The sequence below is a fragment of the Streptomyces sp. NPDC051963 genome, assembly GCF_044593495.1.
GTDB lineage: Bacteria > Actinomycetota > Actinomycetes > Streptomycetales > Streptomycetaceae > Streptomyces.
Genome location: NZ_JBIUCC010000005.1, coordinates 551050 through 661418 on the forward strand (window position 1 = coordinate 551050; position 110369 = coordinate 661418).

Here is a 110369-nt window from a genome sequence, read left to right on the forward strand (position 1 = left end):
GGGAGAACCTCAACAGGGTCCCGGTGCCCGCCAGTTGACGCGAGCCCCCGGGTCGTACCTCGAACGTCGCGGCGGTCATCGGGCCACCGCCTCGTCCTGGTAGTGGCGCAGGAACAGCTCCTCCAGCGTCGGTGGCGTCGAGGTCAGCGACCGTACGCCCGACTCGCTGAGCGCCCGCAGTACGGCGTCGAGTTTGTCGGTGTCGACCTGGAGCCGGACGCGCCGGTCCTGGACGTCGAGGTCGTGCACGCCCGGCAGTTGGGCCAACCCGTTGGGCGCACCCACGAGTTCGGCGGTGACGCTGGTGCGGGTCAGATGGCGCAGGTCGGCGAGGGAGCCGGTCTCGACCGTGCGGCCCTTGCGGATGATGCTCACCCGGTCGCAGAGTTCCTCGACCTCGCTGAGGATGTGCGAGGACAGCAGGATGGTGCGGCCCTTGTCCCGCTCCTCCTCCACACACCGCTGGAAGACCTCCTCCATCAGCGGGTCCAGGCCGGACGTCGGCTCGTCCAGGATCAGCAGGTCGACGTCCGAGGCGAAGGCGGCGACCAGGGCGACCTTCTGCCGGTTGCCCTTCGAGTACGTCCGTCCCTTCTTCGTCGGATCCAGTTCGAACCGCTCGATCAGGTCGGCCCGCCGCTGCTTGTCGAGGCCGCCGCGGAGCTTGCCGTACAGGTCGATGACCTCACCGCCGGAGAGATTGCGCCAGAGGGTCACATCGCCGGGGACGTACGCGATCCGGCGGTGCACCTCCACCGCGTCCGTCCACGGATCACGGCCGAGCACCTGCGCGGCACCGGCGTCGGCGTGCAGCAGGCCGAGCAGGACGCGGATGGTGGTGGACTTTCCGGCGCCGTTCGGGCCGAGGAAGCCGTGGACCTCACCGGCCGCGACGTCCAGGTCGAGACCGTCGAGCGCATGCGTCTTGCCGAACGACTTGTGGAGTCCGGAGACGGTGATTGCCTTCGTCATGGTTCAGAACGTACGCTTCTTTCAGAAATTTGTGAAGTTAAGGAAGCCTATAAACCCCCGGATAGGATGTGGGTATGACGGAATCAGTGGAGGTCGGCCGGGACGCGGAAGCGGTGTCGAAGTTCGTGGAGTCCTTCGCGGCACATCTCGTCGAGGCGGGAATGCCGCGAATGCCCGCCCGGGTCTTCACCGCGCTCCTCTCCTCGGACGAGGGCGCGCTGACCTCCGCACAGCTGGGCGAACGGTTGCAGATCAGCCCTGCGGCGGTCTCCGGGGCCGTGCGCTACCTGGCACAGACGCACATGGTGTCGCGCGAACGGGAACCAGGCTCGCGCCGCGAGCGCTACCGGGTGCAGGGCGACCAGTGGTACGAGGCCCTGACCAGCCGTGAGGCCGTCCTCAAGAGGTGGGAGGCGGCCCTGCGGGAAGGCGTCACCAGCCTCGGCGCCGAGACACCGGCCGGACAGCGCATGGCCGAGACGCTCGCCTTCTTCGAGTTCCTCGACGGCGAGATCTCGGCCATGATGGAGCGCTGGCGGGTGCACCGCCAACAGGTGTTCGGCGACTAGGGGTTACCGCTCCTTGGTCTCCTCCAGCACCGTCCGCCCGAGCAGTCGGTAGCGCTCCGGCGAGAGCTTCTTGAGATATTGCGCGTACCCGATGCCTCCCACCGCGATCAGCGCGACCAGCCACGGCGTCGCCTTCAGCACCAGCGACCCGGACTCGGGCCCGGCCGCCACGCCCATGTTGGAGACGAGCAGCACCACCACGGCGAGCATCGCGAGGCCGCCGACGAGCGGGGCGGTGAACGTCCGGAACCAGTGGCGGCTCTCGGGGTGGTGCGAGCGGAAGTACGCCAGCACCGCGAAGGAGCACACGGCCTGGACGACCAGGATCGCCATGGTGCCGAGGATGGCGAGCAGGACGTACGTGCCGGTGTAGGGGTCCTTGCCCGCGATCCAGAAGGCGGCGAGCAGCACCCCGCTGACCACGGTCTGGACGACGCCCGCGATGTGCGGGGAGCCGTGCCGGGCGTGGGTGCGGCCGATGGTGTTCTTCAGCGACGGCAGGACGCCCTCGCGGCCGAGCGCGTACATGTAGCGGGCGGCGCAGTTGTGGAAGGCCATGCCGCAGGCCAGGGACCCGGTGATCATCAGCCACTGCATGACGACGACCGCCCAGTGGCCGACGTACTGCTCGGTGGGGTTGAAGAAGAGGGCCAGCGGGTTGTCGGTGGCGACCTTGACGGCGTTCGCCTCGCCGTTGCCCGTGATGGCCATCCAGGAGACGAAGACGTAGAAGACGCCGACGCCCAGGACGGAGATCATCGTCGCCTTGGGGATGATCTTCTTGGGGTTGCGGGACTCCTCGCCGTACATCGCCGTCGACTCGAAGCCGACCCACGACCAGAAGGCGAAGAAGAGGCCGAGTCCGGCGCTGGTCCCCTGGAAGGCGTTGACCGGGTTGACCGGGCCGAACGTGAAGCCGTCCGGGCCGCCGCCGTGCAGGGCGACCGAGATCGCCATGGCCGCGAGGATCGTCACCTCGGTGGCCAGGAGGACGACGAGCAGCTTCTCCGCGAGCGAGACGCCGAACCAGGTGCCGGTCGCGTTGATGGCGAGCATCAGGACCGCGAACGCCCACCAAGGGATGTCCGCTCCCGTCTGGTCCTTGAGTGTGTCCGTCGCGAAGGTCGAGAAGATGCCGATCAGCGCCGGTTCGAAGACGACGTACGCGAACGTGGCGAGCAGGCCCGACGCCAGACCGACGGAGCGTCCGAGGCCGTACGAGATGAAGCCGTAGAACGCGCCCGTGGACGTGATGTGCTTCGCCATCGACGTGAAGCCGACGGAAAAGATTGCCAGTACGACCATTGCGACGAGGTAGCTCGCCGGGGCGCCGATGCCGTTGCCCGACGACACGATGAAGGGCACGTTGCCCGTCATCGCGGTGATCGGCGCGGCGGTCGCGACGGCCATGAAGACCACGCCGAGCAGGCCGATGGCGTTGGGCTTCAACCGGTGAACGGTGCCTTCGTCGCCTGTCTTCGCCGCTGGGGCGACTCCCTCGTCCACTGCCATCGGGCTGGCCCCTCTCCTGCTGGTCGGCTGGTGTGCTGGACCGGAACTCTGCGCCTCGAATGAGTCGGGCAAGGATGTCGGGATGTTAAATGCTTGTCAACCAGACCTTTAGAAATCTCGCGGCAACACCCGGCTCGTACGGTCACCGCCATGAGCGCCTACACCTCCACCCTCGGCGGCGAGCGCCACCGCTTCGGCTCCCTCGCCCGCCTCCTCGCCGCCGCGAGCCCCGAACGCTCCGGCGACCGGCTCGCCGGGCTGGCCGCCCGCAGTGCCCGGGAGCGGGTGGCGGCGCGCTGGGCGCTGGCGGAGGTGCCGCTCGCGGAGTTTCTCGTCGAGCCCGTGATTCCGTACGAGACCGACGACGTGACCCGGCTGATCATGGACGGCCACGATGCCGCCGCCTTCGCGCCGGTGGCCGGCCTGACGGTCGGCGAGTTCCGGGAGTGGCTGCTGTCGGAGGCGGCGGACGCGGGGACGCTGGCCGCGCTGGCGCCCGGGCTGACGCCGGAGATGGCCGCGGCCGTGTCCAAGCTCATGGGGAACGCCGACCTGGTCGCGGTGGCGCGGAAGGTGCGGGTGGTGACGGCGTTCCGGTCGACGATCGGACTGCCGGGACGCCTGGCGACCCGCCTCCAGCCCAACCACCCCACCGACGATCCGGCCGGTGTCGCCGCCGCCCTCCTCGACGGCCTGCTGCTCGGCTCCGGCGACGCGGTGATCGGCATCAACCCGGCGACGGACAGCCCCAAGGCGGTACGGGACCTGCTGGAACTCCTGGACGGAGTGATCGGCCGCCACGCCATCCCCACCCAGTCGTGCGTGCTGTGCCACGTCACCACCAGCGTGGACCTGATGGAGCGCGGCGCCCCGGTCGACCTGGTCTTCCAGTCCATCGCGGGGACACAGGCGGCGAACGCGTCCTTCGGCGTGACACTCGGCCTGCTGGACGAGGCGTACGAGGCGGCGCGGGCACTGAACCGGGGCACGGTCGGCCGGAACGTCATGTACTTCGAGACGGGCCAGGGCAGCGCCCTCTCCGCCGGCGCGCACCACGGCGTGGACCAGCAGACGGTCGAGGCGAGGGCCTACGCGGTCGCCCGCCGCTACGCCCCGCTCCTGGTGAACACGGTCGTCGGCTTCATCGGCCCCGAGTACCTGTACGACGGCCGCCAGATCCTCCGCGCCGCCCTGGAGGACCACTTCTGCGGCAAGCTGCTCGGCCTGCCCATGGGCCTGGACATCTGCTACACGAACCACGCGGACGCGGACGACGACGATGTGGCGACCATGCTCACCATGCTCGGCGTGGCCGGGGCGTCCTTCGTGATCTGCACGCCCGGCGGCGACGACATCATGCTCAACTACCAATCGGCCTCGTACCACGACGCGTTGTACCTGCGCGAGGTGCTGGGACTGCGCCCGGCACCGGAGTTCGAGGCGTGGCTGGAGTCGATCGGGCTGCTGGACGAACGGGGCGCGATCCGGGACGTGTCCGGTACGGGACACCCGCTGACGGCCATCGGAAGGGAGCTGGCGGCATGACGGACAGCCAAGTCCAGTCGGTCACGGGCGACTTGGCCCTGTGGTCGGCGCTACGACGCCACACCCAGGCCCGGATCGGCCTCGGCCGGTCGGGCTCCGGACTGCCGACCCGCCACCGTCTGGAACTCCAGTCCGCGCACGCGGCGGCCCGGGACGCGGTGCACTCGCCGTTCGACCCGGAGGCGGTGGCGGCACAGTTGCCGGGCATGCCGACGGTATGGGTGCGCAGCGCGGCCCCCGACCGGCTCACGTACCTCCAGCGCCCGGACCTGGGCCGCCGGCTGGACGCGACGGACCGGGCGCACCTTCCGGTGGGTGAGTGGGACGTGGTGTTCGTGATCGCGGACGGGCTGTCCAGCCGGGCGGTGCACGAGCACGCGGCGGCGGTGGTGCGGGAGACGGTGGTGCGCGTGCCCACGTTCCGGATCGCGCCGGTCGTCCTCGCCGAACAGGCTCGGGTGGCCCTGGGTGACGACATCGCGGCGGCGGTGGGAGCGGCCATGGTGATCGTGCTGATCGGTGAGCGGCCGGGGATGTCGGCGGCGGACTCGCTGGGGGCGTATCTGACGTACCAGCCGAGGCCCGGTGCGACGACCGACGCCGATCGCAACTGCCTGTCCAACATCCGGCCACCGCTGGGGCTGTCGTACGAGGGCGCGGCGGGGAAGCTGGCGGGGCTGATGGGGAGGGCGCGGGAGCTGGGGGCCACGGGGGTGGGGCTCAAGGACGAGTCGGACGTGCTGCCGGCGTAGCCGGGGCTCACCCCGGCAGCGTGAGCCCCCACGCCCCCTCGCGCACCGTCCACGTCCGAGTCCGTACCGGCCCGCTCACCACCGCATCCGCCCGGTACCGGAAGTCGGCCCCCGAGACGGTCACCGTCCGTCCCACCGCCCGCAGCGGGGACGCCTCCGCGCCCACCGAGGCCGGTCGTACCTCCACCTCCGCGGTGCCCGCGCTGCACGGCATGACGGACACGGCCTCCACCGGCTGGTCCAGGTCCACCAGCGTCACGCCGTCGACCTCGACGCGCAGCCGTGAGGGTCCGGGCACGGGGCCCGACGACACGACCCGTCCCGGCCGGGCCGCCAGCGTCCGTACGAGCGACTGGCACGTCCGCAGCCATGGATGCCCGGAGGACGAGATGGCGGACGCACCCGCCGGAGGCTCACGCAAGGGGAGAGGTGGGATGCGCAGGGTGCCGAGGACCAGACCGTCGCTGTCGTCGACGAGCAGATCCAGCCGCCGCTCCACCCCGTCCAGTACGGCCCGCGCGGCCGCCACCGCCCCCGTGGGCACCCCCAGGGACCGGGCCAGCGACAGCACACCGCCCACCGGCACCACCGACAGGGCACACGCGGCGAGGTCCCGCTGGCGGTGCAGCAGGGACACGGCCCGCAGCAGGGCACGGTCGTCGCCGACCACGACCGGGCGCCGCGACCCCCGCCTGGCCAGCGCCCGGGCGAATTCCTCCGGACCGTCCGGGAGGCAGACCTTCGTCGTGGCACCCGCGCTGAGCACGTCTTTCGCGATCCGTACGGACTCTCCGTCCGTCCGACGGGCGACCGGGTCGACCACCACCAGCAGCTGTTCGGACGTCGGAGAAGTCGCCACCTCGGTCATGCCTCGCTTCCTCGGGTAGCATCTTTGTGCAAGAGCCCCTTGCGCTATTGCGCCAGGGGCTTCGTCTATTCCGGGGCATCCGGTCCGACGGGTTGCGGCCAACGAAGGTCGCCGGTGCACGAGGCACAGCAGTGTCGCGTACGCCCCTGACCTTGGACATGCCCCGCCCGGAAGGGGTGTACGCGCGTGCCCGCACTTGTGCTGCTCGGTGCTCAGTGGGGTGACGAAGGCAAGGGAAAGGCGACGGACCTGCTAGGCGGCTCCGTCGACTATGTGGTGCGCTACCAAGGCGGCAACAACGCCGGCCACACGGTAGTCGTGGGCGATCAGAAGTACGCCCTGCACCTCCTCCCTTCCGGAATCCTGTCCCCGGGGTGCACCCCGGTCATCGGCAACGGTGTCGTCGTCGACCCGTCGGTCCTGTTCTCCGAGCTGAACGGGCTGAACGAGCGCGGCGTCGACACGTCGAAGCTCCTGATCAGCGGAAACGCTCACATCATCACGCCGTACAACGTGACGGTGGACAAGGTGACGGAACGCTTCCTCGGGAAGCGGAAGATCGGGACGACCGGCCGCGGCATCGGGCCGACCTACGCGGACAAGATCAACCGCGTCGGCATCCGCGTCCAGGACCTCTACGACGAGTCGATCCTCACCCAGAAGGTCGAGGCGGCCCTCGACGTCAAGAACCAGATGCTCACCAAGCTCTACAACCGGCGTGCCATCGCCGTCGACCAGGTGGTCGAGGAGCTGCTGACCTACGCCGACCGGCTCGAACCGTATGTCGCCGACACGGTCCTGGTCCTCAACCAGGCCCTGGAGGACGACAAGGTCGTCCTCTTCGAGGGCGGCCAGGGCACGCTGCTGGACATCGACCACGGCACGTATCCGTTCGTGACGTCGTCGAACCCGACGGCGGGCGGCGCCTGCACGGGCGCCGGCGTGGGCCCGACGAAGATCAGCCGCGTCATCGGCATCCTGAAGGCGTACACCACGCGTGTGGGCGCGGGTCCGTTCCCGACCGAGCTCTTCGACGAGGACGGCGAGGCCCTGCGTCGCATCGGCGGCGAGCGCGGTGTCACCACCGGCCGGGACCGCCGCTGTGGCTGGTTCGACGCGGTGATCGCCCGGTACGCGACGCGGGTCAACGGCCTGACGGACTTCTTCCTCACCAAGCTCGACGTCCTCACCGGCTGGGAGCAGATCCCGGTCTGCGTCGCCTACGAGATCGACGGCCGGCGCGTCGAGGAACTCCCGTACTCCCAGTCCGACTTCCACCACGCGAAGCCCATCTACGAAACCCTGCCGGGCTGGTCGGAGGACATCTCGAAGGCCAAGACCTTCGCCGACCTGCCGAAGAACGCGCAGGACTACGTCAAGGCCCTGGAGGAGATGTCCGGCGCCCCGATCTCCGCGATCGGCGTGGGCCCGGGCCGGGACGAGACGATCGAGATCAACTCGTTCCTCTAGTACGGCTGTCAGTCCCGCGTGCCTTGCCCTGTCCCCGGTCGGCTCTGCCCGGCCGGGGACTTTCGGATACCGAGCCCGTCACTCCTCCGAGAAACGGGTAGCCGCTCGTGGCGGCGTGGCCGTCCCAACCATCGGACTGATCGCCGATGCCGTGTGGCCGATCTTCCGACCCAACTGGTCCTACGAGAGCTTCTCCTGGTGGTCATCGGTCTCCACGAGCTTCATGGCGCCGCGGTCGCCCGCGTACGTCCCGCGCACCCCACGGTCCAGGGGCAGCACCTGCACACAGACATTGTCCCTCCGGGCGTCCTCGCCGAGCGAGCGCAGTTGCCCGCGCAGAATCTCCCAGCTGCCGAACGGCCGCCGCAGCACGCTCTCTTCGAGGATCAGCTCGATCAACGGGGCCGGATCCCGGTCGAACAGCGCCCTGCGGGCCAGCCGCGCCTCGACCAGTTCCTCGCGCTTCTGCTCGGACACCGGCGGATAGCTGCCGCCGATCAGCGCCCGCGCGTAGTCCTCGGTCTGGAACAGACCGTCGACGACCAGCGTCTCGTACGAGCAGAGCGTGATCGCCCCGGCCTCCAGCTCCGAGAACCCGCGGAAGCGCGCCGGGTACTTCTCCAGCAGCATCCACTTGCGAGCTTTCTCGAAGACGCCCAACCCACCCCCGATCACCTCCTCCAACTTCACCAGCATCTGATCGCTCGCCGGCTGCGCACACGTCTCCATCGCGCTGACCGCCGATGCCGTGTACCCGAGCAGATCGCCCAACTGCGGCTGCGACAGCCCCCGTTGCTCCCGAAGCGCTTTCGCCAGGGCGGCGACCATATGGGCCGTACCGCCTGCTTCCGTCTTGTTCTCCGCCCGCGCCAATGCGGTCACCCCCGGACTCAACCGAACTCAACCGGTCACGACTGCCGACGTCGCCGCACAACTGTGCTCGACCAGCGACGCAGAGTCATTGATCACGCTGGTTCCGGTTGCGGAAACTAACCGTGTGAATACGCAAAGTGAGCTGAGTTGGATCCCGGCGTCCGGCGTCCAACTCCGCAAGGCAGGTGTCCAGTTCGACGCCCTGAGGGTCGACGGCGAGGACGGTCGAATCGTCGCTGACCGTCTCGCCCGGATGACCGGCGGTGATCCGGGGCCGATCGTCGAGACGGCCACCGGTCGCCGCGGGGTCTACTTCCTCGTGCCCGTCGGCAGTACGTCTCACCGTCCGTGGCCCGATGGCGCCACCCGTCTCGCTGCCGGTCCGCAGCACGTGTCGTACATCCCGATCCCGGCCCTCAACGGCCTGACCTGGCCCTTGAGTTGGCGCTACCGCCCGACGGTCGCCGATCACCTCGTACACGCGCTCCTGCTGCGCACCGCCCTTCACTCGCAGGGGTGAAGAACGTGAACTTCCGCCTGGGAAAAGGTGGTTTCGGCTTGCATTCGTCGCTCTGCGTACCCGTAGAGTCACGCCCAACGAACGAAATGCCCCCGCGGTGCGCCAACACCCGGGGGCTCGACACCAGGAGAAACACCTCCGGATGCGTTTTCATCGTACGACGCCTGCGCGCGTCTTTTCAGGCTTCTCTGCCACCCTCCTCCGCGACCGGCGCATCGCCTGGTGCGCGGTGGGCGTACTGACGTACCTATTGGCCCTCCTGAACGGCGTCCGCGTGCCCCTGTGCGCCCTTGCCGCGCAGCTCGCCGCCGCCCTGCGTGAGCTGGAGGAACTGCGCGGGGCCGGGGGTGCGGGTCAACTCCCCGTCGTTCACGAGGTGTTCGACGTCCCGTGCGAAGTCGAGTCACCAATGGGTGAAACCGAAAAAGTCCGGGATCGGAACGCGCCTCGCAGGCACACCGCGCGCGCCGCGCAACTGCTCATCTCGCTCGGACAGATCGATTCCCGGCTCACACTCGACGCCACCGAGGCGCTCCGGCTCGCGCCGCTCGTCGAGGGGTGGTGGGCGCGGGGGGTCAGCAGCGCCCAGGTGCGGGCGGCCCTGGTGTACGGCTGGCCGCCGCAGCCGGTGCGCTCGGCGCGGGCCCTGCTCGAGGACCGATTGCGTCTTGGGCGTCCTCTCCTGAACGGGTGAGCGGTGCCCGCGTAGGCGCATACAGACTCCCGGCGCGCATTCGCGTGCTGGGCCCATCGAAAGAAATGGAGACTCGATGACCGTCACACTCGTACGCCCTGAGGTGGTATACCGCCGGTATACTGTGCTCATGGCTGACACCACGATCAAGGTCGATCCCGCTGTCCGAGACCGGCTCCAGGAGCTGGCCCGGGAGCGCGGGATGAGCATGCGGGACTTCGTGGCGGAGCTGGCCGGGGCCACGCCGACCAAGGAAGAGCTGCGCAAGCAGTACGAGGAGACCAAGGCGTATGTCGAGGAGCACTTCCTCGGCAGGCCGTACACCGAGGAGGACGAGGAGGCCGGCGAGAAGCTGTGGGCCGACCTTGAGGCCGGGCGCATCGGGGAGGTCCAGTGACCGAGAAGGACCGATACCCGCTGCCACGTGCCGTCATCTTCGACGACACGGCCGCGCTCGCTCTCGGAGCAGGGAACAGCATGGCCTCGCGGCTCGTCGTCGAGGCCGAGAAGGACCCGGTCGTGCGGGTCTACATCCCGGCGCTCAGTCTCGCCGCCGCCGAGCAGGAGCGGGCCGGGGTCGCCGAGCATCTGGGGGCACTGCCCTCCGTGAACATCGAGGGTCTCGACTTCGCGGCGGCGACCGCCGTGGGCAAGCGACTGCGGACGGCGGCCGTCGGGGAGGACGGGGAGCAGGGAGGGAAGGGCGAGGCGGACTGGAGCGGAGCTCACGTGCTGCACCTCGCTCTGCCGACCGTCGAGTGGCCGCGAGGTCGTCCGGTCCTGACCAGGACGCCTACGCGCTATCGCGGCACCGGTATCCGCACCATCCGCATCGTCGAGCAGAACTGACCCCTTCCGTCCGAGAAGCGGCATATAGGCATACTCTGAAACCGTGCGTGCCGTGCGGCCGCACCGGTCGTGCGTCGACGAGGAGAAGGTGAGTGCGATGCGCGTTCTGTTCAGGGCACACCTCGACACGGAGCGGTCGAACGAGGCCATCCGGAACGGCACTTTGGGCAAGCTGATGCAGTCCTCGATGGAACAGGTCAAGCCGGAGGCCGCCTATTTCACCACCGACGAGGGCCGACGCACCTGCTTCCTCGTCTTCGACCTCCAGGACAGTTCCCAGATGCCGGCGATCGCGGAGCCGTTCTTCCTGGAGCTCGGCGCCGAGGTCTCGTACACCCCGGTCATGAACCCCGAGGACCTTCAGAAGGGGCTGTCCGCGCTGGGCCGCTGACCCTCAGCTGAAGATGATCATCGACCCTTGCGCCAGGCTTCGCGTCGCCGCCGCGTGCAGGCCCAGCCAGACATGCCGTTCGCGGGCGAAGGGGCTGGGGTCGTAGGGGGCGGGGACCGCCGGTTCCTCCAGTTCCGTGGGGGCCAGCGGGGCCTGAGGCGCGGCCGGGGGGTTGGCCGGGTCGATGCCGATCGCCGCCGCCACGAACTCCAGCTCGCGCAGCAGCGTCTGCGAGGAACCCAACGGGCCGCCGCCCGCGAGGAGTTCGTCGCTCGACAGCGGGTGCGGGAACTCGACGGGGACGTAGGCGCCCGCATGGTCGTAGTGCCAGACCAGGTGCGACTGCTGGGCCGTCGTCTCGAACATCTCCAGCAGTTGTTCGTAGTCGCCGCCGAGGTCGTCCACCGGCGTCACCGGCAGGCCGCACATCTGGAGCAGATAGATGCGGCGCAGGAAGTGCAGCGCGTCGTAGTCGAAGCCGGCGACCGGGGCGACCTCGCCCGTCAGGCCCGGCATGTACTGGTACACCGGCACCGGTGGCAGCCCGGCCTCCGCCAGCACCTTGTTGTATTGCGCGAGTTCCTCGGCGAACGGGTTGTCGGGGGTGTGGCACAACACATCGACGAGCGGTACCAGCCACAGGTCACAGGCCAAAAGAGGTCTCCTCGAAACGACTCGGAGGAACAGAGGAACAGTAGTCGGTGAGGTGCCGATCAGCTCCCCGCGTGCAGGTCCCATACCCACACGCCGCCCGTCCACTTACCAGGGCTGCCCACCAGCTTCTCCACCGTCTCGCGCAGCTTGGCGTCGTTCGGCTGCGGCGCCAGCACCAGCACGCCCGCCTTCCAGAATTCGAGGTCCTGCCGGGCCACCTCCCGCCAGTTCTCCCCGATCTCGGGAACCACGCCCGAGTAGCGCACCTCCCGCAGGAGGTTGGAGGTGTGGCGGGGGGCGGCGCCGTAGATGCCGGTGCGGTCCTCGCCGTAGGGGCCGTTGAAGTAGCCGCCGGGGAGCTTGAAGTCCATGCCGGCCACGGTCTGCCAGTGCAGGGCCTCCGCGTCGCCCGGATCCGGGAGGGGCACCGGGACGAGTGCCTCGCCCTTTCCGAGGTACGACTTCCAGGTCCCGTCCGCGATGAACGCCGGCACCTCCGCCCGGTCCACCGCCTTCAGCGGGGCGGGGACGAGGGGGAGCAGCGCGAGACAGACGCCGACGAAACCGACGTACTGCGCGCTTCTGAGGCGGGTGCCGGCCAGTCGGTCCACGGCCAGCGCCACCAGCATGCCCAGCGCCGGTGCGCAGACCATCGCCACCCGGCTCTCGATGACCGACTCGAAGAGGGGTTTTCCGGCGAGTAGGGCCCAGGGGCCGGGGAGGACGAGGTCCGTCAGCGGGATGCGGAACTCCGGGCCCAGGGAGAGGAATGCGGCGGCGACCGCGGTGAACGCCAGCGCCTTGACCAGGGCGTGTTCCCAGAGCCGTACGACGATCGCGAAGGCGAGGGCGACCAGCGGCCAGCCGTAGAAGGCGTTCTGTTCGGTGGGGTTGAGCGAGAGCGCGTTCGCCGTGTCCGCGTTGCCCGCGATGAACGAGCGTTCGGCGAAGGACAGCAGGGCGAGGGGGCTGTTGCCCGCGTTGTCGCCGTGCAGAACGCTGTGGTAGCTCTGCGGGCCGTAGAACTGCCAGGCCAGCGGGTAGACGATCAAGGGGAGACAGGTCGTGCCGGCGATCAGCAGGCCCCTGAGGAGGGGGCGCCAGGCCGCCTTCGCCACATCCCGTCGTATGAGGCCGTAGGCGGCGGCGAACAGCAGCATGCCGATCGCCGCCAGGAGGAGGGGCTCCTCGCCGAGGAAGATCTGGTACGCGGCCATCAGGCCCAGCACGATCCCGTCCCGCACGACCCGGGTGCCCGTGCACAGACGCAGGGCGCGGTCGATGATCAGCGGGATCATGAACAGGATGATGAAGTTCGGGTGCGCGTTGGCGTGGCTGACCATCGGCGGGGCGAAGGCCGCGAGGGACGCGCCGACGAAGGCCGCGGCGCGCTGGTGCACGACCCGCTTCACGATCAGCCAGTACCAGGCGGCGGCGGTGGCGGCGAGGCCCAGCGTCATGACGACGCTGAGGGAGATCGCGGGGCCCGCGAGCAGGGTGAGCGGTGCGAACGGGACCGATACGCCGAGCATGACCGTGTTGGCCATGAGGTTCACGCCGTCCGGGAAGCCCTGGAGGTCGGTGAAGAGGGGGTTGCGGAAGTGGGCGACGTTGTCGGCCGTCACCGCGAAGAACCACTCCCACTGGTTCTGGTCCCTCATGGAGTCCGGCAGATAGCGGTGGTTCGGGTCGAAAAGGCGGCCCGAGTACAGGGCCGTCGACATCACGAGGAAGAAGACGACGGCCAGGGCGTCGGCCGGGCGGAGCGCGCGTGCCTTGAGCCGGGTGAGTTCGGCGAGTACACGGCCGTAGTCGAGGGCGCCGACCTTCGAGCCGCTCTGGTGCGACCAGCGCACCGGGACCTCGGCGACCGGCCAGTCGGACCGGCGGAAGTGCTGGAGGACCTCGACGTCGATGCCCCAGCCGTCGAGGCGGGAGTCGGCGAAGGCCTCGCGGGCGCGGTCGCCGTCGAACAGCTTGAAGCCGCACTGGGTGTCGCGGATGCCGGGCACGGCTATCCGGCGTATGAGGACGTTGCCCGCGCGGCCGAGCAGCTCACGCACCGGGTGCTGGCGGTCGCCGATCGTCGCGCCGGGCACGGAACGGGAGCCGATCGCGGCCGCGCAGCCCTCGCTGAGCGCCTTGTCGAGCCGCTCCAACTCCTCGATGGGGGCCGCCAGATCGGCGTCGGTGACCAGGACCCGGCGGCCGAGGGAGGCGCCGACGCCGAGGCGGAGGGCGTGGCCCTTGCCGCGGTTGCGGGGGCTGGTGACGAGCCGGACGCGGGGGTCGGGCCGCCCGCTGACGATGTCCCGGGTGCCGTCGGTGGAGCCGTCGTCGACGACGATGATCTCCCAGTCGCCCCAGCGGCCCTCGTCCTCGCCGAGGTAGCCGGCTATGGCATCGAGGGTGGGGCCGAGACGCCGTTCTTCGTTGTAGGCGGGGATGACGACGGAGAGGTCCACGGCGGCTGCGGGGCCCTTCATCCGGCCGCCAGCCGTTCGATGAGGGCGAGGGAGTCCGCGTTGTACGAGGCGATGATCACTCGGGCCTCGGTGGTGTCGCGGCGGGCCAGCGCGTCCACCAGCTCGGTGTGGCCCGCCCACAGGTGGCCGCGCAGGTCGGTCATCCGGCGCAGATGCTGGACCGCGCAGACCCAGGACTGCACGCGCAGCCGGTGCAGGAAGTCGGTGAGGTAGGGGTTGCCGAAGAGGTTGCCGAGCTCTTTCCAGAAGCGCAGGTCGTAGCCGATCAGGACGGTGACGTCGCCGGCGGCCGCCGCGCGCTGAGCCTCCTCGCCGCGGCGGCGCACGCCCGCGAGGACGGCGGCGGAACGGGCGTCGTCGTTGTCCCGGTACCCCATGTGGCCGTCGTCGAGGGCCAGGAACATGCCGTCGGTGACCAGTCTGCGGGCCTCCAGGATGCCCCGGTAGTCCTCTACGGAGTACTCGTGGACGCGGAAGCCGCGGTGCTGGTCGGCCTCCAGGAGGCCCTGCGCGGAGAGGTCGACCAGTGCCTCGCGTACGGGGGTGGCGGAGACGCCGTACTGGTCGGCGATCTCCTTCACCGTGAACTCCTGACCCGGCTTCAGCCGCCCCGCCAGCACCTCGTCGCGAAGTGCTTCGGCGATCTGTTGCCGCAGTGTGCTGCGGGTCACGGAGCCGTTGCCGGGGCTGCCGGGCATGGTCGGGGCGTCTCCCTACGTCGCGGTGGTCGGCGTGCACGCATATGACTACGAGCACGCCACCTTACGCGTTCGGGTGCGGCGGGTCGCCGTCCCGGCGGAGGTGAACGCCGAGCCGATTTCGCCCCCGCCGCCCCCACCCTTCCCGACCCCGGGGCTGCGCCCCCGGACCCCCGCCATCGGCCTGAACGGCCTCGTCCTCAAACGCCGGACGGGCTGGAATGCCGGGTGGGCTGAAATGCCGGGCGGGCTGGAATGCCGGTGGGCTGGAGTGCTCCTACTCCGTGTACTCGTCCGCCGCGCTCAGCGCCGCGTCCAGCGCTGTGAGTCCCTCCTTCAGTTCGGACTCGCTCACGTTGCACGGGGGGACGACGTGGGTTCGGTTCATGTTCACGAAGGGCCAGATTCCGGCGGCTTTGGCGGTGCTGGTGAACGCGGTCATGGCGGGGCCGGGTGCGTTGTACGGGACCAGGGGCTCGCGGGTCTCCTTGTTCTTCACCAGCTCCAGTGCCCAGAACATGCCGACGCCGCGGACCTCGCCCACGCAGGGGTGCCGCTCGGCCAGGTCTCGCAGGGCCGGTTCCACGACCTCCGTGCCGAGCTTCGCCGCGTTCTCGACGACGCCTTCCTCGGCCATGACGTCGATCGTCGCGACGGCGGCCGCGCAGGCCAGCGGGTGGCCGGAGTAGGTCAGGCCACCCGGGTAGGCCCGCTTTGCGAACGTCTCCGCGATCGCCCCGGAGATCGCGACCCCGCCCAGCGGCACATACCCGGAGTTCACGCCCTTCGCGAAGGTCATCAGGTCCGGCACGACACCGAACAGGTCCGCCGCGAACCACTCCCCGGTCCGCCCGAACCCGGCCATGACCTCGTCCAGGACGAAGACGATCCCGTACTTGTCGCATATCTCACGGACGCCCGCCAGATATCCCGGCGGCGGCACCATGATTCCCGCCGTCCCCGGGATCGTCTCCAGGATGATCGCGGCGACGGTCGAGGGGCCCTCGAAGGCGATCGTCGTCTCCAGGTGCTCCAGCGCCCGCGCGCACTCCTGCTCCTCCGTCTCCGCGTAGAAGCGGGAGCGGTAGAGGAAGGGTGCCCAGAAGTGCACGACCCCTGCGGTGCCGGTGTCCGACGCCCAGCGGCGCGGGTCGCCGGTGAGGTTCACCGCCTGCTGCGTACCACCGTGGTACGAGCGGTACGCCGACAGGACCTTCGGGCGGCCCGTGTGCAGCCGGGCCATCCGCACCGCGTGCTCCACGGCGTCCGCGCCGCCGTTGGTGAAGAAGATCTTGTCCAGGTCACCCGGCGTCCGCTCGGCTATCAGCCGTGCCGCCTCCGACCGCGCCTCGATCGCGAACGCGGGCGCGAAGGTCGTCAGCTTCGCGGCCTGTTCCTGGATCGCGGCGACGACCTTCGGGTGCTGGTAGCCGATGTTCGTGTACACGAGGCCGCTGGTGAAGTCGAGGTAGCGGTTGCCGTCGTAGTCCCAGAAGTACGACCCCTCCGCGCCGGCGACGGCGAGCGGGTCGATGAGCTCCTGCGCGGACCAGGAGTGGAACACATGCGCACGGTCCGCGGCCTTCACGGCGGCGCCGACCTCGGGGTTTGGCTGAGGGGTCATGCGGGCGAGCGTAAATGTCCGCGATACGGAAGCGGTATCGGCGTCCTGTCTGCGGGACGGCGGTTTCCGCGACAGGTTGTCGACAGCCGGGGATCCGGCCCCACCGCATTGACAGCATGCTGCGTGAATGACAGGATGCTGTCATAAATCGGCCGAGGAGGAGCCATGAACACCCAGCCCGTACACCTCGCCGTCTACGACACCCTCGCCGACTGGGAGCCCGGTCACGCCACCGCGCACCTCGCCCGCGCCGGGTACCGCATCCGTACCGTCGGTCCGGCCCGCGAACCGGTCACCAGCATCGGCGGACTCCGCATCCAGCCCGACCTCGCCCTGGCCGACGTACGCCCCGAAGACAGCTCCCTGCTGATCCTCCCGGGCGCCGACCTCTGGGACACGAGCGACGACCTCGCGCCGTTCGCGCGCAAGGCACGGGAGTTCCTCGACGCGGGCGTCCCCGTCGCCGCGATCTGCGGAGGCACCGCCGGACTCGCCCGCGAGGGCCTGCTCGACGACCGCGACCACACCAGTGCCGTCTCCTTCTATCTCGCGGCCACGGGATATGCGGGCGGTGACCGGTACATCGACACCGACGCCGTGACCGACGGCAACCTCGTCACCGCGGGACCCACCGAACCCGTCGCCTTCGCCCGGGAGATCTTCCGGCTCCTCGGGGTGTACGAGGGTGAGCTGCTCGACGCCTGGTACCGGCTGTTCCACGACTCGGACGCGGAGGCGTACGCCGTGCTCGCCAAGGCGGGGGCGGCGTGAGCGCAAAGCGGCAGGATCTGCTCAGCCGCAGCGCCCTCGGCGTCTTCCGGCTCAACGGTCAATTCCTCGCCGTGGCAGAGGAGTTGGCGCGGCCCGCCGGGCTCACCGCCGCCTGGTGGCAGGTGCTCGGCGCGGTGCTGCGGGAACCGCTCAGCGTGTCCGGGATCGCGCGGGAGATGGACGGGGGTCTGGGGGTGTCCCCCAGAAAGCACAGAACGCGGCAGAGCGTGCAGCGGATCGCCGATCTGCTGGTGGAGCGCGGACTCGCCGAGTACCGGCCCAACCCCGCCCACCGCCGCGCCAAGCTCCTCGCCCCGACCGAGGAGGGGTTCGCGGCTGTCCGGCGGATCGACCCCGGGCACGCCGTCTTCGCCGACCGGCTCGCGGAGGCATTCGGGGAGCGTGAACTCGCGGACGCCGTGCGCCTCCTGGAACGGCTGTCGAAGGTCCTCGAACAAGTGGGTCCGCCTGTTACGGAACCGTAGACGCCGCCCCACTCGCCTCCCCGTATCCCCGCACTATCTTTGATCTGTTGCAGGGCGCGTATCGGGGGGAAGGCGGCGCGGCGATGGAGAAACTGGGGGCCGGGGATCCACCGCGGATCGGGGCGTACCGGCTGCTGGCGCGGCTGGGCGCGGGCGGTATGGGGCAGGTGTATCTGGCCCGGTCGGACCGTGGCCGGACCGTCGCGGTCAAGCTCGTACGGGAGGAACTGGCCGCGCAGGAGGAGTTCCGGGCCCGCTTCCGGCAGGAGGTGCAGGCCGCGCGGCAGGTCGGCGGGTACTGGACGGCGCCCGTGCTGGACGCCGACACCGAGGCCGCCGTGCCCTGGGTCGCCACCGGGTATGTCGCCGGTCCCAGCCTCCAGCAGGTCGTCGGCCATGACCATGGCGCGCTGCCCGAGCGGTCCGTGCGCATCCTCGCGGCCGGGCTCGCGCACGCCCTCAAGGACATCCATGCGACCGGGATCGTCCACCGCGATCTGAAGCCGTCCAACGTGCTGGTCACCATCGACGGGCCCCGGGTCATCGACTTCGGGATCGCGCGGGCGATGGAGACCGTGACGGACGGCGGGCTCACCCGCACCGGCGGGCTCGTCGGCTCGCCCGGTTTCATGGCGCCCGAGCAGGTGCGCGGGGACCGGATCACCCCGGCCTGCGACGTCTTCTGCCTCGGCTCGGTCCTCGCCTACGCCGCCACCGGCAGCCTCCCCTTCGGGACCGCCAACAGCGGTGTCCACGCCCTGATGTTCCGCATCGCCCAGGAGGAACCCGACCTGGAGGGCGTACCGGAGGGCGTCGCCGATCTCGTACGGCACTGTCTGCGCAAGGACCCGGCGGCGCGGCCGACGCTCGACGAGATCCTGGAGCGTACGGGCGTCGACGAGACCGTCTCGGACGGGCGGTCGCGCGATCCCTGGCTGCCCGGTGCGCTGGTGGCCCAACTCGGGCGGCACGCCGTGCAGTTGCTGGAGACGGAGAATCCGGAGGCCGCCGCCCCCGAGGCGGCGGCCGAGGCGTCTCCCGAGCACGCCTCGGCCGCGGACGGCGATCCTCCTACGGTGGTACAGGCCCCGCCTCCGCCCGGTCAGCCGGGTGGCGGCGGCCCCTTGAACCACCTGCCCACCACGGTCTCCGGCCAGGGGACCCAGACGCCTCCGCCCACGCCTACGCCGCACCCCGCGTACGGCTATGCCCAGCAGCATCCGCAGCCTCCGGCCTACGGATACCCGCAGCAGCAGGGGGGCTACAGCACCCCGTACAACCCGTACAGCGGCTCCGGCGCCACCCCGCCCTACGGTCCGACTCCGCCGTACGGCCCCGGCGCACCCCAGGAACCGCCGCGCCAGAACGGCCGTTCCACCGCGCTGCTCGTCGTGATCGCCCTGGTGGTCGCGCTCGCCGCCGGCGGCTCGGTCTTCGCCCTGATGAACGGCGGCGACGACGACAAGAACGACGGCAAGTCCACCGCGTCCCCGAGCGCGAGCGCCTCCGCCACGTCCGGGCCGACGACGGCGCCGGAGTCCTCCCCGGCCGCCTCGACGCCCACCGACGGCGTGATCCCGACCGCGTTTCTGGGCACCTGGTCCGCGACCATCGACAACGACGCCGGGCGTCACACCCGCCGGCTCACCGTCCAGCAGGGCGAGGTGGGCGACACGGTGCTCTCGCTCGCGGCCGACGGCTCGGACTATCACTGTGTGTTCCAGGCGAAGCTGGCCGAAGAGCCGGGCGCGGACGGCCCGTTGGCGATCGGCCCGTCCACCGTCACCGTCGGTGAACCGGCCACCTCCTGCACGCCGGGTGCCGCCACCGAGCTGACCCTGCTTCCGGACGGCCGTCTGGAGCGGGTGACCACGAGCAACGGGGAGAAGCTGACCTACACGCGGGAGTGACCAAGTCCCGTTCCGTGTGCGTCGGTTGAAGGCACTGTGCGTTAGTTGAATGTCAAGCGAACTTCTGCGGACGGAAACGGAATATCACAGCCTGCGACCGTACAGTGACCGGACATCGTCCGGGTCTGGGAGTTGCGGGGGCACCCAGTGGAGTGGCTGAGCGCAGAGAACATCGTCGCCGTCTCGACCGCCATGGTCGGCATCGTGGCTTCGGCCGTCATGGTGTGGTACGAGCGCCACATACCGCGACGCAAGCGGATCGGTTACCGCGTCCAGATGGACAACCCGATAGGCGATGACTTCCAGTCGGGCCGCCCGAACGTCCGGCTCGGTTCGTTCGACGCGCCCAACATGGCCAACGGGACGCTCGTACTGCTGCGCATCGAGAACGACGGCTCGGAGAGCATCGGCCTCGACGACTACACGAGCCGTGAACTCAACGGCCTCACCGTGGAGTTCACCGACCGGAACATCCACGGCGTGTCGGTCACCCAGCCGCAGGGCACCGACCACCTGATGAGCCACTTCACGCCGCACTCGGGCTTCGGCTACGACGAGGACGGCAACAAGCTGCGCATCCCGCGGGTCCCGCTCAACCGCGGCGAGTACTTCAAGCTGCTCGTGCTGCTGTCGGGCGGTGACGTGGGCGCGGACATCAGGCTCGTCGGCGGCATCCGGGACGGTGTGGTGCGGCCCAACCGCGGTGCGCTGCCGGACGACAAGCCGCCGCTGTTCAGCCGGGCGGCCCGGGTGATCACCATCATGCTCACCGTCTCCGTCGTCCTCCTCGCCGCCATCGTCATCGCCCGCGACGACAATCCGCCCCCACTCGGCTGTGAGAAGGGCAAGCTCACGGTCACCGGCTCCACCGCCTTCGCGCCCGTCGTGGAGGACCTGGCCAAGGAGTACAAGAAGGACTGCGAGGGCTCCGACATCGTCATGGAGGCCCGCGGCAGTTCGGCCGGCGTCGGTGAACTCGCGGGCCTGGCGGGCGAGTCGGCGAAGACCCGGGCGTCCGTGCTCGCGTTCTCGGACGGCCGCAGCGCACGCGCCGGCAGCACACTTCAGGCCGAGCCCATCGCCCTGTCCGTCTTCACACTGGTCGCCAACGACGGCATCGACCTCTCCAAGGGCCTGTCCCTGACGAGCGTCCGGCGCCTCTACTCCGGGGAGATCGGGTACTGGGACGAGCTCGACCCGTCGCTGCCGCACCGGCGTGTCGTCCTGGTCAGCCGGAACGCCGACTCCGGCACCCGGCAGATCTTCCAGGACCGGGTGCTCGACGGCAGATGGGAGGGCGTGCCCACCACCTCGCTGGACTGCAACCTCCAGGTCGACAGGTCCGCCCCCGTGCGCTGCGAACTCAACTCCACGGAGGACGTGCTGAAGACGGTCGCCGCCACCCAGGGCGCGATCGGCTTCAGCGAACTGAACCAGGCGACCGACGAGAAGGGCGTCAAGCTCGTGGCCCTCAACGGCGACATCGCCGACGTCGACGCCATCGAGCACAACGGCAGCCCCTACCCGTACCGAGGCGTGGAGTACGCCTACACCTACGGTTCGCCGCCCGCCGGGTCCCTCGCCGCCAGCTTCCTCAACTACGTCCGCAACCACGGCCAGATCGTGATCCGCAGCCACGGCCATGTGCCCTGCTCGACGACGGCGGGCGAGCAGCTCTGCCGCGACGACTGACACAGCCTCAACTCGACGTACGGCAGGCCCTCTTGCGCTGCACTTGACGCGTCCACAACCATGGGGCGGTTCGTTCGCATCGGCCACGGGAGACGACATGCGCCCCAGCCCCTCCAGAAGAACGGTCCTCACCGCGACGGCGGCGAGCGCGGCCGCACTGGGCACGGCCGGCGGGGCGGAGGCGGCGCCCCAAGGCATGGGCACGTCCCAGCGCCCGTCCCGTGAACTCCGCGCCCTGCTGAAGGAGATATCCGAGGCCCGCATCGAGGCGACGGTCCGCAAACTGGTCTCCTTCGGCACCCGCCACACCCTCTCCGTCCAGGACGACCCGGTACGGGGGATCGGCGCGGCGCGGGACTGGATAGCGGCGGAACTGCGCAAGTACGCGGCGAGCTCGGACGGCCGTATGACCGTGGAGCTCCAGTCGTACATCCAGGAACCGGGGCCCCGTGTCCCGGTCGCGACGCGTATCACCAACGTCGTGGCGACCCTGCGCGGCTCGGTGACGCCGGACCGCGTGTACGTCGTGTCCGGTCACTACGACTCCCGCGTCACCGACGTCATGGACGCCACCTCGGACGCGCCGGGCGCGGACGACGACGCGTCGGGGGTGGCGGTGGCGATGGAGCTGGCGCGGGTGATGGCCCGGCGCAGGCCCGCCGCGACGATCGTGTTCGCCGCGGTGGCGGGGGAGGAGCAGGGGCTGTTCGGGGCGGCGTACATGGCGCAGCAGTACCGGGCGGCCGGGACCGATGTGCAGGGCATGTTCACCAACGACATCGTCGGCAGCCCGAAGGCGGACGACGGCACGGTGGACCCGTACACGATCCGGCTCTTCGCGGAGGGCGTGCCGTCCTCGGAGACGCCGGAACAGGCGGCGACACGGCGCTCGGTGGGCGGCGAGAACGACTCCGCCACCCGCCAGCTGGCGCGCTTCGTCCGTGACGTGGCGGAGAACGACGCGACGCGGATGCACGTCCGTGTGATCTACCGCCGGGACCGCTATCGCCGGGGCGGCGACCACATCCCGTTCCTCGAACGCGCCTATCCCGCCGCCCGCTTCACCGAACCGACCGAGGACTACGCCCACCAGCACCAGGACGTACGCGTCGACGAAACGGGCAAGCAGTACGGCGACCTGCCCGAGTTCTGCGACTTCCCGTTCATCCAACGGGTGGCCCGGGTGAATGCCGCCACCCTCTGGACCCTGGCCCAGGCTCCCGGCACCCCGACGGGCGCAAAGATCATCACGTCCACGCTCACCAACTCGACCGAGCTGGTGTGGACGAGGGGCACGGAACCGGACCTCGCGGGATACGAGATCGTCTGGCGCGAGACGACGTCCTCGGACTGGACGCATGTGATCCCGGTGGGGGACGTGACGGGGTATGAGGTGGACCTGTCGAAGGACAACGTGTTCTTCGGGGTGCGGGCGGTCAACCGGGCGGGGAACCGCAGCCCGGTGGCATTTCCGGACCCGCAGACGTAGCGGTCCTTCTCACCGCGGTTCCGGCGGTCGCTGCCGAGGCATGTTGGGTCGCGCCCCGCTCCCCGGTGACATCGGGAACCGACCCTGCACCACGGCCCCCTCCCCCCGCGGGGTGCCGGCCACCGCCGACTGGATCCCCATCGGCGCGGACCCCGTGCGGAACTCCACCATCCAGTCCGCCGTCTCCGCCCGCACCAGCTCCGTCACATCCTCGGAGAACCGCCGCAGCACCCCGAGGCACCGCTCGGCGGCCTCGCCCGCCGTCCCCTCCGTCGGCCCCAGGACCTCCCGCACACTCTCCGAAGCCCAGTCGAACTGGAGTACCTGAAGCCGCCGCTGCACCGCCTGCGCAGTCGCGACGTCCCTTATCCAGCCGGACGTCACCCCGAAGCACCGGTCGACGGCCACACAGGCCACTGCGAGCAGCAGCGCCAGATATCCCCACGCGGCCGCCCCGCCGATCACCCCCGTCAGATCCAGCAACGGCAGCACACCCCCGGCCACCGCCCCCATCGCGGCGCCCGTCCGCAATCCACGCGCCCCTCGCCGCTTCCACACCCGATCCGCGAGATACCAGGCCGCGGTGTCGAGCGCCCCGCGCTCCACCCACCGGTACAGCTCGTCCAGCCGTTCCGCCGGCTCCGCCCAGTCCCCGGGCGGAAACGCCCGCCCGACGAGATCGCCCGGCCGCAGCCCGGCAGCGCCCTCCCGGTCCTCGCCGCGCCCGCCGCGCCCGTCCTGAGCCGGACCCTCGGGCTGCATCTCCGGCTGACCCACCCGGCACTCCCTACTGATCGCACTGATCACGGTGCGTGACGTCTCGTACGCTTCGTGCGACATACGATGGACGACGCCTGCGTGACGCCTGATGCTGACGCGCTCGACCCTTCCTACCGCCCAATGGGTGGCGAAGGCCCGGTTTTCGCCTCTTTTCCGCCCGGAAGTGGGTCTTGATCAGGTATAGGACTCACGGTCGCCTCACTCGAAAGAGTGCTGGGGCGACGGCTGCGCGGACCACGTAGGCTCGTGCCGAGCGGGAAAAACCCGTACGCGAAAGAGGAGCTGATCGTGATCCCCGGTGGTGGCCAGCCCAACATGCAGCAGCTGCTCCAGCAGGCCCAGAAGATGCAGCAGGACCTGGCGCAAGCGCAGGAGGAACTGGCGCAGACGGAGGTCGACGGCCAGGCCGGCGGCGGCCTGGTGACGGCCACCGTCACCGGCGCCGGTGAGCTGCGCGCCCTCAAGATCGACCCGAAGGCGGTCGACCCCGAGACTGCATCTTTGGAAGAGACGGTCGAGACGCTCGCCGACCTGGTCATCGCGGCCGTGCACGCGGCCAACGAGAATGCGCAGACGCTCCAGCAGCAGAAGCTGGGCCCGCTGGCACAGGGGCTGGGCGGCGGCAGCGGTATCCCCGGCCTGCCGTTCTGACTTCTGTTCTGTGACCGGGCCTGCCTATCTAGGACGGGCGTCGGGCAACTACCGTACGAACTGAAGAGCACCAGAAAGGGCGGCAGTCCGTGTACGAAGGCGTGGTCCAGGACCTCATCGACGAACTGGGGCGGTTGCCCGGCGTCGGTCCCAAGAGCGCGCAGCGGATCGCCTTCCACATCCTCCAGGCCGAACCGACGGACGTACGGCGCCTCGCGCAGGCCCTCATGGAAGTCAAGGCCAAGGTCCGCTTCTGCGCGATCTGCGGGAACGTCGCGCAGGAGGAGAACTGCAACATCTGCCGCGACACCCGCCGCGACCCCGCCGCCATCTGCGTGGTGGAGGAGCCGAAGGACGTCGTCGCGATCGAGCGCACCCGTGAGTTCCGCGGCCGCTACCACGTCCTCGGCGGCGCGATCAGCCCGATCGAGGGTGTCGGTCCGGACGACCTGCGTATACGAGAACTTCTCGCGCGGTTGGCCGACGGGACGGTCACGGAACTGATCCTGGCGACGGACCCGAATCTGGAAGGCGAGGCCACGGCCACGTACCTCGCCCGCATGATCAAGCCCATGGGCCTCAAGGTCACCCGCCTGGCCAGCGGCCTCCCAGTGGGTGGCGACCTGGAATACGCGGACGAGGTGACCCTCGGCCGCGCCTTCGAGGGGAGACGACTCCTAGATGTCTGACGCCACGCTGCACGCGACCACGCAGGATCCGGACGACTTCGCGGTCCAGATCGCGGACCAGGTGGAGAGCTTCCTCGTAGCGGTGAGCGAGGTGGCGAAGGGCGACGAGCCGGAATCGGCGATCCCCTTCCTCCTGCTGGAGGTCTCCCAGCTGCTGCTGGCCGGGGGCCGTCTCGGCGCGCACGAGGACTTCGTGCCCGAGGAGCGCTACGAGCCCGATCTGGGCCCCGAGCCGGACGTGGACGAACTCCGTGAGAACCTCGCCCGGCTGCTCGAACCGGTCGACGTCTACTCCGAGGTCTTCGACCCCTACGAGCCCCGTAAGGCACCGGTCCCGGCCCGTATCTCCGACGACCTCGCCGATGTCATGGCGGACCTCCGCCACGGCATGGCCCACTACCGTGCGGGCCGCACCGTCGAGGCCATGTGGTGGTGGCAGTTCTCCTACTTCTCCAACTGGGGCGCCACGGCCTCCGCGACGCTCCGCGCGCTCCAGTCCGTCCTCGCCCACGTCCGCCTCAACCAGCCCCTCGAAGAACTCGACGGCCTCGACACCGACCTGGCCATGGGTGACGACACCCTCGAGTTCGAGGCCGGGAAGGTGATGGCGGAGGAGATCGGGGGTCCGCTGGGGCTGCCGTCGGCGAAGGTCAAGCCCAAGGCCAAGTCCAAGTAGTCAGGGGCCCGTCGGCGTCGTCAGTCCTCGCAGCCCTCTCCGGGGGAGGGGGGCGTCGAGGGCTCCGGCTGCGGTTCGGAGGGCGCGGGTTCCGTCGGTTCGGCGGGGGGCGTCGGTTCGCCGGGTTCGCTGGGGTCGGTGGGCTCGTACGGGCCTGACGGCTCCGTCGGTTCTGCCGGTTCGCTCGGTTCGGCCTGCCCCGGAGGGGGCGGTGTCTCCCCGACGGGAGTGGGCGAGGGCCCCGGCGCGGGCGACCCCGCCGGCTCCTCCGGTGCTTGCGGGGTGGCAGGGCGCGGATCCGGACCGCTCGGCGTCGACCCGTCGATCACCGTCACCGGGACCACCACTGAGGTGTCGGCCGGGGCGTCGACGACGGTGTGCGCGGGGCCGGTCCGGTCGTTCGACCCGGCCTGCTCGTCGTTCTGCCGGTCGACCGGCACCTCCGCGGCCACGTCCTTCGACGGCTGTTCCACGGGTATCTCGGCCACGGGGTCCTTCGCCATCGGCACGCCCCCCGGCTGACCGGAAGGGGAGTCGAGCACGCCGAGTGCGAGGACGAGCGCGGTGGCGGCCACCACCGTCGTACCGGCCGCGACCGACGCCGGCACCTTCGAGCCGGTCGCGGCCTGGCGTACGCCGTCCAACAGTCCGCTGACGTGCCCGCCCGCCGCGCCCGCGGCGGACGCCGCACCGGCGGACCCCGCAGCGAACGACAGCAGGAACTTGCCCGTGCCGCCCAGCGCGAAGACCAGCAGAGCGGGACCGGTGAACGCGGGCAGCCGGTCGTTGGCGCGCATCAGGACCGCGAGCCGGTGGCGGCAGTCCTCGCAGGCGTCCACATGACCGAGCAGCCGCTCCGACTGGCGCGAGGTCGCGTTGCCGCGCACATACGCGGGCATGCGGCCCCAATGCACCTCGCAGGCGGGGTCGTCGGGGGCGCCGTCCTGGGTCCGCAGGAAGGCCTGGCGCATGCCTTCACGCGCCCGGTGCAGCAGGACCGCCGTCGCGCCCTGCCGGATGCCGATCTGGGTGCCGACGGCGGTCAGCGGCTGGCCCTCCGCCTCCGCCAGCCACAGCGCCTTCACCCAGCGCTCGGGCAGCTGACCCAGCACCCGCACCAACAGGTCGACGGAGGAGACCTGTTCGGCCGGATCGTCGATGTGCGCGTCGGGTCCGGCGTGCTCGTCGGTGTGCGGGTCCCGCGGCGTCTCGCGCGCGGCACTTCCGGCCGCGGCGGCGAGATGGCGCACCGTCGTCATGAGATACGCGGGCACGTTGTCGATCTCGTGCCCGGCCGCCAGCCGCCGCCAGACGCGGAAGTGGGCCTCGGCGACGAGGTCCTCGGCGACCCAGGCGTTCCGGGTGAGCGTCCGTGCGTAGGCGACGAGGCGCGGCTGTTGCTCCTCGTAGATCCGTGCGTACGCGGCGGTGGTGGACGCGAACTCCGGGGCGGGCGCGGCGGCGAGGGGGCCGTCGGTCATGGCGGGGCTCCAGTTGCCTGCGGGTGTGGCAGGGACAGGTTTGTAAGCCTAGATGCCATAACATTCAACAAAAGTTCCCGGCCTCAGGGGGAGTGATGTGGATCACATCAACTGTCCTCTGTTTTCTGCGTAATGAGCGAGCCGCCCGCGCACTCAAGGAGGGCATCGGCCCAAACAGGCGCCCCACCTCATCCGAATCGGAGTCCGACCATGGACATCACCCTGGAACACCCCGTCCACGCCCGTCTGATCACCACCGGCCGTGAGCTCCCGGTCCCCGTGACCCTCCGCTACACCTCGGCCGATCCCCTCGCCGTGCACCTCGACTTCCCGGCCCATATCTCGCTCACCGGTCAGGCGGCGACCTGGACCTTCGCCCGCTCCCTGCTGGAGGAGGGGCTGGACGCGGCCGCCGGGCTCGGCAGCGTGCACATATGGCCGTGCGGCCCGCTCCGCACGGTCGTGGAACTGCACGCGCCGGAGGGCGTGGCCATGGTCTGGTTCGACCCGGCCGTCCTGCGCCGCTTCCTGCTCCGCTCGTACACCGTGGTCGAACCGGCCGAGGAGAACCTCACAGAGGCCTTCGACCAGGGCCTCACCTCACTGCTCGGCGGAGTCTGAGGTGTTGTGGTGGGTCGGCTCAGATGCGTACGGCGGTGCCGCTGACGCCGATGCCGCTGCCCGGCGCCTCCGGCACCGTCACCGAGATCGTGCTCGGCCGCCCCATGTCCACACCCTGATGGATCGTCAAGGCCGCCGGAACGGGCACGAGTCCCAACTCCCTGAGATAGCCGCCGAACGCGGCCGCCGCCGCACCGGTGGCGGGGTCCTCGACGACACCGCCGGGCGGGAAGGGATTGCGGGCGTGGAACACGGTGGGCGACTCCCGCCGGACCAGGTCGACGGTGGTCCAGTCCTTGCGGTGCATGAGCGCGCTGAGCGCGGGCATGTCGTAGTCCAGGTCGGCCAGGCGGCTCCGGGAGCCCGCGGCGATCACCGGATGCCAGGCGCCGGCATACGCCGCCCGCGGCGGCAGCGCCGGATCGAGATCCTCGGCGGACCAGCGCAGGGCGGCGAGCAGTTCGGCCAGATCGGCGTCCGCGATGGGTGCCGTACGCGGCTCGACGCTGGTCAGGGTGGCCACGATGGAACCGTCCTCCGCCCGGGCCGTCGTGACGGGTACCGGGCCCGCCTTGGTGTGCAGCAACAGGGGCCCCGTTCCGTGCAGGTCCGTGTACGCGACCGCCGTCGCGATCGTGGCGTGACCGCAGAACGGCACCTCGGCGAGCGGGCTGAAGTACCTCACGTCCAGGGCGCCTTCGGCGGACGGCAGCACGAACGCCGACTCCGAATAGCCGACTTCCGCCGCGGTCGCCAGCATCGTCGCCTCGTCGACCCCGGTGGCGTCGAGCACCACACCCGCGGGGTTGCCCCCGGCCGGGTCGGCGGTGAAGGCGGTGTAGCGCAAGATCTCCATGCGGCCGACCGTAACGAGGCGGGCTACCGAAGGCCACCCCAATAAGCCCACAGCCCCTTCCCCACCGCCCCGAGCCCGCCCGCCAGGGCCAGCAGCAGTACGAGGGACCGGACCCGCTGCTCCGGTACGCGCCCGGCGAGCCCCCGCCCGGCCAGGGCACCGACGGCCATCGCGACGGCGACGGCGGTCCACCGTGCCGAGTCCATCGTGGGCACCCCGTTCGCGACCACGGAGAAGACGTTGACGACCACGCCGTAGAACAGCGCGTTCGGCACGAAGTCCCGTACGGCCCACCCCGCGTTGACCGCGTACAGGGACATCGCCGGTCCCCCCACTCCCGCGGCCGAGTTCATGAACCCGCCCACGGCACCGGCCGCGACGGCCCCTCCGGTGCCACGCAGCGCGGACACACGGACGCCCCGCATGACGAGCAGAACGGCGACCGTCACCAGCCCGCCCATGACCAACATCAGCTCTGGCTCGGGCAGTTGGCGGGTGAGCCAGCTCCCCGCCGGTACCGTGCACACCGCCGCGACACACAACGGCAGCATCGCCCCCGCCCGCACCAGCCGCCACCCGGCGGCCAGCCCCATGGCACTGATCACCCCGGCCGCACAGTTGACCAGCGCGACCCCCTCACCCGGCCCGAGCAACACCACCAGCGCCGGCGCGGCGACCAGGGCGAATCCCACGCCGGTGAGCCACTGGACGCAGGAGGCGAGCAGCACGACCGCGGCAAGGAGGAGATCAGCTGACACGGGTGGGGATCCTCGCCGTATCGGTTGGCTCGGTCAATGTCATTGAGCGGGGCGTCAGCCGTGGACACGGCGAGTACGCTGCGCCCACGACGGGTGTACGGGGATGAAGGGGGCGCCCGGTGGCGGACGAGGCGTGGGCGGGGCTGGCCGAGGCGATCGGGGCGATCCGCACGGAGCTTCAGCAGGCTGCGCGGGACGGGGCGGGACAGGAGATCCAGTTCCGGACGGGCGCGGTGGAGATCGAGTTCGCCGTGGACGTGAAGAAGGACGGGGAGGCGCGGGCGAAGGTCCTGGTGCTGCCGTTCGGCGCGGAGGCGAAGGCCGCCCGCTCCAAGGGCACGACGAACCGCGTGAAGATCACACTTCAGCCGGTCGACGCCGAGGGCACGGATCTGCGTATCGCGGACGACTCGGGGGAACGCCCCAAGTAACGGGGAGCACGGGGGTGTTGGCCTGTGGATGTGCGACGGGTTGTCGAGGTGTGGAACCCGGTCGGGAAGTGTTCCGGCACCGGATACCTGGTCGCGGACCGGCTGGTCCTGACGGCTCTTCACAATGTGCTGCGCTGCGGGACCTTGGAGGTCCGAGGGCTCGGCCGCGATGCCAAATGGGCTGCGGCGGAGGTGCTGTGGCCGCAGACTCCGCTACCTGATCCGGAGCGGGAGCCGGGGGCCGACGGGGCGTTGGTCAGGATCACGGACCCGGCCTGGCAGCCGCCGTCGGGCGCCGAACCCGTCCGGTGGGGCCGGATCGACGGCACGGTCGTGCGGGACGAGCAACGGCTGACGTGCGTCGCGGTCGGGTTTCCCCGGTCCGAGGTGCGGGACGGTGTCCGGGACACCAAAGAGATCCGCGGCCACATCGAGACGCTGACCGGGCTCAAGTCCGGTGGACTGATCACGGCGTACGTCGACCAGGTCGCCGTACCCAGCAAGCCGCACGAGAAGTCGCGGTGGGCGGGGGCGTCCGGGGCGGCGTTGTTCGCGTGGGGCCGGCTCATCGGGGTCGTGACGACCGACCGGCAACGGGACTACGACGGGGACCAGTTGACGGCGGTGTCGGTGGTCTCGCTGGCGGCGCGGCCCGGGTTCGTCGCGGCGGTGGGGGAGTTGGTCCCGGAGGACGTCACGGCCGCCGACCGCGAGGGGCCGCCGCGCACGGCAACGGCGTACGACGTCGAAGTCCCGCCGGGCGTGAACAACCTGCCCGAGCTGCCGTCACCGATCTTCGTCGGCCGGGCGGAGGTGATGGCCGAGCTGGAGCGGGCTCTGTCTGCGGAGTCACAGACGATCACGCAGACGGTGCACGGACTCGGGGGTGTGGGGAAGACGACGCTGGCCCTGCACTACGCGCATGACTATGCCGGGGCGTACCGGTTGGTGTGGTGGATTCGCTCCGACACCCCCGAGCTGATCGAGGCGGGCTTCGCCGCCCTCACCGTCCGACTGCGGGGCGAGGAGGCGTCCGAGCTCACCACGACGCAGGCCGCCGAGTGGGCGGTGGGGTGGTTGCAGACGCATCCCGGGTGGCTCCTGGTCTTCGACAACGCGGAGGGACCGGAGGATGTGCACGCCTGGACAGGCCAACTGCGGGCATCGGGCCGCCACTTGATCACGAGCCGGTACAAACGGGGCTGGGTGTGCGAACCGATCTCTTTGCGCGTGCTGGACGAGGAAGCAGCGCGGGATCTCTTGTCACGCCTCGTCGAGGATGCTGACGTCGACGAGGCCCAGGCCTTGGCCGACGAGTTGGGTTACCTGCCGCTCGCGCTGGAACAGGCCGGGGCCTTTATCGCCCAGACCGGGATCACGATCGCCGATTACAGCGCCATGCTGCACCGGCACCCCCAGCGCGCCACGGATGCGGCACCAGGCGGTTCCGACCCCGCACGGACGGTCGCGCGGATCTGGCGCATCACACTGGACGTGCTTGAGGAGAAGGATCCCAGGGCGGTGGACATCCTGCGGATCGCAGCGTGGTATGCCCCGAGCGGCATTCCACGAGCCCTGTTCGAGCCACTCGCCGAGGACCCGGTCGACCTCGCCCAGCTCCTGGGGCTGCTGGCCGACTACAACATGATCACGCTCGACCGGGCGGGGATCGGCATCCACCGCCTGGTCCAGAGGGTGGCCCGTACACCGTCGCCGGACGACCCGCATCGTGACCAGGCGGGCATCCTGGCTGCGCGTGACAGGGCCACGAGGCTGATGATCGACGAGCTTCCGCGCGATCCCCGCGCGAACGTCGCGGGCTGGCCGACGTGGAGAGCCTTGCTTCCGCACGTCGAAGCCGTCCTCGACGCGTGCGATCCGGGCGAGGACACGGCTGAGATGGATCTGATCCTCCATCAGGCAGGACAGTTCCTCCAAGAGCAAGGGCAGTTGAGTCAGGCAACCGGCTACTTCGTCCGTTCCCTGGCGGCGGCTGTCCGGCTGTTCGGTGAGGATGACCCGAGCACGATGACTTCGCGGATCAACCTGGCTTACGCGTATGAGGTGTCGGGTGATGTGGTGCGGGCGATCCCGTTGTACGAGCGGACGTTGGAGGATCGTGTGCGGGTGTTGGGTGAGGATCACCCGGACACGCTGGTTTCGCTGAACAACCTGGCTGGCGCGTATGTGACTTGGGGGGACGTGGCGCGGGCGATCCCGTTGTACGAGCAGGCGCTGACCGGCTGTATTCGGGCACTGGGCGAGGACCACCCGACGACAACAACCGTCCGCGCGAATCTGTCCAACGCCCGTGCCCAACAGCCCTGACCTACGCCCCCACCACCCCCCGCAACCGCCCCGCCTCCACAAACGGCGCCGTAACCGTAGGCTCGCTGTACCACCGCAACGGCCACGTGTTCCCGTCCAGCGCCGGAATCCCGACGTAGGTGACCGTACGGCTCCCACTCCCGGCCCCGCAGAACCGCTGCACGCCCAACGGCCACTGCTGCCCCCGCGCGGCCCCCGGCGCCAGCAGGAAGTACATCCACCGGAACCCGACCGCCTCGCACACCACCGGCCCCGCGTCCCCGTCGGCCGCCTCGATGAGGTCGGCGGCGACCTGCTCTCCTCGTACCCCCTGGATACGGACCGCGTCGAAGTGGACGCCGGATACGCAGAGTTGGTGGCCGGCCAGGGGAACCCACTCGGGCCGGTAGTGGGGAATTGCGTTCGTCATGGTCACACCGTGCCGCCGAGCGGGCTACGCTCGGTAGCGACTGAGGTGATACTCGCCGGGGTGTATCGGCCGGAGGTGCCCGCTGTGTCAGTGCAGTACAACTCCCACTCGTCGCCCCTCAACTGGCGTTACAGCGGTAACCAGATGAAACGCTGGCGCACGAAGGCGAACGTGACCCGCGACGAGTTGGCCGCCGCCTCCAACTACTCGCCGGACACCATCAAGTCCATGGAGCAGGGCGTACGCATGCCGACGCCGCGCGTGCTGGACGTGGCCGACGAGTTGTGCCGGGCGGAGGGGCTGCTCAGTGCGGCCAAGGAGTACCTCCTGAAGGAGAAGTTCCCGGCGCGGGCGCAGGACTTCATGGAGCGGGAGAAGGAGGCGATCAGCCGCTGGTCTTACGAAGTCACGCTGATCCCGGGGTTGTTGCAGACGAAGGGGTACGCCCGGACGCTGATCGAGAACCGCCTCCCGCCTCTGGACGAGGAGACGGTAGAGGAGCGGATCGCCGCGCGCATGGAGCGCCAGGCCATCCTCACGGAACGCAGACCGCCGGTGGCCTTGAACTTCGTCCTCTATGAGGCTGTGCTACGCAGTCCCCAGGTGGACACAGAACAACTGCGTCACCTGTTGGACGTTGCGCGGCTGCGGAACGTCTCGTTGCAGGTGCTTCCATTCGAGCGGGCCGTTACCGCCGCGCTCATGGGGCCCATGGTTCTGCTGGAGACCCGCGACCACGAGCGGTTCGCCTTCACGGAGGGCCCGTTCGCCAGTGAGCTGTCCGCCGATCCGGATGTTGTCAGCCGCGTGACCGAGCGGCTTAGCATGATCCGCGCGCAGGCCCTCAGCCCCGCTGAGTCGGCCCGATTCATCGAGCGGATGGTGGAGCAGTCATGAGTGACCAGTTGATGTGGTTCAAGTCCAGCTACAGCGACGATGAGGGCGGCGACTGCGTCGAAGCTGCGTTCTCCACCCGCATCCACATCCGCGACTCCAAGGTCCCCTCGGGCCCCGAGCTCCAGCTCACCGCCCCCGCGTGGGAGGCGTTCATTTCCGCAGTTCAGCCCGGAGCTTGAGCCTCGGGCTCCGAGCTCTTCCATGGGTTCTGGGTTGGGTTAAATCCGACCCAACCAACCAAGTCTGAACGTGAGTTGAGGCGTCATACCTCGAAAGAGTGACGTTCCGTGATCGGCTTGCGTCGGAACGTGAAGCCGCTCTAGGTTCGCGGCAAACGAGCAAATAGATCGGCCCCGGTCGGTGTTGGTAGCACCGGCTCCGGGGCCTGGACCTACGTATCGAGGAACCTCGGTACCTACGCGAACGAGGAGCCTCGACAGTGGCTTGCCACCACCCTAGCCCCGCCCTGCCGTCCCCGTCGCACCCCCTGGCCAAAACGGGCTACGGAAAACGCTGCGTGGGTGACGAAGACCCGCACGCCGACCCGGACTTCGCACATCTGATCCCGCGTGACGCCGATGTCGCCGTCTTCATCGACCATCTCGACGACGGTCACGCGATGGGCCACAAGGTGCTCGCGGCGGAACACCCCCGCTACGGCCAGCAGTCGATGCGCTCGTCGTTGAACCGCCTCACCGAAGCCGGTCACCTGCGTTGGATCAAGGAGCACATCACCCTCGCGGACAACACCATGCGGTGGGTGACGCGCACGTACTGGTCGCGTACGCGCAGGTCACCGGAGTGGTGGGCGAACTTCGCGCGGGAGCGCGACGGCAAGGACGTGACGGACTACCGACCGGGCCTGGCCCGCATCGAGGACCCGACGCCGCAGCCGACTCCCGAAGCCACGCAGGACGAGCCGGCTCCTGGCGAACCCAGCGCCGCATACCGCACCCTCGCCGGGCTCCGCGCCGCCGACCCTCGCATGCCCCTGTCCGAGGCCGACTGCCGATCCCTCGAGTCCCTCGCCGCGGAGTGGCTGTCCCGCGGCGCGACGCCGAACGACATCACCCGAGCCCTGACCGACGGGCTCCCACCCAATGTCACCAACCCGGGCGGACTCGCCCGCAACCGACTGGAGGCCAAGATGCCCCCGCAGAACAGCGACGCCAGCGCCGCGCCGGCCGAGAGCCGTCCCCTCCGCGGCCGCATCACCCGCGTGATCATGGCCTGCGCAACCTGTGACCAGGACGAACGCACCGTGAAGATCGACCGGGGCATCTGCGAGGACTGCCGCAAGGAGGACGCAGAGAACCCGATGTCCGACGAGGACATCGCCAAGGGCTTCGAGGAGATCGCCCACCTGGGCGTCACGTCGGCCTACTTCCTCAAGAAGAAGCTGGAACGCCGTACGGGCGGCCCCGTACCCGACACGTTCCGCTCCGTGCCCATCGAGGATCGCGTGTTCTACCACTATCGCGACAACCGCGACCGCATTGCGAACGGGCTCCCGCCGAGGCGCTGGAACTGGTGACAGCGGCGACGCGGGCGAACGCACGCGCGCCTCCGCGCGCCGGTGGTCCCAGCAGAGATCCCGGATTACATTCGTAATATGGCAGAGAAGGTGAAGTTCAGCGTGAGTCTCGATGCCGAGCTCGGCGAGGCGCTGCGGCAGTACGCCGCCGCCGAGGACGAGCAGATCTCGGCGGTGGTCAGCCGGGCACTGGAGCAGTACCTCGACAAGCGCCGCATCCTGCGTGAAGGGCTGCGGGCGATGGAGGAGCACTTCGATGAGCACGGGTGGCCGACGCCTGAGGAACGCGCAGAAGCCGGCGCGTGGGTCGACGACCTCTTCGGCGAAACGCATGAGGAGCGCCGCAGCGCATGAGCCACATCATCTATGACACCGGCGCGCTGATCGCAGCCGCCAAGAACGAACCGGCGTTCCTGAACCGCCACTACGAGATGATCGGGAGAGGAAAGCTTCCCATCGTCCCGGCGGGCGTTCTCGCGCAGGGCTGGGACGCGCGGCCGAAAGCGGCGGCGCTCCATCGCCTGCTGCACGGCTGCGAGGTGCTGCCATTCACCGAAGCCCTGGCGAAGGCGGCCGCGGTTCTCTGCCAGAAGAACAAGTCCTCCGACGTCATCGATGCCGGCGTCGTCCTCGCGTCCATCGCATACAGCGACGCCCCCATCCTCACCGACGACCTCGGCGACATCCGCGCCCTGACCGAGTGCGCCAACCGCAAACGCATCCGCGTCGAGCGACCATGACGAGCTGGGCGTGGCGACAGCCTTACGCGGAGTTCCGGGACCGGCCCCGCTGCGCGAGATCATCGCCTGGTTGCAGCGGCTGTGGGCGGGGCGGGTGCCGGGTCCGTGGCTCTACGCGCACCGAGGCCTGCGTGCGGAAGCCGATGGCAGAGGACGGGCACGGTGAGTGGAGGACCCGGCGGGCGTGCTCATGGCGGTCGAGGTCACGGCACGTGATCCGCTCCCCGAGCCGGTGAACATCACCCTGGACACCGAGCCGCTCAAGGACTTCGCGGGCTGAGGCGATCGGGAACGTCACCCTGCGTATGTTGGGCGGGTCCTGGCCCTCCCCTGTACGTCGGCTGCACAGGCGCTGGCCGGCGGACGGCGAGTCTGGAGTCACTTCCACCGCGGTGAACGCGGAGGGAAGCAAGTCCCCCGACCCGCACTGGAGTTGCGATGACCCGCAAGACCCGCATACGCGCCGCCGTCGTCACCGCCACCGCCCTCGTCGCCGCAGGCACCTTCGCCGCCGGTGTCGCGGTGGCCGGGCCGGAGGGGGCCGGCAAGCCCGGCAAGGCGCAGATCCTTTCGCTGTTCGACGGCTGGAACGCCGCGCTTCGGACCGGTGATCCGGAGAAGGTCGCCGACCTCTACGCCAAGGACGCCGTCCTGCTTCCCACCGTCTCCAACGAGATCCGTACCGACCGGGCCGGCATCGTCGACTACTTCGAGCACTTCCTGGCGAACAAGCCGGTCGGGAAGAAGGTCACGTCGGTCGTGAAGGTTCTCGACGGCAACTCCGCGATCGACACGGGGGCGTACGACTTCACCCTCACCGACCCGGAGACCGGCGAGAAGAGCATCGTCGAGGCCCGCTACACCTACGAGTACGAGAAGCAGCGCAACGGCGAGTGGAAGATCGTCAACCACCACTCCTCTGCGATGCCCGAAGGCTGATCTCCACGCACAGCCCGCCCCCGGGAGCGTCCCGCAACGCGACGGTTCCGCCGTCGTCCGTCACCAACTGCTTGACGATGGCGAGGCCCAGGCCGGACCCCGCGCGCCCGGTGAGGCCCTGGCCCCGCCAGAAGCGGTCGAAGGCGCGGGACTTCTCCGCGTCCGACATGCCGGGGCCGTCGTCCAGGACGGACAGCACCACCCTGTCGCCCTTCGGTTCCATCCGTACGGTGATCGTGCCGCCGTCCGGTGAGACCTCCAGGGCGTTCGAGAGCACGTTGTCCAGGGCCTGGTCCAGATGGCCGGGGCTGGCCAGCACGGACGGCCGGTCGTCGGCACTCCCCCCGAGCGCGATGGTGACTCCGCGCTCGTCGGCGGCCGGTCTCCACACCGCGAGGCGGTCGTTGACGATGTCCCGCAGCGCCAGCGGCTCCGCCGCCGTGACCTTGGCCTCCGCGCGGGCCAGCACCAGCAGGCCGTTGACCAGGCGGCTCATCCGGACCACCTCCGCGGTCGCCTGCTCCACGTCCTCCCGTACGAACTCGTCGTCCACCCCGTCCGCGATGTTGTCCAGCGAGAGCCTGAGCGCCGTGAGGGGGGTGCGGAGTTGGTGGGAGGCGTCCGCGACGAAGATGCGCTGCGAGGCGATCAGGGTGTCGAGGCGTTCGCCGGCCTGGTTGAGGGTCCGGGCCAGGGTCTGCGTCTCCGTCGGACCCGTCACCGGCGACCGTGCCGTCAGATCGCCGTCGCTGAACTTGGTCGCCATGTCGTTGAGTTGGCGCAGGGGGCGGGTGATACGCCGTGCCGCCGCGGCACCGATCACGGCGGCCACGGCGAGGACGGCGACCGCGAGGCCCGCGCGGAAGCCCCAGATCTGCCACAGCCGGTCGGTCAGGTGGTCGGTCGAGTACACGATGCGTACGGCGCCGATGACCTCGCCCCTGTTGCGGCCGTCGCCGGCCACCGCGCTCTCGCGGGCGGGCACCGTGATCACCAGCTCCGGCCCCCAGATGAAGGAGGAGCCCCAGTCGGTCGTCGGCTCGCCCGTCCGAAGGACCTCGGTCAGGTCCGCGTCCCGCTGCGGGCTCGGCAGGTCCGAGGCGGCGCAGCTCCCGGTCACCTCGACCGCACCGGGTGTCTGACCGGCGTACGCCGCGGCCATCTCGACCAGTGCCGCACACGACGGGACGTTGCCGTTGCCGAGCAGCAGGGCCATCGTGTCGGCCTCACGCCGGACGGAATCCGCGGTGTCGTCCCGCAGCTGGTCCGTCAGCGTGAAGGCCACCGGCACCGTGAACAGAGCGATGGCTACGGCGACGAGCAGGACGTAACTGCGGATGAGCCGGCGGATCATGAGGGGCTGCTACCGCCGTCCCCGACCCCGAGGATCTCCAGGCGGAAGCCGACACCCCTTACCGCCTCTATCGCTATCGCGCCCGCCAGTTTCCGGCGCAGCGCGGCCACATGCACATCCAGCGTCTTCGTCGGCCCGAACCAGTTCGCGTCCCAGACCGCCTCCATGATCTGCTCGCGCGACATCAGCGCGCCGGGCTCCTCGGTGAGGAAGGCCAGCAGGTCGTACTCCTTGGGGGCGAGCGGCACCTCCTCGCCGTCCAGCCGGACGCGGACCGCCCTGCGGTCGATCGTCAGACGGGGGCCGTAGCGGTCGGGGCCGGACTCCGACGCGGTCGTACGGGGCTGGACGCGCCGCATCACCGCCCTGATCCGCGCGATCACCTCCCGTACCCCGAACGGCTTGGACACATAGTCGTCGGCGCCCAGCTCCAGGCCGACCACGCGGTCCGTCTCGTCGCTGCGCGCGCTGATCACGATGATCGGTACGCTGCCGCGCTCGCGCAGCGCCTTGCAGACGTCGAGGCCGTCGGTGTCGGGCAGCCCGAGGTCGAGGAGGACGACGTCGTACGCCCCTTCGTAGGCGAGTGCCGACCCGCCTGTGGCCACCCACTCCACCTCGAAGCCGTAGCGGATCAGGCCGCGGCGCAGCGACTGGGCCACCGGCTCATCGTCTTCCACCAGAAGTACGCGCACAGGCCGAACCCTAGTGCTTGAAAGTTGATGCACAGCGGGCCCTTGTGACCCGTGGCACTTTTCTGAGTGCCTTTGCCGCGCACCGGGCATGTGCAGTCCGAGAACGAGCGGCCGGACATCTCACCATGCGGTATTCCGGAGGGGATATTCGGACGCTCGTTAAACTGAGCCGACACACACGGACTGAGCGAGGAGCGCACGTGGGCCTTGTCGTGCAGAAGTACGGAGGCTCCTCCGTAGCCGATGCCGAGGGCATCAAGCGCGTCGCCAAGCGGATCGTGGAAGCGAAGAAGAACGGCCACCAGGTGGTCGTCGTCGTTTCCGCGATGGGCGACACGACGGACGAGCTGATCGATCTCGCCGGAGAGGTATCCCCGATGCCTGCCGGTCGGGAATTCGACATGCTGCTGACCGCCGGAGAGCGGATCTCCATGGCGTTGCTGGCCATGGCGATCAAAAACCTGGGGCATGAAGCCCAGAGCTTCACCGGCAGCCAGGCAGGCGTCATCACCGACTCGGTCCACAACAAAGCCCGGATCATCGACGTCACGCCGGGTCGTATTCGGACCGCGCTGGACGAGGGCAATATCGCCATCGTCGCCGGGTTCCAGGGCGTCTCCCAGGACAAGAAGGACATCACCACGCTCGGGCGCGGTGGTTCCGACACCACGGCCGTCGCTCTCGCCGCCGCCCTCGACGCCGAGGTCTGCGAGATCTACACCGACGTCGACGGTGTGTTCACCGCCGACCCGCGTGTGGTGAAGAAGGCCCGGAAGATCGACTGGATCTCGTTCGAGGACATGCTCGAACTGGCCAGCTCCGGGTCCAAGGTGCTGCTCCACCGCTGTGTGGAGTACGCCCGCCGCTACAACATCCCGATCCATGTCCGGTCCAGCTTCAGCGGACTCCAGGGCACCTGGGTCAGCAGTGAGCCGATTACGCAAGGGGAAAAGACGGTGGAGCAGGCCATCATCTCCGGTGTCGCGCACGACACCTCCGAGGCCAAGGTCACGGTCGTCGGTGTGCCGGACAAGCCGGGCGAGGCCGCCGCGATCTTCCGCACGATCTCCGACGCCGAGATCAACATCGACATGATCGTGCAGAACGTGTCCGCGGCCTCCACCGGTCTGACGGACATCTCGTTCACGCTCCCCAAGTCCGAGGGCCGCAAGGCCATCGACGCCCTGGAGCGGAACAAGCACGGCATCGGCTACGAATCGCTGCGCTACGACGACCAGATCGGCAAGATCTCGCTCGTCGGCGCCGGCATGAAGACCAACCCGGGCGTGACGGCCGACTTCTTCACGGCCCTGTCCGACGCCGGCGTGAACATCGAGCTGATCTCGACCTCCGAGATCCGTATCTCGGTCGTCACCCGCGCCGACGACGTCAAGGAGGCCGTGACCGCCGTGCACAGCGCCTTCGGACTCGACTCCGACAGCGACGAGGCCGTTGTCTACGGAGGCACCGGACGCTGATGCCAGGGACCGTACTACCGACGCTCGCGGTCGTGGGAGCGACCGGGGCCGTCGGCACGGTCATGCTCCAGATCCTTTCGCAGCACGCGGACATCTGGGGCGAGATCCGTCTGATCGCCTCGCCGCGCTCGGCCGGCCGCAAGCTGACCGTGCGCGGCCAGGAGGTCGAGGTGGTGGCGCTCACCGAGGAGGCCTTCGACGGCGTCGACGTCGCGATGTTCGACGTACCGGACGAGGTCGCCGCCCAGTGGGCGCCCGTCGCCGCCGCCAAGGGCGCGGTGGTCGTGGACAACTCGGGCGCCTTCCGGATGGACTCCGATGTGCCGCTCGTCGTGCCCGAGGTCAACGCGCACGCGGCGCGGGTCAGACCCCGCGGGATCATCGCCAACCCGAACTGCACCACCCTCTCCATGATCGTGGCCCTGGGCGCGCTGCACGCCGAGTTCGGGCTGCGCGAGCTGGTGGTCTCCTCGTACCAGGCCGTCAGCGGGGCCGGGCGGGCCGGCGTCGAGACACTGCGCCGGCAGCTGTCCCTGGTGGCCGGTACGGAACTGGGGACGCACCCCGGTGACGTACGGCGGGCCGTCGGCGACCTCACCGGGCCGTTCCCGGAGCCGGTCGCACTGAACGTCGTACCGTGGGCCGGTTCGCTGCGCGAGGACGGCTGGTCCTCGGAGGAGATGAAGGTGCGGGACGAGACCCGCAAGATCCTCGGGCTGCCGAAGTTGCCCGTCGCCGTGACCTGCGTGCGGGTACCGGTGCTCACCACGCACTCGCTGACCGTCCATGCCCGCTTCGAGGGCGAGGCCACCGTCCAGGGCGCCCGGGAGATCCTGGCCACGGCACCCGGCGTCGTCCTCTTCGACAACCCGGCCGCCGGGGAGTTCCCCACGCCCGCCGATGTGGTCGGCACCGATCCCACGTGGGTGGGGCGGCTGCGCCGGGCGCTGGACGACCCCACGGCGCTCGAACTCTTCGTCTGCGGGGACAACCTGCGCAAGGGGGCCGCCCTCAACACCGCGCAGATCGCCGAGCTGGTGGCGGCGGAGTTCTCGTGAGGCGTTCAGCCCACAGGAAAATGGCCTGGGCATGGCCGGAATTGTTTGTAGGATTCATGTACAACATGTGATTTGGGCAATGGTCCGGACCACTTGTACCGGGCCCCATCGGCGTTCGAAGATTTCCTCCCCGCCTTCCGCAACCGTGCGGAGGGCGGGGAGCGTCTTTGCGGTCGCCCTTCCTGGGGCGTGGAGACGCGATGTGGTCGGCGTGGGGACGCCGTGAGCCGAGCGTGGGGACGCTTGGTTCATATGGGACATAGGGGAAGAGCGGGTCGCATGAGGGCTTGTGAGGCACCTTCAGTTGTGCTGCCTGAGGAGAGAACGTCGCCCGGCGTGAACGTGACGCCCGGCACGTACAACCCTCATGGGGGGTCGTGTGTCCAACTGGCGTGGCAGAGGTACTCGACTTCACAGCGGCGACGCGCGGCACAGTCCTGCGTCCCCGCCGACCCCGCATGTCCGGCGTGGCCGGCGGCATGCCGGTGATCGCGCCCATGCCCGCAGCGCGGCCCACCCGCATACCCAGCCAGCGTGACGGCGCGGAAGACGTCGTGGCGGCCGGTACCACGGTCGACCACCTCACCGAGACCTACCGCGCCCACTACCGTTCGCTGCTGGGTCTCGCGGCGCTCCTCCTCGACGACACCGCCTCCTGCGAGGACGTCGTCCAGGAGGCGTTCATCCGCGTCCACTCGGCGCGCAAGCGGGTCCGCGACCCGGAGAAGACCCTCGCCTATCTGCGTCAGACGGTCGTGAACCTCTCGCGTTCCGCCCTGCGCCGCCGCATCATCGGCCTGAAGCTGCTGTCGAAGCCGATGCCCGACATGGCGAGCGCCGAGGAGGGCGCGTACGACCTGCTGGAGCGCGACTCGCTCATCAACGCGATGAAGGGTCTTCAGCGCCGGCAGCGCGAGGTCCTCGTCCTGCGCTACTTTGCCGACATGACCGAGGCGCAGGTCGCCGAGACGCTCGGCATATCGCTGGGCTCCGTGAAGGCCTACGGCTCGCGCGGCATCGCGGCGCTGCGAGTCGCGATGGAGGCGCCGGCATGAGCGACGACGACGAGGGACGGCGACATCTCCACATCCCTCATGAACCCTACGAAGCCCGTGAGCCGACGGAGTCGGACCCGCACGAGCCGAAGCAATCGCACGCTGGGAACGGAACTGTGAACCACGGCCCCGACGACCAGAGCCTGACGGGGCTCGACTCGGACGAGCTGGCACTGCGCAGGATGCTGCACCGGGCCGTCCAGGAGGTCGAGCCGCGCGACGGCACGCTGGACCATCTGCGGCGGGCGGTACCCGCGCGGCGGGCCCGCAAGCGCCAGGCCCTCGTCGGCATGGCCGCGGCCGCCCTCTTCGTCGGCACCGCGGTCCCGGCTCTCCTGCACGTCTCGAACGTCACCGGCTCCGCCACCAACACCTCGAACGCCGGCCATGCGTCCCAGGCGCAGGGCGGGGTGGGACAGGACAAGGGCCCGGACGGCGGTGAGAACACCTCCGGCGGCAGCTCGGGCCGGGGTGACGGCAAGGACCAGGACGGCGGCGAGAAGGACGACGAGAAGGACAGCGCCAGCGGCACCGGCGGTACCGCGGCGACCACGAGCGGGGCCGACCCGACGGCGACGGCCATGGCGGGCGCGCCCCTGTGCACCGCCGAGCAGCTCGGCACCGCCGCCCCGACGACCAACGCCCCCGACTCCGCCAACGCGGTCTACGGCACTTTCCGCGTCAGCAACATCTCCACCACCGACTGCAAGGTCACCAGTCCCGGCACGGTGAACACGACCCCCGCGGGCGCCGCAGACGCCACCAAGATCTCCGCCCTCCGGCATGTCTCCGGGGACGCCGCGGCCTCGCTGCCCGACCCGTCGCTCGAGGCCCCCGAGCTGCTGCTGACGCCCGGCACGGCGTACGAGGTCAAGTTCGCCTGGGTGCCCTCGGAAACCTGTCCCACCACCGGCGACAGCGACGGCGGCAACACGGGCGAACCGACGCCCGACCCGACGCCCACGGACGGCACCGGCACCACGACCGGCACGACCACCGGCACCGACAGCGGCACATCGACCCAGCTGGTGACGGAGGACGGCACGGCGGACGGCAGCGTGACCGTCTCGAACACGGCAGAGCCCGGGGCGCCCACGGCGTCGGCGATCGTGACGGGCGCGTGCGCGGGGACGGTCTACTGGACGGGCCTGCTGACGGTGTCGTAGTCGGCTGCGGTTCGGCAGCGCCGCAAGGGGCGCGGGGCGGTTTCCATGCAATTCCTGCGGAGCGCTACGCGGAAACGGGGTCGCGTTCCTCTTCCGCCACCAGGCCCAGCTCCGCGTCCCGAAGGAACTCCACCTCGCGTCGCAGCAACCGGAACCACATGAAGACCACGAACCCGGCGAAGACGAACCACTCGCCGGTGTAGCCGAGGTTCTGGAACGCCTTCAGGTCCAGCCCGGTGTCCTGCGCGGCGACCGCCGGCACCGCCTTCATCCCGGCGTCACCGGTGTTGAGCGTGACCCAGGCGTCGTACACGTCGTAGGACACGAGGTTCACCAGCGACGCGGCACTGATCGCCGCGGTCTGCCCGGCCGGCAGTCCGCCCTGCGCACTGACCCCGTTCTGGCCGGGTGTCTCGGACGCCTGGAGCGCACCGGTGACGGTGACCTCACCGGAGGGCGCGGCGGGCACCTTCGCCGAGTCGGCGTCGCCCGGCAGCCATCCCCGTACGACGGGCAGTGCCTTGCCCTCGTCGGTGTGCAGCAGCGTCAGCACATAGAAGCCGCTCTTGTCGTCCAGCTCCCGGCCGGGCACCAGCAGCTGCTTGCCGTACCGCCCGGCCGCGGTGACCTGCTCGCCGGAGGTCTCCTTGTCCACGGGCAGCAACTCGGCCAGCGGACGGGCCGCTTCGTGCTTGTCCGAGGCGGCCTTCTCCTGCGCGCCGCGGTGACTGTCCACGCGCTCCTCGAACCGGCTCAGCTGCCATGACCCCATGTAGATGCAGAAGGGGATGGCGAGGAGTACGAAGACGTTGATTCCCCACCAGCGGGGGGTCAGCAGGAACCGGTACACGCTCTCAACGGTACGGGGCGGGCGGTCGGGGCCGGGATGCGGGGTCGGCACCCCGGTGCAGCCATCGTGGAGTTATCCACAGGCTGGGGACCTGGTCGGCCGATTGTCGCAGGGAGCGGGCAGTATGGGGTCATGACTGAGAGCAACGGGTCCGACTCTCCGGAGCGGAAAGAAGACATGCCGGACTGGGAGAAGCGCTTCCGGGCGCCCCGGGTGTCGCTGCCCGACTGGGCGGAGGACGCACCGGACCGTTCCCTGTTCGTGTCGAACGCGACGGGGACATACGAGTTGTACGCCTGGGACCGTTCGACGGACGAGCAGCGCCAGGTCACCGACCGGCCGAACGGCACGACGGACGGCGTGCTCTCACCGGACGGCGCCTGGATCTGGTGGTTCGACGACAAGGACGGCGACGAGTTCGGCGTATGGCGTCGGCAACCCTTCGGCGGGGGACCGGACGACGCCGCCGTCCCCGGTCTTCAGCCGTCGTATCCGGCGGGCCTCGCCCTCGGCCGGGACGGGCGTACGGCGGTCGTGGGCCGCTCCACCGACGAGGACGGTACGACGATCCATCTCGCGCGCGCGGGCGGGGACCCGGTGGAGATCTACCGGCACCGCGAGTCGGCGGGCGTCGGCGACCTCTCGCACGACGGCTCGCTGATCGCCGTCGAGCACACCGAGCACGGCGACGCGATGCACTCGGCGCTGCGCGTGCTCCGCCCCGACGGCACGGCGCTCGCCGAGCTCGACGACACCAAGGGCGGCACCGTCGAGCTGGGCCTGGAGGCGCTGGGCTTCGCGCCGGTCGACGGGGACACCCGGCTGCTCATCGGGCATCAGCGGCGTGGCCGCTGGGAGCCGCTGGTGTGGGACGTGGCGAGCGGCGTGGAGACCGATCTCGCCCTCGACCTGCCCGGTGATGTGAGCGCCGAGTGGTATCCGGACGGCTCCGCGCTGCTCATCGTGCACAGCTTCGAGGCCCGCAGCGAGCTGTTCCGCTACGACCTGGCGTCCCGCGCGCTGGACCGGGTCCCCACCCCGGCGGGCTCCGTCTCCGGCGCTACCGCCCGACCGGACGGCACCGTGGAATTCCTGTGGTCGTCGGCCGCCGAGCCGTCCACCGTGCGCTCCACGACCGGCGACGTCGTCCTCGACCCGCCCGGCCTGAAGTCCCCGGGATCGGTGCCGGTCGAGGACGTGTGGGTGGAGGGGCCGGGCGGCCGTATCCACGCCCTGGTCCAGAAGCCGGCGGGCGTGACCGGCCCCCTCCCCACCGTCTTCGACATCCACGGCGGCCCGACCTGGCACGACAGCGACTCCTTCGCGGCCGGCCCGGCCGCCTGGGTCGACCACGGGTACGCGGTCGTGCGGGTCAACTACCGCGGTTCCACCGGGTACGGACGCGCGTGGACCGACGCCCTCAAGCACCGGGTCGGCCTGATCGAGCTGGAGGACATCGAGGCGGTGCGCGAGTGGGCGGTCACCTCGGGGCTGGCGGACCCGGACCGGCTGATCCTCACCGGCGGTTCCTGGGGCGGCTACCTCACCCTGCTCGGCCTCGGCACCCAGCCGGACGCCTGGACGATGGGCATCGCGGCGGTCCCGGTCGCCGACTACGTCACCGCGTACCACGACGAGATGGAAGCCCTGAAGGCCATGGACCGCACCCTCCTCGGCGGCACCCCCGAAGAGGTCCCCGAGCGCTTCGAGGCATCCTCGCCGATCACCTACGTCGACCAGGTCGAGGCCCCCGTCTACATCTCGGCAGGCGTCAACGACCCACGTTGCCCGATCCGCCAGATCGACAACTACGTCAAGCGCCTCGAGACCCGCGGCGCAGCCCACGAGGTCTACCGCTACGACGCGGGACACGGCTCACTGGTCGTCGACGAACGCATCAAACAGGTACGCCTGGAACTGGACTTCGCCCACCGCCACCTCAAGGTCTGACCACACCGACCCGCCCCGCGCCCCGCAAGGGGCGCGGGGAACCGCGCGACCAGCCCCCACCGGGCCACAGACAAATGACCGCCACCCGCGAAGCGCTACGTTCCGGCCGGCTCCCGACGCCGCCGTCCCAACAGCTCCGCCAACCCCCTCCGTGTCGCCGCCAGCACCACCCGGTCCTCGGCCTTGAGCACATATCCGTCGTGCAGGTCCCACACCAGCGCCGACTGCTGAACATCCCCGTCGGAGTCCCCGGAAGCCGAACCCGAAGCCGAACCGGTGCCCGAAGTCCCCTGCCGGGCGGCCTCCGTGGCCGTGTCCAGCGCCAGCACCCGCCACGCCCCCGGCCGGAACGCCTCGCCGACCGTCTTGCCCTCCAGCTGCGGATGCCCGCCCACATCAACGGCCGCGAACAGCAGCACGCGTCGCTCGACCGGGATCGCGCCCAGGATCTGCCGCCCCATCATGGCGCCGGCGAAGGAGGGCGCGGCGAGATGGGTCACGCTGCGGCTGCGGGTGCTGGCGTTCGGGTGGGCGGCGCGCAGGGTGCGGTACACGGCGGTCGCGAAGTCGTCGTCGTACAGCCGCAGGACGACCCGCAGGTCGGGCCGTACGGAACGGGCGTACAGCACGGCCTCCAGATTCGTGGTGTCCGCGCTGGTCACCGCGAGGAGCGCGCTGGAGCGGTGGATCTTGGCGGACTCCAGGACGCCCTCCTGGGTGACGTCCCCGAGGATCACCGGCACGCGCAACCGCCGCGCGGTCGCGACGCCGCGCGCCTCCGGGTCGGCCTCGACGCACACGACCGGGATGCGCAGCTCGTGCAGCCGGGTCAGCACACGGGTGCCGATCTTGCCGAGGCCGAGCAGCACGACATGCCCGCCGAGCCCGCGCGGCGGCTTGCGCAGGGCGGAGGCGCTGCGGAAGGTCCCCAGCGCCTCCAGCACGGCGGCCAGCAGCACCGGCAGCAGCAGCAACCCCAGCAGCCCGGACAGGAGTTGGAGGATCTGCCGGCCGAGGGGCTGGTGAAGGGCGGGTTCGTTGATGGCGAAGAGGTCGAGCAGGGTCTCGTAGGTCGCGTACAGCGGATGGTCGCCCGTGACCACCGTCAGCGCGACCGCGAGTGCGAGCACGCACCCCACCAGGCCCGCCAGCGACCACCGCAGCCGCCGCGAGAACAGCGACGCGAAGGCCGGTACGACGCCGACCGCGCGCCCCGCCGGCAGCGAAGGGCCCGAGTACGACACCTGCTCCAGGACGACGGCTCCGCGCCCGGTGGCGGCCCGTACCGCGGCGTCGTCGGGCAGGAGCTGCGGGCCCTGCTCGTCGGTGCCGGCCGAGTCGCTGTTCGTGGGAGACAGCAGGGCCAGCGTGGCCAGCCCGGGATCGGCGATCCGGCCGCGCCACGGCTGCCGCTCGACCGCCCGCAGCAGCAGCCCGTCGGTCTGTACGACCTTGCTGGTCCCGGCGAGTGCGGTGGCGGCCAGCGCGGGTGCGGCCGTGTCGGCGTCGGACAGGACGGTCGTGGAGGCGTCGGCGCCGATGTCCTCGTCGCCGGTCGCCAACGCGGCCGCCTGGTCGAGGAGTTCCTCGATGTGCTGGCCGAGCCGCCGGTTGTACAGCCGCAGGACGAGCCGCAGCCGGGGGTTGAGCCGGCGGGCGGTGAGGGCGGCGCGGATGTTGGTCTCGTCGTCGTCGTACACCAGCGCCAGCGCCTCGGCCCGGTCCACGCCGGCCTCGGCGAGCACGGCCTCGGTGAGCTCAGGGGCCTCGACGACCCGCTCGGTTCCGCCGGGCGCGCCGTTGGCCCGGCTGACCGCGGCCGTGACCCAACGGTCGAGCAGCGCCGCCGAGGCCGCCCGCGCCCGCCCGACCACGGGTGGTCGTACGGTCCGTACGGACGGGGGAACGACGAGGGTGACCTGTTCGCCGTAGACTCCGCGCAGTTCGGCGGCGAGCCGGTGCGCGAGGCCGTCGTCGCCGCACACCACCATCTGCGCCGGCGCGCTGCCCTGCTGACCCTGATTCGGAACGCTGCTCCCCACGAGGGGAAAGACTGCCTCAATGAGACGCGTGGTTCCAGCAACTGGTTGAACGCCCGGCCGTGTTCGGCCGTACTGAAGGGGAGGGGGCCCGCGCCCTCGCACCGGAGCACCGGAGGTACCTCACCCGTGGCCATCACCAAGCCGCCCCCGCCGCGGGCCGCCGCGTCGGCGGAAGAACCGGGAAAGCCGGGGAAACCGGGAACGCCGGAGGAATCGCAGGCCAGGCACCTCAACTCGCCGCTCGTGCTGACCATGGTGCTGGTCCTGGCCGTGCTGGCGCAGGGCCCGATCAGGCGGATGCTGGGCGTGCCGGTGATGCAGAGCTGGATGACGGTGTTCGTAGCCGTGGTCGTCCAGGCGCTGCCGTTCCTCGTCCTCGGGGTGCTGCTGTCGGCGGCGATCGCGGTGTTCGTCCCGCCGTCGTTCTTCGTCCGCGCGTTGCCGAAGCGACCCGCGCTCGCCGTACCGGTGGCGGGAGCGGCGGGCGCGGTGCTGCCCGGGTGCGAGTGCGCGTCCGTGCCGGTGGCGGGCGCGTTGGTGCGCCGCGGGGTGACTCCGGCCGCGGCGCTGGCGTTTCTGCTCTCCGCCCCGGCGATCAACCCGATCGTCCTCACCGCGACGGCCGTGGCCTTCCCCGGCAACCCCGAGATGGTCCTCGCCCGGCTCGTCGCGAGCCTGCTGGTGGCGTGCGCGATGGGCTGGTTGTGGCTGCGGCTCGGCCGCGCCGACTGGCTCCGCCCGCCGGCCCGTTCGTCGTACGAGGGTCAGGGCAGGGGCGCGGCGTTCTGGGGGTCGGTCCGGCACGACGTGATGCACGCAGGGGGCTTTCTGGTCCTGGGCGCGATGGCCGCCGCGACGCTGAAGGCGGTGGTGCCCCAGGCCTGGCTGCGTACGGCGGCCGACAACCCGGTCGTGTCCGTTCTGGCCCTCGCCGTGCTCGCCGTGCTGCTGTCGATCTGCTCGGAGGCGGACGCCTTCGTGGCGGCCTCGCTGACACAGTTCTCGCTCACCGCCCGGCTGACGTTCCTGGTGGTCGGCCCCATGATCGACCTGAAGCTGTTCGCGATGCAGGCGGGCACCTTCGGCCGCTCCTTCGCCCTGCGCTTCGCACCCGCCACCTTCGTGCTGGCGGTGCTGGTGTCGGTGCTGACCGGGGCGGTGCTCCTGTGAACCGGCAGGCCCAGGCGGCCGTACTCTTCCTGCTCGGCGCGAGTCTGCTGCACGCGGGCGTGACCGATCTCTACCTGCGCTATGTCAAGGCGGGGCTGCGGCCGATGGTGTTGCTGGCCGGTGCGGTGCTGATCGCGGCGGCGCTGGCGACGGTCTGGTACGAGCGGCGCCGGCCGGACGGACACGGCCATCCCGAACCGCACATCTCCTGGCTGCTGGCCCTCCCCGTCCTCGCCCTGATCCTGGTCGCTCCGCCCGCCCTCGGCTCCTACAGCGCCGTACGCACGGGGACGGCGCTGCAACAGCCGTACGGATTCACGAAGTTGCCGCAGGGTGACGGTCCTTTGCGCCTTGCCCTGGCCGACTACGCGGGCCGCGCCGTCTACGACAAGGGCCGCTCCCTCGGCGGCCGCCAGCTGAAGATCACCGGCTTTGTCGCGCTGGACCGCGACGGCACGCCCTACCTGGTGCGGATGACCCTCAACTGCTGTGCGGCGGACGCCCAGCCGGTCAAGGTCGGTCTCGTCGGACACATCCCGCCGGTGCTGCAACCGGACACCTGGCTGGAGGTCACCGGCACCTACACCGCCCGCCGGACGCACGACCGGGTCAACGACGGGCCCATCCCGTTCATCCAGGTCAGCGAGGCCCGACCGGTGGCTCAGCCGCGGGATCCGTACGACGAGACATGGAACTCCTGACGGGCCGGCCCAACCGGACCGGCACACCGGGGGAGTACAGCACGCTGACCGGGGCGCCGGTCGGGGCGGGCAGTCCGGCCGCCGCGATCAGGTTCTCGTCGCAGTCGATCAGGTCGGCGCGGTGCAGCGGCCAGCTGGGGTGGTCGTTGGGCAGAAACGCGACCCCGCGGGGGAAGGCGTTGTGCATGCCCCAGCGGGCGGTCAGGAAGTGCTCCAAGTCGCTGGGTTGCGCTATGCGTTCACCGGCCCGCACGACGATCCGGCTGTAGGCGCCGCGCGGCCCCGGCCAGCGGCGGACGCTGTCGTACGAGACGGTGTCGCCGTCGGCGCGCACGCTCATCCGGGACCAGAGGTACGGCAGCCGGAAGCCGGCGCGCCCCATCGCCACCGGCAGCAGCCGCGAGGCGTCCATCGACCGGAACACCACACCGCGCCGCCCGTCCGCGCCGACGGAGTACAGCCGCACGTTCGTCTCCGGGAACGACCCGAAGTACGGCACCCCCGGCAGCCGCAGCCACCCCACCTTGTCCATCCGGAACGCGACCAGCCCGACATACGTCATCCCGTCGTACGTGTCGGGAACGGTGCCCCTCGGCAACAGCCCCGCCACCACGTCCGGTTCGACGGCCCAGTGGATGAAGCAGAGGTCGAGCCAGTGCTGGGTGAGCAGCGGGCCGGGTATCGGGACGGGGGCGTCGGGGGTGACGGGGGTGGGCTTCGGCACGGGGCAAGGATGTCAGGGGGGTGCCGGGTCCTCGTTCATCGGGGTCGATGTATCAGTCGAGGTCGAGCCCGAGTTCGTCGTCGGGACGGCAGAACGGGCATGCCTCCACCTGCGGGTCGACGAGTGCCGCCCGGGCGTCATGGGCGCTGATGGGATGCTTTGTGTCCCCGTGCGGGCAGCCGTCGGTGTGGATGCGGGCCGGCTCCGGACCCATGGCCCGCGGCTGCTGCTCGACGGCGAAGCCCGTCGAGCCATGTCCTCGGCGGGCGGCCGTGAACGCCGGGGGAGCCGCAGGGCGTTGCTGCCTCTTTCGGGGCCGGGGCTCCGGTGGCCGCTGACCCTCGGCGCGGGCGAGCGCCGCCTCCACGGCGCCGCGCTGGAGCCGCAGATAGACGCCGACGGTGTCGTTCCTGGCGATCTGCTCGTCGAGGAAGGTCATGATCGCCCGAAGCCGGGCGGCATCAGGCGGCAGCTCGGACATGGCGTGCCCTCGCCTCGCACCGGAGCCGGGTCATCACCCCCCGCTCCTTCCTCCCCGCCCCAGGCTGCGCAGCTCCGCCCACGCCGCCGGGGTCCGGCCGTGCTCTCTCCAGTAGGGATGGAAGAGCACCGCGGTCGACAGCCGGTACAGCCGACGGCGCAGCTCGGCGCGGGGCCGTTCGGCGAGGCGCCGGTACGTCGCGTGCCACTCCTGCTGCGCCTGGACGAGGTCGTCGGGGATCGGTCGCATGACCAGATTCAATCATGTGTTCGATTTTTCGCGCTTCCCGTGACGCTCGTCGGCCGAAGGGTTTCTGTCAGCGGCGGCGCAGTGCCGGGTCGAGCAGTGCGGGCGGGGTGTCGAACTTCTCGTGCGCGGCGAGGTCGGTGCCCGGCGCGACGATCGCATCGACCGCGTCGAGTACGTCGGCGGAGAGCACGGTGTCCGCGGCGGCGAGCTGCGAGTGCAGGTGGTCCATCGTGCGGGGGCCGATGAGCGCGCTGGTCACGGCGGGATGCGCGGTCACGAATCCGAGCGCGAGCTGGACCATGGTGAGACCGGCCTCGTCGGCGACCCGGGCCAGCCGCTCGACGGCGTCGAGCCTGGCCCGGTTGGACGGGACGGTGAGGTCGAAGCGCTGCGGCATGAACGTCGAACGGCTGGTGGTGACGGACCGGCCCTCACGGACCGCACCCGACAGCCAGCCCGAGGCCAGCGGGCTCCACGCCAGCACACCCATCCCGTACTCCTCGGTCACGGGCAGTACATGGCTCTCGATGCCGCGCTGAAGGATCGAGTAGCTGGGCTGTTCGGTGACGTAGCGGCTCAGATGGCGCTCGCGGGCGGTCCACTGGGCCTGCACGATGCGGTAGGCGGGGAAGGTCGAGGAGCCGAAGTAGCGGATCTTTCCCGCGCGTTGCAGGTCGGTCAGCGCCGACAGCGTCTCCTCGTCGCTGGTCTTCGGGTCCCAGCGGTGGAGCTGGTAGAGGTCGACGTGGTCGACGCCGAGGCGGCGCAAACTGTCCTCCAGCGCGGTGACCAGCCAGCGGCGCGAGCCGCCCTGGTGGTTGCGCTCGTCGCCCATGGGCATCTGCGCCTTCGTGGCCAGCACGATGTCCTCGCGGCGGCCGGCGATGGCCTTGCCGACCATCGTCTCCGACTCGCCCTGGCTGTATGCGTCGGCGGTGTCGATGACGTTGATCCCGCCTTCGAGGGCGGCGTCGACGATCGCGGTGGCCTCGTCCTGGGTGGTGCGCCCGATCGCGCCGAAGTTCATCGCGCCGAGCGCGAGGGAGCTGACCTGTACACCGGTGCGGCCCAAGGTGCGGTACTGCATGAGCTTGTTCCTCCGTCGTGGTGACGATGCGTGGCTTGGGGGGCGGGCCCCAGCTCTGGCATCATGGGTAAACGGAACCTCGTTCCGGTAACGACGATACGGAACGCTGTTCCGTTTAGCAAGGCTGGCAGTGGAGGAGTGGCGCGGTGGACGACGGCGACGAGAATGCGGGGCGCGCGGCCCGGTCCAAGCGGGCGGACGCCCGACGCAACAAGGAGACCCTGCTCGACGCGGCCGCCGCGGTCTTCGTCAGGTCGGGTGTGGAAGCGCCGGTACGCGACATCGCGGCCGAGGCCGGCGTCGGGGTGGGCACGATCTACCGCCACTTCCCCACGCGGGCGGACCTCATCATCGCCGTCTACCGGCACCAGGTCGACGCCTGCGCCGAGGCCGGCCCGGCCCTGCTGGCGAGCGGCGCGACCCCGCATGCCGCACTGGGGCAGTGGATCGACCTCTTCGTCGACTTCCTGGTCACCAAGCACGGGCTCGCCGGGGTGCTCCAGTCCGACAACGCCGGCTTCGACACGCTGCACTCCTACTTCCTCGACCGCCTCGTGCCCGTGTGCGCCCAGCTGCTCGAAGCCGCGGCCGGGGAGATCCGCACCGACGTGGACGCCTACGCACTCATGCGCGGCGTGGGCAACCTCTGCATCGGCGCGGACAGCGACCCCCGCTACGACCCACGCCGACTGGTGGAACTCCTGGTCGCAGGCCTCCGTCGACCGCACTGACGAGCGCTAAGCGCTCCGCTGGATATGGGGTTCGTTTTGCCCGCGGGCCTGTGGGGGCTGGTCGCGCAGTTCCCCGCGCCCCTGATGGGGCGCGACTGCACACCCGACTTCACCGACTGGCGGCGACCGTGACCGCCTACCCGAAGAGCCCCAGCGCCGCATCCACGGACCATGACTGCCACCCCATCGCGAACAGGGTGACCAGCGAGATCAGGGCCATCATGAGGTTCTGCCCCTGCTCTGCCCAGTCGTGGATCATCAGCACCAGATAGACCAGGTTGAGTATGAGGCCGCCGACCAGGGCGATCGGCGTGAGGAAGCCGACGACGAGACCGAGCCCGAGGGCGAGTTCCGCGTAGGCGACGACGTACGCCATCAGACGCGGACGGGGTCCGACGACGCGGTCGAAGCCCAGCCGGACGAAGCCCCACCGGTGTTCCGCCGCGATGCCGGCCGCCCATCGGATGCCGCCGCCGGCGAACCAGTCCCGCTTGTCCTTGTGTCGCCAGCTCTCCAGCCACCACAGGCCGAGACCGACCCGGAGGACTGCGAACCACTCGGCGCCGCTGAGCCAGATGCTCTGCACATGGACCTCCTCCGGTGAGGGCGCCGGTTCCCGTGCCGCCGTTCCCTTGCTGCCGTGAGAAGGCTGCCCTAACCTCTAAATCTGATGGATCGTCAGATTAGGGGTACAGCGTGAGCGATACCAGGGATCTGCCCAAGGTCATCAGCGTGGACGATCATGTGATCGAGCCCGCGCACCTCTTCGAGACGTGGCTCCCGGCCAAGTACCGGGACAAGGGCCCCAAGCCCTTCACCGCCGGTATCGGAGATCTCGCCTACGTCGGCGGGAAGTACCGGTTCACGACGGATCCGGACGGCCAGATCACCGACTGGTGGGAGTACGAGGGCGAGTTCTTCCCGTACAAGCGCATCATCGCGGCCGTCGGCTTCTCCCGGGACGAGATGACGCTCGACGGGATCACCCGGGAGCAGATGCGGCGGGGCTGCTGGGATCCCAAGGCCCGGCTGGAGGACATGGACCTCAATCACGTCGAGGCCTCGCTCTGCTTCCCGACCTTCCCCCGCTTCTGCGGACAGACCTTCGCCGAGGCCAAGGACAAGGAGGTCGGCCTCGCCTGTGTGCGCGCCTACAACGACTGGATGGTCGAGGAGTGGTGCGGCGACAGCGGCGGCCGGCTGATCCCGCTGTGCCTCATCCCCCTGTGGGACATCGAGTTGGCGGTCGCGGAGATCCACCGCAATGCCGCCCGGGGCGTGCGCGCCGTCACCTTCAGCGAGATCCCGACCTATCTCGGGCTCCCCTCCATCCACTCCGGCTACTGGGACCCCTTCTTCGCGGCCTGCGAGGAGACCGGGACCGTGGTGAACATGCACATCGGCTCGTCCTCGCAGATGCCGGCCGCGTCACCCGACGCTCCCCCCGCCGTTCAGGCTTCCCTCAGCTTCAACAACGCCATGGCGTCGATGATGGACTTCCTCTTCAGCGGTGTGCTGGTGAAGTTCCCCCGGCTCAAACTCGCGTACAGCGAAGGGCAGATGGGCTGGATCCCGTACGCCCTGGAACGCGCGGACGACGTGTGGGAGGAGCACCGGGCGTGGGGCGGCGTCAGGGACCTGGTTCCGGAGCCGCCGTCGACGTACTACTACCGGCAGATCTTCTGCTGCTTCTTCCGCGACCGGCACGGCATCGAGGCCATCGAGACCGTCGGCGTGAACAACGCGACCTTCGAGACGGACTACCCGCACGTCGACTCGACCTGGCCCGAGACGAAGAAGGTGGCGGCCGAGCATGTCGCCGGTCTCTCCGACGAGGTGACCTACAAGCTGCTGCGGGGGAATGCCATTCGGATGCTCCAGCTGCCGTTCGACCAGTAGGGCCGGGCTCGATTCACGGGGTCCTCCGAGGGGAACGGGAAGGGGCATGAAGGTCTCCGTCGACCCCGACCGCTGCTACGGCTCCGGCGATTGCGTCTACCGGGTGCCGTCCGTCTTCACCGTGGAGGACGGCTTCGGTGCCGTCATACCGGGCCGCGAGGACAGCGGCGACGATCCACGGGTCCGGGAAGCCGCCGAGGGCTGCCCGTCCCAGGCCGTCGTCATCGCCGACTAGGGCCTGTCCGGGCGCCGTTGTCACCGAATCCGCCGTCCGTCTGCCGGAATCGCTCACGTCATCATGTTTCACAAACGGGTGTGATGGGTGACAAGGTCACTGGGATGTGTGTGGCCTGACGACACGGTGACGGAGACGGGGCATGGCGCGCGACGAGCGGGACAAGGACTGGCTGGACCTGGCCGATGCCATCGACGTGCTGCGAGAGCAGCTGTCCGATGCGCAGTTCCGCGGCCAGGAATCCGAACTGCGCTTCGTGCTGGGCGAGATCACTGTGGAGTTCGAGGTCGAGCTGATGCGGACGCGGAACGGCGGCGGTGCGCTGCGGTTCGGTGTCGTGGAGGCCAACGCCCGCGGGGAGCGCTCGGCACGGTCCACCCAGCGCGTGACCGTGCACCTGAACCCGGAACAGCGCGGAGGCCGGAGTGTCACCGTGGGCGACTCCGAGTAGCCGGGCGCCGGACTGATGGAAGCAAAGCAGGTCGTCCAGGTCCGAAGGTTCGTGAGCGACAGGGACCAGAGCTTCGGCACCGGCTATCTGATCGCGCCGCGGCTCGTCCTGACCGCCGCGCACCTGCTCCCGGCGCCCGGCATGCCGGGGAAGCTCACCGTGTCGTTCCCGGATGCGGACGCGCGGTTCCCTGCCGTGGTGCGGTGGCGACAGTCCGACGAGACTCTGGACGCCGCTCTGCTGGAGATCCCGGCCGAGGTCAAGGACTGGGAGCCGCCCGGGACGTTGGGCGACGCCCGGGGCCGACGCCCGCAGCGCTGGGGCCGATGCGTGACGATCGGGGACGAAGTACAGGTCGCCGCCATCGGATTCCCACGGCAGCAGCGGGAGCAGGACGGCGACGGACCGGGGAAGGTGATCAGGCGCGGCCGGGAGATGCTGGTCGGCCGGGTCCGGCCGCACGGTGGTGGCGAGGCCTTCGAGATCCTCGACAACGCCGGCCTGCTGGCGTACGACACCGCAGGTCCCACCCCCGAGGCCGCCCGCCGGACCACCCACTGGTCCGGGATGTCGGGCGCGGCCGTCTTCCTGTCCGGCGGGAAGCTGCTGCTCGGCATGGTGCGGGAGGACCGCCGGCCGGATGTCGGCACACGGCTGGCGTACACCCGCAGCGAGGATCTGCTGGCCTGTGCCGGATTCCGCTCGGTGGTCCGCGAGGCGACAGCCGCCGACCCGCAGCTCGAACCGGCCGAACTCGCCCGCCTGTTGGAGCCGGCGCCGCCCAAACGGGAGGTGACCTCTCTCACCATGCTGCTGCGGGCCGACGCCGAGGTGGTGTCGTTCCACGGCAGACAGGACACGCTTGCCGACTTGGAGCAGTGGTGCCGGGAGGACCGGGACGGCCTCCCTTCCGCCCGCGTGCTCACCGCGCCGGGCGGACAGGGCAAGACCCGGCTGGCGCGAGAGCTGATGGCGCGGATGCGGGAGCAGGGCTGGGTGGCCGGGCAGGTGCTCCGCAAGCCGGCGGACCTGCGGGCGCTGCGCATGGTCCAGCACCCGCTGCTGCTGGTCGTCGACTACGCCGAGACGCGGCCCGAGCTGGTCAGGGAGCTGTGGGAGGAGACGGAGGAATGCGGGTATCCGGTGCGGCTGCTGCTTCTCGCCCGCTCTCTCGGCTCGTGGAAGAACAGGGCGACGGGTGCCCTGCGTGAGATCAGGTTGCATGCGCTCAGCCCTGACGCCGCCGACCAGGAGCGGGTGTTCCGGATAGCGGTGCGGGACCTCTCCCGTCGACTGGCGGAGGTACCCGCTGGGAGGGGCGTCGACTGGCCCGGGCTGGTGGGCGGACTCCGCGTCCCTCCCCCCGCGGTGGGCCAGGGGCCCGCAACGGCGCTGACCGTGCAGATGGCGGCCCTGGCCGCGCTGCTGCGCCACGTACGGACCCCCCGGCGGGAGGAGGATGCGCTGGAGGCCGAACTCCTGGAGCACGAGAACACGTACTGGCAGGACACCGCCGACGGCAGGGGCATGGGACCTCGGGAGAAGGAACTGCTCGGCCAGGCGGTTACGGCGGCCGTCCTGTGTCCCGCCCAGGACGAACGGGAGGCGCGTGCCACCATCGCCCGGCTGCTGCCCGATGAGCCGCGGCCGCTGGTCACGGATGTCGTCGCCTGGCTGCGCGGCCTGTACCCACCGCCGGAGGGCCGCTACTGGGGCCGGCTCGAGCCGGACCGGCTGGCCGAGTTCCAGGCCTCCGAGCAGATCATCCAGGAACCCGGGCTGCTCGGACGGCTGTTCGCCGGCGCCCCGGACCACCAGCGGGTGCAGACCTTGACCGTGCTGGCCCGGTCCGCCGTGGCCCACGCCAACGAGGACCGCAAGGACGAGGCGCGCGCCATCGTCGACAGGCTGCGCGAGGCACTGCGCACGGTCCCTGCCGAGGCACCGCTGACCGCCGCCATGCTGCGCGCACACACCGACGCCCTGCCGGAACGCACCCATGTGCTGCGCGAGTACGCACTCGACGTCGCCCTCGAACTCAACCGGCTGTGCCACGCCACGGACGACGACCCGCAGGCGCTCCGCGACCGTGCGTGGGCGCTGCACAACCTCGCGGAGCGGCAGCTGGATGTCGGAGCCCGGGCGGACGCCCGGATCGCGGCCGACGGCGCGGCGGCGATCCGCCAACGGCTCGCGGACGACGGTACGGTGACCCACCGCACCGAGTGGGCCGACTCGCTGCTGGTGCTCTCCCGCGCCGCGCACCTGACCGGGCGGCTGACGGACGCGTACGAGGCCGGCGACCGGGCGCTGAGCCTGTTCCGCGCGCTGGCGGCCGAGGACGGCGAGGAGTGGGAGAAACGCGAGCGTGGCCTGGTGCGGGCGCTCATCAACCTGTCACGGGTGGTCTGGCGGCTCGCTCCGGACATGATTCGCTTCGACCAGATCGCCCGGTCCGACGAATACACGGACGAGGCCGTCCAGCGTGCCCGCAAGCTGGCCGCGGACCACCCCGATCTGGACCCGCTCCTGCTCAGCACGGCGCTGACGGAGCGAGGCTCGAACCTGTGGCGCTTCAACCGGCATTCGGAGGCGATGCTGCTCGGTGAGGAGGCCGTCGAAACCTGTCGCCGGCTGGCGGCGGAGAACGCGGACGCCTTCCGCGCCGACCTCGCGCAGGCCCTCAAGAGTCTCGCCAACGACTACAGCGACTCCTCCTTCCGCCCCCGCAGCGAGTCGATGGCGCTGGATCAGGAGGCGATCGCGCTCGTCACGCCGCTGGCCGAGGAGCTTCCGGAGGTCCATCTCGCCGGCCTGGCGCAGATGTTGCACAACCTCTCCTGGGACCAGTTCTACGACGGGAAGCACGAGGAGGCGCTGAAGTCCATCGGGCAGGCCATCGAGCATCGCAGAGCCCTGGTGCGCAACAGTCCGTTCGGTGTCACCGAGCCCCAGCTGGCCCATTCGGTGACCCTTCTCGCCACCTTCCACGCGGGGACCGGCAAACACGGGGTGGCGGTGGAGGAGTTCAAGGAGGCCCTTCGGATCTACGACGGCGCCGAACTGTCCCTCAGCGCGAGCGACTTGAACATCCGGGCAGGAACCGCACTCAAACTCGGCAACTCCTACGCCGAACTGGGCCGCTCGGCGGAGGCTCTCGCCGCCCTGAACGACGGTATCGCCATCAGGAACCGGCTCAGTACGTACGCCCCCCGGCTTTACACGGACAGCCATGCCTTCGGTCTCCACGACGCCTCCGACACGTACCGAAGGCACAACCGGCAGGTCGCGTCCCGCATCCTGTTGAGGCAGGCGCTTCCGCAGTACCGCCGGCTGTCGCGTGACAGCGAGGAAGGGCGCGAAGGGCTGGCGTCCTGCCTGCACGACCTGGGCACCGGCTACACGACGTCCCCGGCGACGACCTGGCGGGGGATTCCGGTACTGCGGGAGGCGTACGAACTGCGCGTGCAGCTGGCGGCCGGCGATGCGAGACACGAGGCGTACCTGGCCGACACCTGCATCGAGCTGTGCCTTGCCCTGCTGGGAATCAGCCGCTTCCTGGACGCTCTGCGCGTCGCCGAGCACGAGGTGCAGCTGCGGCGCCGGTTGCTCGTCGCGGACCCTGAAGGTCAGGAGCGCCCCTTCTGCCACGCTCTCCTGCGCCTTGCCGACGCGCAGGCGATGGCCGGCCGGGCGGGCGCGGCCTGGCGTACCGCACTCGAGGGCGAGGAAGCCTGCGGGCCACTGATCGCTCGCCCCGGCGAACCGCCGGAGACGACCGCGTGGCTGCTGTACCGGCTGGGCGGGACGCTGAGCCTGGCCGGCCGGCACGATGTGCGCCTGGCCGCCCGTGGTGTGCAACCGGCGCGACGGGCCGTCCGGCGCTACCGGGCCCTGGTGAACCAGGACCCGAACTGGCAGCCCCAGCTGAGACGGGCCGTCACCGGGCTCGCGAAAGCCCTCGACCGCATCGGCCGGCACGCCGAGGCGACCGACGTAGTGCAGCGAAGAGGAGCATGACGCCATGACATCACCACTCGACGACGAGGAGCGGGGCGAGTCCGCCGAGGACATCCGGCGGGACGAGGAGAAGATCGAGCGCTCCGGGGAGCTGTTCTACCCGAACGTCGGCGAGTTCGTCTCCGACCGGTTCCGCTATCTCGTCTCGCTGCCCACTCCCGAATCAGGGCGATTGTGGTGCCCGGAGTGGTATCGCCACGCCGAGGCGCTCTCCCGGCTCGACTCCTTGTGGCGTGCCTGGGAGGCATTGCGCTGGGACGGCCCGTTGGGCATGTCGAACTGGTGGATCCACCACACCGAACCGCACATGCGCGCCCTGACGGATCCCTTCACCGGGCCGTTCGCCCGCTGCGTCGGCGGCAGCCACGTCAGCATCGACCCGCTGCCGATCATGGAGCCGCCGGAGGGGCTTTTCACCGAACAGAGGTCGGCGGTGATCCGGGACCCGTTCGCCCTCGACTGAGCGTCCTAGTCGGTGAGTTCCTCGGCGTCGACGCGCGAGAAGACCAGCTCGGTCTCGCCGACGACCGGCCCCCGCCACCGCACCGGCGGGGAGGGGCTGCGCAGGGCGTGGGGGTAGCTGTCCGGCTTGTAGCTGTTGGGCAGTCGGTAGGTGTGAAAGCCGTGCCCGCGCATGATGTCCAGCAACTCCTCGACGGAATCCCCCAGTTGGGCCATCCGCTCGGGAGTGACCTCCACGGCGATCTCCGCGTCGTCCCGGAGCCGGCCGAGGACGGGAGCCAGGCCTCGTACGACGCCGCCCTCCGCCCCTTCGACGTCGATCTTGATCACCCGGGCCCGGGTGAGGTCGTCGGGGTCGAGGAGCTCGGGGAGCGGCCGGGCCTCCGCCTCGAAGGTCGACTCCGCCGGGCCGTCGTACGGGACGATCGAGTTCGCGCCCATGTTGTGGGAGCTGGCCAGGACGAACGTGAGCGTCCTGCGGCTGTCGGAGACCGCGGCGTTCACGGTACGGACGTTGGTGCAGCCGTTGAGCGTGAGCTGCTGCCGCATCCTGTCGTGGAAGGCGGGGGACGCCTCCACGGCCACGACCCGGCCCGTGTCGCCGACGAGCCGGGAGCCGAGGACCGCGAAGTAGCCCACGTTGGCGCCGACGTCGACGAAGGTGTCGCCCGGTCGCAGCCGGCCCCGGAGCCACGCCGTCATGTGCGGCTCCCACACGCCGAACAGATAGACGTAGCGCTGGATGAGGTCCTGTGTGTCGACCGCGAACCGGGCGCCGAACCGGGTCTCCGCGACCCGGCGCCGCGGATGATCACGCAGACGGGAGTTGAGGTACCGCGCGGCCAGCGGCGCCTTGCCGAGCGGGACCGGGGCGTCGCGCACATACCGGCGACCCAGGGTGACCAGGGCCTCGGTGAAGCCGGTACTCATCACGCGCCTCCGGTGCGGCTCTCAAGCTCGATCAACGGGTGATCAGCTGCTGAGCATTGTTGTACATGATGTCGTCCCGGACGGAATCCGGGTCATCGCGTCCAGGCCGCAGCGTGCCTTCGACGAGCAGGTCCTCCGGTGAGAAAATTGTCGGACCAGTGGTGTCGAAAGGGCTCCTGATGGACCTGGACCTGGACGCCGTCGCCGACGAGCTGTACGGACTGCGGCCGGAGGACTTCACCGCCGCCCGCGATGTCCGCGCGGCGGCGGCCCGGACGGCAGGAGACCGCGCCCTCGCGGAGAGCATCGGAAAGCTGCGCCGCCCCAGCCTGTCGGCATGGGCCGGCAACCTCCTCGTACGCGAGCAGCCCGACCGGATCGAGCCCCTGCTCAGACTCGGGGAGGGCCTGCGGCAGGCGCACCAGGACCTGGACGGGGCGCAGTTGAGGGAGCTCAGCCGGCAGCAGCGGGCCCTGATCAGCGCCCTGTCGCGGCAGGCCGGGCAGCTGGCCGCGCAGGCCGGTCACCCCATCGGCGAGGATGCGCGGCGCGAGATCGAAAGCACCCTGCACACCGTCCTCGCCGATCCGGAGGCCGCCCGCGAATGGGCCAGGGGCCGGCTGGTCAAGCCCCTCACCGCCACGGTCGGTTTCCCCGTGGCCTCCCCTTCGGCCAGGCCACGCCCCGCCCCGGCCCCGAAGCGCGTCCCCGCCGACGAGCAGCGCCGCGAGCGGCAGGCCCGGGCTCGGAGGGACGCCAAGGAAGCCGAGGACGAACTGCGCGCCCGGAAGAAGGAGGCCGCGGCCGCGACCCGTGCCGCCGACCAGGCCCGGAAACTGGCGGAGAAGCTCCAGCGGCACATCGACGACCTGACCGCCGAACTCAAACGTGTCCGAGGCGAGCACGAGCAGGCACGCACGGCCGAGCACAGGGCCCGCGAGGACGCCCGCCGCGCCGATCGCCACGTCCGCGAGGCCGAACGCCGGGCGGAGACCGCCGCGGCGAAGGTTGAACGGTCGGCCTGATCCGGGCCTGAACGGTCGAGCCGTCCGGCGTCCCAGTGGGCGCCCCGAGTCTCAGAAGGCGTCCGGCGTCCCACTGGGCGCCGTATACCCCCACCGCACGTCGGCCAACGCCCGTGCCCGCGCCTCCACCACGGCCATGCGGGCCTCGCGTTCGGTGGGATCGATGTGCGAGGCCTGGCCGGTGGCCTGGCCCTCCCACTTGCGGTACAGGAGGCCGACCTCGGCCGAAAACCACCCCCGGCTCACGGAGTTGAGGGCGAGCAGCAGGCCGGTGTCCTCGGATGCGGGCAGGGCCATCCAGCCGCCCAGGGCGAGCAGCAGGTCACGTCGGACGAAGAGCGTCGCCGGATGGACCTGGGCGCGGAAGGCGTTGGCCTTCCAGCGGTCGAGTACGGATCCGCGCTCGATGGGGCCGGGGGCGGGGTCGCCGGGGAAGCCGGCCGTCGAGCCGTCCGGCAGCAGGTCCAGGGCCCGCGACGTCGCCCAGCCGATCGCCGGGTCGGCCTCCAGGGCCGCCAGGTCGCGGGCCAGAGCGCCGGGACCGAGCTGGTCGTCGGCGTCGAGGATCTTGACGTAGTCGCCGTCGGCGTGCGCGAGGGCCATCGTGCGCGCGACTCCGGGGCCGCCCGGCCGCCCCTGGCGGAAGGTCACGCGGTCGTCGTCGGGCACGTGCGGGGCGACGGCGTCGGTGCGGCCGTCCTCCTGGATCACCCAGTGCCACTCCCAGCCGGCCGGCAACTCCTGTTCGCACAGCGACTTGTGGGCGTCCGCCAGGAACACGGCCGAGGGCGCGTGCACAGCGGTGACGACGACGATGCGCCCGCTCACGGCAGCGCTCACCTCCTGTCCCCAAGACTCTCGACGAAAGCGGCTCCACGAAAAGACCCGACCGCTGGCGACGGGGGATGCACCAGCGATCGGGCTATGGCCAAGGCTAACAAGGCTACGAGTGCTGTGGGAGGCGACTGCTCAGCCACACCGAGGCGTTGTGATCGGGATCACTGGCCGCAGGGTGGTTCGTACGACAGCCGGGGCAGGTACTCGTCCCACTTCTCCCTGGTCAGAACACCCCTGGTGACCGAGCAGATACGGTCGATCGCCTTGTCGACGTCCAGGTTCCACAGCCGGACCGTGTCGGAGCCGCTCGACACCCCGATCATGTGGCTGTTGGGGCTGAAGGACAGGAAGTTGCCCGTCTTGGCGTTGGGGCTCATCGACTGGCCGATGGGCGAGGCATCGGAAGGGTCGGCGACGTTCCACAGCCGGACGGTGTTGTCGTTGCCGCCGGTGGCGAGGGTGTGCCCGTCGTGGCTGAAGGTGAGCGACACCAGCGCCTCGGTGTGGCCGGCGAGGGGGGAGCCCAGCAGGGTCGCCCCGCCGGGGTCGGTGACGTTCCACAGGCGGACGGTGTTGTCGTCGCTGCCGCTGGCCAGCGTATGGCCGTCCGGGCTGTAGGCGAGGGCGTTGATGGGGCCGAGATGCCCGGTGAGCGGCTTGCCGCGCGGGGTCGTACGGCTCGGGTCGGTGACGTTCCAGAGCCGGATGGTGATGTCGGCGCTGCCGCTGGCGAGGGTGCGTCCGTCAGGGCTGAACGCGAGGGCGTTGACGTACCCCTTGTGGCCGGTGAGCGGCTTGCCGAGCCGGACCGGACGGGCCGGGTCGGAGGCGTCCCACAGCTGGATCGTGCGGTCGTCGTAGGCGCTGGCGAGGGTACGGCCGTCCGGGCTGAAGGCCAGCGAGTCGGGGCCCGCGTACCGCGTGGGCAGCAGGACGGGACGGCCGTAGGCGACGGGGTGGGCGGGGTCGGAGACGTTCCACAGCTGAAGCGTGTTGCGGATGCCCGTCAGGACGGCGAGGGTGCGGCCGTCGGGCGAGAACACCATCAGCCTGAGGTCCTTCTCCCCGGTCGGGAACGGCTCGCCCAGCGCCACGGGCCGGTCGGGATTCGCCACGTTGAACATCCGGATCTTGCTGTCGCCGCTCCCGGTGGCGAGTATCCGCCCGTCCTGGCGGAACGCCCCGATGCGGCCGATCATGTCCGACCTGGGGATCGACCACAGCCGGACCTTGCTGTCGCCGGTGCCGGTGGCGAGGGTGCGTCCGTCGGGGCTGAAACCGAGGGCGTACATCTCCCCGCTGCTGCCCGCCAGCGGCATGCCGACCTGCGACGGGTACGCCGGATTGCGGACGTTCCACAGACTCGCCGTGCTGTCCGCGCTGCCGGCCGCGAGCATGCTCCCGTCCGGGCTGAAGGCCACCGACCAGATGGGACCGGTGTGCCCGGTCAGCGGCGCCCCGACCGCGGTCGCACGGTCGCGGTCGCCGACGTCCCACAGCCGGACGGTGTTGTCCGAGCTGCCGCTGGCGAGGGTCTTGCCGTCCGGGCTGAAGGCCACGGAGTGCACGGTGTTGGTGTGGCCGGTGAGCGGCTTGCCGATCCGGTCCGGACGGCGCGGATCACGCATGTCCCACAGCGTGACCGTGTTGTCGTCGCCGCCTGCCGCGAGCGTCCGCCCGTCGGGGCTGAACGCCACCGAGCGAACGGGCGCTGAGCGGCGGTCCAGGGTGCCGAGCGTCGCGGGCCGCCGCGGATCGCTCACGTCCCACAGGCCTACGGTGCCGTCCTCGTCGGCGGTGGTCAGCGTGCGCCCGTCCGGGCTGAAGGCGGTCAGATAGATCGTGCCGTTGTGCCCGGTCAGCGGCGCGCCCAGCGACCGCGGACGACTCGCGTCGCGTACATCCCACAGCCGGACCGTGCCGTCGTCCCCGGCGCTGGCCAGCGTCTTCCCGTCAGGGCTGAAGACCGCGCTGCTCACCCAACTGGTGTGTCCGGTCAGGGGTTTGCCCAGGGCCTTGGGGCGGGTCGGGTCCGATACGTCCCACAGGCGTACGGTCCGGTCGTAGCTGGCGGTGGCCAGCAGCCGTCCGTCCGGGCTGAACGTGGTGAGGTAGACGGCTCCGGTGTGGCCGAGCACGGGCGTGGCCAGCGGTGCGTTGACGATCGAGATCAGCCGGTTGCCCGCGTCCTCGTCGCCCGACCGCAGCCGATGCGCCACCAGGGCGAGTTGGGCGGACAGCGACGGATCCGTGGACTGGACGCGATCGGCCTCGGCGAGCACCTGCGCGAACACCGCGTCGTCCCGCTGCTGCGTCGCGATCACCGCCCCGCCTACGGCCACCAGCGCCAGCACCATCAGCGCCGCCACCGCACCGCGGCTGACCCAGACCACGCGCCTGCGCAAGCGCACTGAGGCGGCCAGGAAGTCCACCGCGCTACGGGTCATGAAGGTGTCACCGTCGGACTTGGCCCAGGCGTGGGCCTGTTCCAGCCGCGAGCCCCGGTACAGCAGCGACGTGTCGCGGTTCGAGCCCTCCCAGGACCGACTGTCCTCCTCCAGCCGCTGGCGCAGCAGATGGTCGCTGCGGCCCTCGTCGATCCAGTCGCGCAGCCGCGGCCAGGCGTGCAGCAGGGCCTCATGGGTGATCTCCACGCTCTCCGCGTCGAGCGTCACCAACCGGGCCTGCACCAGGGCTTCGAGCGACTCCTCCGTCTTGCCGGGGTCCGTCGACTCGTCCGCGAGCTGTCGTCGCGTCCCCCGCCGGCGGGTGGCCTGGGTGTCCTCGCCCAGCCGGACCAGGCGGAGCAGCAGCAGCCGCGCGGCCGTACGCGCCGCCGGATCGAGGCTGGACCAGGCCCGCTCGGCGGTCGCCGCCACCGCGCCCTGGATACCGCCCGCCGCCCGGAAGCCGGCCAGTGTCAGCCGTCCCCCCTTGCGCCGCTGCCAGGTGGCCAGCAGGGCGTGGGAGAGCAGCGGCAGCACCCCGGCGTCGTGCGCCCCGCGGGGTCCGTCGGCGCTCACCTCCCGGACGATCAACTCCGCCAGCCCGGGTTCGAGTTCCAGACCCACGGCCTTGGCCGGTCCGGTCACCGCTTCACGCAGCTCCGTGGTGGTCAGCGGCCCGAGCACCATGTGCCGGTGTTGCAGCGCGTCGGCGAGTTCGGGATACGCGAGGCACTGCTCGTAGAAGTCGGCGCGTATGCCGAGGACGACGAGGACGGGGGCGGGGCCGTCGGGCCCGGGTGCACAGGCGGCGTGCAGGAACCGGATGAACGTATGCCTGTCGGCCTCGTCGGAGCAGAGGGTGAAGGTCTCCTCGAACTGGTCCACGATGAGGACGGGGCGGATGGGGGAGCAGGTCTCCGCCCAGCGCGTGACGGCGTCCCGCACCGCCTGTGGCGTGGCCGTCTCTGTCTTTCTCGCGGAGACGAGGGGCACGAGCTCGGGGATCCGTTCGGCCAGCTCGGTGAGCGGATTGCCGCCCGGCACCAGCTGCACGACCTCCCGCGCATCCTGCTCCAGGGCGGGCACCAGGCCGGCGTTCAGCAGGGAGGACTTTCCCGCACCGGAGGCGCCCACGAGCATGACCAGCCCGCCGCTCTCCTCCGCCGAGCCCAGCTGGGCCATGAGGGCGTCGGTGCTCCGCTCCCGGCCGAAGAACCACCGGGCGTCCTGCTGCCGGTACGACGCGAGCCCCCGGTACGGACACACCCCACCGGGGACGGCCTGGCCTTCGCCCGAGGGCCGCTCCTCCTCTTCCCCGGTCACGGCGGCACGCTCGCCGATGGGATCGGCCACCGCCTGCTCCCAGATGCGCTGCCACTGACCCAGGTCGTACAGGCCCGTCGACACCGGCGTGGGTCGCGCGCGCCGCGCCTGCGGGATCAGGATGGACAGCACGGCGGCCAGCGCGGTGAAGTGGGCGGGCACGTTCTTCGCGCGTCGCCAGTCGCTGATCCGCTGAGCGGACACCCGCACCTGCCGCCCGCGTTCGTCGACCCGCTGAAGCTGTACGACCGCCTCGGCCACCCGCTTGAGCGGAGGGTTGCCGGCCTCCTTGTACAGCAGCGCAAGACGCTCCGCGAAGGCTGTGCGCGCCCCTGAGTCGGAACTCAAGGTCTCCACCCCTTACTTCCCTCGCTGCTGAACATCCGGACCGGAAAACTCACTTTATACAGCTGACCTGCGAGGAAGGACCGGACCGGATACCGCAACCTCCTCGTGGAGGGCTCCAGATGGCAGGATCACGACGCAGTAGCGAACCGACTGCACGCCGTTATGACAGGCCACCAGCCCAGTGCTCGGAGAGGCAGCCAATGACGCCGTACGTTCTCGGCCAGCTTCCGCCGAAGTTCCGTTTCGGTGGTGTCGGACCCGTGCCCAAGGCCTGAGAGATCCGTGGAGCCGTCCCATCCGGACCGCTCATCGCCGACCACGGATCCCGCCCCGCCTCGGTCCGCGCCGCGACTGGCGCGGACCGAGGCCTCGCGCGTCGTTCGGTACCGGTCCCCACGTGGGGAGGGACCGGTTCCGGACGACGCGGCGACGCATACCGGCTCACCTGCCCGGCATTCGTCACGCCATGCGCTCAGTCGATGACGGCGGTGGCCTCGATCTCGACCAGGTGCTCGGGGATGTCCAGGGCCACGATGCCCAGCAACGAGGCCGGCGGCACCGGCGTGACGCCCAGCTTCGCGGACGCCCGCGCGATCCCCTCGAGAACCAGGGGCATCTTGTCGGGGGTCCAGTCGACGACGTACATGGTCAGCTTCGCCAGGTCGTCGAAGGACGCACCGGCCGCGGCCAGGGCGGTGCCGACGTTGACGTAGCACTGCTCGATCTGGGCGGCGAGGTCGCCCTCGCCGACCGTGACACCGTCGACGTCCCAGGCGACCTGCCCGGCGATGAAGACCAGCTTCGAGCCGCTTGCGATCGACACCTGCCGGTAGACGTCGATCTTCGGCAATCCGTCGGGGTTCACCAGGGTGATGGCCATCTTTCCTGCCTCCGTTGCTGTGCGAGTGCTGCGCCGAGTGCTCTGGCGAGTCACTCTCTTGTGGTTACTCAGGAACCGTAGGAGAGTGGCTGCTGACATGGAAGAACGCACTTTTCGGTGACAGGGGAACCTGATGGTGACCAAGCAGTTCAGCGGCTCGGCCGAGGATGCGGACCTGAGGCGGGCGGACTCTCTGGCGCGGGAGATCTTCTCGGACGTCGCCAACAAGTGGGCGCTCCTGATCATCGAGTCCCTCGGAGAACGCACCCTGCGTTTCAGCGAGCTGCGGAACGAGATCGAGGGCGTCAGCCACAAGATGCTCACCCAGAACCTGCGCATGCTGGAGCGCAACGGCCTGATCCGGCGGACGGTGCACCCCGTCGTGCCGCCCCGGGTCGAGTACACCCTCACCGAGGCCGGCCAGGCCCTGCGGGTGACGATCGACGCACTGTGCGACTGGACCCACCACTACCTGGGCCACATCGAAGCCTCCCGCCGGCGCTTCGACACCTGACGGGCGGGTTCGCCGGCGTGGGCGGCTACCGCTCGACCGTCCGGCGGCGGCTTCGGTGCCGGGCGTGGCGGTGAACCACAGCAGGCGCTGGCGTCCGTCCTCGCTGAACAGGGTGTTGCAGTCCACCGCGAGGACGCCGAGGGCCGGATGGACGATGCGCTTGTGGTCCGATCTGCGCAGGGCGACGTCATGGGTGTCCCACAGCGCGGCGAACTCCTCGCTGCGTCGCCGCAACCCGCCCACGAGACACGCCACTTCGGCATCGTCGCCGCGCCGCGAGGCGACCGCCCGCAGGTCGGCGACGAACACCCGGGAATGGTGCGGGTGTTCGTCGGGCGGATAGATCGCACGGGAGCCGGGATCGGTGAACCAGCGGTGGATGAAGCCCGCCTCAGGCCCTCGTCCCGTCGGCTGCCGGCCGATGAGCGCGACGGCCGCCGCGTTCTGTACGAGGGTCTCGTGCAGGTCGGTGATGATCTGCGCGGGTGTCGTCGCGAGCCGGTCGAGGAGACCGAGCAGCCCCGGCTGGACGTGCGCGGTCGGGCCGGCCGCGGCCGGAGGTACGGGCCGCTCGGCGAGGCGGAACAGATGGTCGCGTTCGTCGCCGTTCAGCCGCAGTGTCCGGGCGAGCGCGGCCAGCACCTGCGCCGAGGGCCGGGTGCCGCGCCCGCGTTCCAACTCCGTGTAGTAGTCCGCCGACAGACCGGCCAACTGCGCCACCTCTTCCCGCCGCAGCCCGGGAACCCTGCTCCGCGGCCCGGCGGGCAGGCCGGGCGGCGGACACGCGACACCGCGGTCAGCCCACCGTTGTCCCCTGACAGAAGGCGAACTCCCCATGCCGCACGCAACGTCCAAGGTCCCCGCGGGCACCCTCACCGAGAAGCAGAAGGAGCAGATCATCACCCGCACCACCGACCTCTACGCCGAGCTCTACGGCGAACGCGCCCGCGCCACCACCCTGGTCCTGGTCGAGGAGGTGCCCGACGGCGGCTGGGGCATCGGCGGCCATGTCCTGACCTCGGCGGAGATCGGCCGGACACCCGCCACCTGACCGAGCCGTCGGGGCCGGGGGGAGCGTCCTCACCGTTCGTGATCGGTTCCGGTGGCGACATCGGTTCCGGTGGCGACGATGATCTGCTCGGCACTGCTGAGACTGCCCGCACGCACCGCTTCGGCCATCGCGGCGCGGGCCGCCTCGGGCGTGGCGTTGGGCGGGACCACGAGGAGGGAGAAGAGGTCTCCCTCGCCCCGGGTGACAAGGACGGTGTCGTCTCCCACCGCGTGCGAGTCGATGTGCACGACACGGTCGTCGATGGTCATGCGCGTCGGCAGGGCGTCCCAGGCATCGGCATCCAGACCGACCCGGGTGACCGGCCCGAGATGCTCGGTCAGCGCGGCGATCAGACCGGGAAGCTCAGCGGCGATGTCCCGGGACCGCGGCCACCACGCGCCGTCGAGGATCCCCTTGCGATCGTGGGTCGTCTCCAGCCGCAACAGAGCCGTTCCGGGCCGTACGCCAGCGTGCACGGTGTCCGGCAGGAGGCCGGGCCTCAGATGCGGGGAGCCGGTGTCGGGCATCGCGTTCACCTGACCCTGCGGATTGCGTAACTCGGCTCGGCCTGCCGGGGAGGACCAGGACCAACGAGGCCGACTCGTTTCCACGCTACTCCTCCTGGTCCGCACGTCCGAGGTGAGCGGACGCCGGGCAGACCCTTGGGCAGACCCTTCGGCGGGACGACCTCTCAGGACCTCCTCAGGCGGTTTCGCCCGCGGCGTCGGCCATGAGCGGTTCGGCGGCCTCCTCGGTCGTATCAGGCGGCACGACCAGCAGATCCCAGCGTCCCCGGCCGGGGGAGAGCAGGACAACGGTGTTCAAGGCATGCGCCGGGTGCGTCTTGCGCAGCCGTACGACCTGGTTGAAGACCAGCATCCGGCCCGGTGTCGGGGACCAGGTGGCGCCGTTCACGACGACACTGACGACGGTGCCCCAGGACCGCGGCAGTCCGGCGAGCAGCTGCGGCAGTTCCGCCAGGAGGTCGTTGGAGCGCGGCCACCACGCGCCGTCGAGGCGCCGCGGCATGGCGCTGTGGGGCGCGAGCCGCAGGCGGAGGAGGGGAAGGGAGGGAAGCGGGGGCTGCAATGCGGTGGTCATGACGTCTCCTGACGGCTGATCCGTGGTCTGTGGTCGTCTCTGGTCACTCCTCGAACGCCCCGGCGGGGTGCACGATGTGCGCGGGCCCGCCTCGGACCGCGTCGCAACGCGCCGCGTACGCTCCGAACTCCGCACTCTCATGTGCGGGTTGGCCGGTGGCAGGTGTGGCGCCGTCAGGTGGGGTTCTGGTTCTCCTCGCCGCTCGCGCGCGGAAACGCGGGGTCACGGCGGCAGGACGGCAGACAAGTGGCAGGCGCTGTCATGATGCGGAACCTGTCCCGGGCGGCGAACCCCCGGAGTCGTGGTACGCCAAGGACGAGACCGGTTCGGTCACCGGCATGCGTCATGCCCTCGGTCTTTTCAGCCTACCTGTGGGCGCGACGAAGCGGGCGTTGTGGAACGTAACCATGGCGCGGACCGGCACTGGACCGGCACCGGACCGGTACCGGGGCGTTCCGGCGGGCAGTGTGGGCCCTCGCGCTGGGCCCACGGCCTCACCGAACCGGCCCGCGGACCCAGGCCTCCATGCCCCCCGTCCCGTCGGAAACGGCCGCGGCTTCTGCTCCGCCCAGTTCCTTCCAGCCCCACGCCCTGAGCATTTCCCGCGGTCCCGTCCCGAGACGCCGGTCGACGGAAGCCACGACCAGATCCGTGCTCGGCCGGGACAACAGCCGTTCGACCAGCAGCGTCGCGATGCCGCGACGGCGGTGCGCGGGCAGCACCATCACCTCGGCCAGCGCGAAGACCCGGCTCGACGCGGTGAACTCCACTGTGCGCGGCCGCTGTTCTCCCGCGAAGCCGGACCACTCCGTGCCGGTGCGGTCCAGGCGGTATCCATAGGCGCACCCGACGAGCCCGGCCGAGTCGGCGACGACCATGTCGAAGCCGGCGCGCTGGACATCGGCGGCAAATCCGCGCAGGAAGACCCGGCGGTCCTGCTGATCGCCGTCCCCGCCGCTGCCGTACGCCATGACATACGCGTCCGCGACCGTCTCGCGCTGCTGCTCGGCCTGCCACCTGCTCAGCCGCCGCAGGTGCACCTCTGCCATGGCCATACGGGCCTCCTCCCGGACCGGCGAGTCCGCGTCATCGGGCATTCTCGGGCGCCCGGCCGCCCAGTGGCCCGCCGGTCAGCCCGGCTCGTCGGCGTGAATGCGTCGTTCCTCGGAACGGCTGGAGTTCAGCCACGACGACTCGGTCGACGCCTCCGTCGAGGACGACTCCGCCGCCGGCGTCCGCCCGGCCTGTCCGGTGTCGACCGTGAGGTGCAGGAGGGTGCCGTGCCCGTCCCGTCCCGCGGGGTAGCTGCGGGGCTCGTCGCAGCGGAAGCCCTGACGCAGCAGCCGCGCCACCTGCTGGGCGGTGTCGGGGTCCGCGGCGATGATGCGGACCTCGGCGAGGCCTCCGGCCGGCGTGCTCTCGTCCGGAGGACTCGCCGGCGCGGAGGAGTCGTTCGTGCCACGTGGGTGGCGGGGCCACAGGCGCATGACGGCACCTCTCCGCATTCGTACTCGGGTCTCAGCGTTCGTATCCGGGGCGGTCGGCCCGGGAGTCCGAAGCGGGGACGGTGGCGCCGAGTCGTCGTCGGGGCCGGTGGGGGTCGGGAAGCCGGGCGGGGCGGCCGTCGGCAAGGCGTTCATGCCGGCCGCCTCATGGACTGGGAGGAGCGGGCGGGGCGGGCTGCTGTGGGACGGCGGCTGACATGGCTGACATCGCTGACATCGCGGAGGCGCTGCCCTCGTACTTCCGTGCCTCGTCCTCCTCCCGTGTCTCGTCCGCGGCGATGAGCGCGCTCGCGGTGAGAAGGGGGCCGGCGGGGTCGGACGCGGCGGCCATCAGCCGGGCCGCCGTCTCCGCCCCGGTCTCGGGCGGGATGACCAGGAGATCCCAGCGGCCGGTGCGATAGGAGAGCAGCAGCAGCTTGTGCGGGTCGAGTTCCGGGGTGAACCAGCCGACCTTGACGATGTGGCCGGCCACGGGAGCCTGGCGGGGGATGACCGGCCAGTGCATCGGATTGACGGCGATGCGGGTGATACGGCCCCACAAGGGGTCCAACACCTCGGTCAGCGCGGGCAGTTCGACGAGCAGATCCCGGGAGCGGGGCCACCAGGCCCCGTCCAGGAGTCCGCGGGAGCTGCCGTCGGTCTTCAGGGCGAGACGCACGGTCGGGCCCGCGACGGACTCGTGACGCGGAAGGGTTGGGTGCGAGGGCAAAGGCAAGGGCAAGGTCGCCGACATGGCGCGGACCCGTCTCCGGGCCGCCTCAGCAGCGGCCCGGGTTTCATCGCTCGCCGAGAACGACCCGGCGTGGAGGCCGGTATGCGAAATACCCTCGGTGTTCTCCACACTACTCCGCGCTCCGCCGCAGCGCGGACCTGCGGCGGCTCCGATGACGGGTGCGGCGACGGCTCCAGTGACGGGACCAGCGACGGACCTAGAGGTGGAGCAGTCGCTGGGTGATCTCCCGGTACTGCCTCAGCGCGAGCCGGATTTCGTCGGGCTGTGTCTCGGGGTCCCGGTCCTGCCAGCCGGCCCGCAGCAGACGCCGCCGTTCCGCGAGGGCGCTCGCCAACTGCGCGGTGGCTTCGTCGTAGGCACTCTCGGCCTCTTCCAACGCTTCGAGCGGGGAGTCGGGGAAGGTGTTGATGGCGTGCCGGAGGCGCTGGACGACCTTGTCCTGCTGGTCCGCCGGGACGAGCGGCTCCGGGCCCTGGCTGCGGCGCCCGGCGGAACCCGAGGTCTGGCCCGCAGGCTGCTGGGCGCGTGTCTGGTCGTACATCATCGGGGACCGCTTCCGTTGCGCCTGAAGGCTTCCTCGGTCCTCCCGAAGGCCCGTTTCAGATTTCCGGAGAGCCGGTCGTTCCTGCTTTTCATCCTCTGCGCCTGGTGCCTGACGGACTGCGACACGATCATGGCCGACCTCACTGTTGTCCGGTGGATGGGTTTCCCGCGGGGTCCGGGCGAGACGGAAGAGCGGAGTGCCTGGCCGTGGCTTCCGAAGCGACACGGCCCCGCACCGTGCTGGTCACATCCCCGCCGCCAGCGAACCGGACAGCCCGGTGCCCACGCCATCCGACAAGGAAGCGCAGTAGCCCGGCTCCTCTGTCATCAGAGCAGTCGCGGTCAACTGCGGACCGGTGCTCGCGCTCGTGCTCGCGGCGGTCATCAACCGGCCGGCCGACGGGGCACCGGTCTCCGGCGGAATCACCAGCAGATCCCGGCGCCCCGCCGTGCAGGACAGCAGCAGGATCATGTGCGGATCCAGTGCCGACGTGAACCAACCCACCTTCACCACATGCCCGTTGACGAAGATCCGAGGCGGAATCACCGGCCAGTAGCGGGGATTCACACCGATACGGGTGACTCGTCCCCACAGCGGATCCAGTACGTCGGCCAGCGCAGGGAGTTCCTGACTCAGGTCACGTGAACGGGGCCACCAGGCCCCCTCCAGCCCGCCCTCCGCGGAGGGGAGACCGGCGGGTCTGAGTGCGAGGCGCGCGGCCGCCGCGCCGAAGGGCACGGCGCGCGGCGGGGGACGATCGGTGGTCGCGGACATCGTGCGAACCCGTCTCCGGACCCCTGCGCGGGGGCAGTTGCCCGGTGTAGTTGCTCACCAGGAACGACACCGGCAGTCGGAGCCGGTGCGCGAAGTGCTCCCGATAAGTTCACGCTACTCCCTGAACCCCCCGAACGGACCGCTCCCGGAGATCACCCCACCTCCGGCCCCCGCTCTCCGACGGGCGGGGGATGTCCACGGGGAGCTGAAGGCGGGTCCCTCCGGCCGCTCGTCGGGCCGTGCGGTCGATGCGCTTTCCCGGCCGGTCGGCGGGCGGGCGGATCAGCGCAGTCCGGCGAAGAGATCGTTCTCGGGTACGGCCGCTCCGGTGGCGTCCTGGACACGTACGAAGGTCTCCATGCCCATCAACTCGCCGAACCTCTCCTTGCCCATCTTGAGGAAGAAGATGTTCTCGCCCTGACTGGCGTGCGCGGCCAACGCGTCGAACTTCTGGCCGCTGAACGCGGTGGTGTCCACCCACGTGGTGATCTCATCGTCGGGGAGGCCGATCTCGGCCATCGCGGCAGCCTCGGCGGGATCCGGCTCCGGCATGTCCGGATGAAACTCGCGCATGATCTCCCCGAACCGCTGCATCCCCGAGCGAGGCATCGTGGTCCAGTACACCTTCGGTGTCAGCGCGGTCATCTCCAGGGCGGCCATCGTGATGCGGTGGGCCTGGATGTGGTCGGGGTGGCCGTAGAAGCCGTTCTCGTCGTAGGTGACGACCACATCGGGTCGGTAGTGCCGCATGAGTTCCGCGAGTCGGGCCGCGCCGTCCTGCACGGGGGTCTGCCAGAAGGATCCGGGGGCGTCGTTGCTCGGCCAGCCCATCATCCCGGAGTCCGCATAGTCCAGCATCTCCAGATCGCTGATCTTCAGGACGCTACAGCTCTCCTCGAGTTCCTGACGGCGCAGCAAGGCGACCGCCGCCGGATCGTGCCCGGGATCGCCCGGCTTGACACCCCCCGGTCCATCACCGCAGGCGCCGTCGGTACACGTCACGAGAACCGTGCGGATGCCTTCCGCCGCGTACCGCGCGAGGACCCCTCCGGTTCCGGTGGCCTCGTCATCGGGGTGGGCGTGCACTGCCATGAGCGTCAAGGGCCGGTCAGTCATGAAACAGTCCTCCTGAAGAAATACGTCTAGGTCCAAGCAGCGCGGCAGGCGTACTGCGATCCCGCAATCCTGGGTCCCGGATCCTGGCGGGCGGACGACGTGTGCTCCCCGTGTCCCCCGCCCGCCCGACGCCGGTCCCTCACTCGATGCAACCGTCCCGCCCGGACCGACTGTTCCCGACACGGCCGCCCCGCGTCCTCGACTTCCCCGGCGCCGACGCGGGCGGCGGCCGCTTGGCCATGGACGGCATCTTCAAGCGGGATTCGCAACGTCAGAGGGCCCTCACCGACTCGGTGAGGGCCCTCTGAACTGCTATTCAGCTGTCGGGGTGGCGGGATTTGAACCCACGACCTCTTCGTCCCGAACGAAGCGCGCTGCCAAGCTGCGCTACACCCCGATCGTCGCTGCTCGTCGCGGCGACGTCGTTTACTTTAGCCCACCGGTGGCTGGAGGCGAAATCCGGTTTTCGCGCGGTGGAGGAGGTGGCGGCGGATCGGGTTCGGGCGGATGTGGTCGAGGGCCACCAGGAGGATGGCGAGGGCGTACATGGCGAGGCCGAGGAGGAGGGCGTTGCCGAGGACGCTCTTGTAGCCGTGCTGGTCGACGTCCAGGAAGGGGTAGAGATAGCGGGCCGGCGTGCCGGGCAGGATCAGTTCGCCCCGGATGAGGGAGAACGCCAGGTAGGCCAGCGGGTAGAGGAGCCACGTCGCGGCCTGGCGCAGATGCAGTCGGCCGGGAGCCGTCAGCAGCAGCCAGTCCACGACCGCCGCGATCGGCGTCACCGTGTGCAGCACCTGGTTGGTGATCGCCTGTACGCCCGTCGGCGCCACCGTCTCGCCGGTCATCGAGAACGGGCTCGCGGCGTTCGCCAGCAGCAGGTGGTACACGAGGCCCGTGACCGCGATGTAGAGGAGCGTCGCGCCGGTCAGGGCCGACGGCAGCGGGCGGCGCGCGGTCCAGGCGCGGCGGGCCGAGAGCGCGAGGACCAGGGCCAGCAGGATGTTGCTCTGGATCGTGAAGTAGCTCAGGACCCGGACCGGGCTGCCCAGGGCCAGGTCGATTGCCACGGCTCCGGCCGCTGTCAGGGCGACCAGCAGACGGAACGCGGCGGTCAGGGGGTGGCGTACGGGAGCCATCACCGCCGTGGCGGGGACGTGCGAGGGCAGCAGCGAGGGCACTCCGGGAACCGCGGGCAGATCCGGGATGTCCCTGGGTATCGGGGCGGTCATGCCCTCACGCTAAGCAGGTTGGACAAAACGGGCGATACGGGTGGGCTGTGTGAGTGACCCGTCATGCTGCTCGTGTGGTCACCCGGCAACCGCCCGGCAGACGCACTTTCCGCACTACCCGTGCTGTGCCCTACTCCCGCCCCACCAACGTCAACAACGTCGCCTCCGGCGGGCAAGCGAACCTCACCGGCGTGTACCGACTCGTCCCGCACCCAGCCGACACGTGCAGATACGCCGTACGGCCCTCCGCGCGATGCGTCGACAACCCCTTCACCCGGTCCGTGTCCAGATCGCAGTTGGTGACCAGGGCGCCGTAGAAGGGGATGCACAGCTGGCCGCCGTGGGTGTGGCCGGCCAGGATCAGCGGATAGCCGTCCGCGGTGAACGCGTCCAGCGTGCGCAGATACGGCGCGTGCACCACGCCCATCGAGAAGTCGGCGCCGCTCGACGGGCCGCCAGCCACCCGCTCGTAGCGGTCCCGCTTGATGTGCGGGTCGTCCAGTCCCGTCAGCTCGACCTCGGCGCCCTCGATCTTCAGGGTGCCGCGGGTGTTCGTCAGGTTCAGCCAGCCCGCCGCGTCGAAGCCGTCCCGCAGGTCCTCCCACGGGTTGTGGATCACGCCGACCGCGGGCGCGTTGCCGTTCAGGCCGTGCTTGCCCTGGACCTTCTCGATCAAGTACCGGCCCGGATTGCGGAGTGTCGGGCCGTAGTAGTCGTTGGAGCCGAAGATGTACGCGCCCGGGAACTCCATCAGCGGGCCGAGCGCGTCCAGTACCTCGGGGACGCCCTCGGGGTCGGACAGGTTGTCACCCGTGTTGATCACGAAGTCGGGGCGCAGGCCGGCCAGCGAGCGCAGCCACCGCTGCTTCTTGCGCTGGCCGCCGACCATGTGGATGTCGGAGACCTGGAGCACACGCAGCGGCCGCATCCCGGCGGGCAGGGCCGGGACGGTCACCCGTCGGAGACGGAACGAGCGGGCCTCGAAACCCGCTGCATAGACCAGACCGGCGGCGCCGGCCGCCGCGATTCCCAGGGGAACTCCGTATCGTGCGCGCATACGACCATCGTGTCAGACCGTGGCCGTCGCCCGCGCCGGCCCTTAAATCAGCGGGCGTTCGGGCTCCCGCACCTGCGACAATCAAACGCATGACCAACCTCAAGTCGACGCTTCAGGACGACCTCAACACCGCGATCAAGGCGCGCGACGAGCTCCGCTCCTCGACGCTCCGGCTGACGCTCTCCGCGATCACCAAGGAGGAGGTCGCGGGCAAGGAGAAGCGCGAGCTCTCCGACGACGAGGTGCAGAAGGTGATCACCCGCGAGGCGAAGAAGCGGCGCGAGGCCGCCGACGCCTTCGCGCAGGGCGGTCGCCCCGAGCAGGCCGAGCGGGAGAAGGCGGAGGGCGAGGTGCTCGCCGCGTACCTGCCCAAGCAGCTCAGCGACGAGCAGCTCGACCAGATCGTCGCCCAGGCCGTCGAGGAGGCCAGGGCGGCAGGCGCCGAGGGGCCGCGGGCCATGGGCGCCGTGATGAAGATCGTGAACCCCAAGGTCGCCGGACAGGCCGAGGGCGGCCGGGTCGCCGCCGCGGTCAAGAAGCTGCTCGCGGGCTGACCGCAGTCGCAGTCCCGTGTAGGACCACAGCCCCTCCTACGACGATGGGGGCGCCCCTTCGAAAAGGGGCGCCCCCATCGTCGTAACCACCGCGTACCGCGGCCGGACCGTCAGGGGAAGTTCCCCCCGTTACCGTTCCCGTTGTTCCCGCCGTCCTGCCCCTCGAAGAGGTTCTCCGGGATGGAGAAGGAAGGCGTCGGTTCGGTGGCGCCGCCGTCCGTGCCGCCGTTGATCAGGCCGGCGATGAGGCCGCCGTCCTCGTCGCCGTTGTCACCGTCGTCGTTGCCGTTTCCGTTGCCGTTCCCATCGCCGTCGCCGCGGCCCTTGTCGGGCTCGGGGATGTCGACGATGTTGAAGGGCGGGGACTCCTTGCCCTCGAGGGCGCCGGTCATGGCGTCCTTCCAGATCGGGCCCGGGACCTGGCCGCCGTAGACGAGCTCGTGGTAGACGCCGCCGATGGTGATGTTCTTCATCTCGACCTTCTGGGTGGCGCTGCCGACCCAGACGGCGCCCGAGAGGTTCGGCGTGTAGCCGACGAACCAGGCGTTCTTGCGTTCGTCCGTCGTACCCGTCTTACCGGCGTTGTCGCGGTCGGTGAGACCGGCCTGCTGACCGGTGCCGGAGTCGACCACGCCTTGCAGCAGGGTGTTGATGGTGTCCGCGGTCTTCTCGCTCATCGCCCGCGAGCACGTCGACTTCGGGACCTCGAGGGACTTCTGCACACCGGCGATCTTCTGCGTGATCGACTCGATGGCGACCGGCGTGCAGTACATGCCGCGGGAGGCGAAGGCGGCGTACGCGCTCGCCATCGTCAGCGGGGAGAGACCCACGGAGCCGAGGGCGATGGCGGGCTGCTCCGGCAGCTTGGTGCCGTTGCCCTGCACGACATGCAGCGCGTCGGTCATCTTCACGACCGGGCACAGACCGATGTCGGAGATCATCTGGACGAAGTAGGTGTTCACCGACTTCTCCATGGCCTTCCGCAGCTGGTACGGGCCGACCTCGGACTCGTCCTCGTTCTCGACCGTGAAGCCGTCGTCGTTGACCCATGGCTTGCTGCTGCACGTCTGGACCGGGCTCGGGTACTCCATCTCGTACGGCGACGAGTACTCCTGGTTCGGCGGTCGCCCCTCCTCCAGCGCGGCCGCCGCCACGAACGGCTTGAAGGTCGAACCGGTCGGGAAGCCGTAGTTGGAGCCGCCGTAGGCAGAGTTGACCGAGTAGTTGTACTCGGTCTCGTTCTTGCCGTAGCCGTACGGCTTCGACTGGCCCATCGCGAGGATCTTGCCGGTGCCGGGCTCGACCAGGGTGGAGGCCGCGGCGACCTGGTCGTCCTGGTTGACGTGGTCCTTGAGGGACTGCTGGACCGACGCCTGCGCCTGCGCGTCGAGCGTCGTACGGATCGTCAGGCCGCCCCGGTTCCAGACCTTCGCCCGGGCCTCCTTGGTCTTGCCGAAGACCGGGTCGCTGAGGAAGACCTTCTCGACGTACTTGCAGAAGAAACTGGCGCCCTTGACCGCGGTGATGCACCCGTTCTTCGGCTGACTCACCTTCAGCCCCAGCGGCTGCTCCTTGGCCTTGTCGGCCTCCTCCTGGGAGACGTCGCCCACGTCGGCCATGCGCTGGAGCACGGTGTTGCGGCGCTTGGTGGCCTCGGCCTCGTCGTTGACCGGGTCGTACCGGCTGGGGGACTGGACGATGCCGGCGAGGAGGGCCGACTGCTGGAGGCTGAGGTCCTTGGCGGACGTGGAGAAGTAGCGCTGGGCGGCCGCCTCGACGCCGTACGCCTGCTGGCCGAAGAACGTGATGTTCAGGTAGTTCTCGAGGATCTTCTTCTTGCCGAGCTCCTCCTCGACCTGGATCGCGTACTTCAGCTCCTTGATCTTGCGGCCGAGGGTCTGCTGGGTGGCCTGGGCGACCTTCGTCGGGTCGTCGCCGGCCTCCTCCACGAACACGTTCTTCACGTACTGCTGGGTGAGGGTGGAGGCGCCCTCGGCGACGCCACCGCTCTGGGCGTTGCGGTTGAGCGCGCGCAGGACGCCCTTCAGGTCGACCGCGCCGTGCTGGTAGAAGCGGGCGTCCTCGATCGCGACGATCGCCTTCTGCATGTACGGCGAGACGCTCTTGAGGTCGACCACCGTGCGGTCACGGGAGTAGACCGTGGCGATCTGGGAGCCGTTGGCATCGAGGATCGTGGTGCGCTGACTCAGCGGTGGCTGCTTGAGATTGGCCGGGATCTCGTCGAATCCCTCGACCGACCCCTTCGCCGCGAGGCCCAGCGCGCCGAACGCGGGCAGGGCGATGCCGGCCAGCACGGCTCCCGCGAGCACACTGACACCGAGGAACTTGGCGGCCTCCTGCGTGGGCGACAGCCCACCACCCGCGCGCTTCTTTGGCATGGGAGCAGCCTAATCCGTACCTGAGTCCGATCCGAGGGACCGGTGCGTCCTGAGAGGTTCGGGTGCGGGATCGTGACATGAGGGCACACGTCAGCCCACTGCATCACGGCACGGCAACGCCGACCGTCTACCTTCTCATTCGCCGGACACGCGTCTAGGCCTTGGCCTAAGCTGCTCTCAACTGTCACGGCAGTCAGGTCACGTATCAATACGTCCGGCGACCCCGAAACGTTCCGGAAGTAGCCCAACTTTTTATGGGGTACGTGTCCGAATCCGCCTTGTGTGTCACCTGGCGTCCGTTGTGACCCTGGAGAACTGCCCCGGTTTGCCGGGATGATCACGCATGTCGACACCTCACTCCCCCGGGTGATCTGCCGCTTACGCATAGTCCGTTCGGGCCATTCAAGATTGGGCCCGCTGGGGGTGTTGCGCTGTGCCCACCTTCCGTAACGTCCTCAACTGGCGGCGGTGAATATGCCGCTGCCGCCGTGGGGGAGCCTCGATTCGGGAGAGGACGGCGCCGGTATGGGCTGGGTAACCGACTGGAGTGCGCAGGCGGCCTGCCGCACTACCGATCCGGATGAACTGTTCGTTCAAGGAGCAGCGCAGAACAGGGCCAAGGCGGTGTGCACCGGATGTCCGGTGCGGACCGAGTGCCTGGCCGATGCGCTGGACAACCGCGTCGAGTTCGGCGTGTGGGGAGGGATGACGGAGCGGGAGCGCCGCGCGCTGTTGCGCAGGCGACCCACCGTGACCTCCTGGCGCCGACTGCTGGAGACCGCGCGGACGGAGTACGAGCGAGGGGCCGGCATTCTGCCCCTCGACGACGACGAGGTGTACGAGAACTACGCGGCGGTGAGCTGAGGCCACCCCTTCAGGGGGTTCCCTCAGTCACTGCTCGGCAGCTCCGGCCGGTTGGCCGCGAGCCGGTTCCCGATGTCTCGCAGCCCCGCGAGGTCGTGTACGTCGCCGGGCAGCGCGGCCACTTCGGCCATCGCCACCTCGGGGTGGAGCGCGGTGAAGCGGTCACGCGTGCGCTGCTCGCGGGAGAGCAGCCGCATACGCTCGGCGTGCAGCCTCAGCAGGCCTGCGGTGAGCTGGTCGACGGAGCGCTCCGGATCCGGATCGGCGGGGGAGCCTTCGGCCGGCGCTGGTGTCGTGGACGCGGGAGATTCTGAACTGTCGTACGTGTCGGGAGAGTTACGAAGACCAGCTTTCCCGTCCCCCTGATCCACAATGCGGGGCTCTTCAAGATTTTCCGCGGCGGCGAGTGCCCGCTCGGCCGACAGCCGGGCGGCGCCGCTGCCGTGGACCCGGTTGAGCACCAGACCCGCCAGCGGCATGTCCTCGGCGGCCAGCCGCTCCACGAAGTAGGCGGCCTCCCGCAGCGCGTCCCGCTCCGGCGCCGCGACCACCAGGAACGCCGTCCCGGGCGCCTGAAGCAGCTTGTACGTCGCGTCCGCGCGGGTGCGGAAGCCGCCGAACATCGAGTCCATCGCCGCCACGAAGGTCTGTACGTCCTTCAGCAGCTGTCCGCCGAGCAGCTTGCCCAGCGCCCCGGTCATCATCGACATCCCGGCGTTCAGGAACATCATCCCCGCCCGGCCGCCGACCTTCGCGGGGGCCAGCAGGACACGGATGAGCTTGCCGTCGAGGAAGGAGCCGAGGCGCTTGGGCGCGTCCAGGAAGTCCAGCGCCGAGCGGGACGGGGGCGTGTCCACGACGATCAGATCCCAGTCGTCCTTGGCGCGCAGCTGCCCCAGCTTCTCCATCGCCATGTACTCCTGCGTGCCCGCGAAGCCCGCCGAGAGCGACTGGTAGAACGGGTTGCCCAGGATCGCGGCCGCCCGCTCGGCGTCGGCGTGCGCCTCGACGATCTCGTCGAAGGTGCGCTTCATGTCGAGCATCATGGCGTGCAGCTCACCGGTGCCCTCCACGCCCTTCACCCGGCGCGGGACGTTGTCCAGGGAGTCGATGCCCATGGACTGGGCGAGCCGGCGGGCCGGGTCGATGGTGAGGACGACCACCTTCCGGCCGCGCTCGGCGGCACGCAGCCCCAGCGCCGCCGCCGTGGTCGTCTTGCCGACCCCGCCCGAGCCGCAGCACACCACGATGCGGGTCCTCGGATCGTCGAGCAGCGGATCGACGTCGAGCATGCGGGCGGGGGAGATGCGGTGGCGGGCGGTGTCGTGCGCGTGGGCCGAGTGGTCCGGACTCATGACATCCCCTGCTTCCGACTCTTGGCACACCTGCTCATGACATCCCCTGTTTCCGCAGCCTGCGCGCCAGTTGGTACAGAGCCGCCAGATCCATGCCCTCGGCGAACAGCGGGAGTTCGTGCAACGGCAGGCCCAGTTCGCCGAGGACGGCCCGCTGTTCGTGTTCCAGGGCGTACCGCTCGGCGTACTCCCCGGCCTGCTCCAGCAGCGGATCGACCAGCCGCTCGGCGTTCCCGCCGCGGCGTGCGCCGCCGAGCCCGGCAGCGGACAGCGACCTGGCGACCGAGGCCCGCGGAACGGCTCGTACGAGATCCAGGTCGGCCTCGTCCAGCACCTGGGGCCGCACCATGTTCACCATGATCCGACCCACCGGCAGCCGCGCCGCCCGCAGCTCGGCGATCCCGTCCGCGGTCTCCTGCACGGGCATCTCCTCGAGCAGCGTCACCAGGTGGACGGCTGTCTCCTTGGACTTCAGCACCCGCATCACGGCCTGCGCCTGATTGTGTATCGGGCCGATCTTCGCGAGCCCGGCGACCTCGTCGTTGACGTTCAGAAAGCGGGTGATGCGGCCCGTGGGCGGGGCGTCCATGACGACGTAGTCGTACACGAACCGTCCGGCCTTGTCCTTCCTGCGCACGGCCTCGCACGCCTTGCCGGTCAGGAGTACGTCCCTCAGCCCCGGCGCGACGGTGGTGGCGAAGTCGATGGCGCCGAGTTTCTTCAGGGCCCGGCCGGCACCGCCCAGTTTGTAGAACATCTGGAGGTAGTCCAGAAGGGCCAGTTCGGGGTCGATGGCGAGCGCGTGCACCTCCCCGCCCCCGGGCGCGACGGCGATCTTGCGCTCCGCATAGGGCAGCGCCTCCGTCTCGAAGAGCTGTGCGATGCCCTGCCGGCCCTCGACCTCGACGAGAAGCGTGCGCTTCCCCTCGGTGGCGAGGGCCAGCGCGAGGGCGGCGGCCACCGTGGTCTTACCGGTTCCGCCCTTGCCGCTGACGACCTGGAGCCTGCTCACGTATTCGAGCCTAACCAGTCGGCTGCCGGAGTACGCCGGAGGCTGTGGACAACGTGTGCGCGAGGCCTCACGCGGCAGCAGTTACAGTCGGCCCATGACTAAGTGGGAATACGCCACCGTGCCGCTGCTCGTCCATGCCACGAAGCAGATTCTGGACACCTGGGGCGAGGACGGCTGGGAGCTCGTCCAGGTCGTGCCCGGGCCGAACAACCCCGAGCAGCTGGTGGCCTACCTGAAGCGGGAGAAGCAGTGAGCGCGGTCGAGGCGAAGCTGGCCGAACTGGGCCTGACCCTGCCGGACGTCGTCCCGCCGCTCGCCGCGTACCAGCCGGCCGTGCAGAGCGGTGTGTACGTCTACACCTCGGGCCAGCTCCCGATGGTGGACGGCAAGCTTCCGGTCACCGGCAAGGTGGGCGCGGAGGTCACGGCCGAGGAGGCCAAGGCCCTCGCCCGCACCTGCGCGCTGAACGCCCTCGCCGCGGTCAAGTCCGTCGCGGGTGACCTGGACCGCATCGCGCGCGTGGTGAAGGTCGTCGGCTTCGTCGCCTCGGCCTCCGACTTCACGGGGCAGCCCGGTGTCATCAACGGCGCCAGCGAACTCCTGGGCGAGGTCCTGGGCGACAAGGGCGTGCACGCGCGCAGCGCTGTGGGCGTGGCCGTACTGCCGCTGGACGCGCCGGTGGAGGTCGAGGTCCAGGTGGAGCTGACCTCGGCGTAGGCCGCGGCCACATCTCGAACATCCACCCGCCCCGGGATACCCTCCGCCCATGGCAAACGGGCAGTGGTACCCCAAGGAGTGGCCGGCCCTGATCCGCGCCCTCGCGGAAGGAACCCTCACCCCGGTCACCCCCAAGCGCGCGGCCACCGTCATGCTCCTGAAGGACACCGACACCGGACCCGCCGTCCACATGCTGCGCAGACGCGCCTCCATGGCCTTCGCCGGAGGCGCGTACGCATATCCGGGCGGCGGCGTCGACCCCCGCGACGACGAGCACCTCATCCGCTGGGCGGGCCCCACGCGCGCGTGGTGGGCGGACAGGCTCGGTGTCGACGAGCCGACGGCGGCCCAGGCGATCGTCTGCGCGGCGGTACGGGAGACGTACGAGGAGGCAGGCGTCCTCCTCGCGGGCCCCACCCCCGACTCGGTCGTCGGCGACACCACCGGCGACGACTGGGAGGCGGACCGCGCCGCCCTGGTCGCCCGGGACCTGTCCTTCGCGGAGTTCCTGGAGCGCCGCGGCCTGGTCCTGCGCTCGGACCTGCTGGGCGCCTGGACCCGCTGGATCACCCCGGAGTTCGAACCCCGCCGCTACGACACCTGGTTCTTCGTGGCCGCCCTCCCCGAGGGCCAGCGCACCCGCAACGTCTCCGAGGAGGCCGACCGCACGGTGTGGACGACACCGGCCGACGCCGCCACGTCGTACGACAAGGGCGAGCTGCTGATGATGCCGCCGACGATCGCGACCCTGCGTCAGCTGACCCCGTACGCCACGGCCGCCGAGGCGCTCGCCGCCGCCCCCGGTCGTGACATGACGCCGGTCCTGGCCCGGGCCCGCCTGGAGGACGACGAGATCGTGCTGTCCTGGCCGGGACACGACGAGTTCACGAAGCACATCCCCACGGGCGGGGCCTGAAGCATGACCCGAGCCAGAGCCCCGCGCACGACCCAGACCGCCGCATCGGACGCCCCGAAGGATCCCCTCGTATGACGGACGCAGCCGCCCTCCCCGGCCGGCCGAGGGGCGGGGTCCCAATTCCTCGTGCGCCCCTCGCACTGCTCCGCAGGCTTCGGGACGCTGCGCCGGCTTCCGACCGGCAACCTGACGTGCTGCCCAGCCTGACGGGAGGAACCTCCGCATGACCGACGCAGCCGCCCTCCCCGGCCGGCCGAGGGGCGGGGTCCCAATTCCTCGTGCGCCCCTCGCACTGCTCCGCAGGCTTCGGGACGCTGCGCCGGCCTCCGACCGGCAACCTGACGTGCTGCCCAGCCTGACGGGAGGAACCTCCGCATGACCGACGCAGCCGCCCTCCCCGGCCAGCCGAGGGGCGGGGACCTCTCGGGCCCCGCCACCGAACGGGCCGTCAACGTCCTTGCGCCCAACGCCTCCGCGATGACCCTGGACGGCACCAACACGTGGATCGTGTCGGAGCCCGACTCCGAACTGGCCGTCGTGATCGACCCGGGTCCCCTTGCCGACGGCCATCTGCGCACCGTCCTCGACACCGCCGAGCGGGCCGGCAAGCGCGTCGCGCTGACCCTGCTGACGCACGGTCACCCCGACCACGCCGAAGGCGCCGCCCGCTTCGCGGAACTGACGGGCACGAAGGTGCGGGCCCTGGACCCGGCGCTGCGGCTGGGCGACGAGGGGCTGGCCGCCGGGGACGTGGTCACGGTCGGCGGCCTGGAGCTGAGGGTCGTACCGACGCCCGGACACACCGCGGACTCCCTGTGCTTCCATCTCCCGGCCGACCGTGCGGTCCTGACCGGCGACACGATCCTGGGGCGCGGTACGACGGTCGTGGCGCACCCCGACGGCCGCCTGGGCGACTACCTGGACTCCCTGCGACGGCTCAGGTCCCTCACGGTCGACGACGGCGTCCACACCGTGCTGCCGGGCCATGGACCGGTCCTGGAGGACGCCCAGGGCGCCGTCGAGTTCTATCTCGCCCATCGCGCCCACCGACTCGCCCAGATCGAGACGGCCGTCGAGGACGGCTACCGGGCTCCGTCGGAGGTCGTCGCGCATGTCTACGCGGACGTGGACCGTTCCCTGTGGCCGGCGGCGGAGTTGTCGGTACGGGCTCAGCTGGACTATCTCCAGGAGCACGGCCTCATCTAGGAGTCGGGCCGCGGGGCCTTGATGCCGTGCACGCGCGCGTACTCCTCCGCGAGCCAGGGCCCGAGGTCGTCGACGTACGACGTGAGGACGCCCCTGTCGCCGGTCGGCTCGCAGCCGAGGACGGCGGCCGCGCGCATCTGCTCCCCGCGCGCGGGGTAGTACGCGGCGAACACCTCGGCCATGTCGGCCAGATCGCTCGTCCAGCCGTTCCAGCGGGGCATGACGAGCGTGAAGCCCGTGCGGACGAGGCGGCGGGACAGCAGGCGTACGAGGGGCCGCCGGGCGTCCTCCGTTTCGTCGGCGGAGTCTGCCCGCGCGATCCGCTCGCGCCAGCGGGGCAGGAGCATGGCGAGGTCGCCGTTGGTCTCGCGGGCGAGCAGCGAGTCGGGCCGGTAGCGCGGCAGATAATCGGCGAGGTCCTCGCCGAGCAACGGGGTGCACAGACAGGCGACGAACCACCCCAGGTCGTACCGCTCCGGCTCGCTCAGCGTCTGTGCCCGGCTGACCAGCAGGATCCCGACCCCGTCGACCTGCGTAAACTCCTTGTCGACCGCCTCACCCAGCGCCCGCGCGCCCTCCCGGTCCCCGTCACCGGGCTCCTCGCGCAGCACGACCAGCAGATCCAGATCACTGCGCCCCACGCGCGCGGTGCCCCGCGGAATCGACCCGTAGAGGTATGCGCTGTCCAGCCGCGCTCCGAAGTGATCGAGCACCCGGTCACGCGTGGCGACGACGACGGGACGGAACTCGCGCGGGACACACCCGAGGGACCCCTCGCGCTCGATGAAGCCGAGGGAGTCGAGCCCCTTGGGGGGAATGCTTCCGGCCATGGCATCACTGTGCCCCGACGGAGCCGCCGTGGCCGGTGATTTACGGCGTGGCTACCGCGAGCGCTTGGCGAGCCGCTCCACGTCCAGCAGGATCACCGCACGCGCCTCAAGACGCAGCCATCCGCGCTGTGCGAAGTCGGCCAGCGCCTTGTTGACCGTCTCGCGGGACGCGCCGACCAGCTGGGCCAGCTCCTCCTGCGTGAGGTCGTGGACGACGTGGATGCCCTCTTCGGACTGCACGCCGAAGCGGCGGGAGAGGTCCAGCAGGGCGCGCGCGACACGGCCGGGGACGTCGGAGAAGACCAGGTCGGACATCTGGTCGTTGGTCTTCCGCAGCCGGCGGGCGACGGCGCGCAGCAGCGCGGTGGCCACCTCGGGGCGGGCGTTCAGCCAGGGCTGGAGGTCGCCGTGGCCCAGGCCCAGCAGCTTGACCTCGGTCAGCGCGGTGGCGGTCGCCGTGCGCGGACCCGGGTCGAAGAGGGACAGTTCGCCGATGAGCTCACCGGGGCCGACGACGGCCAGCATGTTCTCGCGGCCGTCGGGCGAGGTGCGGTGAAGCTTGACCTTGCCCTCGGTGACCACGTAGAGCCGGTCGCCCGGGTCACCCTCGTGGAACAGGGAGTCGCCACGTGCGAGGGTCGCCTCACTCATGGAGGCGCGCAGCTCCGCGGACTGCTCGTCATCGAGCGCCGCGAAGAGCGGATTGCGCCGCAGAACGTCGTCCACGAGTTCTCTCCTTGTCGACCTGCTCAGGGGATCATTCCCCCACGTACCAGGGGACCGTGCTCCCCATTTTGCCGGACGGTCCAAACAGTGTGATCTGTCACAAGGATGCCGCACAGGTGTCCTGAGGTAAGCGGCAGGGGTCCAATCGGGGGCCGATCTCCCGGGTCCGGGGCGGATGTCAGTGCCGGGCTTTAGGCTGGCCGGGTGTCCAAAACGCCGGTGAGAGCACAGGCCAAGGGGGCTGTACGAGTGGCTGCACGTCGGGATTCTGCTGTGGGCGAACAGATTCCCACTGGCGGAAAGAAAGCGGCAAAAGTGACAGAGGGGGATGTGAAAAAGAAGGCCACGGCGAAGAGGCCTGCGAAGCCTCCGGAGCCTCTCAAGCCCGCGAAGCCTCCGAAGGGCGAGTCCCGCACCGCCCTGGTCCGCCGAGCCCGCCGTATCAACCGCGAGCTCGCCGAGGTCTACCCCTATGCCCACCCCGAGCTGGACTTCGAGAACCCCTTCCAGCTGGTGGTGGCCACGGTGCTGTCCGCCCAGACCACCGACCTGCGCGTCAACCAGACCACCCCGGCGCTCTTCGCCAAGTACCCCACGCCCGAGGACCTGGCCGCCGCCAACCCCGAGGAGGTCGAGGAGATCCTGCGCCCGACCGGCTTCTTCCGGGCCAAGACCAAGTCGGTGATGGGACTGTCGAAGGCCCTCGCGGAGGACTTCGGCGGCGAGGTCCCCGGCAGGCTCGAAGACCTCGTAAAGCTCCCCGGCGTGGGCCGCAAGACCGCCTTCGTCGTGCTCGGGAACGCCTTCGGCCGCCCCGGCATCACCGTGGACACGCATTTCCAGCGGCTGGTGAGGCGTTGGCAGTGGACCGACGCGACCGACCCGGACAAGATCGAGGCCGCCGTGGGCGCGCTCTTCCCCAAGAGTGAGTGGACGATGCTCTCGCATCACGTGATCTTCCACGGCCGACGTATCTGCCACGCCCGCAAGCCCGCCTGCGGTGCCTGCCCCATCGCCCCGCTCTGCCCGGCGTACGGCGAGGGCGAGACGGACCCGGAGAAGGCGAAGAAGCTGCTCAAGTACGAGAAGGGCGGCTTCCCCGGCCAGCGTCTGAAGCCTCCGCAGTCGTATCTGGACGCGGGTGGCAAACCGGCGCCGCCGCTGGGGGCCGGATGAGTTCTCAGGAACGATCTCGGGGGCGCCCGGCGTTGGGCAGTTCAGGACGACGGGGGTGGCGATGACGCGAGCAAGCGACACACAGGGCGGGCCGGTGGCGCTCAGCAAGGAGGGCCTGCCCGCCTGGCTCGACCCGGTGGTGCACGCGGTGGAGACGGTCCAGCCGCTCCAGCTCAGCCGCTTCCTGCCGCCGGAGAACGGCGCGGGGCGGCAGTCCGCCGTCCTCATCCTGTTCGGCGACGGCGAGCGGGGCCCCGAGCTGCTGCTCATGGAGCGGGCGAGTTCGCTGCGCTCGCACGCCGGGCAGCCGTCCTTCCCGGGCGGCGCCCTCGACCCGGAGGACGGCGACCCGAAGGGCGACGGACCGCTGCGGGCCGCTCTCCGCGAGGCCGAGGAGGAGACCGGGCTGAATCCGGGCGGCGTCCAGCTGTTCGGCGTGCTGCCGACGCTGTACATCCCGGTGAGCCGGTTCGTCGTGACCCCGGTCCTCGGCTGGTGGCGCGAGCCGAGCCCGGTCGGGGTCGTCGATCCGAATGAGACCGCGCGCGTCTTCACCGTCCCCGTGGCGGATCTCACGGATCCCGCCAACCGCGCCACCACCGTCCACCCCAGCGGTCACCGAGGTCCGGCATTTCTGGTCGAATCGGCCCTGGTGTGGGGTTTCACGGCAGGAATCATCGACCGCCTCATGCATTACGCGGGCTGGGAGCGACCATGGGACCGCGAGAAGCAGGTCCCGCTCGACTGGCGCGCATGACAAGGTGTCCGCGTGCTGTGTCCAACCGGGGGACGCTGTATCGCATTGCCGCTGCGCGGCGGGCCAGACTCCCGGCCGACCTGAGGTGACCGCGTAGTGATGAGGCGAGGCTAGAAGCGGTGAACGTGCTGGACATCCTGTTGCTGGTCGCCGCCGTGTGGTTCGCGATCGTCGGCTATCGCCAGGGCTTCGTCGTCGGCATCCTGTCGGTGATCGGCTTCCTGGGCGGCGGCCTCGTCGCGGTCTATGTGCTGCCCGTCATCTGGGACGCGCTGACCGACAACGCCGAAGTCGGCACCACCGCCGCCGTGGTCGCGGTCGTCGTCGTCATCGTCTGCGCCTCCGTCGGCCAGGCCCTCACCACCCACCTCGGCAACAAGCTGCGCCGATACATCACCTGGTCCCCGGCCCGCGCCCTGGACGCGACGGGCGGAGCGCTCGTGAACGTCGTCGCGATGCTCCTCGTCGCGTGGCTCATCGGCTCGGCCCTCGCGCAGACCACGCTGCCGACGCTGGGCAAGGAGGTCCGCAACTCCAAGGTGCTGCTGGGTGTGTCGGAGGCGTTGCCCACCCAGGCCGACACCTGGTTCAAGGACTTCACCTCGGTCCTCGCTCAGAACGGCTTCCCGCAGGTCTTCAGCCCGTTCTCGAACGAGCCGATCAAGGAGGTCGCGCCCCCGGACCCGGCCCTCGCGAACAGCGCCGTCGCCACCCGCGCCCAGCGCTCCATCGTCAAGGTCATGGGCACCGCGGAGAGTTGCGGCAAGGTCCTCGAAGGCACCGGCTTCGTCTTCTCCGACCGCCGCGTCATGACCAACGCACATGTCGTCGGCGGCGTCGACGAACCCACCGTCCAGATAGGCGGCGAGGGCAGGAAGTACGACGCGACGGTCGTCCTCTACGACTGGGAGCGCGACATCGCCGTACTCGACGTACCGGACCTGGACGCGCCGACGCTCAAGTTCACCACCGAGGACGCGGGCAGCGGGGACAGCGCGATCGTCGCCGGCTTCCCGGAGAACGGGGCGTACGACGTGCGGGCCGCGCGGGTGCGCGGGCGCATCACTGCCACCGGTGCGGACATCTACCACCGCGGCACCGTCAGCCGCGACGTCTACTCCCTCTACGCGACCGTCCGCCAGGGCAACTCCGGCGGCCCGCTGCTCACGCCCGACGGCCAGGTCTACGGCGTGGTCTTCGCCAAGTCCCTCGACGACGCCGAGACCGGGTACGCCCTCACCGCGGACGAGATCCAGGAGGACATCACCAAGGGGCGCACCGCGAACCAGCAGGTGGACAGCGACAGCTGCGCGCTCTGACGCTCCGCGAGGGGTGCGGCGAGAGGGCGTCGGCCGACTGCTGGTGAGGTGTCAGCCGCGCGGGTGACGCAGCCGTACCGAGACCCAGCGGGCCCGGCGGCGCAGGATGCGCGGAATGCCCACCCGGAGGTCACCGCCCGGCAGTTGCGGGGTGCCTCGCTGATGGGAGCTCAGAGCGTTGCCCGAGCGTCGATTGCGTGCTGCGTCACTGTAGTCGTGCGTCCAGCCCATACCCCGACGTGTGCCCCTGCCCCAAGGTCGATAACCGCCCCCAGGGCCCCCAATTGGCCTATGCGCCGGGCATTTGGCTGTTCGTAGGACAGTTGTTCCGGACGGGCGACACCACGCGCAGCGGCACGGTCACCGATCGGGTTCGGGATCCTTCAGCCAGCTGATCAACTCGGTCGAGAAAGCGACGGGATCCTCCTCGTGCGGGCTGTGTTTTCCCGGGGGGCGACCCCCGGACCCCCAGCCGGGCACGGCTGAGGTGCACTTCATCGGTCCGGCTCCGGATCCTTCAGCCAGCTGATGAGCTCTGAGGAGAACGCCACTGGATCCTCCTCGTGCGGGAAGTGCCCGAGCCCGTCGAAGAGCCGCCAGCGGTACGGCGCTTCGACGTACTCCCCGGACCCGGCCGCGCTGCGTGTGCGCATCACCGGGTCCAGCGAGCCGTGCAGATGCAGCGTCGGCACCCGCACCGGCCGCTTCATCCGCCGGTTGAACTGGACGCCGTCCAGGCGGCCGAGGGACCGCACCATCCACCGGTACGGCTCGATCGAGCAGTGCGCGGTCGACGGGATGCACATGGCACGTCGGTACGTGTCCACCGCCTTGTCGTCCGGCAGGCTCGGCCCGGACCAGTCCCGGATCAGCCGGGCGACGAGCGCCCCGTCGTCGGCGATGAGCTGGCGCTCCGGGATCCAGGGCCGCTGGAACCCCCAGATGTAGGAGCCGGCAGCCGTCTGCCTGACGTCCGAGAGCATGGCGGCCCGCCAGCGCCGCGGATGCGGCATCGAGGTGACCGCGAGCCGCCGTACGAGCTTCGGGCGCATCACGGCCGCCGTCCACGCCACATACCCGCCGAGGTCGTGCCCGACGAGCGCGGCGTCCGGCTCGCCGAGGGACCGTACGACACCCGTGACGTCGAGGGCGAGGTTGCCCGGGTCGTAGCCCCGGGGCGTGCGGTCGCTGCCGCCGACGCCCCGCAGGTCCATCGCGACGGCCCGGAACCCGGCGTCGGCGAGGGCGACCAGCTGGTGCCGCCAGGTCCACCAGAACTGCGGGAAGCCGTGCAGCAGCAGCACGAGCGGCCCGTCGCCCATCTCGGCGATGTGGAAGCGCGCGCCGTTGGCGGCCACTTCCCGGTGTGTCCAGGGACCGTCTGGCCGTACGACCGAAAGGGGCTGCGCCGAAGGGTCCGTCATGACGACGAGCGTGCCACAGCTTCGATGGCCTCCGGGACCCGGTCCTGCGGCAGTTCGGGACGCGGGTGCGGCTTGGCCTTCTGGAGCACGCCCGCCGTCTCCTTCATGGAGGCCGCGACCTTCTGCGGGCCCTTGCTCTTCTTGGTCTTCTTCGCGAAGACGACGCCGATCAGCGCGAGGACGACCGCGACGAGCACATTCGCCGCGAAGGACAGCAGGAAGCAGATCGCGAGGTTCCAGTCGCTCCAGGTCCGGATGCCGTACGCCAGGGCGAAGTTCAGCATCGGCAGGGAGAACACCAGCACGCCGGCGGCCACCGTGAACGCGCCGCCGCTCGTCGCGCCGCGCTTGACGTCCTGCTTGAGCTGCGCCTTGGCCAGCGCGATCTCGTCGTGCACCAGCGCCGACATCTCGGTGGTCGCCGAGGCGAACAGTTGGCCGATGCTGCGTTCGGCGCCGACCGGGCTGCCGTCGGGTGCGCTCATCGCGTTCTCCCTCTTGTGCCTGTCTTCTCTTCGACGGTCATTTTGTACCGTCCCGTCAGATCATGCCGGACCGTCGTTCCCGTCGCCTGCCCGCCCGTCACTTCGGCATGCCCGTGCCGTTCTCGGCGGTCATGAGTTCGGCGATCCGGCGGTGCTCGGCGGCCTTGCGGTCGTGGATGTCGGCCATCCTCAGGTGGTACGCCGGGTCGTCCTCCTCGTAGATGTCCGGGATGCCGTCGAGGTCCTCGTCGCGCTCCTCGTCCTCGCACATCTTGCGGTACTTGGCGTTCCGTATCTTCAGCAGCACGGTGGCAAGGCCCGCCGAGATCAGGGACCCCATCAGTACGGCGGCCTTGATCTCGCCGGTCAGCACCGTGTCGCCGTCGAAGGCCAGCTCGCCGATCAGCAGCGAGACGGTGAACCCGATCCCGGCCAGCGACGCCACCGCGAACACATCGGGCCAGGCGAGCTCATCGCTGAGCGACGCCCTGGTGAAACGTGCCGTCAGCCACGTACCCCCGAAAATTCCGACCGCCTTGCCGACGACCAGCCCGAGGACGACACCGAGCGTCTCCGGCTTGGTGAATACGTCGCCCAGGGCGCCCCCGGAGATGGCGACACCGGCGCTGAACAGCGCGAACAGCGGGACGGCGAGGCCCGCCGAGAGCGGGCGTACGAGGTGCTCGATGTGCTCGCCGGGGGAGTGGTCCTCATCGGCGTGCGTCGTGCAGCGCAGCATCAGTCCCATCGCGACGCCCGCGATCGTGGCGTGGATGCCGCTGTTGTACATCAGCGCCCAGATGACCAGGGCGAGCGGCGCGTAGATGTACCAGCCGCGTACGCCCTTGCGCAGCAGCATCCAGAAGACGAGCAGACCGACGACGGCGCCGCCGAGCGCGGCGAAGTCGATCTTGTCGGTGAAGAAGACCGCGATGATCAGAATCGCGAACAGGTCGTCGACGACGGCCAGCGTCAGCAGGAAGGCGCGCAGGGCGCTCGGCAGTGACGTACCGATGACCGCGAGCACCGCCAGCGCGAAGGCGATGTCGGTGGCGGTGGGCACGGCCCAGCCCTCGAGCGAGCCGCCGCCGGTGATGTTGGTGAGGGTGTAGACCAGCGCCGGTACGGCCATGCCGCACAGCGCGGCGACGACGGGAAGCACGGCGGCCTTGGGGTCGCGCAGATCACCCGCGACCAGCTCACGCTTGAGTTCGATGCCGGCGACGAAGAAGAAGACCGCGAGCAGGCCGTCGGCGGCCCAGTGGGCGATCGACAGGTTCAGGCCGAGCGCCTTGGGGCCGAGGTGGAAGTGGCTGACGCTCTCATAGCTGTCGTGCAGTGCGGGTACGTTCGCCCAGATCAAGGCGGATATCGCGGCGATGAGCAGCAGCACGCCGCCGACGGTCTCGGTGCGCAGCGCGTCCGCCACGAAGGTCCGCTCGGGCAGGGACAGGCGTCCGAAAACCTTGCGGGTGCTGGCGTTTTCCCTGTTGCGGACGGGCGCGGACACGAGGAGACCTCCGGTCGGTGGGCAGGACGGAACACATGCCGACCAGACTTCCCGGCGCACCTTGATTCGTTGTCACGTTCTTGACGCTTTGCTTAGTTTACCTAAGATGCGGCCCGGGCTCGTCGGGAGATCTTCACGCTAGACGCAAAAGGGGCACCCGGCGCGCTTGGCGCCGGGTGCCCCTGAGTGCCGTACTCAGTCCTCGCTCGGCGCCGCCGGGAGCTTCGCCTGGATGAGGTCCATGACCGTCGAGTCGGTCAGCGTGGTGACATCACCGAGCTGACGGTTCTCCGCGACGTCCCGCAGCAGACGGCGCATGATCTTGCCGGAGCGGGTCTTGGGCAGCTCCGCGACGGGCAGGATCCGCTTCGGCTTGGCGATGGGGCCGAGGGTGGCGCCGACGTGATTGCGCAGGTCGGCGACGAGGTTCTCGTCCTCGGCGTTCGCCGTCCCGCGCAGGATCACGAAGGCGACGATGGCCTGCCCGGTCGTCTCGTCGGCGGCACCGACCACGGCCGCCTCGGCGACGGAGGGGTGCGACACGAGCGCCGACTCCACCTCCGTCGTGGAGATGTTGTGGCCGGACACGAGCATGACGTCGTCGACCCGACCGAGCAGCCAGATGTCGCCGTCGTCGTCCTTTTTCGCCCCGTCACCGGCGAAGTACTTGCCCTCGAATCGTGACCAGTACGTGTCCAGGAACCTCTGGTCGTCACCCCAGATGGTGCGCAGCATCGACGGCCACGGCTCGGTCAGGACCAGATAGCCACCGCCGCCGTTGGGGACCTCCCGCGCCTCGTCGTCGACGACGGTCGCGGAGATACCGGGCAGCGGGACCTGCGCCGATCCCGGCTTGGTCTCGGTGACCCCGGGCAGCGGTGAGATCATCATCGCGCCGGTCTCGGTCTGCCACCAGGTGTCCACGATCGGCGTCCGGTCGGCCCCGATGTGCTTGCGGTACCAGATCCAGGCCTCGGGGTTGATGGGCTCACCGACGGACCCGAGGACCCGCAGACTGCTGAGATCGAACTTCGCGGGGATGTCGTCGCCCCACTTCATGAACGTACGGATCGCGGTCGGCGCCGTGTAGAGGATCGTCACCCCGTACTTCTGCACGATCTCCCAGAACCGCCCCTGGTGCGGGGTGTCCGGCGTGCCCTCGTACATGACCTGCGTCGCGCCGTTCGCCAGCGGACCGTAGACGATGTACGAGTGCCCGGTGACCCAGCCGACGTCGGCGGTGCACCAGTACACGTCCGTCTCGGGCTTGAGGTTGAAGACCGCGTGGTGGGTGTACGCGGTCTGCGTCAGATAGCCGCCCGAGGTGTGCAGGATGCCCTTCGGCTTACCCGTCGTACCGGACGTGTAGAGGATGAAGAGCGGGTGCTCGGCCCCGAAGGCCTCGGGGGTGTGCTCGGTGGACTGCCGGTCGACGATCTCGTGCCACCACACGTCCCGCTCGTCGTTCCAGGCGACCTCCTGGCCCGTACGGCGGACCACGAGCACGTGGTCGACATTGCCCGCCTTGTCGACCGCCTCGTCGACGGCCGGCTTGAGCGCGGACGGCTTGCCGCGCCGGTAGCCGCCGTCGGAGGTGATGACGACCTTGGCGTCGGCGTCCTGGATCCGGGTCGCGAGCGCGTCCGCCGAGAAGCCGCCGAAGACCACGGAGTGCGCGGCGCCGATCCGGGCGCACGCCAGCATCGCGATCGCCGTCTCGGGGATCATCGGCATGTAGACGGCGACCCGGTCGCCCTTCTGCACGCCCAGCTCCAGCAGGGCGCCTGCCGCCTTGGAGACCTCGTCCTTCAGCTCGGCATAGGTGATGGTGCGACTGTCGCCGGGCTCGCCCTCGAAGTGGATGGCGACGCGATCGCCGTGGCCCGCCTCGACATGCCGGTCGACGCAGTTGTACGCGACGTTCAGCTCGCCGTCCTTGAACCACTTGGCGAACGGCGGTTTCGACCAGTCCAGTGTCTCGGTCGGTTCCTTGGCCCAGGTCAGCCGCCGGGCCTGCTCGGCCCAGAAGCCGAGCCTGTCAGCCTTGGCCTGTTCATACGCCTCCGCGGTGACGTTGGCGCCTGCGGCCAGGTCGGCGGGGGGTGCGAACCTGCGTTCTTCCTTGAGCAGGTTGGCCAGGCTTTCGTTGCTCACGACATCTCCCTTTCCCAGGGTGTCCGTTGTGTCCCAGGCCACAGCTCATCAGACCGGAGGGCCCGATGACAAGGGCCGACCGGAAATTGGTTTAGACCTGTCTGCGGGGGTCCGCCACGGTCCTTTCGGCGGCCGGGGTCATCCCATCTCACGGACAGCGCGGGCAGCGGGTTCATTTGGTGTCGTGCCTCTCACATCCCTGGTCATGCCGACATGTCCGCGGCACCTACATGGCCGAACACTTCGCCCTCGCCCACCCCGGCGAGCAGGTACGCCTGGGCCTCGCCCACGTGGAAGTACATCCCCTGCAACTCCAGCGAGCCCTCCCGCAGTCTCTGGGCCACCGACTCGTGGGCGCGCAGGTTCTCCAACTGCTGGACCACATTGGTCAGACAGAGCTGCTCGACCGCGTCGGCGGGCTTGCGTCCGGCGAGCCGGGCCCAGGGTCGGGTGTCGTCGGCCATGCGCTCCAGGCTCGGCAGCCCGTGCCGCAGCCACCGCTTGAGCGGCGTCTGGCCGCCGCCGGACTCGGAGTTGAGCAGCGCCTGCATGGCTCCGCACCCGGAGTGCCCGCACACCGTGATGGACCGCACCTTCAGCACCTCCACCGCGTACTCGATCGCGGCCGCCACCGAGTCGTCCCCGCTCTCCTCCCCGGGCGGCGGCACGAGGTTGCCCACATTGCGCACCACGAACAGATCGCCCGGACCACTGGAGGTGATCATCGAGGTGACCAGTCGTGAGTCGGCGCAGGTGAGGAAGAGCTGAGCCGGCTGCTGCCCCTCGCGCGCCAGCCGGGCCAGCTCGCGCCGCACCATGGGCGCGGTGTTGCGATGGAACGAGTTGATGCCGCGGGCCAGCTCATGGGTGCTGGGCCCGATCTCGTCGGTGTCGGAGGGACCGGTCGCATGTCCGTCGGGAGTGGCCGTGGACCGCGGGGGTTCGCACTGGTGGTTGCGCCACGGTGTCCAGGGGCGGCAGTGACAGTCGGCGTGCTCACCGGAACCGGTGCCGGCGGGCTCGGTGATCCGGACCCCGACGCGACGGCCGCTCATCTCGACCGTGCCGCCGTGCGCCGTGTGCGTGTTCTGCCAGTCCTGGAGTGACTCGTACGCCGCGTGGTCCATGAAGGAGCCGTCCAACTCGACGACGACATGGGCCCCTTCGGGCACACGATGCAGGACACGGCTGAGGCGCGGCACCGCGAGGAACGTCAACTGCCCTCGTACATGGACGTGATGGACTCCTTCCTTCTCGTCGTGCGTGATCCGGGTGCGGGTGAGGCGGTGCAGGGCGACGGCGACGGCCACGGCGATCCCCAGCGCCACGCCCTCCAGGACGCCGAGGAGCACCACGCCGAGTGTGGTGACGGTGTACACCAGCACTTCTCGGTGGCGGGTCACCGTGCGGATGTGGTGCAGGGACACCATCTGGATGCCGACGGCCATCACCAGGGCGGCGAGTGAGGCCAGCGGGATGAACTCCAGAATCGGGACCATCAGCAGTGCGGCGACTACTACGAAAACGCCGTGCAACATCGTGGAGTTCCGACTCACGGCACCGGATTGGACATTCGCCACACTGCGCACGGCCACGCCCGCGACGGGGAGACCGCCGAGCGTGCCGGCGACGACGTTGGCGGCGCCCTGTCCCAGCAGCTCGCGGTTCAGGTCGGAGCGGCCGACGCGGGTGGTCGTGCCGGGACCGCCGGCCGCCGGATCGGTGCGGGAGGCCACCAGCTTGTCCACGGCGACGGCGCCGAGCAGTGACTGCACGCTGCACACCAGCGTGGTGGTGAGCACGGCGGCGATCAGGCCGAGCACCGGTCCCTCGGGAAGTCCGGCCAGGGCGTGGCTGCGCCAGGACGGCAGGTCGACCTTGGGCAGGGTCAGTCCGGCGAGCGAGGCGATGGCGGTGGCTCCGGCGACGGCGACGAGTGCGGCCGGCACCTTGCGCAGGAGACGGCCGACGCGGCCGGGAATGCGCGGCCACAGCAGGAGGATCGCCAGGGTCAGGATGCTCACCGACACCGCGGCCGGATGCAGCTGTGCCAACTGGGCGGGCAGTTCCCGCACGTTGTCGACGACCGAGCTGTGCGGTGTGCCGCCGAGGACGATGTGCAGCTGGGCGACGGCGATGGTCGCGCCGATACCGGCGAGCATGCCGTGCACGATGGCGGGGCTCACGGCGAGCGCGGTGCGCGCCACGCGCAGGAAGCCCAGGCCGAGTTGGGCGAGACCGGCGAGGACGGTGATGGCGCAGGTCGTACGCCAGCCGTACCGCTGGATGAGATCGGCGGTGACCACGGTCAGGCCGGCGGCGGGGCCGCTGACCTGGAGCGGGGCGCCACCGAGCCATCCGGCGACGAGCCCGCCCACGGCGGCCGCGACGAGGCCGGCCTGGAGCGGCGCACCGGTGGCGAGGGCGATGCCGAGGGACAGGGGCAGGGCGATCAGGAAGACCGCGATCGAAGCCGACACATCGGCGCCCGCGATACGGAAGCGGCGGCGGGACGGCGGGGAACTGTGGGGCCGGCGCTTGGGCCGAGGGGAATCGGTGGCGCGGGTGGGGACGCAGGCAGACATGTTTCCCGTCTCCTCCGGGGCGGCGCGGTCGCAGATCTGGTGGTCCTCCGCTCGGGCGGAGGGGCGGGTCGCGGCCGTGGGTCACGGCGTGCAGCGGCGGGATGAAATCAACGTTCGGTAAATGGATCGTAATGGAGAGTAAAGGGAGAGCATAGACTTTCCGCGCAAATGGGCGAATACCTCACTCGCATGAGTGACATAGGATTTTTATCGGCTTGTCATATTAATTCCTTCTCAATCCCATGCGATCTTGGCGGCGCTGTCGGCCCTTCCCGGCACATCACCCGAGAACGACTCATCAGCGTTGGCCTGAGAGAAGGAAAGGTGGGCGGAATATGGCCGCCACCCAGAGGATCGCCGCGGGCGCAGTGGCCGCCGCGGCCTGTGCCGCATCGCTAGCCGGTTGTACGACGGGGACGAATGACTCCCCAACTGCCAAGCAAGGAGCCCCTGGTCCGCAGAAGGCTGCGCAGGCGCCCAAGAGCGTGGTCCGTCTGATCGGCGACGGCTCCACCTCCTACACCGGAGCCCAGCCGCATCTGCCCAGACCCGAACGCCTCAAGCCCGGCCAGAAACCACCGCAGTTCGTCGTGTTCTCCTGGGACGGCGCGGGCGAGGACAGCCAGCGGCTGTTCTCCCACTTCCGCAAGGTCGCCAAGAAGAACGACGCGACGATGACGTACTTCCTCAGCGGCGTGTACGTGCTGCCAGAGGGAAAGCGCGACCTCTACAGACCCCCGCAACACTCGCCCGGCCGCTCGGACATCGGCTTCAACGACGACCGCGGCATCGCCGACACCGTCAAGCAACTGCGCCTGGCGTGGCTGGAGGGCAACGAGATCGGCACCCACTTCAACGGCCACTTCTGCGGCACCGACGGCGGGGTCGGTGACTGGTCGGTCGAGGAGTGGAAGGACGAGATCGCCCAGGCGAAACGATTCGTCAAGTCCTGGAAGACCAACACCGGTATGAAGAAGGCCGCTTCGCTGCCCTTCGACTACGACAAGGAGCTCATCGGCGCCCGCACACCCTGTCTGGAGGGCCAGGAGAACTTCATGAAGGCCGCCCGCGAGCTGGGCTTCCGCTATGACACCAGCGGAGTCAACGACCAGGTCTGGCCGAAGAAGAAGGAAGGTCTGTGGGACCTGTCGATGCAACTCGTGCCGTTCCCCGGGCACACCTACGAACAGCTCACCATGGACTACAACTTCATGGTCAACCAGTCGGGCACCACCACCCAGGGTGACCCCGACAAGTACGAGTTCTGGGGCGACCAGATGCGGGACGGCCTGCTCAAGGGCTTCTTCCGGGCCTACGACGGCAACCGCGCACCCCTGATCATCGGCAACCACTTCGAGTCCTGGAACGGCGGCACCTACATGAGGGCCGTCGAGGAGGTCGTCGAGGAGGTGTGCACCAAGTCCGAGGTGCGTTGTGTGTCCTTCCGGCAACTGGCGGACTGGCTGGACGCCCAGGACCCCAAGACGCTGCGGAAGCTGAGCACCCTGAAGGTCGGCGAGGCCCCGAAGCAGGGCTGGGCATCCTTCTTGTCCGGCCGCCCGGCGCCGGCCCCCAAGGGCGCGCCCGGGGCGCCGGCGGACCAGCGGTAGCGGCCGTCACGCAAGGGTCGTGACATCCTCGCCGAGCACGAACCCGGGGTCGACCTGCGCCGCCAGGTCGACCCCGGTGCGCTCATTGCCCCACGTCCGGGCGTTCTTCAGATGGAAGTGCACCATCTGCTGCGTGTAGCGCTCCCAGTCGCGCAGCCCGTATGTCGCGTCGGCGGCCGTCCGCAGCAGCCGCAGGGCGCGGCGGCTCGCGTCCTCCAGGAACTCGAACCGGGGTGGGCGGCCCTTCTCCATGGCGCGCACCCAGTCCGAGTGGCCGACCGACACCAGCAGGTCGTCCCCGACCTCGGCGCGGAGGAAGTCGAGGTCCTCCTGGCTGTGCACCTTGTTGCCGACGACCTGGAGGACGACTCCGAAGTCGGCGGCGTACTCCTTGTACTGGCGATAGACGGAGACCCCCCTTCGGGTCGGCTCGGCGACGAGGAACGTGATGTCGAAGCGGGTGAACAGGCCGGAGGCGAAGGAGTCCGAGCCCGCTGTCATGTCGACCACGACATACTCGTCACGGCCGTCCACCAGGTGGTTCAGACACAGCTCCACCGCTCCGGTCTTGGAGTGGTAGCAGGCGACTCCCAGGTCGGCGTCCGTGAAGGGGCCCGTGACCATCAAACGGACGGCGCCGCCGTCGAGTTCCACCGGCCGGGCGCAGGCGTCGTAGACCGGATTGTCCCCGCGCACCCGCAGCAGCCGTGAACCCTCCCCGGGCGGTGTGGTCTTGATCATCGTCTCGGCGGACGTGATGTGGGGGTTGGTGCCACGCAGATAGTTCTTGATCAGCGGCAGCCGGTCGCCCATCGCGGGCAGCTCGCCCGCGTCCGTCTCGTCCAGGCCGAGCGCGCCCCCCAGGTGCTGGTTGATGTCCGCGTCGATCGCGACGACCGGTGCGCCGTCGGCCGCGAGATGACGAATGAAGAGGGAGGACAGCGTCGTCTTGCCACTGCCGCCCTTCCCGACGAAAGCAATTTTCATGTTCACAAAGGGTAGTCGGGCGATAGCTGTAGGTGGCAGGCGGGCGTGAAGAAGACCACTCAATCGTGGGGTACGCGCCCGGTGTGGCTAGTGTCGTACTCATGAGTACGACAGGTGCGACCGCCGATCCTCTGGCGGCCCTGGGCTCGCTGCCCGGTGTGGCCGAGTCCGTGGAGTCCGTGCGCAAGGCCGTGGACCGGGTCTACGGCCACCGGATCATGCGGCGTCGCAGCAACGAGATCACCTCCGAGGCGGCACTGCGCGGCGCCCGCGGCTCCGCGGCGCTGTCCGGCGCCGACTGGGCCCTCGAAGAGGTGCGCCGGCGCACCGACTTCAGCGGCGACGACGATGCCCACAGGGTGGGCGCGGCCCTCAGGCTGACCGCCGAGGCGGGCCAACTCCTGTCCGTCTGGCGGCAGTCGCCCCTGCGTGTGCTGGCCCGGCTGCATCTGGTCGCGGCGGCGAGCAACGCCGACGAGGTCGGGCGGCCCCGACAGCAGGGCGAGCCGGTCGACGAGCCCCTGGTCGAACTGTCGCTGCCGGGTGCGGCGGAGGTGTCCGGGCGACTGGACGGCCTGTCCGAGCTGATCATCGCGGGAAGTTCCGCGCCCGCACTGGTGACGGCCGCGGTCGTGCACGGAGAACTCCTTGCGCTGCGGCCCTTCGCCTCCCACAACGGCCTGGTCGCGCGTACGGCCGCGCGCATCGTCCTGGTCGGCAGCGGTCTCGACCCGAAGTCGGTCTGTCCGGCGGAGGTCGGCCACGCCGAGCTGGGCCGCGCGGAGTATCTGGCGGCGCTCGACGGCTATGCCTCCGGCACTCCGGAGGGCATGGCCGCGTGGATCGCCCACTGCGGCAAGGCGGTCGAGCTGGGGGCTCGCGAGTCGACGGCGGTGTGCGAGGCGTTGCAGCGTGGGGCGGCGTAGCAGGGAGAGCGGCGGGTTCGGGGGGTCCGGCGGGTTCGGCGGGTCCGCGTAGTCAGGAAAGCCGCCGGAAAGGGCGCATGAAAAAGGCCCCCAAAGGGGCCTGACAGGGGTTGCGGCGGTACGAGTCCTCGTACCGCCGCTGGCATGTCCACCGGGTTACCAAGCGTCCTCGAGATATTGCCCATCAGGTCGGGAACATTGCCCGTCACCTGGTGCGGCTGGCCCGTAATCGACGGGTCGACGTCGCGTGGGTGCCCGGTGTCCATGCGCGGTCCGTGGGGCCAAATGCGGTATTGAAGGTGATCCTCTCGGATGTCCTTGGTCTCGCGGGCCGTTGAGTCCTTTGTACTCCAGGACCTGGGCAAGCGGAAGTGGTGGCTGCACTTCTTTACTTTTAGGTTCAAAGGCGTACTAAAAGGGCGGCGCTCTGTCGAAGCACGCGCGCGTGGAGGCCGCGTGGAGGCCGCGTGCGGACAAGGAAGCAGGTCAGGCGACCGCTGTCCGACGTCGGCTGGCGTACCAGACGAGGCCCGCTGTGGCCGCGGCTGCCCCTATGGCGGCCACCGCGACGAGCGCCGGACGCGACGGTACGGAGAGGGTGGGCATACGCTGCTTGAGCCGGACCGGGCGGTGGAAATCGAGAATCGGCCACCCGCGCGCGAGCGCTTCACGACGCAGAGAGCGGTCCGGGTTCACGGCGTGCGGATGGCCGACCGACTTGAGCATCGGCAGGTCGGTCGCCGAGTCGCTGTAGGCGTAGCAGCGCTCGAGGTCGTACCCCTCGGACTCGGCCAGCTCCTTGATCGCCTCGGCCTTCGTCGGGCCGTACGCGTAGTACTCCACCTCGCCGGTGAAGCAGCCGTCGTCGCCCACGACCATCCGGGTCGCGACCACCCGGTCCGCGCCGAGCAGTTCACCGATGGGCTCGACCACTTCGGCACCCGACGTGGACACGATCACGACATCCCGCCCTGCCGTGTGGTGCTGCTCGATGAGGGAGGCGGCTTCGTCGTAGATGATCGGGTCGATCAGATCGTGAAGGGTCTCGGCCACGATCTCCTTCACCTGCTGGACGTTCCAGCCGCGGCACATCGCGGACAGGTACTTGCGCATCCGCTCCATCTGGTCGTGATCGGCGCCGCCCGCGAGGAAGACGAACTGGGCATATGCGGTACGCAAGGCGGCCCTGCGGTTGATCAGTCCGCCTTGGTAGAACGACTTGCTGAAGGTGAGCGTGCTCGACTTCGCAATGACCGTCTTGTCCAGGTCAAAGAAGGCCGCTGTGCGGGGCAAGGAGTGGTTTTCCACAACCCCGAGCATAGGGGCAGCCCATTCGGCGTAAGGTGGGCGCGTGGGTTTGCCTGAGAGGGCTCTCGGGTACACCATGGAAGTCACGGATCGTTCGCGACCGTGCTAACGCGGTCCGGCTCCTCCCCCCCCGAGTCGGCCGTGAAGGCGACCCCCGCTCTCCCCCCCGGCGGGGGTCGTCGCATGTCCGGGCGGGTTTTTCTTTCTCTGCACACGGCCGTACGGCCATCGTGAGGCGGCTGCGGCCGCCTCTTCGGCATGTCCGTGATCCGTCACTGTGCGTAGCCGTTGGGCTGCTCTGCGGAAGTCGCACGGGGGGCAGTACAGGGGTCACCGGTATGGGTGACGGCGATATTCACAACCATCGAGTTGTCCACAGTTATCGACCAAGATCCACACGATTTCCGGGTTCGCTGCACCGTGATTCCAGCGCGCCCCGACCGTGCCGACTTCATGGCTGGTTCCGGTTTGCAAGGCGCGTTTGGCCGGTTCCTATCGGCTGTTCATATGGAGGCCGGTTGCCGGTTCTTCACACGTTTGGGAATCGCGTGGCCGCAGGGGCTGCGTGAGAGGTGTGTCGCGGGCTCGGTGCGGGCCTGCGGGAGAGATGCGTCGGGCTCGGTGCGGGCCTGCGCGAAGGGGGATGGACATCGTGGCCGCAGCCGTCACTCACGATCCGCAGCCCGCCGCCGGAGGGCGACAGGGCGGACCGTTGATCGTCACGGAGGACGCCGACCTGCTGGACGACCTGCTGCGCCTGTGCGCGGCGGCCGGTGCCACACCCGAGGTGCACCACGGAGTGCCGGAGCCCAGGGGGCGCTGGGAGGCCGCGCCGCTCGTCCTCGTCGGGGACGACGCCGCGCGGCGGGTGTACGGCGCCGCCCGCAGAAGGGGGGTCGTGCTCGTCGGCCGGGACCAGGACGACCCCGGAGTCTGGAAGCGGGCCGTCGAGATCGGCGCCGACCACGTCCTGATGCTCCCCGACGGAGAACAGTGGCTGGTCGACCGCATCGCCGACGTCGCGGAGGGCGTCGGCAGGCCCGCGCTCACCGTGGGCGTCATCGGGGGCCGCGGCGGGGCAGGCGCCTCCACGCTCGCGTGCGCGCTCGCCGTCACCTCCGCGCGGGAGGGGCTGCGCACACTGCTGGTCGACGCCGATCCGCTGGGCGGCGGACTCGACGTCCTCCTTGGCGGCGAGACCGCGGAGGGCCTGCGCTGGCCCGCCTTCGCCGCCTCGCGCGGACGGGTCGGCGGCGGCGCCCTGGAGGAGTCGCTGCCGCGGCTGCACTCGCTGCGGGTGCTCAGCTGGGATCGCGGGGACCGTATCGCCGTCCCGCCGCAGGCCGTACGCGCGGTGCTCGCCGCAGCCCGACGCCGGGGCGGCACGGTGGTCGTCGATCTGCCACGCCGCCTCGACGACGGGGTCGCCGAGGCACTCGCCCAACTCGACGTCGGACTGCTTGTGGTCCCCGCCGAGCTGCGCGCGGTCGCGGCCGCCGGGCGGGTGGCCTCCGCCGTCGGCATGGTTCTGCGCGACCTGCGGGTGGCGGTGCGCGGACCGTACGCTCCCGGGCTCGACGACCGCGAGGTGGCCCGGCTGCTCGGACTGCCGTTGGTCGGCGAAGTGCCCGTGGAATCCGGGCTGCTGCGTCCGCACGAGAGCAAGTCGCCGCCCGGGGCATCCGCTCGCGGACCGCTGGCGCGGTTCTGCAAAGGGTTCTGGGAGCGGGCGCTGATGGAGGCGAGCGCCGCATGAACACATTCTCCGGGCCACAGCTCGACGGCGTACGGCAGTGGCTGGCCGAGAGCGGCGCCGAGCCGACACCCGCGCGCGTGGCACAGGCGCTGCGGGAGCAGGGGCGGGTGCTCGGCGACGCCGAAGTCCTCGGCGCGGCCCGACAGTTGCGCTCCGAACTGGTCGGCAGCGGCCCGCTGGAACCCCTGCTCGCCGACCCGTCGGTGACCGACGTCCTGGTCTCCGCCCCGGACCGGGTGTGGGTCGACCGGGGCGGCGGACTGGAGTTGACGCCGGTCTCCTTCGCCGACGCGGCGGCCGTACGACGTCTTGCGCAGCGTCTGGCCGCGGTGGCCGGGCGGCGGCTGGACGACGCCCGTCCGTGGGTCGACGCCCGGCTGCCCGACGGGACACGCCTGCACGCGGTGCTGCCTCCGGTCGCCGTGGGCTGTGCGTGCCTGTCCCTTCGGGTCGTACGGCCCCGGGCCTTCACGCTCGACGAACTGGTGACGGCGGGCACGGTCCCGCCGGGTGGGGACCGGGTGCTGCGGGCGTTGCTGGAGGCCCGGCTGTCCTTCCTGATCAGCGGTGGGACCGGCAGCGGCAAGACGACGCTGCTGAGCGCACTGCTGGGGCTCGTCGGATCGGGTGAGCGGATCGTGCTCGCCGAGGACTCGGCGGAGCTGCGGCCCGACCATCCGCATGTCGTGCGGTTGGAGACCCGGCCCGCCAACCAGGAGGGCGCGGGGCTCGTCACCCTTGAGGACCTCGTACGGCAAGCCCTGCGGATGCGACCCGATCGACTTGTCGTGGGGGAGGTGCGCGGGCCCGAAGTGGTCCATTTGCTGGCCGCGTTGAACACGGGCCATGAGGGCGGCTGCGGGACCGTCCACGCCAACGCGGCCGCGGACGTGCCGGCCCGACTGGAGGCGCTCGGCACGGCGGCCGGGCTCGACCGGGCCGCCCTGCACAGCCAGTTGGCGGCCGCTCTGTCGGTCGTACTGCATCTCGTGCGCGACCGGGCCGGACGGCGGCGGATCGCCGAGGTGCATGTGCTGGAGCGGGACCCGTCCGGACTGGTGCGGACGGTGCCGGCCCTGCGGTGGGGCGAGGAGGCGTTTGTGCGGGAGCGGGGGTGGGGGCGGTTGCGGGAGTTGCTGGGCGACGCGTGTGGTGTGTGGGGACGGAGGGGTGATCGGGATGGGTGAGCTCTCGGCGGGGGCTGCCGTGGTGTGTGTCGGGGAGGCGGTCTGGCTGATGGGCGGATGGCACTCCGGGGCACGGCGGGCGCAGTTGCTGCTCGCGGGCGGCGGAGTGGTGGGAACCGGGCCGCCCGTGTGGCGGGATGCGGTCGGTCGGCTGCGGCAGATCCGCGGGCAGCTGCGGGTCGAGTGGTGGGCGCCGGTCGCCGGGCTGGTGCTGGCGGTGCTGGGCGCGTCGGTACTGCCGGTCGTCGCGGGGGCGGCCGGAGTGCCCTTGCTACGACGGCTGCGGCTGGCCGGGGAGGCGCGGAGGGCGCGGGAGCGGCGCGCGGACGGGGCGATCGGGTTGTGCGCGGCGCTCGCCGGGGAGGTGCGGGCCGGACGGCAGCCGGGTGAGGCCTTGCTGAGTGCGGTACGCGACTCCGGCGGGTTCGGGGCGGCACAGGCTGCGGTGCTGGCGGCGGCGAGATTCGGCGGGGACGTGCCGGGTGCGCTGGCGGGCGCGGCGCGCCAGCCGGGCGCCGAGGGGCTGCTGGGGCTCGCGGCCTGCTGGCGGGTGGCAGTGGACCAGGGCGCGGGGCTCGCGGCCGGGCTCGACCGGCTGGAGGCGGCCCTGCGTGCGGAGCGGGACCAACGGTCCGATCTGCGCGCCCAGTTGGCCGGCGCCCGCTCTACGGCGGTGATGCTCGCCGCGCTCCCGGCCTTCGGCCTCGCCCTCGGCACGGCCCTCGGCGCCGACCCACTGCACGTCCTGCTGCACACCGGGGCGGGGTTCGGGTGCCTGGTGGTCGGCGGGCTGCTGGAGGTGGTGGGGGTGTGGTGGGTTGCTCGGATCGTGCGGGGCGCGGAGGCGATGTGAGGGAGCGGGTGCGGGTGCGGGAGCGGCGGGATCGGGAGAAGGAGGCGACGTGGGTACGGAAGTTTTCCACAGGGTGGGGGCGGTTCTGGGGGCCGCGCTGGTGCTCGGGTGGGTGGTGCGGTGGGTTGGGGCGGTACGGCGTGAGCGGAGGGTGCGGCGGCGGGTTGCCGAGTTGCTGGACCTGGAGTCGGCGTCCGCGGGGATGCGCGTCGATCTGCGGGACGTCGTGCGGCGGTGGGCGCCGGTGGTGGGGGTCCTGGGCGCCTGTTGGGCTGTCATCGGCGGAGTTGCCGGGGTCGCTGTGGGGCTGGTCGGTGCGGTCGGGCTGTGGCGGTGGCGTCGTCGGCGGTTGACCGCCGGGCCGGCCGAGGGATTCGACGCCGGTGAGGCGGCGCGTCAACTACCGCTCGCGGCCGATCTGCTGGCGGCCTGTATCGCCGCGGGAGCTGGTCCGGTGATCGCCGCGCAGGCCGTGGGCGAGGCCCTGGGAGGCCCCGTGGGGGAAGCGCTGGCCCGCGGTGCCGCGGAGGTGCGGCTCGGCGGTGAACCGGGCGCGGCCTGGCGGAGGCTGGCCTCCATGCCGGGGGCCGGGGCGCTGGCGCGGCTGTTGGAACGGGCCGACGTGTCCGGGGTCCCCGCGGCCGTGCCGGTCGCCCACCTCGCCGCTCAGGCCCGCGCCGACTGGGCCCGCACTGCGACCGCACGGGCCAGACGGGCGGCCGTCATGGTCACCGTTCCGGTGGGGCTGTGCTTTCTGCCGGCGTTCATCGCGGTCGGCGTGCTGCCCGTGGTGATCGGGCTCGCGAGTGGAGCGCTGGGAGGGGGTGGTGGATGACGGCACGGCACGGGTGAACGACGTATGACGGACAACGAGAGATCAAGAGCTCAAAGAGATCAACAGGGCTGAACCTCACGGGGGTTGAGATGTACAAGGCGGTACGGGCGCGGCTGCGTGCCCTGATGTGCGGGGCGCGGTTGGCGCGGAGGGACGCGGGGATGGTCACCTCCGAGTACGCGATGGGGATCGTCGCGGCGGTGGCGTTCGCAGTGGTCCTCTACAAGGTGGTCACGAGCGGGCAGGTCGACGCGGAACTCCAGGCCATCGTGAAACGGGCCCTCGATGCCGGGATGTGACGGGCGATCGGCGCGATGGACGCGCGGATGCGCGCGGGAGGCGGACCGGGGGTTCGTGACGGCGGAGTCGGCAGTGGTGCTGCCCGTGCTGGTGATGTTCGCGATGGCGTTGGTGTGGGGGCTGCTCGTCGTGGGCGCCCAGATCCAGTGTGTCGACGCGGCCAGGACGGGCGCCCGCGCGGCGGCTCGCCAGGATCCGGCCGCCGCGGTCGTGAAGTTGACCCGCGAGGCGGCACCCCACGGCGCGCAGGTCACGCTCAGCCGGGAGGGCGACCAGGTCCGCGTGGTGGTCGTGGCGAAGCCACCGGCGCTGGACGGTCTGCCTTTCGAGGTGCGAGAGGAAGCCGTGGCATCGGCGGAGGACAGTGGGGAGGTGAAGAGTTGAGGGGCGGGGGTCTGGCCTCGGGTGGCGGGGCAGTCGTCGACGGCCGCTCTGCGCAGGGCTGGGTCTCCGGTGGCGGGGCAGCCGTGAGGTGCTTCGGCCGAGGGTTCGCCGTAGGCCGGCGTTCCGATCGAGGTTCCGCCACCGTCTGGAGCGTCGGTGCAATCGCGGTGCTCTGCGTGGTGTTCGGCGTCGTACTCGCCCTGGGGCAGGCCGTCGTGGCCCGGCACAGCGCGGCGGGCGCCGCCGACCTGGCCGCGTTGGCGGCGGCAGACCACTGGACGGAGGGCGGCGCCGCGGCCTGCGCCCGGGCGGACCGGGTAGCGAGAGCCCAGGGCACTCGGCTTGTGC

The 110369-nt window shown here is 70.3% G+C and carries 109 protein-coding genes, 1 tRNA gene and 3 pseudogenes (2 of these 113 only partly in view); 61 read left to right on the forward strand and 52 right to left on the reverse strand.

What is annotated here, in order from left to right; all coding sequences use genetic code 11:
• A protein-coding gene (locus tag ACIHFB_RS23250) for an ABC transporter permease (protein ID WP_400127778.1) crosses the window boundary here: on the reverse strand, positions 1 to 79 show its 5' end (the start). Its footprint begins 1526 nt before the window's first position; 79 of the gene's 1605 nt are visible here — the first part of the coding sequence; its start codon is at positions 77 to 79; the stop codon falls past the left edge of the window.
• Positions 76 to 972 (reverse strand): ATP-binding cassette domain-containing protein, encoded by an 897-nt coding sequence (locus ACIHFB_RS23255; protein ID WP_400127779.1) that lies wholly within the window; start codon positions 970 to 972, stop codon positions 76 to 78. Before ACIHFB_RS23255 ends, ACIHFB_RS23250 begins: the two co-directional genes overlap by 4 nt.
• Positions 973 to 1046: 74 nt before the next feature.
• On the opposite strand from ACIHFB_RS23255, the gene ACIHFB_RS23260 reads away from it, so the two are divergent.
• Positions 1047 to 1541, forward strand: coding sequence for a MarR family transcriptional regulator (locus ACIHFB_RS23260; protein ID WP_365272618.1), 495 nt, complete (start codon positions 1047 to 1049; stop codon positions 1539 to 1541).
• A gap of 3 nt (positions 1542 to 1544) precedes the next feature.
• Here ACIHFB_RS23260 and ACIHFB_RS23265 read toward each other — a convergent pair whose 3' ends face one another.
• The gene (locus tag ACIHFB_RS23265; RefSeq protein ID WP_400127780.1) at positions 1545 to 3053 is read right to left on the reverse strand and encodes an APC family permease; all 1509 of its coding nucleotides are present in this window, start codon (positions 3051 to 3053) and stop codon (positions 1545 to 1547) included.
• Between the two features lie 150 nt (positions 3054 to 3203).
• Between ACIHFB_RS23265 and ACIHFB_RS23270 the strand changes: the two genes are divergently transcribed.
• Both ACIHFB_RS23270 and eutC read left to right on the forward strand, forming a co-directional pair.
• Entirely contained in the window at positions 3204 to 4598 is a 1395-nt protein-coding gene (locus ACIHFB_RS23270) for an ethanolamine ammonia-lyase subunit EutB (RefSeq protein ID WP_400127781.1), read from the forward strand.
• The gene (eutC, locus tag ACIHFB_RS23275) at positions 4595 to 5350 is read left to right on the forward strand and encodes an ethanolamine ammonia-lyase subunit EutC (RefSeq protein ID WP_400127782.1); all 756 of its coding nucleotides are present in this window, start codon (positions 4595 to 4597) and stop codon (positions 5348 to 5350) included. The genes ACIHFB_RS23270 and eutC overlap by 4 nt, the downstream gene beginning before the upstream one ends.
• A 7-nt stretch (positions 5351 to 5357) precedes the next feature.
• On the opposite strand, the gene ACIHFB_RS23280 is transcribed toward eutC, so the two are convergent.
• On the reverse strand, positions 5358 to 6218 hold the full coding sequence (locus tag ACIHFB_RS23280) for a diacylglycerol kinase family protein (protein ID WP_400127783.1): 861 nt from the start codon (positions 6216 to 6218) through the stop codon (positions 5358 to 5360).
• A gap of 186 nt (positions 6219 to 6404) precedes the next feature.
• Between ACIHFB_RS23280 and ACIHFB_RS23285 the strand changes: the two genes are divergently transcribed.
• Positions 6405 to 7688 (forward strand): adenylosuccinate synthase, encoded by a 1284-nt coding sequence (locus ACIHFB_RS23285; protein WP_365272632.1) that lies wholly within the window; start codon positions 6405 to 6407, stop codon positions 7686 to 7688.
• 195 nt (positions 7689 to 7883) lie between these two features.
• On the opposite strand, the pseudogene ACIHFB_RS23290 reads toward ACIHFB_RS23285, so the two are convergent.
• A pseudogene (locus ACIHFB_RS23290) lies at positions 7884 to 8570 on the reverse strand (helix-turn-helix transcriptional regulator); the annotation flags it as partial.
• Between the two features lie 115 nt (positions 8571 to 8685).
• On the opposite strand from ACIHFB_RS23290, the gene ACIHFB_RS23295 reads away from it, so the two are divergent.
• The 5 genes from ACIHFB_RS23295 to ACIHFB_RS23315 all read left to right on the forward strand — a co-directional run bounded on the left by ACIHFB_RS23295 (position 8686) and on the right by ACIHFB_RS23315 (position 11015).
• Entirely contained in the window at positions 8686 to 9081 is a 396-nt protein-coding gene (locus tag ACIHFB_RS23295) for a hypothetical protein (RefSeq protein ID WP_365272635.1), read from the forward strand.
• Positions 9082 to 9223: 142 nt separating this feature from the next.
• On the forward strand, positions 9224 to 9775 hold the full coding sequence (locus tag ACIHFB_RS23300) for a hypothetical protein (protein ID WP_365272638.1): 552 nt from the start codon (positions 9224 to 9226) through the stop codon (positions 9773 to 9775).
• 130 nt (positions 9776 to 9905) lie between these two features.
• Positions 9906 to 10172 carry a hypothetical protein gene (locus tag ACIHFB_RS23305; protein WP_365272641.1) on the forward strand — a complete coding sequence of 89 codons (267 nt, stop codon included), beginning with the start codon at positions 9906 to 9908 and terminating at the stop codon, positions 10170 to 10172.
• Positions 10169 to 10624, forward strand: coding sequence for a hypothetical protein (locus ACIHFB_RS23310; RefSeq protein ID WP_365272644.1), 456 nt, complete (start codon positions 10169 to 10171; stop codon positions 10622 to 10624). The genes ACIHFB_RS23305 and ACIHFB_RS23310 overlap by 4 nt, the downstream gene beginning before the upstream one ends.
• A gap of 97 nt (positions 10625 to 10721) precedes the next feature.
• On the forward strand, positions 10722 to 11015 hold the full coding sequence (locus ACIHFB_RS23315; RefSeq protein ID WP_365273421.1) for a DUF3303 family protein: 294 nt from the start codon (positions 10722 to 10724) through the stop codon (positions 11013 to 11015).
• A gap of 3 nt (positions 11016 to 11018) precedes the next feature.
• Here ACIHFB_RS23315 and ACIHFB_RS23320 read toward each other — a convergent pair whose 3' ends face one another.
• The 4 genes from ACIHFB_RS23320 to ACIHFB_RS23335 form a co-directional block, all read right to left on the reverse strand.
• Positions 11019 to 11669 (reverse strand): hypothetical protein, encoded by a 651-nt coding sequence (locus tag ACIHFB_RS23320; protein WP_365272647.1) that lies wholly within the window; start codon positions 11667 to 11669, stop codon positions 11019 to 11021.
• Positions 11670 to 11728: 59 nt separating this feature from the next.
• Positions 11729 to 14155, reverse strand: coding sequence for a glycosyltransferase (locus tag ACIHFB_RS23325; protein WP_400127784.1), 2427 nt, complete (start codon positions 14153 to 14155; stop codon positions 11729 to 11731).
• A complete protein-coding gene (locus ACIHFB_RS23330; protein ID WP_400127785.1) occupies positions 14152 to 14853 on the reverse strand; it encodes a GntR family transcriptional regulator in 702 nt (233 codons plus the stop codon). The genes ACIHFB_RS23325 and ACIHFB_RS23330 overlap by 4 nt, the downstream gene beginning before the upstream one ends.
• A 277-nt stretch (positions 14854 to 15130) precedes the next feature.
• Complete coding sequence (locus ACIHFB_RS23335) at positions 15131 to 16477, reverse strand: aspartate aminotransferase family protein (protein WP_400127786.1); 1347 nt, start codon at positions 16475 to 16477, stop codon at positions 15131 to 15133.
• Positions 16478 to 16642: 165 nt separating this feature from the next.
• On the opposite strand from ACIHFB_RS23335, the gene ACIHFB_RS23340 reads away from it, so the two are divergent.
• From ACIHFB_RS23340 to ACIHFB_RS23360, 5 genes are all read left to right on the forward strand, one after another.
• On the forward strand, positions 16643 to 17248 hold the full coding sequence (locus tag ACIHFB_RS23340) for a type 1 glutamine amidotransferase family protein (protein WP_400127787.1): 606 nt from the start codon (positions 16643 to 16645) through the stop codon (positions 17246 to 17248).
• Positions 17245 to 17733: a MarR family winged helix-turn-helix transcriptional regulator gene (locus ACIHFB_RS23345; protein ID WP_400127788.1), complete on the forward strand. Its 489-nt coding sequence runs from the start codon at positions 17245 to 17247 to the stop codon at positions 17731 to 17733. The genes ACIHFB_RS23340 and ACIHFB_RS23345 overlap by 4 nt, the downstream gene beginning before the upstream one ends.
• A gap of 83 nt (positions 17734 to 17816) precedes the next feature.
• Positions 17817 to 19643 (forward strand): serine/threonine-protein kinase, encoded by a 1827-nt coding sequence (locus ACIHFB_RS23350; protein ID WP_365272664.1) that lies wholly within the window; start codon positions 17817 to 17819, stop codon positions 19641 to 19643.
• A 147-nt stretch (positions 19644 to 19790) separates the two neighbouring features.
• A complete protein-coding gene (locus ACIHFB_RS23355; protein ID WP_365272667.1) occupies positions 19791 to 21335 on the forward strand; it encodes a substrate-binding domain-containing protein in 1545 nt (514 codons plus the stop codon).
• 97 nt (positions 21336 to 21432) lie between these two features.
• Complete coding sequence (locus ACIHFB_RS23360) at positions 21433 to 22824, forward strand: M20/M25/M40 family metallo-hydrolase (RefSeq protein WP_400127789.1); 1392 nt, start codon at positions 21433 to 21435, stop codon at positions 22822 to 22824.
• 9 nt (positions 22825 to 22833) lie between these two features.
• On the opposite strand, the gene ACIHFB_RS23365 is transcribed toward ACIHFB_RS23360, so the two are convergent.
• Positions 22834 to 23601: an SLATT domain-containing protein gene (locus ACIHFB_RS23365; RefSeq protein ID WP_400127790.1), complete on the reverse strand. Its 768-nt coding sequence runs from the start codon at positions 23599 to 23601 to the stop codon at positions 22834 to 22836.
• Positions 23602 to 23892: 291 nt separating this feature from the next.
• On the opposite strand from ACIHFB_RS23365, the gene ACIHFB_RS23370 reads away from it, so the two are divergent.
• The 3 genes from ACIHFB_RS23370 to ACIHFB_RS23380 all read left to right on the forward strand — a co-directional run bounded on the left by ACIHFB_RS23370 (position 23893) and on the right by ACIHFB_RS23380 (position 25620).
• A complete protein-coding gene (locus tag ACIHFB_RS23370; protein WP_365273423.1) occupies positions 23893 to 24255 on the forward strand; it encodes a YbaB/EbfC family nucleoid-associated protein in 363 nt (120 codons plus the stop codon).
• Between the two features lie 89 nt (positions 24256 to 24344).
• A complete protein-coding gene (gene recR / locus ACIHFB_RS23375) occupies positions 24345 to 24944 on the forward strand; it encodes a recombination mediator RecR (protein ID WP_365272676.1) in 600 nt (199 codons plus the stop codon).
• Positions 24937 to 25620, forward strand: a complete 684-nt coding sequence (locus ACIHFB_RS23380; protein WP_365272679.1) for a DUF5063 domain-containing protein — start codon at positions 24937 to 24939, stop codon at positions 25618 to 25620. Before recR ends, ACIHFB_RS23380 begins: the two co-directional genes overlap by 8 nt.
• Positions 25621 to 25640: 20 nt before the next feature.
• On the opposite strand, the gene ACIHFB_RS23385 is transcribed toward ACIHFB_RS23380, so the two are convergent.
• A complete protein-coding gene (locus ACIHFB_RS23385) occupies positions 25641 to 27101 on the reverse strand; it encodes a sigma-70 family RNA polymerase sigma factor (protein ID WP_400127791.1) in 1461 nt (486 codons plus the stop codon).
• Between the two features lie 210 nt (positions 27102 to 27311).
• On the opposite strand from ACIHFB_RS23385, the gene ACIHFB_RS23390 reads away from it, so the two are divergent.
• Positions 27312 to 27722 (forward strand): SsgA family sporulation/cell division regulator, encoded by a 411-nt coding sequence (locus tag ACIHFB_RS23390; protein ID WP_365272684.1) that lies wholly within the window; start codon positions 27312 to 27314, stop codon positions 27720 to 27722.
• A 19-nt stretch (positions 27723 to 27741) separates the two neighbouring features.
• Here the strand turns inward: ACIHFB_RS23390 and ACIHFB_RS23395 are convergent, their stop codons facing one another.
• Together ACIHFB_RS23395 and ACIHFB_RS23400 are read right to left on the reverse strand one after the other, a co-directional pair.
• On the reverse strand, positions 27742 to 28578 hold the full coding sequence (locus ACIHFB_RS23395) for a PhzF family phenazine biosynthesis protein (RefSeq protein WP_400127792.1): 837 nt from the start codon (positions 28576 to 28578) through the stop codon (positions 27742 to 27744).
• Between the two features lie 23 nt (positions 28579 to 28601).
• Entirely contained in the window at positions 28602 to 29336 is a 735-nt protein-coding gene (locus tag ACIHFB_RS23400) for a sulfite exporter TauE/SafE family protein (RefSeq protein ID WP_400127793.1), read from the reverse strand.
• 119 nt (positions 29337 to 29455) lie between these two features.
• Here ACIHFB_RS23400 and ACIHFB_RS23405 point away from each other — a divergent pair, with 119 nt between their 5' ends.
• Together ACIHFB_RS23405 and ACIHFB_RS23410 are read left to right on the forward strand one after the other, a co-directional pair.
• A complete protein-coding gene (locus tag ACIHFB_RS23405; RefSeq protein ID WP_365272692.1) occupies positions 29456 to 29767 on the forward strand; it encodes a trypco2 family protein in 312 nt (103 codons plus the stop codon).
• Positions 29768 to 29791: 24 nt separating this feature from the next.
• Positions 29792 to 32095, forward strand: a complete 2304-nt coding sequence (locus tag ACIHFB_RS23410; RefSeq protein ID WP_400127794.1) for a tetratricopeptide repeat protein — start codon at positions 29792 to 29794, stop codon at positions 32093 to 32095.
• Between the two features lies 1 nt (position 32096).
• Here ACIHFB_RS23410 and ACIHFB_RS23415 read toward each other — a convergent pair whose 3' ends face one another.
• Positions 32097 to 32510, reverse strand: a complete 414-nt coding sequence (locus ACIHFB_RS23415; protein ID WP_365272697.1) for a hypothetical protein — start codon at positions 32508 to 32510, stop codon at positions 32097 to 32099.
• Between the two features lie 138 nt (positions 32511 to 32648).
• On the opposite strand from ACIHFB_RS23415, the gene ACIHFB_RS23420 reads away from it, so the two are divergent.
• The 6 genes from ACIHFB_RS23420 to ACIHFB_RS23445 all read left to right on the forward strand — a co-directional run bounded on the left by ACIHFB_RS23420 (position 32649) and on the right by ACIHFB_RS23445 (position 36614).
• Positions 32649 to 33401: a helix-turn-helix transcriptional regulator gene (locus ACIHFB_RS23420; RefSeq protein ID WP_365273426.1), complete on the forward strand. Its 753-nt coding sequence runs from the start codon at positions 32649 to 32651 to the stop codon at positions 33399 to 33401.
• Entirely contained in the window at positions 33398 to 33580 is a 183-nt protein-coding gene (locus ACIHFB_RS23425; protein ID WP_365272700.1) for a DUF397 domain-containing protein, read from the forward strand. The genes ACIHFB_RS23420 and ACIHFB_RS23425 overlap by 4 nt, the downstream gene beginning before the upstream one ends.
• 338 nt (positions 33581 to 33918) lie before the next feature.
• The gene (locus ACIHFB_RS23430) at positions 33919 to 34935 is read left to right on the forward strand and encodes a hypothetical protein (protein WP_400127795.1); all 1017 of its coding nucleotides are present in this window, start codon (positions 33919 to 33921) and stop codon (positions 34933 to 34935) included.
• Between the two features lie 78 nt (positions 34936 to 35013).
• The gene (locus tag ACIHFB_RS23435) at positions 35014 to 35289 is read left to right on the forward strand and encodes a hypothetical protein (protein ID WP_365272705.1); all 276 of its coding nucleotides are present in this window, start codon (positions 35014 to 35016) and stop codon (positions 35287 to 35289) included.
• The gene (locus ACIHFB_RS23440; RefSeq protein ID WP_365272708.1) at positions 35286 to 35675 is read left to right on the forward strand and encodes a hypothetical protein; all 390 of its coding nucleotides are present in this window, start codon (positions 35286 to 35288) and stop codon (positions 35673 to 35675) included. The genes ACIHFB_RS23435 and ACIHFB_RS23440 overlap by 4 nt, the downstream gene beginning before the upstream one ends.
• 438 nt (positions 35676 to 36113) lie before the next feature.
• Positions 36114 to 36614, forward strand: coding sequence for an SgcJ/EcaC family oxidoreductase (locus tag ACIHFB_RS23445; RefSeq protein WP_400127796.1), 501 nt, complete (start codon positions 36114 to 36116; stop codon positions 36612 to 36614).
• On the opposite strand, the gene ACIHFB_RS23450 is transcribed toward ACIHFB_RS23445, so the two are convergent.
• Both ACIHFB_RS23450 and ACIHFB_RS23455 read right to left on the reverse strand, forming a co-directional pair.
• Positions 36580 to 37968 carry a sensor histidine kinase gene (locus ACIHFB_RS23450; RefSeq protein WP_400127797.1) on the reverse strand — a complete coding sequence of 463 codons (1389 nt, stop codon included), beginning with the start codon at positions 37966 to 37968 and terminating at the stop codon, positions 36580 to 36582. The genes ACIHFB_RS23445 and ACIHFB_RS23450 overlap by 35 nt on opposite strands.
• The gene (locus ACIHFB_RS23455; protein WP_365272716.1) at positions 37965 to 38663 is read right to left on the reverse strand and encodes a response regulator transcription factor; all 699 of its coding nucleotides are present in this window, start codon (positions 38661 to 38663) and stop codon (positions 37965 to 37967) included. The genes ACIHFB_RS23450 and ACIHFB_RS23455 overlap by 4 nt, the downstream gene beginning before the upstream one ends.
• Positions 38664 to 38863: 200 nt before the next feature.
• On the opposite strand from ACIHFB_RS23455, the gene ACIHFB_RS23460 reads away from it, so the two are divergent.
• From ACIHFB_RS23460 to ACIHFB_RS23475, 4 genes are all read left to right on the forward strand, one after another.
• On the forward strand, positions 38864 to 40141 hold the full coding sequence (locus ACIHFB_RS23460; RefSeq protein WP_365272719.1) for an aspartate kinase: 1278 nt from the start codon (positions 38864 to 38866) through the stop codon (positions 40139 to 40141).
• Positions 40141 to 41199: an aspartate-semialdehyde dehydrogenase gene (locus ACIHFB_RS23465; protein ID WP_400127798.1), complete on the forward strand. Its 1059-nt coding sequence runs from the start codon at positions 40141 to 40143 to the stop codon at positions 41197 to 41199. The genes ACIHFB_RS23460 and ACIHFB_RS23465 overlap by 1 nt, the downstream gene beginning before the upstream one ends.
• A gap of 479 nt (positions 41200 to 41678) precedes the next feature.
• The gene (locus ACIHFB_RS23470) at positions 41679 to 42254 is read left to right on the forward strand and encodes a SigE family RNA polymerase sigma factor (RefSeq protein ID WP_365273429.1); all 576 of its coding nucleotides are present in this window, start codon (positions 41679 to 41681) and stop codon (positions 42252 to 42254) included.
• A gap of 116 nt (positions 42255 to 42370) precedes the next feature.
• Complete coding sequence (locus ACIHFB_RS23475; protein ID WP_365272725.1) at positions 42371 to 43420, forward strand: hypothetical protein; 1050 nt, start codon at positions 42371 to 42373, stop codon at positions 43418 to 43420.
• Between the two features lie 64 nt (positions 43421 to 43484).
• On the opposite strand, the gene ACIHFB_RS23480 is transcribed toward ACIHFB_RS23475, so the two are convergent.
• Complete coding sequence (locus tag ACIHFB_RS23480) at positions 43485 to 44270, reverse strand: SURF1 family protein (protein ID WP_365272728.1); 786 nt, start codon at positions 44268 to 44270, stop codon at positions 43485 to 43487.
• A gap of 132 nt (positions 44271 to 44402) precedes the next feature.
• On the opposite strand from ACIHFB_RS23480, the gene ACIHFB_RS23485 reads away from it, so the two are divergent.
• Positions 44403 to 46220: a prolyl oligopeptidase family serine peptidase gene (locus tag ACIHFB_RS23485; RefSeq protein WP_400127799.1), complete on the forward strand. Its 1818-nt coding sequence runs from the start codon at positions 44403 to 44405 to the stop codon at positions 46218 to 46220.
• Positions 46221 to 46315: 95 nt separating this feature from the next.
• Here ACIHFB_RS23485 and ACIHFB_RS23490 read toward each other — a convergent pair whose 3' ends face one another.
• A complete protein-coding gene (locus tag ACIHFB_RS23490) occupies positions 46316 to 48211 on the reverse strand; it encodes an NAD-binding protein (RefSeq protein WP_400127878.1) in 1896 nt (631 codons plus the stop codon).
• Positions 48212 to 48388: 177 nt separating this feature from the next.
• On the opposite strand from ACIHFB_RS23490, the gene ACIHFB_RS23495 reads away from it, so the two are divergent.
• Entirely contained in the window at positions 48389 to 49432 is a 1044-nt protein-coding gene (locus tag ACIHFB_RS23495; RefSeq protein WP_400127800.1) for a permease, read from the forward strand.
• Positions 49429 to 50133: a TIGR03943 family putative permease subunit gene (locus tag ACIHFB_RS23500; protein ID WP_400127801.1), complete on the forward strand. Its 705-nt coding sequence runs from the start codon at positions 49429 to 49431 to the stop codon at positions 50131 to 50133. The genes ACIHFB_RS23495 and ACIHFB_RS23500 overlap by 4 nt, the downstream gene beginning before the upstream one ends.
• Here the strand turns inward: ACIHFB_RS23500 and ACIHFB_RS23505 are convergent.
• The 4 genes from ACIHFB_RS23505 to ACIHFB_RS23520 all read right to left on the reverse strand — a co-directional run bounded on the left by ACIHFB_RS23505 (position 50072) and on the right by ACIHFB_RS23520 (position 52674).
• Positions 50072 to 50857 (reverse strand): DUF2071 domain-containing protein, encoded by a 786-nt coding sequence (locus ACIHFB_RS23505; protein ID WP_365272740.1) that lies wholly within the window; start codon positions 50855 to 50857, stop codon positions 50072 to 50074. The genes ACIHFB_RS23500 and ACIHFB_RS23505 overlap by 62 nt on opposite strands.
• A gap of 52 nt (positions 50858 to 50909) precedes the next feature.
• Positions 50910 to 51338: a DUF6233 domain-containing protein gene (locus ACIHFB_RS23510; RefSeq protein WP_365272743.1), complete on the reverse strand. Its 429-nt coding sequence runs from the start codon at positions 51336 to 51338 to the stop codon at positions 50910 to 50912.
• A 33-nt stretch (positions 51339 to 51371) separates the two neighbouring features.
• On the reverse strand, positions 51372 to 51587 hold the full coding sequence (locus tag ACIHFB_RS23515) for a hypothetical protein (protein WP_365272746.1): 216 nt from the start codon (positions 51585 to 51587) through the stop codon (positions 51372 to 51374).
• Positions 51588 to 51654: 67 nt separating this feature from the next.
• Positions 51655 to 52674: an aldo/keto reductase gene (locus ACIHFB_RS23520; RefSeq protein ID WP_400127802.1), complete on the reverse strand. Its 1020-nt coding sequence runs from the start codon at positions 52672 to 52674 to the stop codon at positions 51655 to 51657.
• A gap of 146 nt (positions 52675 to 52820) precedes the next feature.
• Here ACIHFB_RS23520 and ACIHFB_RS23525 point away from each other — a divergent pair, with 146 nt between their 5' ends.
• Positions 52821 to 53405 (forward strand): helix-turn-helix domain-containing protein, encoded by a 585-nt coding sequence (locus ACIHFB_RS23525; RefSeq protein ID WP_365272751.1) that lies wholly within the window; start codon positions 52821 to 52823, stop codon positions 53403 to 53405.
• A gap of 136 nt (positions 53406 to 53541) precedes the next feature.
• On the opposite strand, the gene ACIHFB_RS23530 is transcribed toward ACIHFB_RS23525, so the two are convergent.
• Positions 53542 to 53991 carry a DoxX family protein gene (locus ACIHFB_RS23530; protein WP_400127803.1) on the reverse strand — a complete coding sequence of 150 codons (450 nt, stop codon included), beginning with the start codon at positions 53989 to 53991 and terminating at the stop codon, positions 53542 to 53544.
• Between the two features lie 110 nt (positions 53992 to 54101).
• Between ACIHFB_RS23530 and ACIHFB_RS23535 the strand changes: the two genes are divergently transcribed.
• The 5 genes from ACIHFB_RS23535 (at position 54102) to ACIHFB_RS23555 (ending at position 60473) form a co-directional block, all read left to right on the forward strand.
• Positions 54102 to 55304 (forward strand): amidohydrolase family protein, encoded by a 1203-nt coding sequence (locus ACIHFB_RS23535; protein WP_365272757.1) that lies wholly within the window; start codon positions 54102 to 54104, stop codon positions 55302 to 55304.
• A 46-nt stretch (positions 55305 to 55350) separates the two neighbouring features.
• The gene (locus ACIHFB_RS23540; RefSeq protein WP_365272760.1) at positions 55351 to 55539 is read left to right on the forward strand and encodes a ferredoxin; all 189 of its coding nucleotides are present in this window, start codon (positions 55351 to 55353) and stop codon (positions 55537 to 55539) included.
• Positions 55540 to 55681: 142 nt separating this feature from the next.
• On the forward strand, positions 55682 to 55990 hold the full coding sequence (locus tag ACIHFB_RS23545; protein WP_400127804.1) for a trypco2 family protein: 309 nt from the start codon (positions 55682 to 55684) through the stop codon (positions 55988 to 55990).
• A gap of 51 nt (positions 55991 to 56041) precedes the next feature.
• Entirely contained in the window at positions 56042 to 60010 is a 3969-nt protein-coding gene (locus ACIHFB_RS23550; RefSeq protein WP_400127805.1) for a trypsin-like peptidase domain-containing protein, read from the forward strand.
• Between the two features lie 4 nt (positions 60011 to 60014).
• The gene (locus tag ACIHFB_RS23555) at positions 60015 to 60473 is read left to right on the forward strand and encodes a DUF4913 domain-containing protein (protein ID WP_365272768.1); all 459 of its coding nucleotides are present in this window, start codon (positions 60015 to 60017) and stop codon (positions 60471 to 60473) included.
• Positions 60474 to 60478: 5 nt separating this feature from the next.
• On the opposite strand, the gene ACIHFB_RS23560 is transcribed toward ACIHFB_RS23555, so the two are convergent.
• Positions 60479 to 61402 (reverse strand): FkbM family methyltransferase, encoded by a 924-nt coding sequence (locus ACIHFB_RS23560; protein WP_365272771.1) that lies wholly within the window; start codon positions 61400 to 61402, stop codon positions 60479 to 60481.
• A gap of 179 nt (positions 61403 to 61581) precedes the next feature.
• Here ACIHFB_RS23560 and ACIHFB_RS23565 point away from each other — a divergent pair, with 179 nt between their 5' ends.
• Positions 61582 to 62427, forward strand: coding sequence for a hypothetical protein (locus ACIHFB_RS23565; RefSeq protein WP_400127806.1), 846 nt, complete (start codon positions 61582 to 61584; stop codon positions 62425 to 62427).
• Positions 62428 to 62478: 51 nt separating this feature from the next.
• On the opposite strand, the gene ACIHFB_RS23570 is transcribed toward ACIHFB_RS23565, so the two are convergent.
• From ACIHFB_RS23570 to ACIHFB_RS23580, 3 genes are all read right to left on the reverse strand, one after another.
• On the reverse strand, positions 62479 to 63267 hold the full coding sequence (locus ACIHFB_RS23570) for a glycosyltransferase family 2 protein (protein WP_400127807.1): 789 nt from the start codon (positions 63265 to 63267) through the stop codon (positions 62479 to 62481).
• A 158-nt stretch (positions 63268 to 63425) separates the two neighbouring features.
• Positions 63426 to 67391: an AAA family ATPase gene (locus ACIHFB_RS23575; RefSeq protein WP_400127808.1), complete on the reverse strand. Its 3966-nt coding sequence runs from the start codon at positions 67389 to 67391 to the stop codon at positions 63426 to 63428.
• Positions 67392 to 67854: 463 nt separating this feature from the next.
• Complete coding sequence (locus ACIHFB_RS23580) at positions 67855 to 68262, reverse strand: RidA family protein (protein WP_365272783.1); 408 nt, start codon at positions 68260 to 68262, stop codon at positions 67855 to 67857.
• Between the two features lie 133 nt (positions 68263 to 68395).
• On the opposite strand from ACIHFB_RS23580, the gene ACIHFB_RS23585 reads away from it, so the two are divergent.
• Positions 68396 to 68776, forward strand: coding sequence for a helix-turn-helix domain-containing protein (locus tag ACIHFB_RS23585; protein ID WP_365272785.1), 381 nt, complete (start codon positions 68396 to 68398; stop codon positions 68774 to 68776).
• Positions 68777 to 68818: 42 nt separating this feature from the next.
• Here the strand turns inward: ACIHFB_RS23585 and ACIHFB_RS23590 are convergent.
• A pseudogene (locus tag ACIHFB_RS23590) lies at positions 68819 to 69547 on the reverse strand (helix-turn-helix transcriptional regulator); the annotation flags it as partial.
• 64 nt (positions 69548 to 69611) lie between these two features.
• On the opposite strand from ACIHFB_RS23590, the gene ACIHFB_RS23595 reads away from it, so the two are divergent.
• A complete protein-coding gene (locus ACIHFB_RS23595) occupies positions 69612 to 69827 on the forward strand; it encodes a tautomerase family protein (RefSeq protein ID WP_400127809.1) in 216 nt (71 codons plus the stop codon).
• A gap of 29 nt (positions 69828 to 69856) precedes the next feature.
• Here ACIHFB_RS23595 and ACIHFB_RS23600 read toward each other — a convergent pair whose 3' ends face one another.
• The 8 genes from ACIHFB_RS23600 to ACIHFB_RS23635 form a co-directional block, all read right to left on the reverse strand.
• Entirely contained in the window at positions 69857 to 70354 is a 498-nt protein-coding gene (locus tag ACIHFB_RS23600; RefSeq protein ID WP_400127810.1) for a DUF5994 family protein, read from the reverse strand.
• Between the two features lie 175 nt (positions 70355 to 70529).
• On the reverse strand, positions 70530 to 70928 hold the full coding sequence (locus ACIHFB_RS23605) for a DUF5994 family protein (protein WP_365272793.1): 399 nt from the start codon (positions 70926 to 70928) through the stop codon (positions 70530 to 70532).
• Between the two features lie 494 nt (positions 70929 to 71422).
• Positions 71423 to 71983 carry a GNAT family N-acetyltransferase gene (locus ACIHFB_RS23610; RefSeq protein ID WP_400127811.1) on the reverse strand — a complete coding sequence of 187 codons (561 nt, stop codon included), beginning with the start codon at positions 71981 to 71983 and terminating at the stop codon, positions 71423 to 71425.
• A gap of 75 nt (positions 71984 to 72058) precedes the next feature.
• The gene (locus tag ACIHFB_RS23615) at positions 72059 to 72415 is read right to left on the reverse strand and encodes a hypothetical protein (RefSeq protein ID WP_400127812.1); all 357 of its coding nucleotides are present in this window, start codon (positions 72413 to 72415) and stop codon (positions 72059 to 72061) included.
• Between the two features lie 163 nt (positions 72416 to 72578).
• Positions 72579 to 73274, reverse strand: coding sequence for a DUF5994 family protein (locus ACIHFB_RS23620; protein WP_400127813.1), 696 nt, complete (start codon positions 73272 to 73274; stop codon positions 72579 to 72581).
• A gap of 88 nt (positions 73275 to 73362) precedes the next feature.
• Positions 73363 to 73710, reverse strand: a complete 348-nt coding sequence (locus ACIHFB_RS23625) for a hypothetical protein (RefSeq protein WP_365272805.1) — start codon at positions 73708 to 73710, stop codon at positions 73363 to 73365.
• A 243-nt stretch (positions 73711 to 73953) separates the two neighbouring features.
• Positions 73954 to 74484 (reverse strand): DUF5994 family protein, encoded by a 531-nt coding sequence (locus ACIHFB_RS23630; RefSeq protein ID WP_400127814.1) that lies wholly within the window; start codon positions 74482 to 74484, stop codon positions 73954 to 73956.
• Between the two features lie 282 nt (positions 74485 to 74766).
• On the reverse strand, positions 74767 to 75600 hold the full coding sequence (locus tag ACIHFB_RS23635) for a PIG-L family deacetylase (RefSeq protein WP_365272811.1): 834 nt from the start codon (positions 75598 to 75600) through the stop codon (positions 74767 to 74769).
• A gap of 146 nt (positions 75601 to 75746) precedes the next feature.
• Here ACIHFB_RS23635 and ACIHFB_RS23640 point away from each other — a divergent pair, with 146 nt between their 5' ends.
• Positions 75747 to 75908 carry a hypothetical protein gene (locus ACIHFB_RS23640; protein ID WP_400127815.1) on the forward strand — a complete coding sequence of 54 codons (162 nt, stop codon included), beginning with the start codon at positions 75747 to 75749 and terminating at the stop codon, positions 75906 to 75908.
• A gap of 15 nt (positions 75909 to 75923) precedes the next feature.
• Here ACIHFB_RS23640 and ACIHFB_RS23645 read toward each other — a convergent pair.
• The 3 genes from ACIHFB_RS23645 to ACIHFB_RS23655 form a co-directional block, all read right to left on the reverse strand.
• Positions 75924 to 75997 (reverse strand) — tRNA-Pro (locus tag ACIHFB_RS23645).
• Between the two features lie 34 nt (positions 75998 to 76031).
• On the reverse strand, positions 76032 to 76829 hold the full coding sequence (locus tag ACIHFB_RS23650) for a Pr6Pr family membrane protein (protein ID WP_365272924.1): 798 nt from the start codon (positions 76827 to 76829) through the stop codon (positions 76032 to 76034).
• Positions 76830 to 76959: 130 nt separating this feature from the next.
• A complete protein-coding gene (locus tag ACIHFB_RS23655; RefSeq protein ID WP_365272927.1) occupies positions 76960 to 77886 on the reverse strand; it encodes a metallophosphoesterase in 927 nt (308 codons plus the stop codon).
• Positions 77887 to 77975: 89 nt separating this feature from the next.
• Between ACIHFB_RS23655 and ACIHFB_RS23660 the strand changes: the two genes are divergently transcribed.
• Positions 77976 to 78440 carry a GatB/YqeY domain-containing protein gene (locus ACIHFB_RS23660; RefSeq protein ID WP_210593635.1) on the forward strand — a complete coding sequence of 155 codons (465 nt, stop codon included), beginning with the start codon at positions 77976 to 77978 and terminating at the stop codon, positions 78438 to 78440.
• Between the two features lie 110 nt (positions 78441 to 78550).
• Here the strand turns inward: ACIHFB_RS23660 and ACIHFB_RS23665 are convergent, their stop codons facing one another.
• Positions 78551 to 80839 (reverse strand): transglycosylase domain-containing protein, encoded by a 2289-nt coding sequence (locus ACIHFB_RS23665; RefSeq protein WP_365272931.1) that lies wholly within the window; start codon positions 80837 to 80839, stop codon positions 78551 to 78553.
• Between the two features lie 525 nt (positions 80840 to 81364).
• Between ACIHFB_RS23665 and wblA the strand changes: the two genes are divergently transcribed.
• Entirely contained in the window at positions 81365 to 81703 is a 339-nt protein-coding gene (gene wblA, locus ACIHFB_RS23670) for a transcriptional regulator WblA (protein ID WP_067033339.1), read from the forward strand.
• A gap of 23 nt (positions 81704 to 81726) precedes the next feature.
• On the opposite strand, the gene ACIHFB_RS23675 is transcribed toward wblA, so the two are convergent.
• Positions 81727 to 83058, reverse strand: coding sequence for an ArsA family ATPase (locus tag ACIHFB_RS23675; protein WP_400127816.1), 1332 nt, complete (start codon positions 83056 to 83058; stop codon positions 81727 to 81729).
• Between the two features lie 34 nt (positions 83059 to 83092).
• Entirely contained in the window at positions 83093 to 84070 is a 978-nt protein-coding gene (locus tag ACIHFB_RS23680; RefSeq protein WP_365272938.1) for an ArsA-related P-loop ATPase, read from the reverse strand.
• A 94-nt stretch (positions 84071 to 84164) separates the two neighbouring features.
• Between ACIHFB_RS23680 and ACIHFB_RS23685 the strand changes: the two genes are divergently transcribed.
• The 4 genes from ACIHFB_RS23685 (at position 84165) to ACIHFB_RS23700 (ending at position 86909) form a co-directional block, all read left to right on the forward strand.
• Positions 84165 to 84323 carry a DUF4177 domain-containing protein gene (locus ACIHFB_RS23685; protein WP_003991873.1) on the forward strand — a complete coding sequence of 53 codons (159 nt, stop codon included), beginning with the start codon at positions 84165 to 84167 and terminating at the stop codon, positions 84321 to 84323.
• The gene (locus ACIHFB_RS23690; protein WP_365272941.1) at positions 84320 to 84787 is read left to right on the forward strand and encodes a RidA family protein; all 468 of its coding nucleotides are present in this window, start codon (positions 84320 to 84322) and stop codon (positions 84785 to 84787) included. The genes ACIHFB_RS23685 and ACIHFB_RS23690 overlap by 4 nt, the downstream gene beginning before the upstream one ends.
• 49 nt (positions 84788 to 84836) lie before the next feature.
• Positions 84837 to 85703 (forward strand): NUDIX hydrolase, encoded by an 867-nt coding sequence (locus ACIHFB_RS23695; RefSeq protein ID WP_365272944.1) that lies wholly within the window; start codon positions 84837 to 84839, stop codon positions 85701 to 85703.
• A 375-nt stretch (positions 85704 to 86078) separates the two neighbouring features.
• The gene (locus ACIHFB_RS23700; RefSeq protein WP_365272947.1) at positions 86079 to 86909 is read left to right on the forward strand and encodes an MBL fold metallo-hydrolase; all 831 of its coding nucleotides are present in this window, start codon (positions 86079 to 86081) and stop codon (positions 86907 to 86909) included.
• Here the strand turns inward: ACIHFB_RS23700 and ACIHFB_RS23705 are convergent.
• Entirely contained in the window at positions 86906 to 87739 is an 834-nt protein-coding gene (locus ACIHFB_RS23705) for a nucleotidyltransferase domain-containing protein (protein ID WP_400127817.1), read from the reverse strand. The two genes, ACIHFB_RS23700 and ACIHFB_RS23705, sit on opposite strands and share 4 nt — an antisense overlap.
• 51 nt (positions 87740 to 87790) lie before the next feature.
• Positions 87791 to 88465: a Crp/Fnr family transcriptional regulator gene (locus ACIHFB_RS23710; RefSeq protein ID WP_210580722.1), complete on the reverse strand. Its 675-nt coding sequence runs from the start codon at positions 88463 to 88465 to the stop codon at positions 87791 to 87793.
• 249 nt (positions 88466 to 88714) lie between these two features.
• Here ACIHFB_RS23710 and nth point away from each other — a divergent pair, with 249 nt between their 5' ends.
• The 3 genes from nth to ACIHFB_RS23725 all read left to right on the forward strand — a co-directional run bounded on the left by nth (position 88715) and on the right by ACIHFB_RS23725 (position 91717).
• Entirely contained in the window at positions 88715 to 89641 is a 927-nt protein-coding gene (gene nth / locus ACIHFB_RS23715) for an endonuclease III (protein WP_400127818.1), read from the forward strand.
• A gap of 61 nt (positions 89642 to 89702) precedes the next feature.
• Positions 89703 to 90398, forward strand: a complete 696-nt coding sequence (locus ACIHFB_RS23720) for a CoA pyrophosphatase (protein WP_365272955.1) — start codon at positions 89703 to 89705, stop codon at positions 90396 to 90398.
• A gap of 119 nt (positions 90399 to 90517) precedes the next feature.
• Positions 90518 to 91717, forward strand: a complete 1200-nt coding sequence (locus ACIHFB_RS23725; protein WP_400127819.1) for a MarP family serine protease — start codon at positions 90518 to 90520, stop codon at positions 91715 to 91717.
• A 51-nt stretch (positions 91718 to 91768) separates the two neighbouring features.
• On the opposite strand, the gene ACIHFB_RS23730 is transcribed toward ACIHFB_RS23725, so the two are convergent.
• The 6 genes from ACIHFB_RS23730 to ACIHFB_RS23755 all read right to left on the reverse strand — a co-directional run bounded on the left by ACIHFB_RS23730 (position 91769) and on the right by ACIHFB_RS23755 (position 99875).
• Complete coding sequence (locus tag ACIHFB_RS23730; RefSeq protein WP_365272961.1) at positions 91769 to 91948, reverse strand: hypothetical protein; 180 nt, start codon at positions 91946 to 91948, stop codon at positions 91769 to 91771.
• A 263-nt stretch (positions 91949 to 92211) separates the two neighbouring features.
• Positions 92212 to 93141, reverse strand: a complete 930-nt coding sequence (locus ACIHFB_RS23735) for an alpha/beta hydrolase (protein ID WP_365272964.1) — start codon at positions 93139 to 93141, stop codon at positions 92212 to 92214.
• On the reverse strand, positions 93138 to 93626 hold the full coding sequence (locus tag ACIHFB_RS23740; protein WP_365272967.1) for a phage holin family protein: 489 nt from the start codon (positions 93624 to 93626) through the stop codon (positions 93138 to 93140). Before ACIHFB_RS23740 ends, ACIHFB_RS23735 begins: the two co-directional genes overlap by 4 nt.
• Positions 93627 to 93723: 97 nt before the next feature.
• Entirely contained in the window at positions 93724 to 95136 is a 1413-nt protein-coding gene (nhaA, locus tag ACIHFB_RS23745; protein ID WP_365272969.1) for a Na+/H+ antiporter NhaA, read from the reverse strand.
• 195 nt (positions 95137 to 95331) lie between these two features.
• Positions 95332 to 97290: an acetate--CoA ligase gene (gene acs / locus ACIHFB_RS23750; RefSeq protein WP_400127820.1), complete on the reverse strand. Its 1959-nt coding sequence runs from the start codon at positions 97288 to 97290 to the stop codon at positions 95332 to 95334.
• A 203-nt stretch (positions 97291 to 97493) separates the two neighbouring features.
• On the reverse strand, positions 97494 to 99875 hold the full coding sequence (locus tag ACIHFB_RS23755; protein WP_400127821.1) for a bifunctional SulP family inorganic anion transporter/carbonic anhydrase: 2382 nt from the start codon (positions 99873 to 99875) through the stop codon (positions 97494 to 97496).
• 335 nt (positions 99876 to 100210) lie between these two features.
• Here ACIHFB_RS23755 and ACIHFB_RS23760 point away from each other — a divergent pair, with 335 nt between their 5' ends.
• Positions 100211 to 101485, forward strand: a complete 1275-nt coding sequence (locus ACIHFB_RS23760) for a hypothetical protein (protein WP_365272978.1) — start codon at positions 100211 to 100213, stop codon at positions 101483 to 101485.
• A gap of 6 nt (positions 101486 to 101491) precedes the next feature.
• Here the strand turns inward: ACIHFB_RS23760 and ACIHFB_RS23765 are convergent, their stop codons facing one another.
• Complete coding sequence (locus tag ACIHFB_RS23765) at positions 101492 to 102472, reverse strand: ATP-binding protein (protein ID WP_400127822.1); 981 nt, start codon at positions 102470 to 102472, stop codon at positions 101492 to 101494.
• Between the two features lie 101 nt (positions 102473 to 102573).
• Here ACIHFB_RS23765 and ACIHFB_RS23770 point away from each other — a divergent pair, with 101 nt between their 5' ends.
• A complete protein-coding gene (locus ACIHFB_RS23770; RefSeq protein ID WP_400127823.1) occupies positions 102574 to 103398 on the forward strand; it encodes an oxidoreductase in 825 nt (274 codons plus the stop codon).
• 486 nt (positions 103399 to 103884) lie between these two features.
• Here the strand turns inward: ACIHFB_RS23770 and ACIHFB_RS23775 are convergent, their stop codons facing one another.
• Complete coding sequence (locus tag ACIHFB_RS23775) at positions 103885 to 104718, reverse strand: HAD-IB family hydrolase (protein WP_365272987.1); 834 nt, start codon at positions 104716 to 104718, stop codon at positions 103885 to 103887.
• 631 nt (positions 104719 to 105349) lie between these two features.
• Between ACIHFB_RS23775 and ssd the strand changes: the two genes are divergently transcribed.
• The 7 genes and pseudogenes from ssd to ACIHFB_RS23810 all read left to right on the forward strand — a co-directional run.
• Positions 105350 to 106462: a septum site-determining protein Ssd gene (gene ssd / locus ACIHFB_RS23780; RefSeq protein ID WP_400127824.1), complete on the forward strand. Its 1113-nt coding sequence runs from the start codon at positions 105350 to 105352 to the stop codon at positions 106460 to 106462.
• Positions 106459 to 107649: a TadA family conjugal transfer-associated ATPase gene (locus tag ACIHFB_RS23785; protein WP_365272993.1), complete on the forward strand. Its 1191-nt coding sequence runs from the start codon at positions 106459 to 106461 to the stop codon at positions 107647 to 107649. The genes ssd and ACIHFB_RS23785 overlap by 4 nt, the downstream gene beginning before the upstream one ends.
• Positions 107642 to 108502, forward strand: a complete 861-nt coding sequence (locus ACIHFB_RS23790; RefSeq protein ID WP_400127825.1) for a type II secretion system F family protein — start codon at positions 107642 to 107644, stop codon at positions 108500 to 108502. Before ACIHFB_RS23785 ends, ACIHFB_RS23790 begins: the two co-directional genes overlap by 8 nt.
• A 49-nt stretch (positions 108503 to 108551) precedes the next feature.
• Entirely contained in the window at positions 108552 to 109337 is a 786-nt protein-coding gene (locus ACIHFB_RS23795) for a type II secretion system F family protein (protein ID WP_400127826.1), read from the forward strand.
• Positions 109338 to 109426: 89 nt separating this feature from the next.
• Positions 109427 to 109636, forward strand: coding sequence for a DUF4244 domain-containing protein (locus ACIHFB_RS23800; protein ID WP_365273002.1), 210 nt, complete (start codon positions 109427 to 109429; stop codon positions 109634 to 109636).
• The gene (locus ACIHFB_RS23805; protein ID WP_365273005.1) at positions 109623 to 110021 is read left to right on the forward strand and encodes a TadE family type IV pilus minor pilin; all 399 of its coding nucleotides are present in this window, start codon (positions 109623 to 109625) and stop codon (positions 110019 to 110021) included. Before ACIHFB_RS23800 ends, ACIHFB_RS23805 begins: the two co-directional genes overlap by 14 nt.
• A gap of 83 nt (positions 110022 to 110104) precedes the next feature.
• A pseudogene (locus ACIHFB_RS23810) lies at positions 110105 to 110369 on the forward strand (Rv3654c family TadE-like protein); its annotated part runs 125 nt beyond the window's last position; the annotation flags it as partial.

What these genes read in the sequence shown, in the direction of transcription:
- ACIHFB_RS23255 (WP_400127779.1), bottom strand. Translation starts at nt 972, where the DNA reads ATGACGAAGGCAATCACCGTCTCCGGACTCCACAAGTCGTTCGGCAAG.
- ACIHFB_RS23260 (WP_365272618.1), top strand. Translation starts at nt 1,047, where the DNA reads ATGACGGAATCAGTGGAGGTCGGCCGGGACGCGGAAGCGGTGTCGAAG.
- ACIHFB_RS23265 (WP_400127780.1), bottom strand. Translation starts at nt 3,053, where the DNA reads ATGGCAGTGGACGAGGGAGTCGCCCCAGCGGCGAAGACAGGCGACGAA.
- ACIHFB_RS23270 (WP_400127781.1), top strand. Translation starts at nt 3,204, where the DNA reads ATGAGCGCCTACACCTCCACCCTCGGCGGCGAGCGCCACCGCTTCGGC.
- eutC (WP_400127782.1), top strand. Translation starts at nt 4,595, where the DNA reads ATGACGGACAGCCAAGTCCAGTCGGTCACGGGCGACTTGGCCCTGTGG.
- ACIHFB_RS23280 (WP_400127783.1), bottom strand. Translation starts at nt 6,218, where the DNA reads ATGACCGAGGTGGCGACTTCTCCGACGTCCGAACAGCTGCTGGTGGTG.
- ACIHFB_RS23300 (WP_365272638.1), top strand. Translation starts at nt 9,224, where the DNA reads ATGCGTTTTCATCGTACGACGCCTGCGCGCGTCTTTTCAGGCTTCTCT.
- ACIHFB_RS23305 (WP_365272641.1), top strand. Translation starts at nt 9,906, where the DNA reads ATGGCTGACACCACGATCAAGGTCGATCCCGCTGTCCGAGACCGGCTC.
- ACIHFB_RS23315 (WP_365273421.1), top strand. Translation starts at nt 10,722, where the DNA reads ATGCGCGTTCTGTTCAGGGCACACCTCGACACGGAGCGGTCGAACGAG.
- ACIHFB_RS23325 (WP_400127784.1), bottom strand. Translation starts at nt 14,155, where the DNA reads ATGAAGGGCCCCGCAGCCGCCGTGGACCTCTCCGTCGTCATCCCCGCC.
- ACIHFB_RS23330 (WP_400127785.1), bottom strand. Translation starts at nt 14,853, where the DNA reads ATGCCCGGCAGCCCCGGCAACGGCTCCGTGACCCGCAGCACACTGCGG.
- ACIHFB_RS23335 (WP_400127786.1), bottom strand. Translation starts at nt 16,477, where the DNA reads ATGACCCCTCAGCCAAACCCCGAGGTCGGCGCCGCCGTGAAGGCCGCG.
- ACIHFB_RS23340 (WP_400127787.1), top strand. Translation starts at nt 16,643, where the DNA reads ATGAACACCCAGCCCGTACACCTCGCCGTCTACGACACCCTCGCCGAC.
- ACIHFB_RS23350 (WP_365272664.1), top strand. Translation starts at nt 17,817, where the DNA reads ATGGAGAAACTGGGGGCCGGGGATCCACCGCGGATCGGGGCGTACCGG.
- ACIHFB_RS23360 (WP_400127789.1), top strand. Translation starts at nt 21,433, where the DNA reads ATGCGCCCCAGCCCCTCCAGAAGAACGGTCCTCACCGCGACGGCGGCG.
- ACIHFB_RS23380 (WP_365272679.1), top strand. Translation starts at nt 24,937, where the DNA reads ATGTCTGACGCCACGCTGCACGCGACCACGCAGGATCCGGACGACTTC.
- ACIHFB_RS23385 (WP_400127791.1), bottom strand. Translation starts at nt 27,101, where the DNA reads ATGACCGACGGCCCCCTCGCCGCCGCGCCCGCCCCGGAGTTCGCGTCC.
- ACIHFB_RS23390 (WP_365272684.1), top strand. Translation starts at nt 27,312, where the DNA reads ATGGACATCACCCTGGAACACCCCGTCCACGCCCGTCTGATCACCACC.
- ACIHFB_RS23395 (WP_400127792.1), bottom strand. Translation starts at nt 28,578, where the DNA reads ATGGAGATCTTGCGCTACACCGCCTTCACCGCCGACCCGGCCGGGGGC.
- ACIHFB_RS23420 (WP_365273426.1), top strand. Translation starts at nt 32,649, where the DNA reads ATGAAACGCTGGCGCACGAAGGCGAACGTGACCCGCGACGAGTTGGCC.
- ACIHFB_RS23425 (WP_365272700.1), top strand. Translation starts at nt 33,398, where the DNA reads ATGAGTGACCAGTTGATGTGGTTCAAGTCCAGCTACAGCGACGATGAG.
- ACIHFB_RS23435 (WP_365272705.1), top strand. Translation starts at nt 35,014, where the DNA reads ATGGCAGAGAAGGTGAAGTTCAGCGTGAGTCTCGATGCCGAGCTCGGC.
- ACIHFB_RS23440 (WP_365272708.1), top strand. Translation starts at nt 35,286, where the DNA reads ATGAGCCACATCATCTATGACACCGGCGCGCTGATCGCAGCCGCCAAG.
- ACIHFB_RS23445 (WP_400127796.1), top strand. Translation starts at nt 36,114, where the DNA reads ATGACCCGCAAGACCCGCATACGCGCCGCCGTCGTCACCGCCACCGCC.
- ACIHFB_RS23450 (WP_400127797.1), bottom strand. Translation starts at nt 37,968, where the DNA reads ATGATCCGCCGGCTCATCCGCAGTTACGTCCTGCTCGTCGCCGTAGCC.
- ACIHFB_RS23465 (WP_400127798.1), top strand. Translation starts at nt 40,141, where the DNA reads ATGCCAGGGACCGTACTACCGACGCTCGCGGTCGTGGGAGCGACCGGG.
- ACIHFB_RS23470 (WP_365273429.1), top strand. Translation starts at nt 41,679, where the DNA reads ATGCCGGTGATCGCGCCCATGCCCGCAGCGCGGCCCACCCGCATACCC.
- ACIHFB_RS23485 (WP_400127799.1), top strand. Translation starts at nt 44,403, where the DNA reads ATGACTGAGAGCAACGGGTCCGACTCTCCGGAGCGGAAAGAAGACATG.
- ACIHFB_RS23490 (WP_400127878.1), bottom strand. Translation starts at nt 48,211, where the DNA reads ATGGTGGTGTGCGGCGACGACGGCCTCGCGCACCGGCTCGCCGCCGAA.
- ACIHFB_RS23510 (WP_365272743.1), bottom strand. Translation starts at nt 51,338, where the DNA reads ATGTCCGAGCTGCCGCCTGATGCCGCCCGGCTTCGGGCGATCATGACC.
- ACIHFB_RS23515 (WP_365272746.1), bottom strand. Translation starts at nt 51,587, where the DNA reads ATGCGACCGATCCCCGACGACCTCGTCCAGGCGCAGCAGGAGTGGCAC.
- ACIHFB_RS23520 (WP_400127802.1), bottom strand. Translation starts at nt 52,674, where the DNA reads ATGCAGTACCGCACCTTGGGCCGCACCGGTGTACAGGTCAGCTCCCTC.
- ACIHFB_RS23540 (WP_365272760.1), top strand. Translation starts at nt 55,351, where the DNA reads ATGAAGGTCTCCGTCGACCCCGACCGCTGCTACGGCTCCGGCGATTGC.
- ACIHFB_RS23545 (WP_400127804.1), top strand. Translation starts at nt 55,682, where the DNA reads ATGGCGCGCGACGAGCGGGACAAGGACTGGCTGGACCTGGCCGATGCC.
- ACIHFB_RS23555 (WP_365272768.1), top strand. Translation starts at nt 60,015, where the DNA reads ATGACATCACCACTCGACGACGAGGAGCGGGGCGAGTCCGCCGAGGAC.
- ACIHFB_RS23560 (WP_365272771.1), bottom strand. Translation starts at nt 61,402, where the DNA reads ATGAGTACCGGCTTCACCGAGGCCCTGGTCACCCTGGGTCGCCGGTAT.
- ACIHFB_RS23565 (WP_400127806.1), top strand. Translation starts at nt 61,582, where the DNA reads ATGGACCTGGACCTGGACGCCGTCGCCGACGAGCTGTACGGACTGCGG.
- ACIHFB_RS23580 (WP_365272783.1), bottom strand. Translation starts at nt 68,262, where the DNA reads ATGGCCATCACCCTGGTGAACCCCGACGGATTGCCGAAGATCGACGTC.
- ACIHFB_RS23585 (WP_365272785.1), top strand. Translation starts at nt 68,396, where the DNA reads ATGGTGACCAAGCAGTTCAGCGGCTCGGCCGAGGATGCGGACCTGAGG.
- ACIHFB_RS23595 (WP_400127809.1), top strand. Translation starts at nt 69,612, where the DNA reads ATGCCGCACGCAACGTCCAAGGTCCCCGCGGGCACCCTCACCGAGAAG.
- ACIHFB_RS23600 (WP_400127810.1), bottom strand. Translation starts at nt 70,354, where the DNA reads ATGCCCGACACCGGCTCCCCGCATCTGAGGCCCGGCCTCCTGCCGGAC.
- ACIHFB_RS23605 (WP_365272793.1), bottom strand. Translation starts at nt 70,928, where the DNA reads ATGACCACCGCATTGCAGCCCCCGCTTCCCTCCCTTCCCCTCCTCCGC.
- ACIHFB_RS23610 (WP_400127811.1), bottom strand. Translation starts at nt 71,983, where the DNA reads ATGGCCATGGCAGAGGTGCACCTGCGGCGGCTGAGCAGGTGGCAGGCC.
- ACIHFB_RS23615 (WP_400127812.1), bottom strand. Translation starts at nt 72,415, where the DNA reads ATGCGCCTGTGGCCCCGCCACCCACGTGGCACGAACGACTCCTCCGCG.
- ACIHFB_RS23625 (WP_365272805.1), bottom strand. Translation starts at nt 73,710, where the DNA reads ATGATGTACGACCAGACACGCGCCCAGCAGCCTGCGGGCCAGACCTCG.
- ACIHFB_RS23630 (WP_400127814.1), bottom strand. Translation starts at nt 74,484, where the DNA reads ATGTCCGCGACCACCGATCGTCCCCCGCCGCGCGCCGTGCCCTTCGGC.
- ACIHFB_RS23635 (WP_365272811.1), bottom strand. Translation starts at nt 75,600, where the DNA reads ATGACTGACCGGCCCTTGACGCTCATGGCAGTGCACGCCCACCCCGAT.
- ACIHFB_RS23640 (WP_400127815.1), top strand. Translation starts at nt 75,747, where the DNA reads ATGCAACCGTCCCGCCCGGACCGACTGTTCCCGACACGGCCGCCCCGC.
- ACIHFB_RS23650 (WP_365272924.1), bottom strand. Translation starts at nt 76,829, where the DNA reads ATGACCGCCCCGATACCCAGGGACATCCCGGATCTGCCCGCGGTTCCC.
- ACIHFB_RS23655 (WP_365272927.1), bottom strand. Translation starts at nt 77,886, where the DNA reads ATGCGCGCACGATACGGAGTTCCCCTGGGAATCGCGGCGGCCGGCGCC.
- ACIHFB_RS23660 (WP_210593635.1), top strand. Translation starts at nt 77,976, where the DNA reads ATGACCAACCTCAAGTCGACGCTTCAGGACGACCTCAACACCGCGATC.
- ACIHFB_RS23665 (WP_365272931.1), bottom strand. Translation starts at nt 80,839, where the DNA reads ATGCCAAAGAAGCGCGCGGGTGGTGGGCTGTCGCCCACGCAGGAGGCC.
- wblA (WP_067033339.1), top strand. Translation starts at nt 81,365, where the DNA reads ATGGGCTGGGTAACCGACTGGAGTGCGCAGGCGGCCTGCCGCACTACC.
- ACIHFB_RS23675 (WP_400127816.1), bottom strand. Translation starts at nt 83,058, where the DNA reads ATGAGTCCGGACCACTCGGCCCACGCGCACGACACCGCCCGCCACCGC.
- ACIHFB_RS23685 (WP_003991873.1), top strand. Translation starts at nt 84,165, where the DNA reads ATGACTAAGTGGGAATACGCCACCGTGCCGCTGCTCGTCCATGCCACG.
- ACIHFB_RS23695 (WP_365272944.1), top strand. Translation starts at nt 84,837, where the DNA reads ATGGCAAACGGGCAGTGGTACCCCAAGGAGTGGCCGGCCCTGATCCGC.
- ACIHFB_RS23700 (WP_365272947.1), top strand. Translation starts at nt 86,079, where the DNA reads ATGACCGACGCAGCCGCCCTCCCCGGCCAGCCGAGGGGCGGGGACCTC.
- ACIHFB_RS23705 (WP_400127817.1), bottom strand. Translation starts at nt 87,739, where the DNA reads ATGGCCGGAAGCATTCCCCCCAAGGGGCTCGACTCCCTCGGCTTCATC.
- ACIHFB_RS23720 (WP_365272955.1), top strand. Translation starts at nt 89,703, where the DNA reads ATGACGCGAGCAAGCGACACACAGGGCGGGCCGGTGGCGCTCAGCAAG.
- ACIHFB_RS23730 (WP_365272961.1), bottom strand. Translation starts at nt 91,948, where the DNA reads ATGGGCTGGACGCACGACTACAGTGACGCAGCACGCAATCGACGCTCG.
- ACIHFB_RS23735 (WP_365272964.1), bottom strand. Translation starts at nt 93,141, where the DNA reads ATGACGGACCCTTCGGCGCAGCCCCTTTCGGTCGTACGGCCAGACGGT.
- ACIHFB_RS23740 (WP_365272967.1), bottom strand. Translation starts at nt 93,626, where the DNA reads ATGAGCGCACCCGACGGCAGCCCGGTCGGCGCCGAACGCAGCATCGGC.
- ACIHFB_RS23755 (WP_400127821.1), bottom strand. Translation starts at nt 99,875, where the DNA reads ATGTCTGCCTGCGTCCCCACCCGCGCCACCGATTCCCCTCGGCCCAAG.
- ACIHFB_RS23760 (WP_365272978.1), top strand. Translation starts at nt 100,211, where the DNA reads ATGGCCGCCACCCAGAGGATCGCCGCGGGCGCAGTGGCCGCCGCGGCC.
- ACIHFB_RS23765 (WP_400127822.1), bottom strand. Translation starts at nt 102,472, where the DNA reads ATGAAAATTGCTTTCGTCGGGAAGGGCGGCAGTGGCAAGACGACGCTG.
- ACIHFB_RS23770 (WP_400127823.1), top strand. Translation starts at nt 102,574, where the DNA reads ATGAGTACGACAGGTGCGACCGCCGATCCTCTGGCGGCCCTGGGCTCG.
- ACIHFB_RS23775 (WP_365272987.1), bottom strand. Translation starts at nt 104,718, where the DNA reads ATGCTCGGGGTTGTGGAAAACCACTCCTTGCCCCGCACAGCGGCCTTC.
- ssd (WP_400127824.1), top strand. Translation starts at nt 105,350, where the DNA reads ATGGACATCGTGGCCGCAGCCGTCACTCACGATCCGCAGCCCGCCGCC.
- ACIHFB_RS23785 (WP_365272993.1), top strand. Translation starts at nt 106,459, where the DNA reads ATGAACACATTCTCCGGGCCACAGCTCGACGGCGTACGGCAGTGGCTG.
- ACIHFB_RS23790 (WP_400127825.1), top strand. Translation starts at nt 107,642, where the DNA reads ATGGGTGAGCTCTCGGCGGGGGCTGCCGTGGTGTGTGTCGGGGAGGCG.
- ACIHFB_RS23800 (WP_365273002.1), top strand. Translation starts at nt 109,427, where the DNA reads ATGTACAAGGCGGTACGGGCGCGGCTGCGTGCCCTGATGTGCGGGGCG.
- ACIHFB_RS23805 (WP_365273005.1), top strand. Translation starts at nt 109,623, where the DNA reads ATGCCGGGATGTGACGGGCGATCGGCGCGATGGACGCGCGGATGCGCG.